Raw genomic sequence first — 113,291 nt, 5'->3', positions numbered from 1 at the left:
TTTCCTCGCGTTTTCAGACGGATCTTCCGCGCATCTATGCGGACGAAAGAGCGGTCCGGCAGATCGCGCTTAATCTTATCTCCAACGCTCTCAAGTTCGCGCCCAACGACAGTGAAATCCTCGTGCGTGTCGGCTGGACGGCAGGTGGCGGACAATATCTTTCGGTTCAGGACAAGGGCCCCGGCATTCCGGAGGATGAAATGTCGATCGTCCTCGCCGCATTCGGGCAAGGCTCGATAGCAATCAAAAACGCAGAGCAAGGAGCGGGTCTCGGTTTACCTATTGTGCAGGGCCTGGTGCGTATGCATGGTGGCGAGTTCGAATTGCGTTCAAAACTGCGCGAGGGAACGATCGCCATCGCTGCATTTCCGGCAGATCGCGTTCTTGGAGAACGTCGGGATCTGCCGGATGAACAGGAATATCGGATGAGTGCCTGATTAGAAGCGATAACCGATACGGAAACCAAAGGATTCCAGGCCGTCATTGGAATCGGCGAGGTTCGCGTTCGAAAAATGGTTCAGATAGACTTGCGTCGTCCAGTTTGGCGTAATGTCGAAGCCTACGCTGGCCTGCAAATGGAACAGAACCTTCGAACCAAGATCCTTCTGTTCTCCCAAATCATTAGTCTTGGTCTGATCGGAAACGAACGCCCCGCCTACACTGAAGCCGGTATAGAAACGCTGGGTCCAATAGGCTTCCCAGTTCACGCCGCCATAGAACGCGTGAATTTCATGGTCTGAAAACGCCAGATCCATGCCCAAATAAGGACGTGGTGATCCGATTCCGGAAAGGAAATCAGGTGACGGAGCCAGAACTTCGGCATTCAGCGTGACGCCATTGAAGCTCTGGACGGAGAAAGGACCCACATCGTATGCACCGGCACCGCCGCGCAACTCCCAGTGATCGGCATTCCTGCCGAACTGGACTCCTCCAAGAAATCCGTCCTCGGCATTGGCAGCGCTCACAGCGCCGAAAATTGCAGTCGACAGCACGAAAATGCGGGCCAAACGCATCATGAAACCCCTCTCAAGATAGCGCAATAATGAAATCGCTTCATTGATTCGCGCTACATATTTCATGATGCTGTTATGGTTAATGAACTCTTACCGAGACGGATGTTGCTAATAAGAGACTATGGTTCGCAAGGTGAGATCAGGATGCCATATGCGGCACAGATGCTGCAACCGAGCGCAGTACAGAACCAGCGAGCGCGGCCTGAGCACCTGCGGCATTCGGCACGGAAAGATTTAGGATCGGCTCCAGCTCCAGGATTTCGGCGGCTTTGACTGCACCGGCTTCCGGCGGAAGATCGGCCAGAACGCAATGACTGATTGCGGCTGGAGACATGCGATGCAAAACCGCAGCCGCAGCAATTGCAGGCAGGCCGCTGATGACGACAGGGATGCGCTCGGCGCGGGCAGCAACGATCGCGCCGACGATAGCGGCAATTTCTCGACCGCCTACACGACGGAGGGCTTCCAGCGGGTCCTTCAGGTTGCCACCATTCAGATCGAGCGCCGCATCGATCAGTTCGGCCTTGCGCGCCATGACACGCTCATCTGCGCCGGAACCCGGCCCCACCCAATCAGCGCCACGCCCGCCGAGAAGAGCGGCAAGCAAAGCACCGGATACTGTCGAGTTGCCGACGCCTATATCGCCGATGCAAAGCAGATCGATTCCGCCCGCAATCGTTTCCATCCCGAACGCAATGGTTGCGGCACAGTCGCGTTCATCAAAGGCCGCTTCCTTGGAAATATCTGCCGTTGGGTATTCGAGCGCGAGGTCCAAAACCTTCAGCCCCATATCAGCCTGCGCACAGATGGCGCTGACCGGTGCCTGCCCCGCGCCGCAAAGGCCGACATTCTGCGCCGTCATTTCCATAGTCCGCGGCGAAACTCCGCGATTGGCGATTTCATGATTTGCAGCAAAAACGGCGACGAGCGGACGGCTGATCGCAAAGCTTGTGCGCCCGAATATAGCGGCCATCTGTGCCGCAACCTGCTCGATGCGGCCGGTAGAGAAGGAAGCCGGGCCGTAGATCCGGTAGCGTGACAGAACCTGACGGCGCGCATCTTCGTCGAGGTCGCCAAAGCTCTTTACAAGGTTGCGGATATCATCAAAGGGCAGGCCGCTGGTCATGTGTTCTTTCCATCAGTTGGTCGGCAGGCAAATAGACCGCTTTGACCCCAGTTACAATTGCAAGCGTCACCTTTGTCCAGCTAACTGCTTATTGACCACCTCTGTATCAGGTCCCACATCTTTTCTGATAAGCTGTTTCGCGGAGTCGTCGTTGAAGAACCCAATTTTCATAATCATCGTCCTCGCAGCGGCTGTGCTTGGCTATTTCTTTTTCAGTCAGGACACATCGGAATGGGTGACGCCGGAAAACGACCGCATCGTACGGGGCATTTATCTGGTTGTTCTCGCTGTGCTTCTCTTGTCGAGCCTGAGCCTGCGCCAGTTCAAGCTTGGTGATTTCGGCCGCAACATCGCGATCTGGCTCCTCTTCGCCGTGCTGCTTGCGGCGGGGTACCAGTATCGCTTCGAACTCAATGAAATCGCATCGCGAGTTGGTGCAGGCTTCCTGGATGGCACGCCGGTCGCACTCGGTCCGGATGAGACGGGACGCAAACGGATGATGGTCGACCGCGACTCAACCGGTCACTTTTTCGTGCGTGCGGAGATCAATGGGACTACGATCCGGGCGCTGCTCGACACAGGCGCATCAACTACATTGCTTACCACGCGGGACGCAAAGGCCTCCGGCATCGACACGGAAAATATCGCGTATGACGTGCCCGTCTCGACAGCGAACGGAACAACATTCGTTGCAGCCGCTCGTATAGACGAGCTGAAAATTGGTGATATTACGCGCGGGAGCCAGCGCGTTTATGTCGCCAAACCGGGCAGCCTGCACGAGACATTGATAGGCATGAGCTTCATCAACACGCTTTCCTCGTTCGAATTGCGGGGCAATCGGGTCATTCTTTACGACTAGCCGCAGGCGCCTGAGATCCCTCGTCTCTTCACATATGCGTCATTGTAACTAAACACTGTGTTTACCAATGCACGGCTTGCCCAAACCCGCGGCTATGGCAATTGAAGGTCAACGCAATTTCAGGAACCCTCCCATGAGCGATACGCCCCAGCCTAGTTCCTCCAGCCTCTTCGTCCCGGCCCTCGGCGGCCTCTACGCCTCCCTCTCGCCCTTCGCGGAAACTTTGCTGCGTGTCGTGGTCGGCGTACTGCTGGTGACGCACGGCTTCGGCAAGATCACCAATCCGTTCGGCGCCGCCGGGATGGTTGAAAGCCTGGGTTTTTATCCCGGCGTGTTCTGGTCGCCTCTTCTTTCGGCCACTGAGTTTTTCGGCGGTATCCTCATCGCCATCGGTCTGCTGACCCGACCGGCGGCCTTTGCGGGCACCATCGTTCTGCTCGTCACCGTTTACTTCCATTGGATCGTGAAAGCCGAAGGGCTCGCCGGGGCAGAAAAATCAATCATCTGGGCTGCTGCCCTGTTCTTCTTCGCGATCCGCGGTGCAAATGCCCACTCGATCGATGCAAAGATCGGACGGCAGTTCTAACCGATCCGTAATCTTACCGAAGCGGTCTGGATGTTAACGATCCGGACCGCTTTTTTAGTGGCTTGCTGCGACGCGCTGGAAGTCGTTGACGAAACGTGCCACAAGGTCATGCCCCCATTATTCACATGACCGAGAATTCATATGCCTGAATACGTTATAGAAACGCCTGCCTGCCCCTCCGTTATGATCGAAGGGTCAGACAAGCGCTTCCCTGTGCGCCGGGTTTTCTGCGTCGGCCGCAATTATGCCGACCACGCGCGCGAAATGGGTTCCGATCCGGATCGCGAACCGCCCTTCTTCTTCTCTAAACCCGCCGATGCGGTCGTCGACAGCGGCTCGGTCATTCCCCATCCTCCTCTGACACGTGATCTCCAGCATGAAATCGAATTAGTGGTTGCCATCGGCACTGGCGGCTTCGACATCGACCGCGAACGCGCGCTGGATCACGTCTGGGGCTATGGTGTCGGGATCGATCTGACCCGGCGCGATTTGCAGACCAAGGCGAAAAAACAGGGGCATCCCTGGGATTGGGCGAAAGGCTTCGATCAGTCCGCTCCCTGCGGCGCAATCGCTCCAATCAAGAACGGCAGCCATCCTTCGTCCGGCCGTATCTGGCTTACAGTAAATGATGAGCTACGCCAGGACGGCGATTTGGCCGATCTGATCTGGCCGATCCCGGACATCATTTCGATTTGCAGCCAATCGGTTGAACTGCGCCCTGGCGACCTGATCTACACGGGTACACCCGCAGGTGTCACGACCCTCGTTCCAGGCGATGTCGTCAAGGGCGGTGTCGATGGCTTCAGCCAGATCGAGATCACGATCGGCAATGCCATCTGACTGGACACAGAAAAGATGGCGCGATGTTTCGCGCACTCTTTTCTGATTACGCGCGCCCGCACGGCGTATAATTCGAATTTCCAGGAAATGCACACGCCGAAAAGAGATCACGCGGCGTGTGCGCGGAACTCGATGCCATTGGTGCGCAGCGACATGATCGAGGCCTTGGCGCCAGCGATCAGCGCATCAATAAAGCCAGTAGAATCCGTGTCCGACAGATCGATGCGGCCAACCGTCTCGCCATCTTCGAAGCGAAGGCGCGCATTGAACTTGCGGGCAAGCTTTTTCATAGCCTCGTTATTGGAGTGCGTGGTGATAACGAGTTGCTCGTAGCCCAGAGAGTATGCGTGCGCGAGGACGCGCTGGAAGAGCTGGCTGCCAATGCCTTGCCCCTGTACTTCCGGCTCGACGGAGAAGGCCGCTTCGCCCGTGGCGACGCTCGCATTTGCAATTTCATGAAGCTCGGCCGCGCCTAGAACACGGCCATCATGGATCAGACCGATAACCGTAGCGCCTTCCTTGAAGCAGCGCTCGGCATAGGCAATGAGGAAAGCATCGTTCACGTAGCCGTTGAAACGGTCGTGACGGGTCGCAGGGTCAAGGCGCAGAAGATGATCGCGGTAGCGCGGCAGATCGGAAGGACGCAATTGCCTGATCCGGGCCGGCTGTCTTTTGGAGGTTACAGAGTGGTTCGCCATAGCCAAACTCGTGGTTGCCTGCGAGCCCTCCCAAACTCCCTTGTATTATTGTGCATTGCAGCAGACCCTTCAACAGACAGTTTTGCATACCGGTCAACGGCAAATGAATAGGTTTGAGACAAGTTGCACAATACAGACGGAAAGATGCAGGCGAAAACATGAGTTTCCAGGCCAACTTCTTGCATTATTGTTGGAATAATTCTAAATAGATCGGATTCTATAAACCCACCGGGGGTATTTATGCGACTGACCCGTCAAACCAATTACGCGATCCGTATCCTCATGTACTGCGCTTCGAATGAAGGGCGGCTGAGCCGCATTCCCGAGATCGCGACTGCTTATTCTGTTTCGGAGCTATTCCTTTTCAAGATCTTGCAGCCTCTTGTTGAAGCAAAACTTGTAGAGACGGTGCGTGGGCGCAATGGCGGTGTCCGGCTCGGACGCGCAGCCGCTGACATTAGTCTTTTCGACGTGGTACGCGTCACGGAGGAAAGTTTTGCCATGGCGGAGTGCTTCGAAGCAGATGGTGCAGACTGTCCGCTTATCGACAATTGCGCGCTGAATAGTGCGCTGCGTGAAGCGCTCAATGCATTTTTCTCGGTGCTGGGGAAACATAGCATTGCCGATCTGGTTGCGGACAAGGCTGCCATGCAGATCCGTCTTGGCATTGCGTTCGAGCCCGTCCCGGCGCTGGCAAACTGATCAATTGATTGAGGGAACGGCCCGTTAGGCTTCAAAACGGGCCGTCTGCGGCAAGACGAAAGTCTTGATACCGCGCGGGACGCAACCGACGCGAAGCCCGCAGCAAAAAACATCCGACAGAAGATCGTCCTTGAGAACCTCTTCCGGCGCGCCGGAAGCGGCCACCTTGCCCTGCCCGATTATCACGATTCGATCAGCGCCCATGGAAGCGAGATTGAGATCGTGCAGCACGCAGATCACCGTACCCCCGCGCCTCGCAAAGTCTCGGGCCACATCCATGACTAACAACTGGTGGCGAATATCGAGGCTCGACACCGGCTCATCGAGAAACAGAAGGCGTGAGCGGCCCTGCCATACCGGTTCCCAAACCTGACAGAGAACGCGTGCAAGCTGAACGCGCTGCTGCTCGCCTCCGGAAAGCTCATGATAGAAACGCCCGGAAAAGCCGTCGAGATCGACGGCGTGCAGAGCCTGGTCCGGCAATTGCTTCAGAGCCTCGCCCCGCAAACCGCTGACACCTCCCTCAAGCCCCAGGCGAATGACCTCGCGCACGGTGAAAGGAAAGGCCATTTCCACCGACTGTGGCAAGACGGCGCGCCATTGAGCTGCCTGGCGCGGCGAATAGGAGGAGAGCGGGGTCCCGTGCATGGTCACTTCACCCTCATAGCCCAACTCCCCAGTCAGGGCCTTCAGCAGTGTGGATTTTCCCGAACCGTTGGGACCTACGATCGCCGTTACCTCGCCCGCTTGCACGGAGAAATCCAGCCCTTGCAGAACTGCGCGATTGCCGCGTCTTACCGTAAGATTGCGCGCTTCGATCATGATCTCATCCTCATGAAAATTGCCGATTGCGCAAAAGCAACCAGAGGAAAAACGGCGCGCCGAACAGAGCCGTCACAATGCCAATGGGCAACTCGGCAGGCGATACGATGACCCGCGCCAAAGCGTCCGCGAGAAGCAACAGGCTCGCGCCCAGCAATGCGGAACATGGCAGAAGGTAGCGATTGTCCGGGCCAATCACCAGACGCAGCAAATGCGGGACGACGATACCGACGAAACCTATGCCGCCGGTCACGGCGACGCAGGCTCCCACCGCCGCAGCAACATTGGTGATTGCGCCCCATTTCAATTGCTGAACGCTAATGCCGAGATGGGCGGCTCCCGCCTCGCCTAATGCCAACGCGTTCAAGCCGCCCGAAAGCAGCGGCGCGGTTGCAAGGCATAAAGCAATGATCGGTCCAGCCGCTGCAATCTTGATCCAGCTGGTCCCGGCAAGCGATCCAAGTCCCCAGAAAGTCAGGTCGCGCAATTGCTGATCGTTTGCATAAAAGATCATAACTCCGCTCACTGCCCCGGCCAGAGCACTGAGTGCGATGCCTGCGAGCAACATGGTGGCGATCTCGGTGCGGCCCTGCCGCGTGGCGATACGGTAAAGCAGGAAAGTTACGAGAAAACCACCGAAGAAGGCGCCCAGCGGCAAGGCGTAAATGCCGAATGGCAACAGGAATGGTGCAAGCGCTCCACCTCCCAGAACGATTATAATGATGGCGAACAATCCGGCACCGGCCGAGACACCGACGAGTCCTGGATCAGCCAAAGGATTGCGGAACAGACCCTGCATGATCGCGCCGGAGGTCGCCAGCGAACCACCAACCAGCACACCGAGGATAGTGCGCGGCAATCTTATGTCGCGCATGATGAGCGTGTCGCGTGCACTCACCTCCCCGGAACCTGCAAGCCAGGACCAGATAACATTACCAGCCGAAACGCCAGAAGCGCCGGTTGCCAGCGAAACAAAGCAGGCGGCAATGAGCAACAGGATCAGGGCTGCCAGCGTGACTTGTGCTCGGGTCTGCCTGTCGCCTGCAAAAGAGCCTGTACTCAAGCTCGCGGCGGGAGAACTGGGTGACATTTTTCAACCGTATGAGGTGGCGCAGTTGTAGCGCCAGGCAAATGAAGGCGTGCGAGGCAAATCGCACGCCCATCCAAATCAGCGCATTGCGGCCGCGTGCTCGCCATAGATCGCATCGGTCAGCGCCATAATGGCCTCTGGCGTACGCGGACCGAAGCCCAGCAGAAATGCACCGTCCAGCACAACCAAACGCTTCTCCTTGCCCGCCGGCGTCTGGCTGACAGCCGGATTGGCCAGAATTGCCGTCGCACCGGAAACATCTCCCCCGCCACGATCCATCAACACGATGACATCTGGCGCCGCTGCAATAATCGCTTCGTCGGAAAGCGACTTGTAGCCTTTATAATCCGGGAAGGCATTGACGCCGCCCGCCATCTTGATCATCGCGTCGGCTGCGCTACCCGTTCCAGAGGCCATCAGGCGTCCGTTCTGCACGCTCAGCACGAACATGACCTTGCGCCGCGCCGCCGGTGCAATTGCTTCGGAGGCCTTAGCGGCCGCATCAAGCTTCTCACGCAACTCGGAAGCCAGCTTGTCCGCCTTTTCCGAGACGCCAAGCGCCCGCCCGATGATTTCCACCTTCTCGACTACACCACCCGCCGAGTGCTTTTCGGGAACGGTGACGAACGGCACGTTCGCCTGCCCGAGCAGCGTTACCGTATCCTGCGGACCGCTACCTTCTATGGCGATGATCGCATCGGGACCGACGGAGAGAACGCCCTCCGCCGAAAGTTGTCGCATGTAGCCGACATCCGGCAGACTATGCGCTTGCTCCGGAAAGACGCTCGTCGTATCGCGCGCGACGAGCCGTCCTTCTTCCTCCAGCGCGTAGACGATTTCGGTGACCGAGCCACCGATGGAGACAATTTTCTTCGCAGCGCTGATATCCTGCGCGAGCGACAGACCTGTTGAGAACAGGAGAGCGGCCGAGCAGAGCCCGGCCAGAACGGTGCGACGATGCATGGAACGCTCCTTAAGCTGCGCTTGCCTGCGGCAGGCGAGGCAGATGCTCGACGAGGAACCGCCAGTCTTCGCGCTCTACCTCGCCTTCATGACGCTTGCCGAAGAATTGCAGGATCATATTGCGCTCTTCGTCGTAAGCTTCGACCGAAGTTACGTGACCATCCTTTGTCGGACGGCGCACGACCCAGGTTTCCGCAATCTTGTCGGCCCGCAAATGCATGTGGAACGTCGGGTCCATGACATTAAGCCACGGCCCCATGAGCTTGATATTGCTGACAGGTCCGGAGTGTATCTGGATACAGCCCTTGTTCCCGATGAAACACATGATTGGAATGGTTTCTTGCGCAGCATGATTGAACATGGCCAGAATCGTGTCCTCAGCCAGCGGCCAGGCATATTCGTCGCCGATCATGCGCACAGCTTCATGACGCGACAGCTTCAAATCACGCAGCATGCCGAAGAACTGATGCACGTCCGTGATCTGGCTCCACCGCGTGCGCAACGTATCCACATCGATCACCTTCTTGCCAAGCGGCGCGGCTTCTCCCGGCAGATCAACGACAAGCGCGTCATTCTGGTCATCGGAGAGCATGCGCGTCACCAACGCCTCATACGCTGCCACGTCCGATGCCGGACGCAAATGGACCTTGTGGACGGCTTCTCCGAACCGATCGAAATATTGCAGGCTGCGGCGAACGGTTCCGTCCGTGTCTTGCTTCTCCACCGCAAAACCATGCGCCCATACCGACGGGAAGATGCGCAGATCGATGTTTTCCGAGAGGATTATGGCATTGCCGTTGCCGACATGCACCTTGTCCGTCTCGTAAACGCCTATCTTCTCATGAACCGCAAATTCGTTGCGGGTTAGCGCCATGACCTCTCCGAGAGCGCCGAGCCCCTTCAGAAGCGTTTCGATATCGACATTGATGCGGCGCGCCCGCGAAGCCACCGGGCTATCCAGCTGCTGACCGCATTGTGCCGCGACGAGTTCGGCCTCCGAAATGTCGAGGGACAACGCAAGATCGCGCTCGCGCATCTTCGGATTGTCCTGCCTGGCGCTGCGGATCTGCGCAGCATTGGGTCGGGTGTTGGCTGTCATGTCCCCTCCGTTGGGATTACTTGTTCAGGATAAGCTTGCCTTGGCGTGTAATGCGCAACCGGTAGATCGAGCCTCGATGATCAATGCCGATTTCACGATCGCCTGCGAAGAGCGATCGGCTTTCGATGACGCGATCTGGCTGCGAACTGATGAAGGAAGGTTGCAGCGCGCCATGGGCGCTCGATGCATCGTTGCTGACCATCGTCTGTGCAAATCTATTCATAGTCCTAGCCTCCTGGGAATGTGGCTCGCCGACATGGCTGGCTAAGTGGTTTAAGCATGAGTTAATGTTGACTCGAATTATCATGTTTATTACACACGCAAATACCGGACTGCAAGACTCAAGTTTTATCGGCAAGTTCGTTTTTAGGATCAGCTGGCGGCCACGTCGGCATTGGGTATTTGGGGTATAATATCATGGGGTGGGATAACCACGGTTCCGGCGCCGACGCGCGCCGGCGCATTTTGCTCGCTGGCGTATCGGCAATCGTCATGGCAACGACGAGCACCTACGCACAGGAAAACACAACAGCCGACCTCGCCGCCAACGGCGTCGACACATCGGAGGTGACGCTTCTCGACCGCATCACCATCGTCAGCCGCACGGGCGAAAGCGCCATCGAACAAATGGCATCGGTCAGTCACGTCGGACCGGAGGAAATCCAGCGTCGTCAGGCTTCAACCGCCAATGATCTTCTGTTTGGCGTTCCCGGCGTCGAGATCAAGTCGGACGCTCGCAGCGTAGCCTCCAGTGTGAATATTCGCGGCCTGCAAGATTTTGGCCGCGTGGCTGTTATCATCGATGGTGCGCGTCAGAACTTCCAGCGTTCCGACCATGGCACGCAAAGCATGTTCTTCCTCGATCCCGAACTGGTGCAGCAGGTCGATGTCATTCGCGGACCCGTTGCCAACACCTATGGCTCCGGCGCGATCGGCGGCGTTGTTGCCTTCGAAACAAAGGACGCGGATGACTTCCTTCGCCCGGAAGAAACCTGGGGCGCCTCAACCACCGCCCGTTTCGATTCCAATGGCAGCGGCTGGACGACCAGCGCCGTCGGCGCCTATCGCTTCAATGAAAACGTCGATATTCTGGGCAATATCGTCTATCGCGACTTCGGCAATTACAAGGATGGCGACGGTAACCGCGTCGACGGAACCGGCTTTGACGTCGTTTCAGGCATGCTGAAAAGCACGATCAAGCCGACCGAAAACAGCTCGCTCAAGCTGGGTTGGACGGGCGCGAACGACGATTGGAGGGAGCCGGGCAGCAGTGCCTACGATGTCGAGGTAAAGCAGAACACCTTCACCGGTCGCTACAACTACGCCGATCCGAACAATCCGCTGGTTGATCTGCATATCAATGCAGCACATTCCAACAGCGAGATGGTGCAGACATTCACGTCGCCAGCGCGCCGCTATAACCCGGCAGTTGGCGGCTTTGTCGTTGTGCCCGCGGGTTCCAGGACGACCTACGACCTACGCACCACCGGCATCGATGTCTGGAACACTTCGCGCTTCGACACCGGAGCGGTTTCGCACGAACTTACCTATGGTGGCGACTGGCTGAAGGATAAGGTCGAAACGGTAAGCCCCTTCGGCAGCAACGACGTCTATACACCGTCTGGAAATCGGACGGTATGGGGCCTGCATATCCAGGACAAGCTGACCTATGACTGGCTCGAAATCATCGGCGGCCTGCGCTACGATAAATTTGAGCTGGACAATGACGTCGCCAGCAACTCCGGCGATCGCGTATCCCCTCGTCTGACAGTTGGTATCTCGCCCTTCAAAGACGAGACGCTGGCTGGTTTGCAGTTCTACGGCACTTATGCCGAAGGCTATCGCTCGCCTTCAACGACAGAAACGTTGATGAACGGCCTGCATCCGAGCGGTGTCGTGTTTCCATTCCTTCCCAACCCGAACCTTATTCCAGAAACTGGAAAAACCTGGGAAATCGGCATCAATTACAAGCGCGACGGGCTGATTTACGCCAACGACTCATTGCGTCTGAAGGCGGCCTATTTCAATAATGATATCGATGACTATATCGGGCTGCAGCAAATCAGCGCTTTTGCATCATTCACCGACGATTGCAATTTCACCGGCACAATCCCGATCTGCTATCAATACCAGAACTTCGCCAGCGCGAAGATCCGCGGCTTCGAAATGGAAGCTTTCTATGATGCGGGACACGTCTTCGGCGGTCTGAGTGCTTCCATCATCAGCGGTTATACTGTCGACAGCGATTCTCTGCGCGAAGACCTTCTCACCATCCCCTCCTCTCAGGTCACGGCTCAGCTGGGCTTCCGCATGCTCGACAAGCAGGCACTCACCATTGGTGGAGAAGTACAGTATAATGGCAAGCCCGATGGTGCGACTTATGCGGAGGATTACACGCTGGTAAATCTTTTTGCGAGTTATCAGGCGACCGATAATTTTCGTGTCGATTTCCGTGCCGATAATCTGCTCGACGAGACCTACACAAATCCGTTGAATGGCACGACAACGTCAGGCCTCAACGAATCCGGCCTCACCTTGAAGCTGGGCGCGACCATGCGCTTCGGTGGCTGACCTGTCCTGCAAAACAAATGCAAGGCCCGCGACACGAGCGGGCCTTGCCATCTCCGCCCTGCCTGTCACCGTTCGCGAGATTACGCAATCAATGGCAAAAAGAGGAAAAACATGTTCGTAGCGATGAACCGCTTCAAGGTGCTTACTGGCTCAGAAAGCGACTTCGAAGACGTCTGGCGCAACCGCGATTCCAAACTTTCCGAGATGGAAGGCTTCAAGAGCTTCCGTCTGTTACGCGGCGCAACCAATGAGACAGAAGGCTACACGCTCTATGCATCGCACACGATCTGGGAGAGTGACGCCCATTTCACTGCCTGGACGAAATCGGAAAATTTCCGTCGTGCCCATGCCGGCGCTGGCGAACGCAAACCGCTCTACGCGGGTCCTCCGCAGTTCGAAGGTTTCACGTCCGTATTAGACAAGTAGTCCGACATCACGCCCAGCGTCTCCAGGACCGGAGTCGGACTGTATTCACGGTTTCCAGCAGTCAAACCCGCCCCATCAAGGGGCGGGTCCGGAAAATCATCAGGCGGAAGCAAGCAAGCTTGCATTGCCTCCCGCAGCCGTCGTATCGACACAGACCGCGCGTTCATGTGCATAGGCCGCCGGATAGATCGCTTCCGAAATCAGCGGCACAATGGGGCCTTCGCGCGAAGCCAAAGCCTGACGGATAGCCCGCTGCCGCTCTTCAGTGAAACTTGCCGCTACCACGTCGATACGCAATGTTTCCAGATTATCCGCAGATATTGTGCCGTCGACAATGCCGAGCGGCAGATCGCGACCGGCCAGGACCTTCAGCGCCGCACTTGCCTTTGGTGCCACGGCGAGGACTGCATTGCCTGCCGCAAGGGCCTGCACGACCTGAAGCATCAGAACATCCTCGTCCGGACCAAGGCACAAAACGGTCCCTCGCGCAGTCAGCGAAAGTGAATTTGCCTCACCGGTCGGGCCAGGCAGATCGATCGGACCGAAATCCAGACGCGCTGCCGCACCGATAGCCTCTGCTCCTTTACCCCGCAGATGCTTGCGCAGGACGGAGATGCGGTCACCGCGCATAGCCCAGTCACTTGCTGCCTTCTCGCCCGGCAAATTGTCATTGAGCTGCTGCGCGGTGACAGGAGCAGCGTCAGCATTGCTCTCTACGGTCTCGCTTTTGCGGAACCGGCGCAGATAGTTGGGGCCGCCCGCTTTCGGACCTGTCCCGGAAAGTCCCTCACCGCCAAACGGTTGGGAACCGACGACAGCGCCGATCTGGTTTCTATTCACATAAATATTACCGACATGCACGCCATCGACGATTTCCTGCACGCGCGCGTCGATACGCGTGTGCAGACCGAAAGTCAGCCCAAAACCTTTGGCGTTGATCGCTGCAATGACCTTGTCTAGTTCCTCGGCCTCGAAGGTCGCAATGTGTAGGACCGGGCCGAAAATTTCACGCCGCAGTTCCTCGATACCAGACAAACGCAGTACATGCGGCGCGACGAACAAGCCGTCGCTCGGCGCCTTCACCTTGTGGATCAGACGGCCAGCCACTTCCTGCTCGGCGCAATATTCAATGATATTGCGCTGTGCTTCCTCATCGATAACGGGGCCGACATCGCTGGAGAGCTTCCACGGATCATCGATCTCCAGCACGTCCAGCGCGCCCTTGAGCATATCAACGATCTTCTTTTCCACGTCCTTCTGCACATAAAGCATGCGAAGCGCGGAACAGCGCTGGCCCGCGCTCTGGAAAGCCGAGGCCACGATGTCGCGCACGGCCTGTTCCGGCAATGCCGTCGAATCGACGATCATTGCGTTGAGGCCGCCTGTCTCAGCTATCAGCATCGCATCCGGCGACGCGGTCTTGGCAAGCTGCTTTTCGATGAGCTTGGCTACCTCCGTCGAACCGGTAAAACAGACGCCAGAAATGCGCGGATCAGCCGTCAGTGGCTGGCCGACGGACGGGCCATCTCCCGGCAGAAGCTGCAGCACATCTGCTGGAATACCTGCTTCACGCAGGAGCTCCACGGCGCGTGCTGCGATCAGCGGCGTTTGTTCCGCCGGCTTCGCGATGACCGTATTACCGGTGACGAGCGCCGCCGCGATCTGTCCCGTGAAAATTGCCAGCGGGAAGTTCCAAGGTGAAATGCAGACGATGAGCCCACGGGCTTGCGTGCCAGCTTCAACGCGACCTGCCTCGGCAGCATAGTAACGCAGGAAATCCACCGCTTCGCGCACTTCCGCAATTCCGTCGGTGACCGATTTTCCGGCCTCCCGCGTTGCCAAGGCAAAGAATTCGACGGCATTCTTTTCATAAAGATCTGCTGCCCTGGAGAGAATGGCAGCACGCTCGGCAGCAGGCTTCGCGGTCCATGCGGGGAATGCATCGAGACCAGCCTTGATCGCCACCGGCACCATATCGGCCGTCGCTTCATGCACCGTGCCGACCACTTCCCCTGCAATCGCCGGATTCAGCACCTTGCGCGCCTTACCATAACCCGCGGCCCGGGTCAGCGGCTTCGCCGTCCATCGATCCGAACCTAAAAACGCTCCCCGCTTTTCTTCGAGCGCCGCCAGAATATTCACTTCCGTCAGATCCCAGCCCTGGGAATTTTTGCGGCCCTTGCCGAAAATGTCGCGCGGCATCGGCAGTGCCGGATTATGCGCGTCTCCCTGACGCTCGACTTCGGCAACGGGATCGCGTGCGATTTCTTCAGGAGAAACATCCTCATCGGTAATCTGATGCACGAAGGAAGAGTTCGCCCCGTTTTCCAGCAAGCGGCGTACGAGATAGGCCAGAAGGTCTTCATGTGCACCAACCGGCGCATAGATGCGGGTGCGGGTATTCTCCTGCTTGCGAACGATTTCATGCAGCGATTCGCCCATGCCGTGCAGGCGCTGGAATTCGAAGCTGTCGCGGTCTTCCGCCATCTCGAGAATGGTTGCGATCGTGTGTGCGTTATGCGTGGCGAATTGCGGATAGATGCGATCACGGTAGCCAAGCAGCTTTTGCGCATTGGCCATATAGGAGACGTCCGTATTCACCTTGCGGGTGAAGACCGGATAGCCTTCCAGCCCCATGGTCTGAGCGCGTTTCACTTCCGTATCCCAGTAAGCGCCTTTTACGAGACGTACCATGATCTTGCGATCGAGCTTGACGGCAAGCTGATACAGCCAGTCAATGGCATAGGAAGCGCGCAGACCATAGGCCTGCACAACGACGCCGAACCCGTCCCAGCCCGCGAGGCTGGGGTGCGATAGCGTTTCCTCGATAATATCGAGTGATAAATCAAGGCGATCGGCTTCTTCGGCATCGATGTTGAGGCCCATCTGGGCCTCCTTTGCTGCTTGGCAAAGGCCCAGCAGACGCTCGACCATGACCGGCATCATCGTACCCTTCTGGCCCACTTCGTAACGCGGATGGATCGCCGAAAGTTTTACCGAGATGCCGGGATTTTTGCGGATGTCGCTGCCCTTGGAATGAGGCCTCAGTGCGAGGATCGCATCTTCATAGGCTTTGAGATAGCGCAACGCATCGGCATCGGTCCGGGCGGCCTCGCCCAGCATGTCATAGGAATAGAGATAATTCTTCTTGAGCATCGGCTGACCGCGCTCAACCGCCTCCTTGATCGTGCGTCCCAGCACGAACTGCTCGCCCATTTCGCGCATGGCAGCCGCCACGGCCTTGCGGATCACCGGTTCGCCCAACCGCCGCACCATGCCGCGAAGTGTACGTTCGATGGCGCCTTCGCCGTCATCGAGAATCTTGCCTGTAAGCATCAGCCCCCAGGTGGATGCATTAACAAAGATCGAGCTGGAATCGCCTGCATGTGAGCGCCAGTCATGCGGCGTGATCTTGTCGGCGATCAGATCGTCGATGGTTGCGTTATCCGGCACGCGCAGCAGCGCCTCGGCCAGGCACATGAGCGCAACACCCTCCTTCGTCGAAAGACCATAGGTGGCAAGAAAGCTTTCCATCAGCTTGGGATCAGAATCGGCGCGCACCTTGCGGATAAGTCCGGCTGCTGCCAAAACAATCGCCTTACGGCGCTCTTCCGTCATATCCAACGACTGTCGCAGGCGCAACAAAGCTGCGTCTTCCGGACCAAGTGTGCTGCTTCTCAATTGACGGCGAATTTCGGTAAGCGTTTGTACGGTCATGAACGAGGTCCGAACTGTCGATAAACGGGAAAGCCGAGGACGAGAACCGTCCGAGCCATTTTGGCCGCGACATTACCATATGCTATGAAGTCCGCATGACCAAATTTTCTCCCTTTTCAGATCAAATCGATTATTTTATAGCCGCCAAACAACTCGAACTGGATCGAAATAATGGCACAGAAAGTCCTTTTGGACCGGATCGACCGCAACATCGTCAACGCGCTCTCGGTCAATGGGCGGATGTCGATGGCGGAACTCGCCATACATGTGGGTCTTTCCAAGACTCCGGTGCAGGCGCGTGTCAAACGGCTGGAGCAGGAAGGAGTGATAAAAGGCTATTCGGCGCTCATCGATCGTGAATTGATCGGTGAAGGGCATCTGGCGTTCGTGCAGGTCAAACTTTCAGACACGCGATCCGAAGCGCTTGCGTCGTTCAACAACGCCGTGCGCCAGATCGAGGAAGTCGAACAGTGCCACATGATGGCGGCAAGTTTCGATTATCTGCTCAAGGTCCGCACCACGAGCATCGCAGCCTATCGACGCGTATTAGGCGAACGCATCTCCGCGCTGCCCCATGTCGCGCAAACTTCCACCTTTGTGGCGATGGAGAGCATTCGCGACGGATAGGCGTCGCTTGGGGCAATCGGCGAAAAGCACGATAAGAAGGGCAGGAAAGCGCCGGTCTTTCGAACGGCGCTTTCCAAAAATCCGGCTTGGCTCAAAATCAGCCGTGCAACTTCTTGGCGATCTCCGCAGTGCGCTTGCCCTGGAATTTGGCCCCGGCCAGCTCCTGCTCGTTCGGAAGACGCGAGCCATCGCCATTAGTGGTCGTGGTCATACCGTAAGGAGCGCCGCCACGCACGACGTCGTTGCCCATCTGATCGGCATAAGCATAGGACAGCGGCACAACGAGCATACCCTGATGTTGCATGTAGACCTGAGTGGCGAGAAGCGCAGTTTCTGCGCCGCCATGCTGCGTGGCGCTGGAAACCATGGCAGAGCCAACCTTGTCGATCAGCTTGCCGGCAGCCCAAAGGCCGCCGGTCTGATCGAGGAAATTCTTCAACTGGGCAGGCATTGCGCCGAAGCGGCTCGAAACACCGAAGATGATGCCATCGTAGTCGGCCAGTTCCGCTGGCTGTGCGATCTCTGCCTTCTGGTCCAGCTTGTAATGGGCTGCCTTGGCGACCTCTTCCGGAACAAGCTCGGGAACGCGCTTGATGGTCACGTCAGCGCCGGTTTCGCGCGCACCGGCAGCCGCGGCTTCCGCCATCGCTTCCATGTGTCCCCAGGCGGAATAGTAGAGAACCAGAATCTTCGCCATTTTCTTCCCTTTCATTGAAACGCACTGTCTCGCGTATGTGGCTCGCACCTTACAGGAACCAATGTGACAGGAAACCGACATATCGCGCGACAGACCGTCTACGCGCTAAAGACAATGTCACTTCCCAATGTTGGGAAACAGATTGTTCCAGAACGTGCCCCAGCCTAGATAGGGAGGGAAAAAGTGGAGCAGCATATGAGCGAGATCGTAACAGCCGCCTTTATCGTTATCGGAGATGAAATTCTTTCTGGCCGCACCAAAGACAAGAACATTGGCCACATCGCCGATATCCTTACGTCCGTTGGCGTCGATCTGAAGGAAGTGCGTATCGTATCGGATGATGAAGATGCGATTATCGACGCGGTCAATGCGCTGCGGGCGCGCTATACTTACGTTTTCACCAGCGGCGGCATTGGTCCGACGCATGACGATATAACCGCCGATTCAATATCGAAGGCCTTCGACCTCCCCTGCGAGCACGATGTTGCGGCCATTGAGCTGCTCCGCGACTACTATAAGGGCCGCGACATCGAGTTCAACGAGGCGCGTCAGCGCATGGCACGCATGCCGAAAGGCGCCACGCATATCGCCAATCCCATCTCGATTGCGCCCGGTTTTCGCATCGGTAATGTCCACGTGATGGCCGGGGTGCCCTCCATCTTCCGGGCCATGCTCGACAATGTTCTGCCAACACTTGAGACCGGCGCGAAGCTCATCTCGACCACCACGCCCTGTCCCTTTGGCGAGGGCATTATTTCCACTCCGCTCGGCCAGATCCAGAAGGATAATCCTGAAGCGATCATCGGCTCCTATCCGAAGCTCGCCGAATCGGGGAATTTCATGACCGATATCGTGGTACGCGCTCGCTCTGAAGAAGTACTCGAACGAACGACAGGTGCTGTACGTGCCCTTGTCGCAAGGCTTCTGACCGAGCAGGATACCGGCCAATAAATCCGGGTGAAACCAAACGGGCGACGAAGCGTTTTCCGAATAGATCATGACCAGATCGATTGAAGGGGGTATCCATGGCTTATCGCACAATTGTCGCTGTCATCCAGAACGAGCTGGATCACGACCGTCTGCTGAATTTCGTCCTGCCCTTCGCGCGTCAGAACGAGGCGCACGTCATCGGCTGCCACGCCGAAGCCCTTCCTGTCTCCTACACGACACCTATGGGCTTTCCCGATGTCGCCCTTGTCCAGGAGACAACCGCAGTGAATGAGGAGCGGGCGAAGGCAATGGCTTCCGTCTTTTCCCAGCGCACGGCTGCCGAAGGCATCCCTTCGGAGTGGCGCAGCATCGAAAGCTTTTCCGGCGACAGCGCGCTCTCGGCCCTCTCGGCGGCACGCAGCGCCGATCTGATGATATCCATGCATCCAGGTAGTTCGGATGCGTCCTTTTCCCAGGCAAACCTGGAGACCCTGCTTGCAGAAGCCGGTCGCCCGATGATCTTCGTCCCGCCCGAAGGCGCACTCCCGACAAGCTTCTCACGCATTCTCATTGCCTGGAACGGCTCGCGGGAAGCGACCCGCGCTGTGTTCGACGCGCTTCCACTCTTGAAACGGTCCGACATCGTGGAAATTCTCACGATCGACGCCGAAAGGAATGGCGAACGTGATGCTGCGACAGGCAAACAGATTGCTGCCTCCCTGTCGCGACACGGCATTAACACGCGTATCACGGATACGGCATCATCAAACAGCGACGTAGCCACACGCATTCAGGAACATGTCGAGTCTACGCGGCCCGACCTGGTCGTCATGGGTGGTTACAGTCGCTCCTGGTTACGGGAGTTTTTATTCGGCGGCACGACACGAGCAATGCTGAAGGCCATGCCCGCCGCAATTTTCATGTCGCGTTGATTTGAAAAACGACAATTTCGCGGTAATACAGGGCGATCAATCTCGCTCGAAGAGAGGTCGCCCATGTCTTTGCCGGAAAAAGCGTTTCCTGTTTCGTGGGACCAGTTTCATCGAGACGCTCGTGCCCTTGCGTGGCGTCTGGCCTCCGAGCGCACGAAATGGCGCGGCATCGCCTGCATCACCCGGGGCGGCCTGGTTCCGGCTGCAATTATTGCCCGCGAGCTCGATCTACGGCTGATCGATACTGTCTGCATAGCATCGTACCACGAGTATAGCACCCAGGGGCAGCTTTCGGTCATCAAGGAGTTGGGCGCCCCGCTCACCGACAATGATGGCGAGGGCGTGCTTATCGTGGATGATCTGACGGATACTGGTCAGACGGCAGCGATCGTGCGCGCCATGATCCCAAAGGCGCATTTCGCCACAGTTTATGCAAAGCCCAAAGGCCGAGCCCTCGTCGACACTTTCATCACGGAAGTTTCGCAGGATACCTGGATTTTCTTTCCCTGGGATCTGGGATTTACCTTTCAAAAGCCAATATCCGACGAGAACGAAAAACGCTGAATTTTAGCAGCCTTGTCCATCCTTTCTCTACCCGCTCCTGTCAAACTGGACAGCAGGAGCAAAAGCATGGAAGACCTTAAATTTATCGAGCACCTTCTACGGATATATGTCTGCGTCTATGCGCTTTCGCATATTTCTCCTGCCGAGATTTATAGTGCAAATTTTGCCATCCCTTTCCCGGCAACGCGCTTTCGTCGTCTACGGCGCCTGAGCACAGCTTTTTTTCGTGTTCTTTTCCATCTGGTCGTTGCGACCTTGATTTATTCGAGCCTCGTACGCGCGGTAATCGCTTTGGGAATGATGGGGCTTCCCCGGGGATTTGCACAAATCTGAGATAACGACTGCGTTAGGTCCTTGCTACTGCCCGCCAGGCCTCACACATTAGTTACGAAACGATTCGCGACATGCAATTCGAATCCGTTCTTGGACAATGAAACTGAAAGCTATGACCACCTCCATTATGAATGGGTTGCGGACATTGATGGGCATCAAGCCGCCCCGTTTGCAGATCGCTGCGCTGCCATGGCGGCGTGTCGGCGCGCGGGTAGAAGTAATGCTCATTACCAGTCGTGGAACGGGCCGATGGGTCATCCCGAAAGGCTGGCCGGAAGGTCTCGAGCCATTGCACGTTTCGGCCGCGCGCGAAGCGTATGAGGAGGCTGGCCTCGCAGGCGAGATTGCAATCGAGGCGATCGGCAGCTTTGTTTATGACAAACGCAAGGACAGCGGCATGGCCAATCGCTGCCAGGTTCTGGTCTTCCCCCTGCTGGTACAGCGGGAAGCGTCGAGCTGGCCGGAGCAGAAGCAACGCAAACGCGTGTGGATGAGCCGTGAGCGAGCAGCCGAATCCGTGGACGAGCGCGAACTTTCTGAACTCATACGCGCCTTCTCGCCAACCTCTGAGACCATTGAAAACGCACCGGGCGTGTAAGCGGACTGTTTAGCGCTGCGATGATTCGCATGCGGATAGGGCAAAGTCTCACTAGACAAGGCGCCTCTATCCGCGTGAAATGGCTGAAATGGTCTCCAGGCCGCTCGAACCCCTTCCTGTTACAATCCGGATTTCTCCACGCATGGCCCCCAAACGGGATAAACGGCGCAAAAACGTTCTCGATAAGGACCTTGCTCGCTTCTCAACCATCGAAGAAGCAGGAAGCCTCGTGACGCGTGATTTGCTGCTGCCGGGCCTGGGCTTCATACTGACTATGCTGGTCGCCAGCATAGTTGCCTTCAAGTTCAGCGATGAACCTGGCGTGCTGGCTCTCGTAACGGGCGCGGCCATTGCAATTTACATGGCCATGAACATCGGGGCGAACGATGTCGCCAATAATGTCGGCCCCTCCTTTGGTGCGCGCGTCATCTCGCTTGGTGGGGCTCTTTCTCTTGCTGCCTTCTGCGAGATCGCTGGAGCTTTTATGGGCGGCAGCGCGGTCATCTCCACTATTGCAGGAGGCATCATAGACCCGGCACATCGGGAAGACCTGCTGCACACACGCGTCATGCTTGTCACGCTTCTGGCGGCAGCGCTCTGGGTCCACCTGGCCAATTGGATCCGCGCACCCGTTTCCACCACCCATGCCATAGTTGGAGCGCTGGTCGGCGCCGGTCTCGCCAGTTTCGGCTTCGAGGCGATCCTCTGGGGCAAGATCGGCATGATTACCCTTAGCTGGATCACCACACCGCTATTTGGTGGCGTGATCGCTGCTCTCATGCTTGCGACGCTTGACCGCTTTCTCGTACAGCGGACGGATAAACTCGCTGCTGCGCGCTTATGGATTCCGCTCATGGTTGCCGCAATGGTTGGCTCCTTCTGCGCGTTTCTCGCTTCGGGCGGCTCCGGGCGGTTCTTCAGCCTCGGCCTCACAGCCTCTTGCTTTGTCGGCCTCCTTTGTGGCGGACTGACCTGGATTGTCTATCGCCCGGCTATCGAGCGCCAGTCGGCGACACTCGAAAATCGCAAAGCCTCACTGAAAGTGCTCTTCCGCGTTCCGTTGGTCTTGTCTGCTGCCCTCCTCTCCTTCTCCCACGGCGCCAGCGACGTCGCCAATGCGATTGGCCCGCTCGCGGCGATAACGCATAATATTGAACTGATGGGAGCTGCATCGATTGGTGACAGCACCCCCTTCTGGGTAATGGCGATTGGTGCCATTGGTTTGTCTGCCGGCATTCTGCTTTTCGGTAGCAGGCTTGTACGCGTGGTGGGCGGTGAAATCACAAAGCTCAATGCAATACGCGCATTCTGCATTGCGCTTTCGACGGCCCTGGTTGTGCTCACCGCTGCAATGCTGGGTTTGCCGGTCAGTTCCACCCATATTGCCGTGGGCGCAGTTTTCGGCGTAGGCTTCTTCCGCGAATGGCGAGATATGAAACGGGCAAGACAGGCCATGCTTGGTCTTCGGGAAGAGGTGCAGGACGAATCACACACGCCAAGGCTTGGAGGAAAGTACGGATCGAAACCGGAAATCCGCAGACGTAAGCTCGTTCGGCGCGCACATCTTTTAACCATCGCGGGAGCGTGGGCTACGACCGTGCCTGGCGCAGCCGTCATCGCCGCATTTATCGTCTTTTTCCTCGGCGTCGTCGCGCCGATATAGTTTTTTTTCAAGCGGCTGCATCGGGCTTGAAAGAAACCTCCATCTCTCCCCGTTATCCACATCTCTGCCCTCAATATCTAGTTAGCTTAACAGGCCGTTAAACTAGCGCTTGACCCTCCCCGCATCGACCGTGTTTAGATGATTTCATCAACGTAACTTGAGTCTGCCGCCTCGCTTCGCGCGGGTCCGGTTAATCTGTGAAAGTCGTACGCTTTTTGCCATTTGCCGTGTGTCACGCCATGCGGCAAGGAGCTTTGCGCGCCTCTGCCGCACCTATATGATGTGGCGCAGCCACAACATCGCAACCATATATAGTGATGTTAACTATTTTTTAGCGCTACATGATGTAGACAGATACAGGAAACGATGATCTTCTGAGACTCGGCGAGGCCACTGGTCTCGCGCGTTTTCAGGGCGGCAAATAAGGGTTTTCAAGGTCAGCGAAAGCATCTGGGGCGGATGCCTCGCAGCGATTGGAACCTCGACGACATTTCGCTGGTTTCCGGAGAGGGAACCACTACATATTGGATCTGGCGGCCACAGGGCCGAAGGGGCTTTAAAATGCGCATCGAGCGTCGATTTACCAAGCAAGGTCAGTCACGATATGCGGAAATCGAATTCCGCAAGGCGACCAGCGAGATCAAGAATCCGGACGGTTCCATCGTGTTCCGTCTGGCTGACATCGACGTGCCCGCGCAGTTCTCCCAGGTTGCCGCCGATATTCTGGCGCAGAAGTACTTCCGCAAGGCTGGCGTTCCCGCTCGCCTGAAGAAGGTCGAGGAAAACAAGGTTCCGTCCTTCCTTTGGCGTTCGGTGCCAGATGAGAAGGCGCTGAAGGAGCTTCCGGAAGAGGAGCGGTTCGGCTCCGAAACCGATGCCCGTCAGGTCTTCGATCGTCTTGCAGGCACCTGGACCTATTGGGGCTGGAAGGGCGGCTATTTCGATTCGGAAGAAGATGCCCTCGCCTTCCGTGACGAACTTGCTTACATGCTGGCCACGCAGCGCGTCGCGCCCAACAGTCCGCAATGGTTCAATACCGGCCTGCACTGGGCGTATGGCATAGATGGTCCCGGCCAGGGCCACCATTATGTCGATCCCTTCACCGGCAAGCTTGTACAGTCCAAGTCGGCCTATGAACATCCGCAGCCGCACGCTTGCTTCATCCAGTCCGTCGCCGACGACCTCGTCAACGAAGGTGGCATCATGGATCTTTGGGTGCGTGAAGCGCGCCTCTTCAAATACGGCTCCGGCACGGGCTCCAATTTCTCCTACCTGCGCGGCGAAGGCGAAAAGCTTTCCGGCGGTGGCAAGTCGTCCGGCCTCATGTCTTTCCTGAAGATTGGCGACCGTGCAGCAGGCGCGATCAAATCGGGCGGCACGACACGCCGTGCGGCCAAGATGGTTGTGGTTGATGCCGATCACCCGGATATCGAGGCTTATATTGACTGGAAGGTGAAGGAAGAGCAGAAGGTTGCGGCTATCGTTACCGGCTCCAAGATCGTCAAGACGCATATGACGGCGATCATGAAGGCATGCATCAACTGCGAAGCCTCCAATGATGATTGCTTCGATCCGACCAAGAACCCTGCCCTGAAGCGGGAAATCAAGGCGGCCAAGAAGAACCAGGTTCCGGAAAACTATATTCAGCGCGTCATCCAGTTCGCCAGGCAGGGCTACACCTCGATCGAGTTCCCCGCTTACGATACAGACTGGGATTCGGAAGCCTATCTGACGGTTGCGGGCCAGAATTCCAACAACTCCGTCTCGCTCAAGGATGATTTCCTGCGCGCTGTCGAGAATGATGGCGACTGGAACCTGACCGCTCGCAAGGATGGCAAGGTCCTCAAGACACTCAAGGCTCGCGACCTGTGGGAGAAGATCGGCTATGCCGCCTGGGCCTCGGCCGATCCCGGCCTGCATTTCAACACGACGATGAATGACTGGCACACTTCGCCAGCCGCCGGCCCGATCCGTGCCTCCAATCCGTGCTCGGAATATATGTTCCTCGATGACACGGCCTGTAACCTGGCGTCGATCAACCTGCTGCAATATCGTCGTCAGGACGGCACGATCGACATCGCGGCCTACGAGCACACCGCGCGCCTGTGGACCATCGTTCTCGAAATCTCAGTTATGATGGCGCAGTTCCCGTCCAAGGAGATCGCCAAGCTCTCCTACGAATATCGTACGCTCGGCCTAGGCTATGCCAATATTGGCGGCCTGCTGATGACATCGGGCATTCCCTATGATTCCGCAGAAGGCCGCGGCATTGCCGGTGCCCTCACTGCGATCATGACTGGCATTTCATACGCAACCTCGGCTGAGATGGCCGCCGAACTTGGCGCTTTCCCGAGTTATGAGCCGAACCGCGAGCACATGCTGCGCGTCATCCGCAACCATCGTCGCGCCGCTCATGGTGAGACGGAAGGCTATGAAGGCCTCTCGGTCAACCCGGTGCCACTCGACGCCAAGGATTGCACGCAGGCTGATCTCATCGCCCATGCACGCGCTGCCTGGGACAAGGCACTGGAACTCGGTGAAAAACACGGTTACCGCAATGCGCAGGCAACCGTCATCGCGCCAACGGGCACGATCGGTCTTGTCATGGATTGCGACACGACCGGCATCGAACCGGACTTTGCGCTCGTCAAGTTCAAGAAGCTGGCTGGCGGCGGCTATTTCAAGATCATCAACCGGGCCGTTCCCGAAGCACTCCGCACGCTGGGCTATTCGGAAAGCCAGATCGCCGAGATCGAGGCCTATGCCGTCGGCCATGGCAATCTGAACCAGGCTCCGGGCGTCAATCCAGGCTCGCTCAAGACCAAGGGCTTCACCGATGAGAAGATTGCCGCTCTCAATGCGGCGCTGGGCTCGGCCTTCGATATCAAGTTTGTGTTCAACAAGTGGACGCTTGGCGAAGACTTCTGCAAGGAGGCGCTTGGCCTGACGCAGGAACAGCTCGATGACTTTTCCTTTGAAATGCTGCCCGCACTTGGCTTCGCGAAAAAGGACATCGAGGCGGCCAATATCCATGTCTGTGGTGCGATGACGCTCGAAGGTGCACCTCATCTCAAGGATGAGCACCTGCCCGTCTTCGATTGCGCCAATCCGTGCGGCAAGATCGGCAAACGTTATCTCTCGGTCGAAAGCCATATCCGCATGATGGCGGCGGCTCAGCCCTTCATTTCGGGTGCGATCTCCAAGACGATCAACATGCCGAACGAAGCGACCGTCGAGGATTGCAAGAACGCCTACATGCTTTCCTGGAAGCTGGCACTCAAGGCCAACGCGCTCTATCGCGACGGTTCGAAACTCAGCCAGCCGCTCAATGCGTCGCTGATCTCGGACGAAGATGAGGACGAGGACGATCTGGTCGAATCCCTGCTGGAAGCTCCGGCAGCAGCTCGCGCTGTGGCGGTCACCGAAAAGATTATCGAGAAGATCGTTGAACGTGAAGTCCGTTCACTGCGCGACAAGCTGCCGAACCGTCGCAAAGGCTATACGCAGAAAGCTGTGGTCGGAGGTCACAAGGTGTATCTGCGCACCGGTGAATTCGATGATGGTCGCCTTGGCGAAATCTTCATCGACATGCACAAGGAAGGCGCCGCCTTCCGTGCGATGATGAATAATTTCGCCATCGCCATCTCGCTTGGCCTGCAATATGGCGTACCGCTGGAAGAATATGTGGAGGCGTTCACCTTCACCAAGTTCGAACCGGCCGGTATGGTACAGGGCAATGACGCAATCAAGAACGCCACCTCGATCCTCGATTATGTCTTCCGCGAGCTGGCTGTGTCCTATCTTGGTCGCAACGATCTTGCCCATGTCGACACGAGCGATTTTTCGAATACAGCATTGGGCAAGGGCATCAATGAAGGCAATGCGCTTCCCTTCTCCAAGGGTCTGGTGCGGGGCGCCTCCTCGCTCAAGGTAGTGACGGGCGCCAACAATGATCCCAAGGGCTCGGCAGGCAACGCCGCTCCGGCAAAGCCCCAGGCCGTAACGGCGTCGATCGCGGGCAGCAATATCCGCGCCATCGCAACCGCCGCCACGCAGCTCAAGACGACAAGTCAGGAAACCGCCTTCAAGCGTGATCTCGATACGGCTCCGGACACGGAAGAACGCAAGGAAGGCGTCTCCGCCCTCTTCACTGCCGATGCAAGCGCAGCCGTGGATGAAGCCAAGAAGATCGCGGCCGACCGCCGCGCGAAGGCGCTGATGCAGGGCTACACTGGCAACATGTGCACCGAGTGTCAAAACTTCACCATGGTGCGCAACGGCACCTGCGAGAAGTGCGACACCTGCGGCGCAACGAGCGGCTGCAGCTGATCTAACTAACCACCTGCGGAGGGCAACTCAGCTTGCCCTCCGCAGGTGAATTATCTGCAAGTGCAGCCTGATAATGTTCAATCGCAGAGGACCACCGAGCTTCGTGGAAGGCAATCAGCCAGGCGTTGCCGCAACGCAAAGCTCTCTATAATCGGCTCGTTTCATCCTTGCCGGCGCGATTGGGGGTCAGACGTTGAATTTATTTCTCCGCTCTTTTCCGGCACGCGCCGTGGCTGAAGGCCCGCCTGGAACAAGCCATCGATAACCGACCGGCGCCTCGAAACCGGTCAATACCGGATACATCGGCCACCGGTTGTGCCTTTTGGATCAGCTCGTTTGCGTCGCCGATCAGGGCATGAAAGCGTTCGGCGAGCAGCTGTCGCAAGTATGGCTGAGGCCCACGCCCTTGGCGACGTTTCCCCAACGATGTCCCGCAAAACATGGGCGACCAACACCCACAACCCGCCCGCTCGGACTATGTTCACCCGCGTCCCGGTTGAACAATGCCGCTGGGATTTTCGAGAGCAATCCAACGCAGTTTCTACTGCCTCGCACCGGAGCGACGCTTTACGAGCTGATCGAGCCCAATCTCGGCTTGACCAGGGCGGCGTCGGTACCGTTACCCTCACCAGCGGCGGCGAACTCTGGACACATACGGGTGCTCTGCAAGTGGGAGTTGCCGGAAACGGCACTCTCTCCGTCGTGAGCGCTAGCAATGTCAGCTGCAACACCGGCGGGCAATATTGGCGTCCATGCCGGGAGCACTGGCAATGTCACCGTGACCGGAAACGGCTCTACCTGGCCCAACACTGGTTCCTTGCTGATAGGCAGTTACGGTAGCGGCTCAAGACTGAAAATGGGGGACAGCCTCTACGGCCGGCAAGGTTCATGTAGGCGATGGAGCTGGTTCGCGAGGCGAGGTTATCATCAGCGGCATCGGCTCACATTTTCATGCCGGAGATCTGACTGTGGGTTCAGCGGTGACGCGAGGCTCTCCGTTCTGAACGGCGGTTATCTTTCGACGGATGCGTTCGTGAATGTAGGCGGCGGCAACTACGTGCCGCTTGGCCACGGCCAATTTCTGGTTGATGGTGCGGGACCAAGAGCGGAGATTTTTGAGCATTGCCGCTTTTGGCGACGATTCTCGCGGAGCCGTCACCGTTTCTAACGCGGCTTGCTGATGGTGGAATGGGAATTTCGGATGAAGATTCTCAGCCCGCACGGCTCTTCCCATATCAATATCGGCGCCGCAACGGGCAATCCAGCCGACGCCGTGGCGCCATCAAACATTACGCCAGCAACACAACATTGACGGGCAACGCCTCAATCGCCCCCACATCTACGGGATCGCCAATATTTAATACGACTTTGATCGACGGTGCATCTCGCGGATACGACCTTGCATAGCGCCCCTTAGAAAAGGCAAAAATCTTGGCGTGTTCAGCGCCTTGTACCAACTGATTTACCGTAAACGGGAACAACGCCCCGGCCATGCGCTTAGCCTCTCGAAAGGAGACTGATCATGGCACATGCAAGCAGCAAAAAAATGGGGGCGGGCGCGCAGGGCAAAGAGGATGGAAGCGGCGCAATGACCGACCTGCCCCGCGAACTTGTCGGCGAAAACGAGATCCTGTCCAACCGCGACAAGGCGCAGCACAGCGACCAGCGCGGCCTGGACAGCAAACATGTCCGCAACGAACAGCGGCAGGATCACGCTGCCAATCAGGACCCGGACACGAAGAACGAGGCCCCTGAAGGCTAAGCTGACGCTCTACGAGCGTAATTCCTCAGTCTCCCGCAGCAGCCAACGGGAGAACATGCGGATTTTCGGGCTATTGGCTCGCGCTTTCGGATAAACGAGCCAATAGCCCTCGCCCCTCGTCGCCGTTTGCGCGAAGGGCTGGATTAATCGGCCCTCGGAAATTTCCTGACGGAAAAAGATTGGCGTCAGAATACCCACGCCTTGCCCAGCCAAGGTAGCAGCGGCCTCAAACGTCTGGCCTCCCAGCTTACTTCCCTTATTCTGCCGGGTTGGGCGATACGGTACGCATACCGCTTCAAACCAGGCGTGCCACCAGGGGTCATCAGGATCGACCAAAGGCATCTTGAGAAGGTCGGCAGGCGTTTCCACCGGGCCGGAGCGCTCCAGCAAAGCAGGGCTAATCATCGGCGAGAAGTCGGCGAGCAACAGCGTCTCGACGATCAGCCTTTCATCGTCAGGTCTAGCCCCGGCGCGGATGGCCAGGTCGTGTTGCCCGCCAAAAAGATCGACCATCGTAACGGAAGCGTCCATGCGCACCGCGATGTTGGGGTGCGCCAGTTGAAAACGCCCAATATTGGCGGCCAGCCAATGCGCCGCAAAGGTCGGCACGATGGAGAAGGAGAGCACGCTTTCCGTATCTTCCTGAACTGCTTCGAAAGCGCTGCGCAAAAGCTCGAAAGCCTCCTGCACCATTGGGGCCAGTTTTTCCCCGCGTGGCGTCAGTGCGATCCGTCGCGCATGCCTCGTGAAAAGTGGGTAGCCAACGCGCTCTTCCAGCACCTTGATCTGATAACTCACCGCCGCCTGCGTCATGGCAAGTTCGTCGCCGGCCTTTGTGAAGCTTAAATGCCGCGCCACTGCTTCGAACACGCGCATGGCATTCATCGGCGGCAGACGCGTCGCATCCATAGATAAAATTTCCTTATGTAATCGCACAGACGTTCGATTGGATTGCTGCGATTGAACGGTCTATTTCCTGGCGTGTCAATCAGAAAGGAGGCGGCCCGTCTGCCGGATCACGATGGCCTACTCATCAGATACCCCTAGTAGAAAATACTTTTATTTATCAGCCGTTTTACAGGCGTTCAGGAGTCAACGCATGAAGAAGAGGCAGAAGATGAGCAGGCGGGACGTAAAATCTCTTTCCCCGCATCTGCTCTCTGACATAGGTCTGATCGAGCACGCCAAGCCGACCCGCAAGCCATAATCAATATTGATGTGATGGCGGTGAGCGGAATTCTCGCCACCTCTACGACTTAGAGAATGGGCTTTCCGCCAGTAACTGCAACTGTCGCGCCGGACACGTAGCTCGACAGCGGATCAGCTAACATCACGTAAGCGGTCGCGAGTTCCGCAGGTTGCCCCGGTCGCTTCATCGGCGTCTCCTGTCCGAACTTCTGCACCCATTCGTCTGGCAAAGTGGATGGTATGAGCGGCGTCCAGATCGGACCGGGGGCGACGGCATTGGCACGAATTCCCTTCTCCGCCAGCATCTGCGCCAGCCCGGCGGTGAAATTCTGGATTGCGCCCTTGGTAGTGGCATAGGCAAGTAGCAACGGGTTTGGCATATCCGAATTAACGGAGGCGGTATTGATGATGGCGCTGCCCGGCTTCATATGCGGAACCGCAGCCTTCGTGAGATAGAACATGGCATGAATATTCACGCGGAAAGTCAGTTCCCATTCCTCGTCGGATATGTCGCCAATATCCTTGAAGCTGTACTGATGCGCGGCATTGTTGACGAGAATGTCGATACCGCCAAGTTCCTTCACCGCCGTCTCGACCAATTCACGGCAATGGTCGGCATTCTCGATGCTGCCCGGCACCAGAACGGCCTTGCGTCCCGCATCTTCCACCAACCGCTTGGTCTCCTGCGCGTCCTCCTCCTCGTTGAGATAGGAAATCAGCAGATCGGCCCCTTCACGGGCGTAAGCAATGGCGATTGCGCGACCTATGCCGCTATCACCGCCGGTTAACAACGCTTTCCTGCCTTGCAGGCGACCTGAACCCTTGTAGCTTTTCTCGCCATGATCCGGAACTGGGTTCATGGCCTTCGTCTTGCCGGGGATTGGCTGATCCTGACTTGGGAATGGCGGGGTCGGATAAGACATGCTTAGCTCCTGTTCGAGAATTTGTTGCCCCCTTCCCCTCCTTTCGGAACCGAAGTGACGCCTCATGGTTCCAAGTAAAGTCATTTAGCCGAAGGGAGAACGCCATGACGGACAAAGGCCAGCCGGATAAGCCCGCAAATACGCCGCAAAGCGACGCGGCGCCGCAGTTTCACAAGTCGAAAGAGGGCCGCAATGCAGACGGATTGGCAAGTGCCGAGCCACGGAAGGTGCCTGGCAAGAAGAGTCCGAACAGCACCTATAGCCAGGACAAGAAATCGCATCATACGTGAGGGATTGGTGAATGGAGCGTTTTGAAGGGGGATGCCTGTGCGGAAAAGTTCGCATAGTTGCGACCGGTAAACCGAACAGGGTAGGCATTTGTCACTGTCTCGATTGCCGCAAAGTGAGTGCTGGACCTTTTCACGCGTCCGCGATCTTCCCGCAGGAGGCGGTGACAATCAAAGGCGAAACGCGTGCCTATAAAGGGCGTCACTTCTGTCCCGACTGCGGCTCCTCTGTTTTCGGCCGCAGCGACGACGAAGCCGAAATAAGCCTTGGCGCGCTGGATGAGACGAACCAGTTCGAGCCGACTTATGAATTGTGGACCATACGCCGTGAGGCCTGGCTTCCTCCATTACCGGTCAAGCATCATTACGAGCGCGACAGGACCTCCAAGCGTCTGCGCGAGGATTAGAACTTCCGGCTCCAGAACCGGGAACCAGCGAGTCCGAAACGCCACGGTAGATCGAGTGCCTTGGTGATGCCGATGCGCGGTCCGGCAACGACGGGCTGTGCGACATCCGCTAAACGCAACTCGAACGGCGGCGCGTTTAGAGGCAGTCCGTCCTGGTCGATGGATATGCCCAATGCCTGACAAAGCTTTCCAGGACCGGAACAGAGGAGACGAATATCCTCTGCCCCGCGTCGCATTTCCATCATTTGCACACCCATGCTCGGTTGCAGTGCCCGGATAAGCACGGCGGATCCCTTGCGGGTCACGATGTTGAGGCACCAATGAATCCCGTAGGAGCGGTAGACATAAGCGTGCCCAGCCGGGCCGAACATGGCCTTGTTACGTGGCGTTTCGCCGCGAAAGCTGTGTGAGGACGGATCGTCGCGATCATAGGCCTCGACTTCGACAATCAGCCCGCCAACACCGTTAAAGCTCAGGCTAGCGCCGATGAGTGCAGGCCCAACCTTGGCTGGCTCGCGGTTAAAAAAGGAAAGATCAAGCAAAGCAAAATCCGGACATGAACAAGCCGGAGCGCAAAGCGCCCCGGCCCATCTTTAGCTGCTTTAACCTTAGGCCGCCATGCGGTTCACATGGCTTTCCGCTACCTTCGTCAGCTTTGCGTCGGTTGCCTTCTCTTCCTCGAGATTCTGTTCGAGCAGACGGGCGACGTCGCTACGGCCAAGCTGCTTTGCCCAGGCGATCAACGTGCCGTAGCGCGTGATCTCATAATGTTCTACGGCCTGTGCGGCAGCGATCAACGCTGCATTCAGCACTGTTTCGTCCTCAACCTCCCCGCTCACCTCCTTGGCTTCTTTCAAAATACCGTCGATTGCGGGGCAATTCACTTCCTTGGCCTTTTCGCCATACAGCTCGAACACCTGTTCGAGACGCTGGATATGTCCCTCGGTCTCACGCAGATGCAGCTCGAAACCTGCCTTCAGCTCGGCATCCTTGGCCATGTTGATCATGTCCGGCAAATGATCCCGTATCTGATGCTCGGCGTAGTATATATCGCGCAGCGTATGCACGAAGAGATCATCCATATCTTTGATGTCTTTTGAAAAGAAACCCATTTTAGCCTCCTGATTTGACTCTGTTTTCGCCTTAGCTGTGAGCGTGGGATGCGTTGCGCTTGCGCGTTGCGGCGGCCTTCTTGGCCGATGCCGATCGTGCCGCGGCAGAGCGGTTGGCGGATGCTTCTCCACCCTTTTTGCCGCCCTTATGCGATGCCGGATGCCCGGTCTCTTTTCCACGACCGGAACCGGATTTCTTCCCACCGCCATCGTCCTTGTTAACGGTGGCCCAGGCGCGGCGTTCCGCTTCCTTGGCGGAAACGCCCTTGTCCTCGTAATGCTCGGCGATATGATCTGCCTTGCGCTCCTGCTTATCGGTATAAGCGGATTTGTCACCGCGTGGCATGAGAGGTCTCCCTTTGTTTGCCGTTGCGATGCTTAGGGAAGTCTCGCGAGACGATGAGGTTCCGAGATAATATGACTTTGGAATATAATTTCGGCCATCGGCTACGTGTCGTGGTCATGGGCGTTTCCGGCTGCGGCAAATCATCGGTCGGCGCAGCCTTGGCGGACGCTCTTGGCCTCTCCTATCTGGAGGGCGACAGCCTGCATCCTGACGAGAATATCGAAAAAATGATGCAAGGAGTTCCACTGACGGATGATGATCGCTGGCCCTGGCTGGATGAGATCGGGGAAAAGCTGCGCAATGCCCCGCCTCCCGGTCTCATCGCTTCATGCTCGGCCTTGAAGAAGAGCTACCGCACCAGATTAAGGGCGTCTGCTGGCGACCCTCTTTATTTCGTCTATCTCCACGCAAGGCGTGAAACGTTGATCGAACGCATGCAAATGCGAACCGGGCATTTCATGCCGGTGTCCATGCTGGACAGCCAACTCGCCGCGCTGGAACCACCACTTGGTGAACAGGACGTGGTCGCAGTCAATGTCAATCAATCGTTGGAATCGGTCATTAAATATGCTGCGGCAGAACTGAAAGAGATCATGCGTCCGTCCTAGAGGCAGCGGTCATTTCCGTCGTTTCGAGAAAATCCTGGAAAAGCGTTTCAGAACCCATTTGCCCGCCTTTGAGCATCATAAGCATCCCGTCGCGCGCCGCGTTCTCATTTCGGCCTTTGACAATTGCCACACCATCGCTGATCGCCCCGGCATAGCCCAGCCCCCAGAAGCCAAGCGCCTTGACCACGTGGCTCGACGTATCACCACCAGCCACGATCAGGCGGCGCACTGGCTGCTCGTGGATGATACGCGCAGCCAGTTCCCCAGTCGCTCGTGCAAGTCCCTCACTCGAACGCAATCCGCCCTTATCAGCAGGCGCAGTGGAGAGGAAAACGCTTTCTCCCCACCTGAGATGACGCGACGCCTTGCAGGCGAGCTTTCCACGTTCATCGTCGGAAAAAATCTGCTCCGGCGTAACGTCCATATGGACATAGCCTTTCGCGGCGGCTTTCTGGCGCTGGGTTAATTCGGAAAGACTTCCGGCAATCGCCAGAACCGGGCCTTCTTCCACGAGCGGCGTCACTTTGATCGGTACGACGATGCGTTGAAAGAACCATGCTTCGGCGACACTGCTTGCACCCAGGACAACAAGTGGCGTTTCCTGCGCCGCGTCGCGAAGACATTTTCCAGCGAAATCAATATGGCTTTGCGCCAGCCCGTCGAACAAAACGGGGGTATCGAAGCTCGGCATCTCCTCTGCTTCAATCTGCACCCGATCGCATAGAGCGATATTATCATACCCTTGGTTTGCCAGATGCAGCCGTATATCGGCCTCGTGCATGGGTGTTGAAGGATGACTGCTCATCACGGGGTGCCGATCGATCCGAAACACTTCACCGCTCTTGCCGCCGCGCGCAAAAAGGTTACCGAAGGCACAATACCTCCCGAGCGATGGCTGCCCGCCGATAATTGCGGTCCGCGCGTCCCTGAAGCGCTTCTCGAAAATGTCGAGCGCCACGGCGAGATTCCCAATGTCCGGCGCGCTGTCGAAGGTCGAGCAGCATTTGTAATGGACAATGCGAACACCATACTCACGCAAAAAAGCGGCAATAGGATAAAGCTCCTCGCGCATGGCATCTGGCGCCATGCTTCGCGCAGCCCCGGCAATGCCTATGGCTTCGAGTTGCCCTACGGCATCAAGCTTGGTCTTGTTTGGGATACCCAGGTAGAGAAATGCTTTGACGCCCCGGCGGCATAGAGTAGCCAGCGTATCGCTTGCTCCCGTAAAGTCGTCACCGTACCAGCCGTAGCGCGCGTGCATGATCAGACAGCTCCGAAGAAATCGAGGGCTTCTCGCAAGGATGCAGCCGTTTGGGCCCGCTTTTCAAGCGTTTCTCCGGCGCGCATAGCTGCAAACGCCTCACGAATGCTTTCGATCCCTGCCGAGGGACCTCCCGGATGGCCCATGACGCCGCCCCCTGCCATAAAAAGCACATCCTCCGACTTGATCGCATCCCACGTCGCCGGCACCGTACCCGCCCACTGCCCTGAGGAAAAGGCGGGCAAGACACGATCATCTATTCCGTCGGGCGTAAGCTTTGAGAGGCAGGCTTGCGCGCCCTCTATGACCTCCGCGTCAGGCTGTGCGAACTTCCCTTTCAACCCGTGGACATGCATGTGATCAACGCCTGCAAGTCGCCACAAGGTCTGATAGGCGGAAAAGCCGATGCCAAGGGCCTCATGTCGCGAAAAGGCGCCATAGCCGTTTCTGTGACCATGCAGAACGAGATCAGTCGAGCGACGCAGCGTCTCGATTGCAGAGAAGCCGCACCAGTTGAGGCTGGCCATGACGCAACTGCCACCTTCCCTGGCTACCAGATCGGCATGCCTGCGCATTGCATCTGTTTCATCCGTTATATTGAATGCAACCATTACCTTGCGGCCAAGCTTGTCCTCGCGCTTGCGCACCTCGGCCATCACTGCCGGGATGCGTTCAGCCAACGGCGCGTGCACCGGATCCGCGGCAATCTCATCATCCTTTATGAAGTCGATGCCGGCCTCACAAAGCAGGCCGACAAGCCTGGCAATCTCATCCGACGACAGGCCGACATTGGGTTTGATAATCGAGCCAACCATCGGGCCACTCGGCACACCCAAAAGAGCGCGAGTGCCTGCCACGCCCTGCGAGGGTGTACAAAATTGTTCACGGAAACGCCGTGGCAGGGAAACTGTCTCCAACCGAAGCCCCGTCACCTCGCCCAGATCAAACAGATTGCCTGCCACTGTAGCGGCGAGCGTTGAAAGATTGGCTCCAACATTGGCAACAGGAAAGCGGATTGTCACATGTGCGCGGCGGAACGGCCCGCCTATCGCCTTGCGCTCCAACCATGCGCTGGGCATCGAAGCCTGTCCGACCGGCTCCACCTCTTCCACCGAAACGATGTCGGCGCGGGCTCGAGCACGCAAATCATCATTTTCGCCTGGAACGCGGATGAAGGTTCCACAAGACTGCTCACCCGCCATGATCTCCGCCACCTTTTCAGGATCGAGCGGTGTTTCGATCAGATAGCTGGCCTCGAAATGCTCATCATTCACTCTTGCATTCATTCCATGCACTCAAAGTTTCGAGAGGTCCGGAAACGGGCGAACCGGATCGCTGCCATTCCAGTCTTCGGACGCTTTGCGGATCAGGTCGAACATCTTGCCCTTCGGCCCCTTCACTTCAGAAAGCTCGATGACGGTGCCGGGGTGGAAATGCGTGTCGAAATAAACGAAACGGCCGTTCACTCCAACTTCCCCGGCCATGACCTCGACGAAACCTTCCCCCTTCAGGCGTGCGAGATCTTCGTCATAGGTCTCCGTCCAATATGCAACATGCTGCAGACCGGTATGGCCAGCAAGGCGGAAGTCGCGATACATGGAGGGAACGTCGTTACGCGTCTGGATCAGTTCGATCTGAAGATCGCCGGAATTGGCCAGCGCCACAGAATTATGCGGCTCGAACCGTTCGCCATTGTAGCGATAATTCCTGATCGGCACGCGCTCATTGTAAAAGAACGGCCCGACACCCAGCACATCGCTCCAATGACGCATGGCAGCCTCGATATCGTCGACGACATAGCCTGCCTGACGCACTTTCCCAAAAAAACGGCTCATACTGCTTTCCGATAATTTGCTTGAATAACCTCCGGCAGAAACGCCGGAGGTTGTGGTGACGAGTGATGCATCAAAGGACGAGCGGGCCGCCCGATCACGCATCAGCAGGCGGGAACCGGATCCGATCATCTCACGCGAGCTGACCGACAACGCCTTCAAGATGCCCCCAGGCCGCCTCGCCGAACTTTTCCTTCCAGGTGGAGTAGAATTTTGCCTCGCGCAATTTGGCACGGAAACTCTCCGTATCCACTTCGTTGAAGGTCATGCCGTTCTTTTCCAACTCCGCTCGCACACCCTCGTTCAGCGCCTTGATGTCGTTGCGCTGCTGCTTGCCGGCTTCATTCAGCGATGTCGTTACGATGCTACGCAGATCATCCGGCAAAGAATTGAGCTGACGCGAATTGGCGATAAACCAGTAACCGTCCCAGATATGGTTCGACACGGCACAGTTCTTCTGCACTTCGTAAAGCTTGGCCACGCTGATGATGGGCAGCGGATTTTCCTGCGCATCGACGGTCTTCGTCTGCAAGGCCGTATAGACCTCCGAGAACTGGATTGCAGCCGGCGCAGCATCCAGCGCCCGGAACATGTCCACCATCAACGGCGCAACCGGAACACGTATCTTGATTCCCGCCATGTCTTTCGCATCAGTAATGGGATCGCCGCTATTGGTGATTTGGCGGAAGCCATTGTCCCACATGACGTCGAGCGCTTCGATCTGCCCGGGCTTCTTGATTTCATCGCGAATGTGATCGCCCACCGGGCCATCCATCGCCGCCCAGACCTGCTCATAATCCTTGAACGCAAAGCCGACGGCATTGATTGAAGCCACCGGCACCAATGTCGAAATCACCAGCGAAGACGGCGTGAAGAAGGTGATGGCACCATTACGCACCTGCTGGAGCATGTCCGTGTCGCCGCCAAGCTGGTTCGACGGGAAAATCTGCAGCTGCACCTTGCCATCCGTCTCTTTCGCGATTCGATCGGCGGCTTCCTGCGCACGAATATGAAGCGGATGGGACAGCGGCAGATTGTGCCCGTAGCGCAGATTATGTTCTGCGGCCTGAGCCTTGCCGATATTAAAAAGCGTCACAGCAGCCGGTGCGGCTGCGAGACCTTTCAGAACCGTACGGCGGTTCAATTCCATGGTCATGATCTCCTCCCGAAATTTCTCTTCCCATTTATGAAAATCAATCATAGAAATGATGGCGTCAAATCGAATTTTTGATGGATTTTGATGGATATTTTGTCTTCTGATGCCAACAGGCGAACGACGATAGCGGATATTGCGCGTGCCGCAGGCGTATCTACCGCCACAGTCGACCGCGTCCTGAACGGTCGCAGCGGGGTGCGCGCGCCGACCCTGAAGCGCGTAATGGATGCGGCATTCTCGCTTGGTTACGTTGATGAGACGACAACCAGCGAGAGTACGTCACGCACATTGCGAATTTCGTTTCTTCTCCCTGAGGGCACCAATCGCTACCTTGGTATGCTCGGGCGCATGATTGTCGAACAGTCGGCCGCCTTGGCGAAACAGGGCATCAAGCCGGTAGTAGAATACATCAAAAGTTTCAGCCCCGAGATTCTCGCCTCCGCACTCATTCGCCATGGCAAACAATCGGACGGCATCTGCTTTATGGCGTTGGAGCATCCTGCCGTTCGCGAAGCGGTCAATACGCTCGCCGAACGTGGGATACCGACGGTTACCATCATCTCCGATCTCGGAAATGCGGCCCGCAGCTTCTACCTCGGCCTCGACAATCGCTCGGCGGGTCGTCTTGCCGGAGATCTGATCGCGCGATTTCTCGGCCTTCAACCCGCAAAGGTCGCCATGATCGCCGGCAGCCTGAGCTATCGTGCTCACGAAGAACGAGAAATGGGTTTTCTGCATATCATGCAGGAGATGCATCCGCAGATCGAAGTTGTCGGTCTTCGTGAAGGGCATGACGACGAAGCGATGAATTATCGCCAGATGCGGATGCTCCTATCCCAGCATCCCGATCTGAAAGGCATTTACAATATTGGCGGCGGCGCAAGCGGCGTAGGCCGTGCATTGAAGGATGCCATGCGTGCGGAAGATGTCGTCTTCATCGGCCACGGCCTGACACCGGATACTCGCGCCTATCTCATCGATGGTACGATGGATGCCGTCATCACGCAAAATCCGGGTGACACGATCGCCCGCGCGGCAATTATCTTCACAAGATTGCTGCTGGCACGCGAAGGGGCGCCACTCGTCGAACCGCTGCGCAGCGAAGTCATCTTCCGCGAAAATCTCCCCTAAAATCATCGCGAACTTCGGCAATTTCCGCTGTCCGTAGACAGATAGGAGATTTGCCAAGGCCAAGGCCCGATATTGTGCCAATCCAGTTAATATGTGCGTATCTCATCCACCGCGATAAGGACCTGATGGAAAAGATCGCTAACACCATCTCCCGCATCCACGAACAGGAGGAGCGGTCAGGCAGTACGTCTGGCAGTCAACTTCTGGAACGATCGCGCCTTCAATGACGTTTCATCCGCACAACTCTCGCGGAAAATGATCTCATGGCTCCACGTGCGAACTGGAAAGGTACTCTGACCGTCGCCGAGCTTTCATGCCCGGTTGCGCTCTACACGGCAGTCTCGCAGTCCGATCGCATCAGCTTCCACATGCTCAATCGCAAGACCGGCAATCGCCTTTCGCGCGAATATATCGACAGTGAAACGGAAAAGCCGGTCGAACGGGAGGATCAGGTCAAGGGGTATGAAACCGGCCAGGACGATTACATTGTCCTGGAACCGGAAGAAATCGCGGAAGCCGTGCCCAAAAGCGACAAGCGACTCGACGTGGATGCCTTTATCCCTTGTGACCAGATCGATCACCGCTTTTTCGACAAAGGCTATTATCTCGCCCCAGACGGTGCGGATGCCCTTGAGGCATATGCCCTCATTCGGGAGGGCATGTCGTCTAAAAATGTCGCCGCACTTGCTCAAACTGTTCTTTTTCGCCGGTTGCGTACGGTTCTCATCCGCCCGCACGAGAAGGGCCTGATCGCGACGACATTGAATTTCGATTATGAAGTCCGTCCGGCAGAAGAGATCTTCGACGGCATCAAGAAGCGCAAGATCGGTAGCGAAATGCTCGATCTCGCCAAACACATCATAAGTACCAAGGCGGGTAAATTTAACCCCGGTGATTTCCACGATCGCTACGACGCTGCATTGGCCGAACTTGTCAAGGCCAAGCAGGAGGGCCGAAAGATAAGGCCGCCGAAGCAGAAGAAGACAGCCGACGTCGTTGATCTGATGGAGGCCCTTCGCAAGAGCGCGGGCAAGACCGCTCCCGAAAAGAAAACAACGCCCAGACGCAAAGCGAGCTAGGGAATGGCGCAGCTCGAGACTTATCGCCAGAAGCGCGATTTCAAGAAAACCAATGAACCGCGGGGACGTAAAGCCAGAGCAAGCGGCAACACCTTTGTCATTCAGAAACATGATGCGACCCGGCTGCATTACGATTTCCGGCTTGAGATGGATGGCGTCCTGAAAAGCTGGGCAGTGACAAAGGGACCAAGCCTCGTCCCGGATGAAAAACGTCTCGCCGTCCATGTCGAGGATCATCCGCTGGACTACGGCTCCTTTGAAGGAACCATTCCCAAGGGCGAGTATGGCGGCGGAACGGTAATGCTATGGGACCGCGGCACATGGGAGCCGCTCTACGATGCCCGGAAGGGCTATCAAAAAGGCCACCTTGAATTTGAGCTGCACGGAGAAAAGCTGGCCGGTCGCTGGCATCTGGTGCGCATGAACGGTAAGCCCGGCGAGAAACGCGAGAACTGGCTTCTTATCAAAGGTGATGACGAAGTCGCACGTGGTCCAAAGGATAAGGACATTCTCGAAGAGGTGCCGGATTCGGTATCGACCGGTCGAACCCTTGACGAGATCGCGCAGGAATCGCCCGGATGGTCCTCCAGGACCGGCAAGATCGCTGAAAGGCCAGCGCAGAAGGCGGCGAGAAAACTGCCCGCCGGCAAAGCGCAGAAGCTGCCGGAATTCATCAAACCGGAACTTGCGACGCTTCGCGCCGAACCGCCTGCCGGACCGGGCTGGATTCATGAAATCAAGTTTGACGGCTACCGGCTGATGGCGAGAATAGAAGATGGTGACGTGCGTCTCCTCACCCGCAGCGGCCTCGATTGGACCGAGAAATTCGGAATGGAACTGCGCAAGGCGTTTGCGGCCCTGCCGCTGCAAACAGCGATGGTCGACGGTGAACTCGTCGTTGAAGGCAATGGTGGGGCATCCGACTTCTCCGCTCTACAGGCGGATCTAAGCGAAGGCCGCAACGATCGCTTCATCTTCTATGCGTTCGATCTGCTGCACCTTGACGGACGCGACTTGCGAAATGCGCCATTGAGCGAGCGCAAGCAAGTCTTGAAGAAATTGGTAGGAGACGCTGAAAAGATTCTCTTTTCGGATCATTTCGATGATGATGGGGATATGGTCCTGCGTCACGCATGCCGTCTGAGTCTCGAAGGCGTGGTGTCGAAACGGGTCGACGCGCCCTATCGCTCTGGCCGCACCCGCGACTGGATCAAGTCCAAATGCAGCGCGCGTCAGGAATTTGTCATCGGCGGATACGTCCTGTCCTCTACTTCCGACAAACTCATTGGATCACTGATTCTCGGCTTGCATGAAAACGGCAAGCTGCGGCATGTCGGACGTGTCGGAACCGGTTTCACCCGGTCGATCGCTGGCGGTCTCTTCAAGCAGCTCGAGGCGCTCCGCACGGATAAAAATCCATTCGATGGGAAGTTGACTGGACCTGAGCGGTCAGGCGCCATTTTCGTCAAGCCTGAGAAAGTGGCGGAAGTCGAGTTCCGCGCCTGGACCGGTGACGGACATTTGCGCCATGCAAGTTTTCGGGGACTGCGCGAGGATAAACCCGCGGAGGAAATCGTGCGCGAGAAACCGCAAACGGAAACGGGGGCTGAAAGCATCCCGAAAAGTAGCGTGAAACTCTCCAATCCAGATCGCGTCTATTGGCCCGACGAGAGTGTCACGAAAGCTGATCTGGCCGATTATTACGCGCATATCTGGCGCTTCATCGCTCCCCATATAACCGGACGTGCACTCGCCCTGCTGCGCTGCCCGACCGGCATCACTGGCCAATCCTTCTTCCAGAAACACGCCTGGAAGGGCATGAACAAGAAAATCAGGACGATTACCGATCCAAAGCACCGAGACGATGAACCCTTGGTCCATATTGCCGACCTCGACGGCCTCCTCGCTCTGGTGCAATCAGCCGCGCTCGAAATACACCCCTGGGGCTCGACCATCGACAAATGGGAAAAACCCGATCGCCTCATTATCGACCTTGATCCTGGGGAAGGCACTGGCTGGGAAGATGTCATGGCCGCAGCGCAGGACGTCCGTGAGCGCCTCGCGGGGGCTGGCTTGGTGCCCTTCCTGAAGACCTCCGGTGGAAAGGGGCTGCACGTGGTTGCGCCGCTTGAGCCGAAGGCGACGTGGCCGACGCTCAAGCGCTTCACCAAGGCATTGGCCGATATAATGGCCTCCGATGATCCGGACAGATATGTGTCGACCATCACCAAGTCGAAGCGCAAGGGCAAAATCCTTATTGACTACCTGCGGAACCAGCGCGGCATGACGGCTGTAGCGCCCTATTCGAGCCGTGCCCGGCCCGGAGCGGCGGTTTCCATGCCCTTGAACTGGGAGGATCTCACTTCCGACATCGGCCCGGCATCCTTCACCATCCAGAACGCGCCGGATCACGTTTCATCCAGAAACGACGATCCATGGGAAGGTTTTTCTGCCCAAAGCAGGCCGCTACCCGACGTGAAAAGCCTGAAGGGCTGATCAGGAGGACTTGCCCTTCTTTTCCGCCGCTATGCTCTTCTTGAGCGCGTCCATGATGCTGATGACATTGCTCGGCTTCTCCTCCTGCTTTGCAGCCGTCTTCTTTGCAGGCTTCTTGCGGCCCTTCTTCTTGGCGGCAATAATGTCCTTGAGCTTGGCCTGGACCGGATCGGAAACCATGTCGGGCGACCATTTCTTCATCCGCGCGTCGATAAGCTTGCGAACGAGTGTCATCTCTTGCTTCTTCGGCCTGTCGTCATCCTCGGCAAAGTAGTCGGTTTCATCACGCACCTCGTCGGCATAATGCAATGTCCAGACAACGATCCCTTGCTCATAAGGCTTGAGAAGAACGGCACGTTCGCGACGATACATGACAAGCCGCGCGATGCCCGCGGTCTTGGTCGCTTCCATAGCGGCGCGAATGACCGAAAAAGCCTCCTCTCCCACAGCGTCGCTGGGCGCCAGGTAATGCGGCTTGTCGTACCAGATCCACTCGATACTATCGACAGGGACGAAGGTCTCGATATCGATGGTACGCGTGCTTTCCAGTGCCACCGCCTCGATTTCCTCTTCCTCGAGCATGATATGCTCGTCCTCGCCTAGGGGATAACCCTTTACCTCATCATCCTCATCGACCGGCTTGTGGGTGACCGAATCGACGTAGCGGCTGGCAACGCGATTTCCCGTTTTTCGATTAAGGGTGTGGAAGCGTACTTTTGCGGAATCGCTGGTGGCAGGTGTCATCGTGACCGCGCAGGTGACAAGCGAAAGTTTCAGATAGCCTCTCCAGAAGGGTCGAGGAGCCATGCAAATCCCTCCAAAGCGAAGAAACGGCGTTCCTGCCTCTCTCGTTCCCGTTGATCGAAAAGACCGATTGATGCATGAAGAGCACCATTACCGGAGACAAGACCAATGTGGCGACAGATGCGACCCGAAGACATGGATGGCATAATGGCTGTCAGCGACATTGCCTTCCCGGATTATCCCGAAGCGCGCCATTATTTCGAAGAACGTCAGCGCCTGAGTCCGGATACCTGTTTCGTGAACAGCGACGATGGTGGCTTCGTCAAAGCCTATCTCGTTTCCTACCCATGGAAATGGCGGAATATTCCAGCACTCAATACCCCGCTGGGCGAACTGCCGCAAAAGCCGGAGTGCATTTATATTCACGATCTTGCACTCCATCCCGATCTGCGCGGCAGCGGAGCCACAAGACAGGTCGTCACGATGCTTAAGGAAGCTGCTTTGTCGCGCCGCTTGCCAAGGATCGCCCTCATGGCGGTCAATGGCTCAGTTCCCTTCTGGGAAAAACATGGGTTTGTCGTGCAAGATGACGAAACACTCGTATCGCAGACCGCAAAATACGGGGCGGACGCACGTTACATGAGCCTCGATATCTCATAAGACCAAGGCCGCCGCATTTCTGCGGCAGCCCTGTTGCAGTATTTCTATAAGGAGTGGGCCTGCTCAGGCCCGGTCGACAATGTTTTTGACTTTCTGCTTTGCTTCGCCCTTGGCTTGCTGAGCGTGGCCTTTTGCTTCTTGTGCTGCACCTTTGGCGCGCATTTCATTATCGTCCATCGCCTTGCCAGCAGCCTGGCGTGACTTGCCGGCGACTTCATTGGCCTTGCCGGAAACCTTATCAGACATGCTACCCATGTGCGTTTCTCCTGTTTTTCCCGCTTTATTGCCGGTGTGGGAGAATAACGAGACCGCGCCCGCATCGTTCCGATTAATTGGAAGGAAGCTTGAGTTGCTCGGTTTGCAGGCTGCATTGATTGGCGACTCTTACGATATTTTCCTGAGCAGCAAGATCATCTTGCCGCTGTAGCTGCTCGAACAAGGAAACATCCGCCTTGAAGCGATCGAGCATGCAACCGCAATAAGCTGTACAGAATGCGCCGTCCCGCTCCTGTGTGCATGTTCGCATGCACATGGAACTGAACTCCGTTTCGCTGAACCTGACCGGCGGTGGCGGCACAACCTGCGAGAAAACCCAGACGAAACCGATCAACACCGGTTGATGGACGAGATAAAACAGAAGGCTATGCCTGCCCGCGGTTTCGAGCGGCTTCAAGGCCTTGGCCACCCCGACTAACGACAAGCGCTCTGCCAGACCGAACTCCAGCGCCAGTTTCGTGGCAGCGATGCCGGCTAGGACGGCAGCAAAGAATGGAAAGAGCGGCACCAGATCATTGGAGCGCGGCGCGCGCTCGGCAAGGCCCGTCCACGCCAGGTAACGCGGATCGAAAAAGTCTGACGAGGCGTAAAACGGCAGCACCGCCACGATCACAGCCGCAACCGCCACAATGACCGGCGGCAGCCGAAGAAAGAGCAAACCAAGCAGGCTCGCCAGCGCGATATGGTGCAGTATGCCGAAGAAAATGTAGGTTGGCGGCGTCAGAAAATATGTCGCGACGGTGATGAGCAGGGCTGCGACCGCCACCATCCAGAATCGCTTCCAGAAGCCCTGCCAGCGAATGCCATTGCCATGCGCCAGAATGAGGCTCACCCCCACGAGAAAGAGGAAACTCGTGGCGATCAGCCGCGCGAATATCCGCCAGCCGCCGGTAATGGCCAGATCTGGCGCAACATAGCCGAAGAAACTCAAGTCCCAAGTGAAATGGTAGATCGCCATGGCGACAAGGGCGAGCCCCCGCGCAACGTCTATGGAGGCAATACGTGGCATGCGAAGCGGCTTGAAGGGCTGGTCGGCATTCATCGGCGGGCACTCACGGATCATAGTCTAAGCTAAGGCATGCGCCCCGCCCCGCGGGAGTGCAAGTGCGTTGATCCAGCTTTGCACCATTATACCCAAAGGTGGCAAGTTTCGTGTTCAATACATATTTTGCCATTTCCACGCGCGCCAAAAATGTTAGTAGTGCCATACCATCATGGAAAGTTCGACGAGACCTGCAATGAACGACAATCACGAGACCTACGCCGTAGCCGTCATCATCGTGTTCGGTGCGCTGCTGATCGGCGGAATGATGGCTGCGGGTATTGCCTGGAGCGATCGCCCGGTCTTTCTTTGGGCGATGGGTGCCGCATTTTTTGCGTGGATTGCCGGCCACGCGGTGCTTTTTTATCGTCCGCGCTTCTATGGCCTGATGATTCTTTGTTCCACTGCGTTCACCCTGGCATCAATCGTGGCCCTCATACGCTGAGGCTGTCGTTCCAATCGAGCTGACCCAGCCGGATTTTGTTAGCTGGTACGGGCGGCGCAGCAGAAAAATCCGCTACGGCTTTTGCCGCGCGGTTGTTCGCTTCCCCTTATGTGGAGCCATCGATCTGGCTCGAGCGGGGAAAGGATGAAATGGAGTCAGGGCATGTGGCCCGTTCATTTCATTGTATTCTCGCATGCTTCCACATGCCCTGAACGGTTCGAAAGCATTGACTGGTGAGTTTGTCAGGCTCACATGTCGCGGCCTTCCTGCATACGGGTCGCTAATCCGCATGCATCCGCTTTTTCAGCGCATCAGGTGTCCGGGTGCACACCATATACCCCAAGCGCAGGGAGAGTATCCCTCATGCCCGCAAGGTGTGAATGGATTGCGCCCCAACACCTGGAATAAAAATGACAAGCGCTTGATTTCGATGCTTTTAAAAGATTCAGCTGCGGAAATTCATCCACGCCCGCACAGGCTGTTCAAGTGCTGACGCCCAACTCCGCCAGACGCTCGATGCAGGATTCCTCCGCGCGATCCAGTTCATTCAACGTTTCTTCCAGATCGCGACGTTTCTGTCGCAACTCTTCACGCTTCTGCTCGATTGTCTTGAGCATCAGGTTGAGTTGCCCCACCTCCCCCGGAGGTTCGCGGTACATATTTATGATTTCGCGGATTTCGGCAATTGAAAAGCCGAGACGCTTGCCGCGCAGGATCTGCTTCAGAAGATGACGATCAGCCGGACGGAACAGGCGCGTGCGCCCTTTACGCATAGGCCGCAACAATCCTTCATCCTCGTAGAAACGAAGCGTGCGGGTCGAGATATCGAACTCCCGGGTTAATTCGGTGATCGAATAGTACTCGCGCACGGGCATATGAATATCACCTTTTCGTCATAGCAGGAGGCAAACATGCTGAGGTTTTTACGTAAAAGTCAATCAACCTTGCCTGGCTAAGTGACCCAGCGGACGATTACCCCCGGAATTTTCATCGTCTGATCCGTCTTACCAGAGATTGAACCACCAGGCAGCAAGGCTGAGAAAAGCGAAGAAACCGACTACGTCGGTTACCATCGTCACGAAGACGGCGGAGGCGATTGCCGGGTCGGCTCCTGCCTTGTCGAGACAAAGCGGAATGAGAATACCTGCAAGGGCCGCAGCCATCATGTTGATTATCATCGCTGCCGCGATGATGCCGCCCAGCTGGAAATCCGAAAACCAGAAGCCCGCGATTATTCCGATCAGGACGGCAAAGATAAAGCCATTGATGAAGCCGACGGACGCCTCACGGCGGATAATGCGACCTGCATTGTAAATATCCAGATCGCGTGTCGCGAGTGCACGCACGGTAACGGTCATGGTCTGCGTCGCCGCATTACCGCCCATGGAAGCAACGATCGGCATGAGAACGGCTAGAGCGACCATGTGCTCGATCGTGCCGTCGAAAAGCGATATTACACTCGCAGACAGGAACGCCGTACCGAGATTCACGAAAAGCCACGGGATGCGTAGCCGCGAGGTCGTAAGCACGCGGTCCGACAGCTCTTCATCACCGACGCCGCCCATGCGCAGCAAATCTTCTTCGGCTTCCTGCTGGATGACGTCAACAACGTCATCGATCGTCAGAACGCCGACCAGACGTTCGCTTTCGTCCACGACCGCAGCGGAGAGAAGATCGTATTGTTCGAAGACCTGCGCAGCCTCTTCCTGGTCCATGGTGGCCGGAATGGCGTGACGCGTCTCGTGCATGACCTCTTCGATCTTTACCGGCCGCTTGGTGCGCAGAATGCGATCAAGGTTGACTGCTCCAACGAGACGGAAGGTCGGGTCGATGACAAATATCTGCGAGAAGCTTTCCGGCAGTTCGTTTTCATCGCGCATGTAGTCGATTGTCTGCCCGACCGTCCAAAAGGGTGGCACTGCGACAAATTCGGTCTGCATGCGACGACCGGCTGTTTCTTCCGGATAGTCGAGCGAACGACGCAAGCGCACCCGTTCGGTGAACGGCAATTGCGCAAGAATCTCATCCTGATCCTCAATGGGAAGATCTTCCAGAATATAGACCGCGTCGTCCGAATCCAGTTCCTGAACGGCCTGAGCGATCTGATCGTTCGGCATGGATTCAACGATCTGGGCGCGGATCGTATCGTCAACTTCGGTCAGCGCCGTGAAATCGAAGTCGCTGCCCATGAGCGACACAAGCGCCTGCCGCTGTTCGGGCAAGAGAGCTTCGAGAAGATCGCCCAGCTCCGATTGATGAAGGTCGGCAACGTCGGCACGCAGCGCCAAAACATCGCGATCAGCAATAGCCGCGCCAATGTGACTGAGGAAACTGGCACGAATCGCTCCATCCTCACCATAAATGTCGCGATGCTCCTCGACAGCTTCCGGGTCGGTTTCCGGGCGCTGCTTTTCGCTCATGTTTTCGCTCAAGGGCACCTCCGGCTGGTAGAATGGATCGGTTTGCGCTCAGACCTAGCCGTTCATGCGGTCGAACGCCAGTCATGTAGAACTAAACTGTGGAAGAGAAACGACAATCGGCGCGTCATGCGGTTAAAGTGTAGCAAATGTGTCGAAATATGGTCCCGCTCTTTCTGGTCACGGCGTTTTTGGGGCTCAAGATCAGGCTTCGATTAACGGATTCTCATATTTTTTCTTCGTCTGCTGCGGAGAAGCTTGTTAGAAAAAGCCTTAGTCAGACAAGCGCTTAGGCGCATCCTCCGACCACAGAGTCACGGGATAAAACAGTTTGTAGGCCAAGTTCAGCCGATCCGGGATTGGCACATGCGCCTCAGCCCTTAGCTTGGGGAGACGGTCATCGCTGATGCCCGGACAGGAGCAGATCCAATTCAAAGCCCCCGAGAAGGAGATCAAATCCTATGAAGAACTTCGTCAAACTCGCCCTCCCCTTTATGCTTGCAACTTCCCTTGGCACCGCGCCAGCCGTGATGGCTCAAGGGATGGAGTCTGCGCCTGCGCAAACTCCGGGCACCGGCATGGCACCGGGAACCGAAATGCCAGGCATGCAAGGCATGGGAACTCCCGATTCGCCCGCTCCCGGCGCAGCGCAACAGCCGCCCGCAAGTGCTCCACCAAGCCAGGGCGGAGGAGTTTCCGGCCCCGTCGACCTTGGAGCTGCCATGAGCCAAATCCCGCAGGAAAAGGAAAAAATCGAGCAGGTGCAGCAAGTTGCGGCCGTTCAGGTGATCAATGTCACCGGCGCGCTGCAAGGCGGTAACGAAGAGGTGCTCGATCAATTGATTTCGTCCAACAAGTCACAGATCAGCGAACTGCACTCGACTATCGAGAAGAAGCCTGAGATGGCGCAGGCGTTGCAATCGCAAAATGTTCAGGTCGCGAGCGTCTTTGCTGCACAGCTGAACCCGGATAACAGCGTTACGCTATTCACACGCTGACGAAATTAGCGGCCATATCAAAGGCCGGAGCAATCCGACGCGGCTCCGGCCTTTGCTCTACTCGCTTACTGCAAATACATCGATTAGTAATTGATTTTACTTTTCTTTTTTATAACTCGCGCCAAGACGGCCCTCGAAATGCAAGACGGCCGGCGCCATGTCTCCTGTTTCCATCCCGTTCTCGCTGTAGGCATGTCCAGAGACGCCTTTCTGGCGTCCGTCGTCGCGGCGCGGGCATGAAGCAGCCTCGACTTCACGAGGCGTTGAAGACCGGCTTTGTCTTCGGTGTCATCGAAATGTTGACGCCGCTGATCGGGCTGGGCTTCGGTCGCATTGCCAAGGCAATTGGTGGCACGCACTCATCTGCCTCGGCAGCTCGATCCTTTATCAACATTTGCTCGCTTAAGCGTCAGCCACGATCCTCGCATCGCTGCGCGCCATGCCGAAAACAGACCAATCGGTCTTTTGCGCCAGAAGCTCCAACCCCAGCGTGCCGAGCCAGCTATTGCCCATCGGGTCCAGCGCCGGCGACCAGACGGCGATGGATGCGCGATGCGGCGCGATAGCAAGGATGCCGCCCCCCACGCCAGATTTTGCCGGCAGACCGACGCGATAGGCAAAATCGCCCGAGCCATCATATTGCCCGCAGAGCATCATGATGGAGAGAATACGCCGCGCCCGCTGTGCGGCACGCACACTGCGCTCTTCGTCTCCGTCATCATCATGCATGAGAAAGCGTCCTGCGCGCGCGAGCCCCCGACAGTCGAGCGAAATGGCACATTGGCGCACATAGGCATCCATAACACGCTCGATGTCGTGCTTGAGATTGCCAAAATGGCTTGCCATGAACATGAGCGAGCGATTGAGCTCACCGCCCTTGCGTCCGCTTTCCATGACACTGTCGTCGAGTTCGATCTTGTCGACCTGAAGCTGCCGGGAAATGAATTCCTCGACATGACGATCGGAGCGTTTTCCACCAAGTCCGACCAAAACGTCGCAGATGACGAGTGCTCCGGCATTGATGAACGGATTGCGCGGAATGCCTTTGGCCCGTTCGAGATCGATGATCGAATTGAAAGGATCGCCGGATGGCTCACGGCCCAGACGCCTCCAGAGCGGCTCGCCGACCGCCTCCAGCGCTACTTCCAGCGCGAAAACCTTGGAGATGGACTGAATGGGGAAATTGACACCGGCATTGCCGGAACTGACGATAATGCCCTCTTTGGTTTCAACGGCAATGCCGAACCTCTCGAAATCACCTTTTCGCGGTGGCGCTTGCTCCTTTTCCGCAGCCGCAGAAACTGCTTCATCGTAGAGCCTCGGCGCTGCCTTCCTCACTCGCTGTGCGACATCCTCGACCAGTTTGCGCAATTCGTTTTCATCCTGCAGCGGATCGGCCATGATCGCTCCTTCTTCATCGCGGAATGCCATGCAAACGACCACGTGCAGCGATTGGTTGCCCCTCTTGAAATTCGAGGCGCGCAGGCGCAATGCTTTCTGCTGATTTTCAGGAAAACGACGAAATGGATCTGACGCAGCTTCTTCCTTATTGCATCGCACTTGGTATTGCAGCCGCCATTCCAGGACCGGGGGTGATTGCCCTTATCGCGCGCGCACTGGGCTCCGGCTTTCGCCACGGCCTCGCTTTCGCAGGCGGGCTGATCCTTGGCGACCTTACTTTCCTCGGCGCTGCCTGCTTTGGCCTGGCGATGATTGCGGCTGCACTGGGAGAACTTTTCCTCATCGTGCGTATCGCAGCGTCGATCTATCTTGCCTACCTCGCGTGGAAATTGTGGCGCTCAACTGGTCTCAATGAGCGCATGGGCGCGGTCGCGGAAGAAAGCGTTCGTTCAAGTTTCTCGGCTGGATATCTGATCACACTGTCCAATCCGAAAACCATCGTCTTCTACCTCGCGCTGATGCCTACGGTGATCGATCTCGGAAGCATCACGCCGGCCATCTTCGGCCTCCTTGTCGTCGCGACCACCCTGATCCTGCTTCTCGTAATGCTGCCTTACGCGGCTCTTGCGGCCAGCGCCCGTGGCGTACTCACCAAACCTGCCATCATGCGCGGCTTGAACCGGAGTGCTGCGACCATTCTTATGGGAACGGCAGTCTGGACACTTGTACGTCGAAGCTGAGCACGCATCACCTGCAAAATCAGGCGTACAAGAACGTCGCAAAGCTGCCTACTTGGATCGAAATAATATCGGGCAAATAATAAGTCTTGGACCAAGTCTTATTAATTTGCTTTTTTATAAAAAATCAGGCAGAATATCTCCCATCGATTTTGACTATAATCACGCTTTTTCTGCGATTAAGTGGCTTCTTTTCAACTCGATAACGAATGGGGCTATGCCCTCCTAACCACGTCGATTTTGAAAGGATCATTTAATGACCATCGGCACCGTAAAGTTCTTCAATAGCACCAAAGGCTTTGGCTTCATCGCTCCCGAAGATGGCGGCAATGACGTTTTCGTCCACATCTCGGAAGTCGAGAAGGCCGGCATGCGTTCGATCGTAGAGGGCCAGAAGCTTTCCTTCGAGGTCGTCACCGACCGTCGTTCGGGCAAGGCAGCAGCCGGCAATATTGCCGCCGCCTAACTGGCGCGACACGAACTTACCGAGGCCGGATGAATGTCCGGCCTTTTTCTTTAAAGGAATGAAAAATGCAGATCGACGCCAAAGATGTTTTCAAGCGCACGACTTCATCCGCAGAAGCGAAGCATGAAACCACCACGCGAACAGCTCTCAAGCTCATCGAGACCGAGCGCATGGAAAATATTGCCAAGACGAAGCGTCTGCGCGCTGCGCGTCTAGCTGCTGAAGCCCAGGCTGAGGCAGAAAAGAAGGTGGAAGAGAAGAAGCCCGCGAAGGCGCCGAAAAAGCGAACAACCAAACGCGCCAGTTGAACTGCCACAAGCAGTATCCGACGCCGCTAATTCATCTCATCGTTTGCTTGAGAAAGCACTGGTGCGGTCGAGAAGACTCGAACTTCCACGGGTTGCCCCACAGCGACCTCAACGCTGCGCGTCTACCAATTCCGCCACGACCGCCCGTGACTTGTGAGTGCCGTTTCATCGGCACGGGCGGCATTTAGCAAATGGATTCCGGGCGCACAAGAGCGGTTTGTGAATAATCTGCATTTCCCCGCATTTTATTTTGCCGGGAAGTCTCCGGCAGCTTGATAATAACACACAACCGTTTGATTTAACTGTATTTTTCTAATTTTCATCTAATATAGCATAATTCATGAAGAGACGGATGATCGGGGCACAGTGGAGCCGATGATCTTTGTCCTGCCAGATGCGAGGTGCTGCCATGCACGTGTAAAACTGGACGAAGCTTCGCGGATTCGCCATATGAAATATTGAACCGACGCTGGCGGCCGCTTCGAGCCCGCCCCTTAGTAAACTGGCGCAGGCACGAGCATGGCAAACCGCGACGACATTTCCCCCTTCTTCCACCAGACAGACCGCATGCGTGCCGTGCGCTGGATTGTGGCTGACGGATTGACGCCCTATCCGGCCGCACTTGCCTTCATGGAAGAGCGTGTCGCGCAGATCAGAAGCGGCGAAGCGGAAGAGACGGTATGGCTGGTGGAGCATCCTCCGCTTTATACGGCGGGAACAAGTGCAAACCCGGAAGATCTCCTTGAGGCGCACCGCCTCCCGGTTTTTGATGCGGGACGCGGCGGCGAATATACCTATCATGGTCCGGGACAGCGTGTCGCCTACGTCATGCTGGACCTGAAGCGTCGCAAGGAAGATGTCCGCGCCTTCGTGGCCTCGCTTGAGGAATGGATCATTCGCACACTGGCTTCCTTCAATGTCAAGGGAGAGCGACGCGAGGATCGCGTCGGCGTCTGGGTGGTACGCCCCGACCGCCCCGCCAATGCGAATGGCTCGGTTGCGGAAGACAAGATCGCCGCGATCGGTATTCGCTTGCGCAAATGGGTGAGCTTCCACGGCATATCCATCAATGTGGAACCGGAGTTGTCACATTTTTCCGGCATTGTTCCATGCGGCATCAACGAACATGGCGTGACGAGCCTCGTTGATTTAGGCCTTCCCGTTACGATGCACGATCTAGACCTGGCCTTGAAAGCGGCATTCGAAGACGTTTTCGGCCCCGCCACCAGTGACCGGGACGAGGAACCTGCGCCGAACCTGCAAGCGGTATGATCCGCAGATTTGCGTGAACTGTAGAACGGCACCCTTAATTTCGCACAGCCGCTACGCGCAACGTCGCCAGCGGCCGCGCTTGCGCTGATAAGCCATTTCTCTAAACTCCCTGCCTGAGGAAACCGGTTCGCTTTTCAGGTTGAGCCGAGACAGGTCGTGAAATCCATATATTTCACGCGGGAGGAATGAGAGATGGACGCAACGCCCGAACTCGCTTCGCAGCAATTTTCACTGAATGAGGATCAACGAGCGATTCAGGAGATGACCGAAGGGTTTGCTGCGGACCGCGTGGCGCCCAACGCGCTCGAATGGGACGAGAGGAGCCATTTCCCGCGCGACATCGTGACGGAAGCCGGCCCCTTGGGACTTGGCGGCATCTATGTGCGTGATGATGTCGGCGGCTCGGGACTTGGGCGCATGGAAGCCGTGCTGATCTTCGAGGCGCTTGCCAAGGCCTGCCCGGCCTACTCTGCCTATATATCGATTCACAACATGGCCGCGTGGATGATCGATCGTTTCGGCAGCGAGGAACAACGCCAGGAGTTTCTTCCCCAGCTCTGTTCAATGGAGAAGCTGGCCTCCTATTGTCTCACAGAACCGGGCTCGGGCTCCGATGCTGCCGCGCTCAAGACGCGTGCAGTGCGCGACGGCGACGATTACGTGCTGAACGGCGCCAAGCAGTTCATTTCGGGCGCTGGCGAGAACGATATATACATCACCATGGTGCGAACCGGCGAAGATGGTCCGAAAGGCGTTTCCGCGCTGATCATTCCGAAGGACACGCCCGGCCTCTCCTTCGGCAAGGCGGAGAAAAAGATGGGCTGGAACATGCAGCCTACGCGCACGGTCGTGTTCGACAATGCGCGCGTGCCCGCTCGATACCTGCTTTCTGATGAAGGTGCGGGCTTCCGAATAGCCATGGCCGGACTGGATGGTGGCCGTCTGAATATCGCCGCCTGCTCGCTCGGCGGCGCACAAGGTGCTTTCGACAAGGCCCTCGCCTACGCACATGAGCGCAAGGCTTTCGGCAAGAGCATTGACCAGTTTCAGGGTATCCAGTTCAAGCTGGCCGACATGGAAACGGAGCTTTGCGCTTCACGCACGCTGCTCTACACGGCAGCGGCCAAGCTGGATGCGAAAGCCACGGATGCGACGAAGTGGTCCGCCATGGCCAAACGATTCGTGACCGACCGTTGCTTCGATGTGGCGAACGATGCGCTTCAGGTACATGGGGGCTACGGCTATCTACACGAATACGCGGTCGAAAAGATCGTGCGCGACCTGCGCGTGCACCAAATCCTTGAAGGCACAAATGAGATCATGCGCGTCATCATCGCCCGCAGCCTGATCGACAATCGCTGATCAAAGACGTTACGGGAGGAAGTAAATGAGCGTTATCGCATTCGTCGGCCTTGGCAACATGGGCAATCCGATGGCGGGCAATCTGGTCAAGGCCGGCCACAGCGTGATCGGCTATGATCTGATGGAAGCCAATTTGGCGGCGGCAGCAGGGCGCGGCGTCGAGGCTGCAAGAAGCGCCGACGATGCCGTCTCGCAAGCCGAGGTCATAATCACCATGCTGCCGGCCGGCAAGCATGTGCGCGAGGTCTATGCCGATCTGGCACCCAAGGCTGCGCGCGGAACGCTTTTCATCGATTGCTCGACCGTCGATGTCGAATCGGCACGCGCGGCGCATGCCATTGCCAAAGAGCATGGACATCTCAGCGTAGACGCGCCCGTATCAGGCGGCACGGTGGGCGCGGAGAACGGAACGCTGACCTTCATGGCAGGCGGTGAAAAGGCAGCTTTCGACAAGGCAGAGCCGCTCCTTCAGCCAATGGCGGGGAAGGTCGTGCACTGCGGCGATGGTGGTGCTGGACAGGCAGCCAAGATCTGCAACAATATGATCCTCGGCATTTCCATGATCGGCGTTTCAGAAGCCTTCGTACTGGCGGAGAAGCTCGGACTAGATCGGCAGGCGCTGTTTAACGTTGCCTCGACCTCTTCCGGCCAGTGCTGGGCTCTGACGACCTATTGCCCGGTACCCGGACCAGTGCCCACCTCGCCCGCGAACAGGGATTACAAGCCGGGCTTTGCCGCTGGCCTGATGCTGAAGGATTTGAAGCTGTCGCAGGAAGCTGCTTCAAGCGCTGGAGCAGTTACGCCGCTGGGAGCGGAAGCAACATCGCTTTACGCGCTTTTCGCCGCACAAGGTCGCAGCGACGAGGATTTCTCGAGCATCGTCAACTTCTTGCGCGGGAGTCGGGAGAGCTGATTCCATGAGTACCGGAGCATAGAAAATTTTAGCAGTTCACGCTTGTTTAAGGTCTCGCTAACCTAATAGTAACCATGGTCGGCTACAAAGGCTTCAAGCGGATCGCGAGACCGCCTGCTCCGGATCTGGTACTGCGTACCGGGGCCTTCAGAAAATCTTCAAAAGCCGTGTTCTTCCGATGGAGAACACGGCTTTTATTTTTCAAGATCGACTCATCTCCGATACGGATCAATACCTTACGGGAGTTTCCCGACTCTTTTTGGCAAGCAGTTGAATCAGCGCGCAAAGAAGCACTTGATCCCCAAACCGACACAAACCTTGTCTACATGAGCGTGTAACGGAGACGTGTTCCATGAAAAAATTTCTCGCCGCCGCCCTGCTTCTTCTCGTTCCTCCGCCTGCTCACGCAGATGGCTCTGTCACGCGCATCATGACGGACTCAGACAAAGCTCGGCTCGCGGCATATGAACAGACAAGAGAGGACGCGCTCGCCCGCGCGAATACCGGCAATGCGACCCAACTACAGATCGCAAAGGCGGTGCTAAATACGCCCAGACAGCCGCTGGAAGGCTTCGACATGGCTGGCAACTGGCAATGCCGGACAATCAAGTTTGGTGGACCTGCGGAGCTGGTTGTCTACAATTGGTTCAGGTGCAGGGTCACGGATGACGGTGCGGGCTGGATGCTTGAAAAGATCAGCGGTTCCCAGCGCACAAAGGGCATGTTCTTCGATGACGGGAATGACCGCATGATCTACCTTGGTACCGGTTTCGTGACAGGCGAACGTGCGCCAGCCTATGGCAAGGGAGCGCCAGCCGATCAGGTTGGCTATGCCTACAGCTTGGGAAAGGACCGTTTCCGCATTGAATTCCCTGCCCCGCATCTGGAATCGAAGTTCGACGTTCTGGAATTGAAGCGCTGAGTTGATTAGCTATGGACCATGACTGAACCCGCCCAGAACATCTCACCGGTCACCTTGCCCGTCCCGCTCGAAAGATCGGGGGGAAACGATGACGACCGCACCCATCTGTCCGATATTTTCTCGCAGATGGCGGAACGTGCAACCGGCCCAGTGAGCATCGAAACGATTCGTGACGGGCTGGGCGATCGCTCATTCTCAGCGCTGCTCGTGCTTTTTGCAGCGCTCAACATGCTGCCCCTGCCGCCTGGCGCCACAGCTATATTTGGCGCGCCGCTTCTCATCGTTGCGGCACAGATGGTCTGGGGCTCGAAACGCGTCTGGCTACCACGCTTCCTCGCCAAAAAGGAAATCGGCGAAACACAGTTCAAGGCACTTATCGCGCGCATGGTGCCGCGCCTGAAGCAGATGGAACGTCTCGTGCGCCCGCGCTACTGGCTGTTTGGTCGCAACGACGAGCGGTTGATCGGTGCGATTGCGCTTCTTATGGGAATTCTCATCACCCTGCCCATCCCGCTCGGCAACTGGTTTCCAGCCTGCGCGACGGCGATCCTTGGCCTCGCACTCGTTGAAAAGGACGGTGTGCTTTTCTGGATCGGCATCGCCGTCGGCATTTTTGCCATCTGCCTGATAGGTGCTTTTATCGGCTCGGCTGGTGCATTACTTGCCCACTTCTGGCCTTTTTAAGCAGCCGCAACGACCTTGAACGGCTTGCCACGCTTCAGAAGATCGAAAGTCGCACGCATGTGTTCCGCCGCTGCACGCACCGACGCACTGGCATCGGGTGCGACGATCATCGCGATGGAATAATTGCCGATCTCCGGCAGACCATGCTCCGCCCCAAGCTCCATCAGATCGTCACCTATGAAACTTTTTGGCAAGGGCGCGACCGCCAGGTCAGCCAGGATAGCCGAGCGTTGTCCGGCAGTATGCGCACTCATATAGGCGACGCGATAATTACGTCCTTCTCTCGTCAACGCATTGAGGGCGCAGGCACGCCAGGCACAGCCCTCTTCCCACAATGAAACGGGCAGCGGCTCCTGCATATAGGCAACACCGCCGCGCGCACCTGCCCAGGCAATAGGCTCGGTCAGAAGAATCTCGCCGAGCGGCTTCTTGTTTGCAGCGTAGGTGATCAGCGAAATGTCGAGTGTGCGTTCTTCCATGCGGCGACGCAGGTTGACGCTCTGATCGATGACAACATCGACAGAGATTGACGGGTGCGATTGGGCAAAGCGCTTGAGCATGGATGGCAGCACCCGCTCGCCGAAATCATCCGGGGAACCTAGCCGCACCACGCCCGCAATATCGGGCGCGACGAACTTCGCTACCGCCTCACGATTGAGTGCCAGCATGCGCCGCGCATAGCCGAGCAGGATTTCGCCATCGCCTGTGAGTGTCACAGCGCGCGCATCTCGCACGAAAAGCATGTGACCAAGCGTATCTTCCAGCTTCTTGATCTGCATCGAAACCGCAGATGGCGTACGGAAGACGGCATGTGCCGCGCTGGTAAAGCTACCCGTTTCGGCAATGGCGACGAAACTGCGTAACACGTCGAGATCGAGCATGGGAACGGGCTTCGTGAAGGGCTGTGACATGGGGTGCCTCATCAGCAATATTGAACGAGCGGACGCTCCGGTTTCGTTTCACTGAAAACGAAACCTAGTCCGCTGTCAATCCTTCATCGGCGATATACGATGAACTTTATGCATTCTCGATATTGAATCGGGGTTTCCACTGGACAGCAAGACACACGAACAGCCCCATGATGAAGATCAGGTAAAAGCGATCGTCGGGTAGAGGAAAGCTGGCAAACTTGCCCAGGGTGCCGATAAGCATGGCGAAGATGAAGGCGTGGACGCGCATCCGAGTGATGGAGCCATATTTCGCCAGTAAAGCCCAACCACCGCAGCCAATGAGAAGAAGGGCGGGCCAATCATTGAAATCCAGCGATACCTTGAGGCCGCGCGCATAACCCTTCGCCAGGTCAGACAGGTTGAAATCGGGCTGGAAGCCGGTCATCGAGTTTTGTATCTGCACGCAGGAGAAGTAGAAATGCGCCCACCAGCCCGGATGCCCGCCATATTTCGAGATCAGCATTGACGCGATCAGAGATGCAACGAAGGCAACCAGATAGGGCAGCAGGCGCCAGCGAAAGACAATAGCCGTAATCAGAAACGCAAAGACGAGGATGATATTATCCGGGCGCACCAGAACGGAGAGCACCAGAACCAGGCAGCCGAGCATTTCCTTGCGGAAATAGAGCAGATAAAGCGCCCAGAGCGCGACAACGCAAGCAAGCGCGTCCGGGGTGGCGACCGCAGCAAGGCGGGCATAGTCGGCGATCCACAGGAACGGGATGAGCAGAAAGCCCGCCTGAAGAGAATCGGTCCGCTTCAGCCATGCAAAGATCGTCAGGCCAATGAGAAATGCCGGCAATGCGCTCAACAGGATGATTGCGTCAATCAGGCCTATCGCAGGTTCGAGAAGGCGCAGGAGCCAGATATAAGCCACCTTGACGCGATACATGGAGAGCTGGGACTGGAAGTTGTCCGGATTTTCCCACTGCGCAAGATTGTAGGGATTGCTGAATTTCAGGTGAAATTGCTGCCCCTCGTCAGCGCCCGCCTCGATCCGCTTCCACGTTTCGGCATGTAGCGTTTCGGCATCCGTGTAGCGGTCCTCGAGCGCCGTGCCGACATAGGCGACCATATCCCAATTATAATCGGGGCGGACCACGCCATAGAGCGTCAGCGCCAATATGCTGAACAGGAAGAAAAAACCTGCGAAGCGATCGAGAAAGCGGCGTGCGGCGACACGGCCCACGATCGAGCCGCCCGCTCCCGTAGCAAAAAACCATTGCGCCAGATTGCGCTCCCCCTCAACCATCCCCCGGGTCCTTCTCTTAGTACGTCGAAGGCGATGCACACCGCGCCCTTGGAATAGGCGGCTGGAACACTCTTCAAGACACCTGCGATTTCACGAAGTCCTTGACGATCGAGACAATGCCGCGATCGAGAAGGCTGTCGAGCGCCTGAATGAAATCGTCGACGTGGCTTTTCTGGCAAATGAGCGGCGGTTCGAGCCGAATGACGTTACGGTTGTACTCCGTGAAGGCCACCAGCGTATCGTAGTCACGCAGGAGCAGCGCTCCGATGAAGCCCGAAAGCGAACCCTTCAACTTGTCATCGAGCACCGAGACAATCGGGCGAAGGACCATCGGCAGCGTCTGGCTGAAATCCTGAAATTCCAGCCCCACCATCAGCCCCTGCCCGCGTACATCCTTGATGATCTTCGGATATTTCGCCTGCAGGCGGCGCAGTTCGGAAAGCAGGTATTCGCCCGTTTCGGCCGCATTGTCGATCAGACCTTCATCGTAGAGCACATTGAGGCCTTCGATTGCCGTGATGCAAGCCTCGCCGATGCCCCCAAACGTAGCTTGCGCATGGATCATCGCCGTCTTCGGCGTTCCGTAGGCTTTCATGTAGATGTCGCGCCTGGCAATCATTGCCCCGACGGCTGCCTTGCCAGCGCCGAGCGACTTGGCAAGCGCGGTTATGTCCGGCACCGCACCGGCATGCTGAAACGCATAGAACCGTCCCGATCGTCCATAGCCGCACTGCACCTCGTCCGCCACCCAGACGACCTTGTACTGATCGCAGAGCGCACGCAGGCGGCGCCAGAACTCGGGCTCTGCGACGACAATGCCTCCACCACCCTGGATAGTTTCAAGCACGATGACGCCGATCGATGGATCGGCCTTGAAGGCGTTTTCGATGGCGATAATGTCGCCAAACGGCACGCGCACATTATTGTCGACGAGCTTGAACTCGCCGCGGTAAAGCGCGCCATCGGTAATAGAAAGAACGCCCTTCGTCTTGCCGTGAAAGGAATTTTCGGCATAGACGATCTTGGGACGCTGCGGACCTGCCGCGCGTTCGGCAAGCTTCACCGCCGCTTCCATCGCTTCCGAGCCGGAAGAGCCGAGAAAAACCATGTCGAGATCGCCGGGAGAGCAGGCCGCAAGATTATGCGCCAGCGCAGAAGCATATTGCGACATGAAGGCAATCGCGATCTCGTGGCGCTTCTCCTCCTGGAATTTCTGACGCGCCGCAAGAATGCGCGGATGATTATGGCCGAAAGCCAGCGAACCGAAGCCGCCGAAAAAATCCAATATCCTGCGGCCGTTCTGATCGTAGTAATACATACCCTCGGCGCGCTCGATCTTGACCTTATGAAAACCCAAGAGCTTCATGAAATGCAGCTGGCCGGGGTTGATATGCGCCTTGAACAGGTCCGTCATGCGGGCGACGTCCATCACCTTCGCTTCCTCGACGGTGATCAGATCTGGCTTAGCTGTGGAATTGCGCAGCGTTTCAGCAGAGGTTACGGCATTCATGACTGCGTCTCCCGGGCGGTCGAGGCGGCATCCAGAGCAGATGCCTTGCCTTCCTTCTTGTTTCGATATTCGCGGTAAGCCGCGATAAGCATATCCTCGTCACGATATTGCGGCACCCAACCGAGATCGCGTTTGCCCTTGGAAACGTCGAGAACGCATTCCTCGTCGGCGATCAGATATTGCTCGGGATCCATCAGCGGCATGTTCATCCAGTCAAGAAGATCGAGCGTGCGTTTCACGGCCCAACCCGGCGTCGGCACCAGAATCGACCTCGATCCAGCGTGCTTGATGAGATCGCCCAGCAATTTCCGAACCGGAGGCGGGTTGAGGGAGCCAAGATTGTATGCCTCGTTCGGCACACCGGCCTTCCAAGCGAGCCGCGCGGCTTCTGCACAGTCGAACACGGAGATGAACTGATACGGGTTTTTGCCCGAGCCGATCATAGGGACCGGAAGGCCGGCGTCGATCAGCCTGAAGAGCTTTTCCAGAATGCCGAGACGGCCCGGTCCGATGATAAGACGTGGACGGAACAACGAGATATTCATGCCCCTGTCTCGCCAGTCATGCGCCAGCTCTTCGGTCTTCCACTTGGAAAGCCCATATTCGCCAAGTGGTGCAACCGGGTGATCTTCCGTCATCGGATAGGTCACAGTATGGCCGTAGATCATGTCGGTCGTATAGTGCACGAGATTTTTCGCACCGGCCTTGTCCATTGCGAGAATGATATTTTCCGTGCCGTAGTAATTTACGGGGAAGAAGAAATCGTGGCGTTTGGCGCGCACCTGCAAGGGTGAGAGCATCTTGGCCGACAGATTATAAATCATGTCGTCACCGCGAAGACCAAGCTTCTCCACCGAGATCCTATCCGTCACATCCGCATGCACGAATTGCGCAGTGTCGTAATGGGCAAGATCGCTCCTCACAAGGTCAGCCACGACGACTTCCTGGCCATCGGCAATCAGTTTGGGAGCAAGATGGCGACCGACGAAACCGTCACCACCGAAAATCACGTGTCTCATCAGGAAAGCTCACTCTTTTGAACGATATCGGCAGAAACCGGCGCCGCGTTTTCTTCGCCGCTGCCGCCCTGCGCAATGAGGATCGTGCCTATACAGATGAAGGCGATGCCACCGATGCGCCATGCATTCAGATCCTCGCGAAAAACAAAGTAGGCGAAGACAGCAACGGCCACATAAGCCAGCGACAGAAATGGATAGGCAAAGGAAAGTTCGACCTTCGACAGAACAAAAAGATGCGAGGCCATCGAGATGACGAAGGTCACCAGACCAGCAAAAACCCATGGGTTGAAGATGATGGACAGCAGCTTGAATATCGGGTTGGCTCCCGCGAAGGAAATCGCGCCGAGGCTGATCATGCCCTGCTTGAGCATCAACTGCGCCGCGGCGTTCGTCATCACCGTAAAGAGAATAAATCCTATATATTTCATCGTTCCCCCGCCCTTTCTCTCGCTATACCCGTTGAGTTCGAATATTCGATGAAAGAACATGATTTACTTCTTATGAATATCGCAAATTTTGCACTCGCCTCTCAGATGATCTGGTGGTGCAGCGGCATTGAACACCGCAAGAATGAGCGACAACTTCTTCGTATGCGCAGTCCGCATCTCAGGTCGAACCCTGCAGACGCTGCTTAGTGTAGCGCCTAGTGCTACGCGCTACCAGAAACCCGCAGGACGGTTCTTTTCCAGAAGTCCGAAACGAAACGCGCGTCGCGCCAGACTTCGAGTTCTTGCCAACGCGGGAAGGACGCCTTGAATACAGCGGCAGACATACGCGCATCCTTGTATGGATTAACTGCGCCGCCGGCCTCCATAGTGATCGCATCGAGCCGTTCGAGCAGAGCAAGCGTTGCCGCACCGCGGTTGGGAAAATCAAGCGTCAACGTATAACCTGGCCGGGGAAATGATATGATACCCGGCGATCCGGCTGTCCCGAAACGTTTCAGGACAGTGAGAAACGAACCCTGCCCCGCTGCGTGACTGGCCGAGAGCAGCGCGGGCACAATTTCTCGCGCCACAGGCTCGGGAATGACGCTCTGATGCTGAAAAAGCCCGGCGGGACCGTAGAGCCTGTTCCAGTTGGAAACGGCATCGAGCGGAAAGAAATAGCTCTGATATGGCGTGAGGGAGATTTCCTTCCTGCGCATTTTGGCCGCTCGGTATGCTAGATTGAAGAGTGTCAGGAACGGTTTGTTCAATATGGTCAGCGGGGGCTGGAACGGCACAGTCAGTGGCCGTCTTCCGACCCCTGCGGGGGAAGCGTCCCGCGCTGAATGATTGCCAAGCAGAAGCACTCCACGCCCGGCCCTGGCACCGGTCGCCATTTGATCGAGCCAGGCGACGGCATATTCGTTTTCAATATCGCCGTCTTCCGCCATGTCGAAATAGTGGCCAAGAGAGGGAAATGGCTTCACCTGCTCCTCAATATCGACCGACGCAACCTGCATAAGCTGTATCCGCGCCGAGAGGATGATTCCCGTCAGCCCCATGCCCCCGATCGTCGCAGCGAAGAGATGGGCATTCTCCGTCGGCGAGCAATGCAGCATCTCGCCACCGGAACGCGCCAGGTCAAAAGAGAGAACATGCGCGCCGAAGCTGCCGCGTCGATGATGGTTCTTGCCGTGAACGTCATTGGCAATCGCACCACCCAGCGTCACGAACTGCGTGCCTGGCAAAACCGGTGGAAACCAGCCATGCGGACGGCCGTGCGCGATTATATCTCCGAGCATCACGCCGCTTTCCGCTTCCAGAACACCGGTTTGCGCATCAAAATCGAGAATACTCGCATGACCGCTCATGTCGACGAGGGCCCCATCCGCGTTTTGGCAGCTATCGCCATATGTGCGACCATTGCCGTAAGGCAGAAGCGATGTGCTGCCTTGCCGCAACTCGTCAAGCGCCGCCCCGAGTGTGAGGGCATGTGTACCTGCCCTAACCGTTCGCCCGAAGCTCGGATATATTTCCGCCATCAGACGAACTTCGCTATGATAACGAGAACAGCGCCAATCGCGATGACGGCCTGGCTGCGCCAGTCCCGCAAGAGGAAGACCACCGGATCGTCATACATCTCGTCGCGCCGCGCCAGAATCCAGATGCGCATTGTTATGTAGAGAATAATCGGCGCCACCGGCCAGACCATCCATGGATCATCATAGAGATTGCGCACATCGGCGCTGTCGATATAGAGCGCCAAGACCAGCGTAGCCGCGAATGCTGACGCCATGCCGGCTTGCATGATCACTTCCTGATCTTCGGGGCGATATCCGCGCCCGGCCATGCGAAGTTTCGGATCGAGCGTGACCGAACGCAGTTCGACATAACGCTTCACCAAAGCCAGAGACAGGAAAAAGAAGATCGAGAAGGCGAGCAGCCAGAAGGAAATATCCACCTGTGATGCGGCGGCCCCAGCGAGGATACGCACCGTGTAAAGCCCGGCCAGTGTCAAGACGTCGATCAACAGCATACGCTTGATGGAGAAAGAATAGGCCGTCGTCATGATCAGATAGAGCACAAGCACGAAGGCATATTCGACCGGCAAAAAGACAGTTATAGCGAAGCTGATTGCCAAAAGACAGAAGGCGCAAGCGAGGCCAAAACGCATGGAGAGCACGCCACTGGCAAACGGACGGTCGCGCTTGGTCGGATGCTGGCGGTCGAGCGCCAGATCGAAGAAATCATTGAGAATGTAAATGGCCGACGCCGCTGCGGAAAACGAGATGAAGGCGAGAATGCAGGCAAGCACCATGCTTTCATTCGCATAGGCATGCGAGAGCACTATCGGCACCGCGATCAGCACGTTCTTAGACCATTGATGCGCGCGCACCATCTTGACGATCGTCTTGAAATTTGGCCGCTGCGCGCCGATCAACTCCCCGCCATTGCGCACATACCAACGCCGCGCCGGGCGATCAGGCGCCACGATGATGTTGCGTCGGGCGCCTTTGAAAACCTGGATGTCATGGACGCTGTTGCCCGCATAGTCGAAGCCGTACTCGCCATAAAGATCAACGAGCGCCTTGAGCTTGCGATGCGAAGTCATGTTATGATTGGCCTCGGTTGCAAGCACCTCGTCGAAAATGCCGAGATATTGTGCAATCGCCTCGGCGAACTTACGCGGCGTACCTGTCGCCAGAATGATCTTGCGTCCCTTCGCCTTTTCCTGGTGCAACCGTTCCAGTACCTGCTCCCGATAGGGCAGCAATGCCGGATCAATATCAATACGCGTGGCGATCTCGCATTTCAGGCGTGCAGGGCCAGCCAAAAGCCAGAATGGCAGCATAAAAAGCAGATAGGGATATTTCCTCAAGAGCGAAAAAACGCCCTCCCAAAGGAGATCACTGGCGATCAGCGTCCCATCGAGATCGACGGCCAAAGGCACAGATTGGTCTTCGACATGCACATTCATCAATCCGGGCCCCCGCTCCGCTCCACCCCATGGCGCTTGGGTACTTTGATTAGAATATAAAGGTGAAATAGAAGATTAATAATCGAAAGCAGCTCCCCTCCACTGCCCTGCTTTCGTATTTAGCGTTAAATTTATCTTCCGTAAAAGTCTTCTATTTGCTTTTGCCTGGTTGATTTTCAGCAGGCAGATCAACGTCAAGCGGATCATCGGCTGAAGGCGCCTCATCCTGCTCGGTCGTTTGAGAGCCGGCGGCCATGGCGGCAGGATGGCTCGGATCGTCGGGAATTTGGCGATAATCCTTTTCACCCTCACCTACCGCTTCCTTGATATAGTATTCCTTCAGCACCGGATTGATCAGGACGATCCTTTCCTCGGCGAAGGTTTCGGCAATCAGGAACCGGATTTCATTCTGCACGCCGATGGTCGCGGTGATATCCGCCATGAAGAAACGCACTTCAAAGTCCATCAACATATTGGTCATGTTAGTGAAAACGACCATCGGCTCGGGGTTCTTGAGTATGTTCGGATGGGCCGTAACAATGTCCATCAGCAAGGCATACACCTTACGTGGATCAGCCGTGTAGGCGATGGTCAGCTTTATATCGCAACGGCCCATCTTGTTCTTATGCGTCCAGTTGCCAACCTCGGAATTGATGAGCTGCGAATTCGGCAAAATCACTGTCTGACGCTGGAAGGTTTCTATCTCCGTTGCACGAACGGAAATCTTTTTCACCGTTCCGGAAACCGTACCTGCCACGATCCAGTCTCCCGCCTTGAAAGGGCGTTCGGCAAGCAGAATAAGGCCGGAGACAAAATTCTGGACAATGTTCTGAAGGCCGAAACCAATACCGAGGGAAAGGCCGCCGGCGATCAGTGCAAGATTGGAAAGATCGACGCCCGCAGCCGACACGCCGATGATTCCCGCTACGGCAAGGCCCACATAGCCGATGATCGTACGGATCGAGTTGCGCAGGCCGAGATCCACCTTGCCGCGCGCCATCACCGTCTGGTCGATCCATCCCTGGAACCAGCGCACGAAGAGATAGCCGAGAATGAAAACGACAATGCCCCAGATCACGCCAGTCAGCGAGAAAGTGAAGCTGCCCACGGTGACGCCGGTGAAAAGACGTTCGCCAATAGCCAGCAAGTCCCCGACATGGAATCCCCACTGAAGCATGATGAACGGCAGGCCAACCACCGTCACAAGCACGTTGAGCAAAATGCCGAGAAACAATCCCAGCTGGTCAAGCCCGGTATCGTCCAGTTTGAACCGTTCGGAGAATGAGCGCCCGACGGAACTGTTCGTAAGCGCATTTTCCGCGGAAATGGCCCGCGCCGTCAGATAGCCTATATACATGGTGGCGATAATTGCGCCAGTGATGACAACCTGCTGCGACAAGAACCGCGCAAGACCGATATAGCCGAAAAGCGCCGCCAGAATGGTAACCAGTCCAAGGCCATAAAAGGTCAGCCTCAGAGGCAAGCGCCATTGGCGTGGTTTGCCACCTTCGTCCATGAAAGGTCGCACCAAACCCAGCAGACCAAACAAGGCCCCGACGATAATCGTTGCTAGAAGGCTGTTGCCAACGGTCACGGCAACTGGCGAGCCCATCAGTCGGAAGACCGACGAAGTGAAATAGTCGATGCCCGACATGATCGTCATTACGGTGATGATACCGACCAGCAAGGGAGCAGCCTTGTCGGAGACCGGCACCAAACGCCATTCAGGATGCCCGGGATTGAGGATCGCCCAGGCAAGACGGTTGATGAAAAAGGCCGTCAGCGCCACCATGGACAAGGTTTGCGCGATTTGACGGATCACCGGCTGGAAAATATCCATGTAGTCGAACAGGAAGAAGGTAATGCCGAGGAAGGCAGCAAGCGATGCAACCGCAACCAATGTCGAGCCAAACGCGACCGACAGGCGGCCCAAATAGCTCGGCTTGTCGGATAGCGAGGTGATGACCAATCGGCTGAAATAGCGCCGCCCCACGAAGCGGATGCCAAACGCTGCTCCGAGCGAGACGACGGTTGCCGCAATGGTCGCCGCAAGTTTGGCCGACATGACGAAGCCAAGCCAGGCGCCGATGATGTCACTGAAGGTGTCCCACTCCTCGGCAATGGAAGAACCTATCTCTTGAAACAAGGTTTCGTCGATCTTGTAGCGGCGCGTAAACTGTTCCGCGAACAGATCACGCCGCAGGTTCGCAACCTGCGAACGCTCCTCGCCAAGCTGGCTGGTCAGGTCCTGGGCCTGGCTCATCAGCGCGTTGATGGCGTTTTTCTCTGCGTTCAAACGGTTGCGTTCCGTGGTCACCACCTCCGCCTCTGCGGGCGCTTCATCCGCAGGCGGAGCACCTAATGCCTCAAGGCGGCTGTTGATTTGCTGGAGACGCGGCGCCAGTGCCTCGTTTATTTCGGCAAGCTCCGTGACGATTTCTTCGATCTGGCCGCCAAGGGTGATCAGGGACTCGTCATCGGCCGGATCCTCGGGAATGCTTTTCTTGATACCTTCGATGCGGGTGACGATGGTTTCCACCACCCGCGTCTGTTCCCTGACGACATCGGTGGCAAAGTCGCCGGGCTGCGCCTGTGCGAACTGAAGGCCCAGCAGCGCCAGCATCATCAAACTCATGAACAGGGCGATTAAACGCATCGCTGGCCAACTCCGGAAATACTTACCATCTACAGACGCCGGTTGATTCTCTCGCGCCAAACGCCACGCGCTCCTAATATCGCGATAAGGCAATGATAGGGCGTGCTTGCCCGAGCCTTGCCGCTCTTGCTAAAGATGCCGCAATTCAGCGAAAGGCAAGGCTTATGACACGAACAATCTGGTGGGAAGAGTTCACTGCCGAAGATTTCGAGGCCATCGATTCAGATCGGGCCATTGCCATGCTGCCACTGGCCGCGACGGAGCAACACGGACCCCACCTGCCTCTTTCGACCGACACGAACATTATGCGCGGCATGATCGCGGAATTGGCAGGCAAATTGCCTGAAAATATCGATCTGCGCTGTCTTCCTCTTCAATCCGTAACGAAATCTGACGAACATCTATTCGCTCCGGGCACGCTGCATCAGGAGCCGGAACTGCTCATTCGGCAATGGCGCGCGCTGGGCGATGCAGTCGCCAGGTTGGGTTTTCGCAAGATGATCTTTGTCACGTCGCATGGTGGCAATGAGGAAATCATGGGCATCGTCGCCCGCGACATGCGGGTGCGCCACGGCTTGCTGGTGGTCAAGTCAAGCTGGAACCGGTTTGGATATCCGGAAGGTCTTTTGCCTCCGAAGGAGATCGCGCAGGGCATCCACGGCGGCGATCTCGAAACATCGCTCATGCTGCATTTCAGGCCCGAGCTTGTCCGGATGGACCGGGCGCAGGATTTCGTCTCGTCCTATGATCGAGCGGAAGAGACCTTCGATTTGCTGCGTCCGACGGGTCCATTCGGCTTTTCCTGGGCCGCTAACGATATTAATCCACGCGGCGTCGTCGGCAATGCGGCCATTGCGACGGCCGAAAAGGGTAAAATGATTGCACAGCACCAGACGAACGGGATGCTGCGTCTGCTGAACGATATTGCCGAGGCAAGGCCCGAGGAATGGCTCGCTTCACGCTGAGTTGGCATCCTTCAACCGTCGCGCCAGATTGCCCGCATCTGCAATCTCCATTGCCTCCAGCCCCTGCCAGCGCGCAAGCTTCCACAAGGCGGCAAGCAGGCGCGGCGCGCATTCCTCACCTGCATTTTCCTCAGCAAAGGCAGAAAGCACGTGAAGCACCCTGCGTTTGCGATCAGCTTTCAGGTCCACACGCGCAGCGAGCCGATCATCCATCAAAAATGGCATGACATAGTAACCGTACTCGCGCTTATGGGCGGGCGTGTAGATCTCAATGCGATAGTGAAAGTCAAAGAACCGTTCCGTGCGCGGTCGATAAAAGATCAACGGATCGAAGGGAGAAAGCAGAGTATTGGCCTCGACGCGCCTCGGCACACTGGCGTCTCTATGCAGGAAAAATATGCCTTTCCAACCTTTTACGTAAATCTCCTGAATCTCTTTCGCATCCACCAGTTCGCGCAGCCGCTCAGCGAATCCCGCCACGGGAAGACGGTAATAATCCCGTAAATCCTGCGCGCTGGCCACGCCAAGACTTTTTGCCGAACGCGCGATCAGGGCGCGTTGAGCATCCTCGCGCGCGGGCGTAGGCGCAGCAATGATCGCTGCCGGCAGTACACGCTCCGGCAGATCGTAGAGTCTTTCCATGCTGCCCTTACGTCCCGCGGACGTGATGAGGCCGCTCCAGAAGAGCACTTCCATCGCTCGCTTCACATCCGACCAGCCCCACCAGCCGCCCTGACCTTTCTCTTCGAAATCGGAAGGCGAGAGCGGACCGCGCTTTGCGATCTCGGAAAAAATCCTCTCTATGAAAGCCGATTGCTCACAAGCGAATCTTGCGATTCCCTTCCAGGTCCCCACACCTCGCGCAGCATCTTCCATGCGCCAGCGAAAGAGCGGCTGAAGCTCAACCGGAAGGTAGGAGGCCTCATGGCCCCAATATTCGAAAATCGGGCGCGGCGCCTTGGCCGCCGCACGGTCAAGCATGCTCTGGTCATAGGCTCCGAGGCGCGAAAAGACCGGCATGTAATGCGCGCGCACGCTGACGCTGACCGAGTCGATCTGCAGCAGGCCAAGCCGGTCGATGACTTTCATCAGATGAGCCTTTTTCGGCTCCGTACGCGGTGCGCCAGCAGTAAAGCCCTGCGCTCCCAGCACGATGCGTCTTGCTTGCGTCTGCGTGATCGTCTCGACCATTTCCATCCCTTGCGCAAATCATCGTTTCGGGCAAACCTTCGAGCAGGAAGCCGATATTCGCAACCCGAAAAGCAGGGCCATATGACCACACGTGCCTTCAGCACCTATGACGTTTTCACCGAGAAGCCACTTTCCGGCAATCAGCTCGCCATCGTATGGAATGCCGAAGGCCTGGATGCCCCGCGTATGCAGGCAATCGCCAGGGAGTTCAACCTGTCCGAGACTGTCTTCGTGCTGCCGCCAGAGGACAAACGCCACACCGCACGTCTACGCATCTTCACGCCCTTTGCCGAGCTCGATTTCGCAGGACATCCCACCGTGGGCGCAGCCATCGCAATTGGCGAACGCAACCGGGATGCCGCCAATGATCGCACGGCCATCATGGCGCTTGAGGAGAATGTCGGCGTGGTGCGATGTGTTGTCGACCTGACTGACAAGTGCTTTGCTGAATTCGATCTGCCACGATTGCCTGCCCCGGTCGCTAGCAGCATTCAACCAGAGCTTGCCGCCGCAGCGCTGGGCCTCGATCACTCCGACATCGGCTTTGAAAATCATCAGCCGATGCTCTGGACCGCCGGCAACCCGATTGCACTAATTCCCATCCACGGCCTGGCAGCCATAGCGCGCGCCCGCATCGACCTCGCCATCTGGGCGGACGTGCTGGAAGACTATCCCGCCACAACGCCGTCCGCCTATCTCTACTGCCGTGAATGCATCGGTTCGGACTGCGCCTTTCATGCTCGCAAATTCTCGCCTTTCCCTGACGGCGGCGAGGACCCGGCAACGGGCTCGGCTGTGGCAGCCCTTGCCGGTGCAATCCAGCATTTCGACAGGATGCCGGAAGGAGCTCATCGGCTCTGGGTGGAGCAAGGCATGGAAATAAATCGGCCGTCGCGCATCCGTCTGGAGATGGACATTGTCGGCGGTGCAATCGACACAGCGCGTATAGGTGGACATGCAGTGAAGATTTCAGAAGGCAAACTGCTCGTCTGAAGGAAGAGGCAGATGCAAAGGACGGTTTTCTGGCGCAGATTGGACCTGGAGGGGCTGGAGCACCTCCAGGTGAGCGCATCTGCATCCTCGGTACAAGTACAGGGCAACCTGCTCTGTCTCGAAGCTGATGGCATTCGTGTCGAGCATTTCTGGCATCTCAGCCCGGATTGGCGCACTCTTCGACTGGCGATCCGACGATGGATGCAAGGCCGCCAGGATGCGTTAATTCTCGAACGGACCGGCACCACTTGGAGGGTCAACGGCGCGCACCGTGCTGACCTCGACGGCCTGGAGGAACCCGACCTTTCGCTCACCCCGTTCTGCAACACGCTTCCTATCCGGCGAACAGGTGTCAAACCCGGCGATACTCTTGAACTCGATGTCGCCTACGTGGACGGTGCAACGCTGGAGGTCTCCCGTTCCCGCCAGAAATACATCCGCCTGGACCGGAACAGAGTGCGCTATATCGATCTCGGCCTGTTGGCGGGTTTCGAGGCCGACCTGACCATTGATCGTGAAGGGCTGGTTGTCACTTATGACGGCTTGTTTGAGCGCCTTTTCCCAGGCGGCTGAAATTATTTTGCCGGGAATGACACTTTTATGAGGCCGAGGGGTAGACAGCGATAAACGCCTTGGGTATATCGCCGTCACCGCACACGACGCGGCTGGCGGGTGATTAGCTCAGTTGGTAGAGCAGCTGACTCTTAATCAGCGGGTCGTAGGTTCGATCCCTACATCACCCACCATTTTCCCTTTTAATGCAACGACTTACGACCAGAAGATAAAGTTTTTTATCTACCAGGTTCAGGCTGAAACGCCGTCATTCTCCCCTGACACTATAGATCATATGCTCCTTGCCTTGTAACGTCGCTTCATATTTGAAGCATCTTATGGGGGAGATGTATGACTGATCTCGCACTGGCTTTTATGATCTTCGCGTGGCTCGCGGGGGCCGCGGTCACGGCAATGCATTTCTTTCCGAAATTGCCGCAAAAGCACCGTGACGAAGAGACCACGGCGACGGTTCGACTGGTGGCCAATCTCTTCGTCGTCATGACCTCCCTGGTTTTCGGGCTGATGATCAATTCCTCAAAAAGTACATTCGAGGTCATTAATTCCAATGTGCATCAATACGCGACAAACCTGATCATTCTCGACCGCACCTTGCGCCATAGCGGTCCGACGGCGGACGAGGCGCGCACTCAGCTTCGCGGCTATGTCGAGATGGCAATCGAAAACCCGCTGCGTGCCGCACATACCGGCCTGGGCCCGGACCCTGCCGGCGAAGAACTGGACAAGCTGGGCGACGAGATCTCATCGATCATTTCTCCATCTACGTTTCCTCATCTCCTTGAGGAGGCCCGCCAGCAATACCGCCAGATCGTACAGCTGCGCTGGGCGCTCGTAGAGCAATCCGAAGGGCGAATTCCTTTGGCGCTGATTGCCATGCTCGTTGCCTGGCTGACGCTGATCTTCATCAGCTACGGCTATCGCGCACCGCACAATGCCATGGTCATTTCCGCGGTCGCCGCATCGGCTCTCGTGCTGGCAACCTCCCTTCATCTCATCCTCGATATGGACAAGCCCTTTGCAGGCTTGATCCAGGTGATGGATGACCCTCTGCGTCGCGCTCTTGCGGAAATCCGGAGCACAAGTTGAAGTCACTCTATAGATCATTTCCGTCGAAGGGTGACACCCGCTAACAGGATCCCTATAGTGTTTCAATCATTCCCACAAAGGAGCCAAGTCGTTTTGAAATTCCTGAATACCCGCAACCTTTTCGTATCTTCTGCTATTCTCGCTCTTATCTCTCCCCTCAACCAGTCCATCGCGCAGGATTCTTTGCCTGGCGAAGGCAAATCGGTGAGAGTTGTCCAACCTAATGATGACACCGGCTGGATAATGACCGCGTTCTATACCCAACTCCTGGAGGAGCTGGGCTACACGGTCGACGAAGCGATCACGCTGGACGTTCCGGTCGCCTATCAGACGGTCTCGCAAGGCAGTGCCGATCTCTATCCGGACGGCTGGTTTCCTCTGCACAATCTTTACGTCGAGCAAGAGGGCTTCGGAGGCGAGCAGGTTGGCTATGTCGCCAGGCAGGGCGCATTGCAGGGATATCTGGTCGACAAGGCTTCGGCTGAAAAATTCGATATCAAAACACTTGACGACTTCAAGCGCGACGAGGTCAAGAAGGCGTTCGATCGCAATGGTGACGGTAAAGCGGATCTCGTCGCCTGCCCTCCAGGCTGGGGCTGCGAAGAAACGATCACGTATCAGATGGATGCCTTCGAGCTCCACGACCATATCAACCCTATCAAGGCCAATTATTCGGCCTCCATGGCCGATGCCATCGCTGCGTATGAGGCAGGCGAGCCGATCCTCTTCTACACTTGGACACCCAACTGGACAGTCGACGAGCTGAAGCCGGGACGGGACGTCGTGTGGATTCAGACGCCCTCTGTCGACTTGCCGGAAGAGCAACGCGATCTGGCCGATTCCGCGACGCTGGATGAGATCGAAGGCTGCGTCGCGCAGCCATGCGTTCTGGGTTGGCCGGTCAATGATATTCGCCCCGTAGCGAACAAGGAATTTCTGGAAGAGAATCCAGCGGCTCGCACGCTGCTCGAAGAGGCCTCCATGTCGATCGAGTTCGTTCTCAAGCAGAACGCCGAAATGAAGAACGGCGCCGATAGCCCCGAGGATATCAAGAAGCAGGCCGCTGAGTACATCGAGGAAAATCGCAGCAAAGTTGATGGCTGGCTTGAGGCCGCAAAGGCAGCAGGACAGGCTCAGTAAGAATTATATCAATATAAAAGGCCGCGGAATCGCGGCCTTTTATGCCTAAGATGAAGGCGACTGGCTTAGAGTTTAGCGACCATGGATGGCACTTCCGAACAGAAGCGGGCAGCAGAATCCTTGGTAGCAGCAGATTCATCGATAATGACCGTGGCCATGTCGGACACAATCTCCACGGCAATATCTTCCGGCAGGTTTTCCTCCCGCATCAGTTTTTTGAAGGCGACATCGCTGGCTTCGATATTGGTGCCGCATATGGACGCCTGCGCCTCAAGCAGCGCGGCTTCCTTGTAGATCGGGCCATAGACATCCAGCATTTCACCATCTTGCGAGGCTGCGCTGGAAATTGCGGCAAAAAGGGAGACGGCCGCAATGATCGTCACGGCAACCGATGACTGGATAGCGTTCGTCATGTTCATTTCGTGCACCCTCCTTGGGAGCCGATGCAGCCGGCTGACCGGGCACATCTCGAAAATTCATGAAAAATTAACGACGCGATAACGGGAAATGTTCCAACATTCGAAATTCAACTTGACGAACGAGTGTTAATTTCACGCGAACAGGCTCTCCCGGCGAGGCGGACGCGCGGAGGTTTGCGACGAGCATCCGTCAGATGGAGAGCCAGCGCCCGGAATTGCGCTCAATGCAACAAAAAGCGAAGATTTCCGTTCATGTCAGGTTCAGGCTCACGTCCTAGATTATGCAGCATGAACCTCGGTTCACCTCGCGCACGGCACTCATGCCGTCAGGAAAGTTGGGAGAGACGTGATGAAACCCAGGCTTACAACCCTTCTACATGCAGGGCTGCTTGCCGTTGGTCTCGGCATGATCGGTGCCGGTTCTGCCGCAGCAGCCCCAGCAGGTCTCGCCGCCGGAGCCAATGTCGTTCAGCAGACTGCGGACACAGCATCTCAGGCCCAGACAGTACAATATGACCGGCGCTGGCGTGATGACCGACGTCATTGGCGCGGAGACCGCCATTGGCGCCGTCATCACCGGCCATATCGCCCGCACTATCGCCACTATGGCCCGCGTTCCGGGATCTATCTGGAATTTGGTCGACCCGCGCCGCGCTACTATGCGCCACGCCGGGTCTATCGTGGCGGTTCGGCACATGTGAACTGGTGCGCAAACCGCTATCGGTCTTACCGCGCATATGACAATACGTTCCAGCCGTATAACGGTCCGCGTCGTCAGTGCATATCGCCATACGTCTGAGTTTCGTGAGACATTAAAAGCAGAAAAGGCGCTCGACCGAGCGCCTTTTCGCGTCTTGGGAGGAAGACTGAACTAGTTCTTCGCCTTGTCGACCAGCTTGTTCTTGGAAATCCATGGCATCATGGCGCGCAGCTTTTCGCCGACCTCCTCGATCTGGTGGCTGTCGTTCAGGCGACGAATGCCCTTGAAGCGTGCACCGCCGGCCTTGTATTCCTGCATCCAGTCCGACGTAAACTTGCCGGTCTGAATGTCGGTGAGGACGCGTTTCATCTCGGCCTTGGTTTCGGCAGTGATGATACGCGGGCCCGTGACATACTCGCCCCACTCGGCGGTGTTCGAGATCGAGTAGTTCATGTTGGCGATGCCGCCTTCATAGATCAGGTCGACGATCAGCTTCACCTCATGCAAGCACTCGAAATAAGCCATTTCCGGCGCATAACCGCCTTCCACCAGCGTTTCGAAGCCAGCGCGAATCAGTTCGACCAGACCGCCGCACAGAACGACCTGCTCACCGAACAGATCCGTTTCGCACTCTTCCTTAAATGTGGTTTCGATGATGCCAGAACGACCGCCACCCACGCCGCACGCATAGGACAAGCCGAGTTCGAGTGCATTACCCGAAGCATTCTGGTGGATAGCAACGAGACAGGGGACACCGCCGCCGCGCTCGAATTCACCGCGAACCGTATGTCCGGGTCCCTTCGGTGCGATCATCAGAACGTCGACCGAAGCCTTGGGCTCAATCAGACCAAAGTGCACATTGAGGCCGTGCGCGAAGGCAATGGCCGCGCCGTCACGGATGTTAGGAGCAATATGTTCCTTGTAGATGTCGGCCTGCAACTCGTCCGGCGTAGCCATCATCATCAGGTCTGCCCACTTGGCAGCCTCGGCAACCGACATGACCTTGAAGCCATCAGCTTCAGCCTTCTTGGCAGTGGCTGAACCTTCGCGCAGCGCAACGGCGATTTCCTTGGCGCCGGAATCCTTCAGGTTCAGCGCGTGGGCGCGGCCCTGGCTGCCATAACCGATGATCACGACTTTCTTGGACTTGATCAGATTGAGGTCTGCATCGCGATCGTAATAAACACGCATGTTTCTCTTCCCTACTATGGTCAATTCAGCGGCGCATCTGCGCCCGCCCGTTTCTTTTCGGCCCCATAAAGAGCCATAAACTGCTGCACGGCGCGCGCTGCATCGCGTGCGATCGTCGCTTCAGTCATTTCCAGTCGATCGCCCAACAGCAATCGTATCTGAATGTCGCGCCCTACCAGCCCGAAGAAGGTCTGAAAGGCAATTTCGCTATCCTCGAAGGCAAGCAGTCCCGCTTCACGCGCTGCTTCCAGCAGAGGCTTGAGGCGTTCGCCAATGGCGAAGCGTCCATTCTCGAGCACGATCGGCCCGAGGTTGTCCTTTCCGGACAAGGTATGGGCGACCCCTACCCGGTTGAGCGCTAGCGACGTTGGGCTAGAGATGACGCTCAACCAGTTGACGGCAAATCCATCGAGACTGTCGCGCAACGCGCCAGCATCGAGCTTCTGGACATCGTAATTGCCCGCCCGCACCCGATAGGCCTGCCAACGTACCGTCGCTGCAAGCAGCCCATCCCGATCCCCGAACCACTTGTAGAGCGTTTCCTTCGAGCAGCTTGCATGCCGCGCGACGGCCGCCATGGTCAGATTGTCACCCTTGTCGACCAGCAGGCGCAAAACCGCGTTGAGAACGTCTACCTGACGCTCTGTCCACTCGCCCGCCATGTCGATTCCTTGTGACATATCACCGTACCGTACGTTACGGTTCGGCAATATGTCGAAGCAAGATTGCTTTTGCAAGATGTTTTTTGAAAACTTATTGCGCGTGTGAAAACGGCGGAAACACGGGATTTCAGCCATCCTAGTCCTTACAGCGTTACCTGCATGCCAATCTCGACGACACGCCCGGTCGGTATACGGAAATATTCCGTCGCGTCCGCAGCCGAGCGCGCAAAGGTAATGAAGATTCGATCAAAAATCTTCCTGCCATACCGCGTGTTGGTTCTGAGCGAACGACGCGACAGAAAGAAGGATGTCGTCATGATATCGAACTTCCAGCCAAGCTTGTGCAACGAGGCCAAGGCGCGCGGGACGTTGGGCTCTTCCATGTAGCCGAAACGGAGGGTTACCTGCATGAAACGTTCGCTGAACTGAGAGACAGAAGCACGTTCATCTGCCGGAACACGGGGCGTTCCCGTGGTTTCGACGGTAAGGATCACGTTTTTCTCATGCAGCACCTTGTAATGCTTGAGACTGTGCATCAGCGCAGTTGGCGCGCAGGTTGCATCGCCTGTCAGAAAGACGGCGGTGCCCGGCACGATCAACGGCGGGCGCTGGCTCATCTGTTTGACGAGCACTTCTATGGGAATTTCGCTACGACGCGTGCGCTCGAACAATTCTTGCGAACCGCGCTGCCAGATGATGATGGCAGCCATGACGCAGATCGCCATGAGGATAGACACCCAGCCACCTTCGTGAAGCTTTGAGAGGTTGGAGGTGAAGAAGAGGAAATCGAAAACCAGGAAACCGAGGATCAATGGGACCACGATCTTCTTTCCCCAGTTCCACACCCGCATCATCACGACAGCGAGAAGAATGCTGGTGACGATCATGTTGCCAGTGACAGCGATCCCATAGGCCGACGCGAGGTTACCGGATTCACCAAAACCGACTACGAGAGCAATGACGACGATGCAAAGCAGAAGATTAATGCGCGGTACGTAGATCTGGCCGAATTGCTTTGCAGAGGTGTGCCGAATGTCCAGACGTGGCAGAAGCTTCAACTGCGCTGCCTGTCTGGCAAGCGAAAAGGCCCCGGTGATGACCGCCTGGCTGGCGATTACCGTGGCAGCCGTTGCCAGGAGCACCATCGGCAGAAGCGCCCATTGCGGGAACATCTGGTAGAATGGATTTTCCAGCGCGTGCTCATGCGCCAGAACGAAAGCCCCCTGCCCAAAATAATTCAATAGCAGGCACGGAAAGACGATAGCCAGCCATGCTACGACAATGGGCCGGCGCCCGAAATGTCCGAGATCGGCATAAAGCGCTTCTGCACCTGTCACGGCGAGAAAGATCGCTCCAACGACGGCAAAGGTCGTCGCGGGACTCAGGATCGCATATTCGAAAGCGTAGTACGGATTGATCGCGTAAAGGACGGTCGGATCGTCGAATATGTGAACCAGACCGAAATAGCCTAACGCCAGAAACCAGAGTGCGGTGATCGGTCCGAACACTGCTGCGACCTTGCCAGTACCGAACCTCTGCACCGCGAAGAGCGTGATAAGAACCAGTAGCGTGACCGGAACAACGTAAGCTTCAAGATCAGGTGCAACGATCTTGAAGCCCTCAATAGCCGAAAGAACTGAAATCGAAGGCGTAATGACAGCGTCGCCGAAGAACAAGGCCGCACCGCATATTCCAAGCAGCGTGACCGTTCGCGGGTGGCTGCGCGCATGTGAGCGAGCCAGTGCCATCAAGGAGAGGATGCCGCCCTCACCCTTATTATCCGCGCGTAGCACGAACACAACGTATTTGAGTGTGACGACCAGTGTCAGCGCCCAGAAGATCATTGAGATGACACCTAGAATATCTACGCGCAAGATCCGGCCATCGCCGCCGGCTGCCGCAAGCGCCTCACGAAACGCATAGATCGGGCTTGTGCCGATATCACCATAAACAACACCCAGCGCGCCAAGCAAAAGAAGGGGAAAGCCCTCATTGGCATGGGTCTTCTGTGTTTCTGTGTCGGAGACTGCTTGTACTTCGCTAGAGATTGCCATTACGCACTGCTCTCCTGGCCGCTGCACAGGCTGCCGCCATGTAGCAGGGTTTAGCCCTGGCGCCTTGACGTGTCAGTCCCGTCACAACGAGCGCCCGGAAGAAATGCATATTCCTTTCTACAAGAAAAAGAAGTGGCATTTTAACGCGAGGCTAACTGCTTTCCCCCTTAGCCTTGCAGAGCAGCGATGAACCGCCGCACGCTTCCCGCCATGCCGAATTCCAGCGCATCCGCTGTCAATCCGTGGCCGATAGAGACTTCGAGAAGCTGCGGCACCGCCCTGACCAGAGCCGGAATATTCGCGACCGTCAGGTCATGCCCAGCATTGATGCCCAGGCCCAGGCGATCTGCTTCCTGCGCCGCTTCCGCGAGCATTTGCAATTGCTTGGCGGCAGAAGCGGAATCATTGTGATAAGCGGCATACGGTCCAGTGTAGAACTCCACACGATCCGCTCCCGTCGCCTTCGCTGCTGCCATCGCTCCGGCATCGGCATCGGCAAACAGCGACACACGCATATCCTCCGCCTTGAAAAGCGCAATCACCCTCGCAAGCCCTTCCCCATGCCGAAGGAAATCCCAGCCATGGTCGGAGGTGGCCTGCGCTGGATCGTCTGGAACCAGCGTTACCTGCTCCGGCCTGTTTCGGAGGCACAGATCGATGAATTCCTCGGTCGGGTAGCCTTCAATATTGAATTCCGCCTTGGGGAACTCTGTGTCGATGAGCTTTCGCAGCTCCGGCAGATCCGCAAAACGCGTATGACGCTGGTCCGGACGGGGATGCACGGTCAAGCCCGCCGCCCCTGCCTGAAGCGCGATACGTCCAAGATGCGTCACGTTCGGCCAGGGCAGATCACGACGATTGCGCAAAAGTGCCACCGCGTTGAGATTAACCGAAAGTGTCGCTGTCATTTCATGATTCCAAGGCTGGTTTGACATACACTATGCGAGCCGAGAGGGAACGGAAAGACGCACTCCGCAGTTTCGCATTGGTCCATGCACGAACCATGAGGAAGACATGCCGATTAATGACCGCCCGCCGGCGATCCGCAAAATTGACACGAACCGCCCCGAGCTGCTTGCTGTAGAGATATTCGGTCTCGTGACAGCCGCTGATATCGAGAATTTCTATGGCTTGATCGAGGCAGGCTACACGCTGCACGACCGCATCGATGTGCTGATGCAGGCGCGCGAAATAGACGAGATCGATCTTGATGCAGGCATGGGCGACGATCGCCTGAGCGACAATCGCGATGCTTCTCCCCATGTGCGGCGGCTGGCTCTGGTTTGCGAACGCGCTTGGCAAAACCCGCTTCTCCAGCTGGCAGCTCTCAGTACGGATGTTGAAATGCGGCATTTCAACGTGGATGAAGAGGCAGACGCCTGGGCTTGGCTTGAGGCACAACCTGCTTGAAGCGTACCTCCCTTAATATTTGCCGCGTTAGCGAACGATCGTCAGGCGCTCCGCCGCTCGCGTGATCGCGGTGTAAAGCCATTTCTGACGCGTGTCGCGAAATGCGTAGCTCTCATCGAAGAGCACGACGTTGTTCCACTGCGAACCCTGCGCCTTGTGCACGGTGAGCGCGTAGCCGTAATCGAAATCGTCATAACGCTTCTTGGTCTGCCACGGCACTTCCGTATCCGGATCATCAAACGCGCTCTTCAAGAGCTTGATCTTGGCCATCCCGCGGTCCGGATCGTCCTCTTCCGGCGTGACCAGGAGGTTAATCCCCGGCTTCACTGACTCGCGTGACGCGGTCATCACTTTCCAGAGCGACCCGTTGAGCAAGCCCTTGGACGGATCATTGCGCAGACACACGAGCTTGTCGCCCGCTTGCGGATAGCTGGCTGAAAAACCTTTCAACTCCCGCAGCCGCGCATTGTAGCGCCGACGGGTTCTGTTCGTGCCGATCAATACCTGATCCGCATCCAGAACAAGATCGCGATCGACGTCGTTCTTTCCGATAACCTGCGCGCTGCCAAAATCGCCATAGTCGAGTGCCCGACCTTCCCGCGCATCAAGAGCAAGCCGCAGAATCGGATTGTCGCGCGCCTGCCGGTGAATTTCGGTCAGCAGGAAATCCGGTTCTTGTTCAGTGAAGAACCCGCCGCCGGAAATAGGCGGCAACTGGCCCGGATCACCAAGCACGAGAATCGGCGTTCCGAAGGAGAGAAGATCACGCCCCATCGCTTCATCGACCATCGAGCATTCATCAATGACGAGAAGCGCCGCTTTGGAAATCGGACTCTGACGATTAATGGCGAAGGTGGGAGACATGGAAGTCCGCCCAGTCACCTCGTCCTCGACCGCCTCTTCGCCGCGGGGGCGGTAGATCAGGGAATGGATAGTTCGCGCGTTGGTCGCGCCTTTTGAGCGCAGAACCTGCGCAGCTTTGCCGGTGAATGCGGCGAACTGCACGGAACCATCAACATGTTCGGCAAAATAGCGTGCAAGTGTTGTCTTGCCCGTTCCGGCGTAGCCGAAAAGCCTGAAAAGCGGCGTTTTACCTTTGGAGAGCCATTGCGAAACGGCCTTCAGCGCCTGGTCCTGCTGCGGAGAAAACTGCATGCGCTTCTCATGGCAGATTCGGACACTGCTGACAAAGTTTTTGGCGACAGAAGCGTGAGATTGCAAAAGCGCTAAATCTCGCGAGAAAAAGCGCCTCAGGGTCCGATCCGCTTTTATCTCACTGCAGCATCGGCCAGATCGACAGCGCCAGAAGAATCCCCATGCAGATGTTGAACCACTTCAACCGCACAGGATCGGCGAGGAAACCACGCAGGGCGACGCCAAAACCGGCCCAGGTCGAAACGCAGGGAATATTCACCGTCGACAGAATTGCCGTGATGATCAGCACGGACCAGAACGGGAAACGCGGATCGGCGTAGAGCGAGAACGCAGTGAGTGCCAGCACCCAGGCCTTGGGGTTGACCCATTGGAAGAGCGCCGCCTGAATAAAGCTCAGCGGATAGGCGGCGTCGGCGCTCTTTCCGCTCTTCATCGTTCTGGAACTGGCAATCTTCCAGGCGAGGTAGAGCAGATATCCGCCGCCGGCAATCTTCAGAACGAGGTGCAACTCAGGAAACGCCTTGATGATAGCGCCAAGTCCCAGTCCCACGGCGAGGAACAGGCTGATGCCGCCAGCGACGATTCCCCACATGTGCGGCAGCGTGCGCCGGAAGCCGAAATTGACCCCCGACGACAGAAGCATGAAATTGTTGGGACCCGGCGTGATCGATGAGGCGACACCGAAAAGCGCGACAGGCAAAAGCATCTGCAGGGCAGATGCAGCAAAGGACGGTTCCATCATGCCATGCTTTCAGGTCCGCGGCTCATTGAAGCAACACCTGTCCGGCAGACTTCAACGAGACCAAGTGGCTGCATGATGGCGATGAACTGCTCGATTTTCGAAACGCGTCCAGTCAGCTCGAAGATGAAATGCTCGGTATTGGCATCGACCACATTCGCCTTGAAGGCATCGGCCAGGCGCAACGCCTCGACGCGATCGTCGCCTTTATTGCGCACCTTGACGAGCGCCAGCTCACGTTCGAGCGGGCGTTCGTAACCAAGTTCCCTGGCGCGCAGGGAAAGGTCCACAACCTTATGCACTGGTACCAGCCGTTCCAACTGGTGACGTATTTGAACAAGCACATGCGGCGTGCCGCTGGTAACAATGGTGATGCGGGACAGGTGCTTCTGGTGCTCGGTTTCCGAAACGGTCAAGCTGTCAATATTGTACCCCCGCCCGGAAAACAGGCCTATCACTCGGGCAAGAACGCCCGGCTCGTTATCGACGAGAACCGATAGCGTATGGCGTTCGCGGGTCTCGGTTTCCGGTGCTATGAAATATGCTGAACCGGTTGGCTGTAGATGTGCGTTCATTGTTTCAATTCCACTTCCGGTTGGTCAGACGAGCTGACGGCCTTTTTCGTCGATCGCGGTTGCAACGGCTTCGTCGCTCGCCTCATCGGGAAGCAGCATTTCATTATGCGCTTTGCCGGACGGGATCATCGGGAAGCAATTGGCAAGATTGGCAACGCGACAATCGAAGATGACAGGCTTGCGGATCGAGATCATCTCGTCGATCGCCGCGTCGAGATCGACAGGCTTTTCGCAGCGAATACCATGTCCCCCATAGGCTTCTGCGAGCTTGACGAAATCCGGCATCGCTTCGGTATATGAGTTCGACAGGCGGTTGCCATGCAGAAGCTGCTGCCACTGGCGCACCATCCCCATATATTGATTGTTGAGGATGAAGACCTTGATCGGTGCATCGTGCTGGATGGCCGACGACATCTCCTGAATATTCATCTGTACCGAGGCGTCACCCGCGATGTCGATGACCAGAGCATCTGGATGCGCGATCTGCACGCCCAGTGCCGCCGGCAAGCCGTAACCCATCGTGCCGAGACCGCCGGACGTCATCCATTGGTTCGGCTCTTCGAAGCCGAAATGCTGGGCGGCCCACATCTGATGCTGGCCAACTTCCGTGGTGATATAGGGGTTCAGATGCTTTGTCTTCTCATAGAGGCGCTGTATCGCATATTGCGGCATGATGACGTCGCGATTCTGCTCGAATGCCAGAGAGTTGCGCGCCCGCCACCGCTCGATCTGCTCCCACCACGGCTTGAGCGCGGCCTTGTCTGCTGCTCCACGCGCGCGCCACAGGCGCACCATGTCTTCCAATACGTTACCGACATCCCCGATAATCGGGACATCAACGTGAACGTTCTTGTTGATCGAGGATGGATCAATATCGATGTGGATTTTCTTTGAGTCCGGCGAAAAAGCGTTCAGTCGGCCTGTGATGCGGTCGTCGAAGCGCGCGCCGATGCAAAGCATGACATCGCAGTCATGCATCGTCATGTTTGCTTCGAAAGTGCCGTGCATACCCAGCATGCCGAGCCAGTTCTTGCCGGATGCGGGATAGGCACCGAGGCCCATCAGCGTCGAGGTGATCGGCGCGTCGGTCAATTCTACCAGTTCGCGCAGGAGACGCGATGCTTCACGACCGGAATTGATGACGCCGCCGCCGGAGTAAATGACCGGCTTTTTGGCCGAAGCCAGCAGTTCGATTGCCGCCTTGATCGCGCCGGCATCGCCCGTTGTGACCGGCTTGTAGGAGGTGCGAGGCGCTGTTTGCGGTGGCGTGTAGATGCCACGTGCGAACTGGATGTCCTTGGGTACATCGACGACGACCGGGCCGGGGCGCCCCGTTGTCGCGACATGGAACGCTTCGTGAATGATCGCCGACAATTGGTTGACGTCGCGGACAAGCCAATTATGCTTGGTACAGGGACGCGTAATGCCAACCGTGTCGCACTCCTGGAACGCATCCGAACCAATGAGCGCCGTCGGCACCTGCCCGCTGATGCAAACGAGCGGGATTGAATCCATCAGGGCGTCCTGCAGCGGCGTGACGGCGTTGGTCGCCCCCGGCCCCGAAGTCACCAGCATAACGCCGCATTTGCCGGTCGAGCGCGCATAGCCCTCAGCCGCATGTCCCGCCCCCTGCTCATGCCGAACGAGGACGTGATGAACCTCGTCTTGCTGAAACAGCTCATCGAAGATTGGAAGAACTGCGCCGCCAGGGTAGCCGAAAATATGCTCGACGCCATTGTCCTTGAGAGCCTGGATCACCATTTCGGCTCCCGTCATCTCACGTCGTTCGCTCTCGTTTGCGCTGCTGGTCATCTCTCCGGTCTCTTCCCTGTTCACTGTCTTGAAGCGTTTTTGGAAACAAAAAAGGCTCCCTTCGGGGAGCCTGGTGTCGCGCATGGGTGCTTTTCGCCTGGCGGTTACACCGCCTTGCCCATGCGCCTTCCTACTACAAGAATAAGGTTCGTCTTCATGGGTCGGGACGTTACTTTCAAATCCGCCGGGCTGTCAACGGACAAAAATACGAGCAGCCAACTTTCTTTTTGTTTCAATCCATCCGCTTTAACTGAAACAAAATTCTTCACCCGCTGGAAGATATTTCGTTTGCCAGTCAACAACGTCACGAGCGCTTAACCGGTTTGGGATAAAAATTTGGTCTAACGCAGTCTTCGACCGAGATATCGATGTCCAACGATCCGAAAAAGACAGGTACTACCAGAGACTCTGTTCTTTCCAAGGAAGCTACACCCGCAGACCAGGCCAGTCTGAACAAGGCATCGGAGCCGGCCGAGGCGGCGCCCCCTGCAGAGGAACGTCGTCGCACGCGCCGGATTCTCGGCAGGGTCACTCAGTGCAGCGGGATGCACGCGTCGATCATCGCATATACGGACGATGAAGACACCGAACTCATCGAGCAATGGGCAGTAGGTGTTATAATCTCGATCAATCTCGGCTCCACCAGAACGGTTGGACTGGTCACCAGAATCCAGCATTCGCTTGTTGGCGCAAGCGAGCGCCCAGCGATAGAATCGCAAGTGGAACTGATTGGGGAAATTCGCGAGGATTCCGAAACGAGGATTGCCACTTTTGACCGCGGCGTCAGCGTTTACCCGCACATCGGTTCCATTGCCCACCGCATACGCCGGACCGATCTTGAAGCAGTCTATGCAACCGGTGGGCGCCGCTCCATGCAGGTGGGACATCTGTCCCAGGCTCCCGACATTGAAGCTCGTATCGCGGTAGAAGCGACACTTTCGCGCCACTTTGCTGTTTTCGGCACGACGGGCGTCGGTAAATCTTCAGCGGTGGCTCTGATGGTTCGTCGCATGGTCGATGCGCTTCCAGATCAGCGCATCCTCATATTCGATCCACATAATGAATATTATAATGCTTTCAAGGACCTGGCCATACGTCTTGATGCACGAGAGCTTGAGCTTCCTTACTGGCTTTTCAAGCTCGACGAGCTGTGCGAGGTCGTCTTTCACGAACGAAATGCAGCACACGACGAAGTAGAACTGCTGCGCGATCTCATTCCGACTGCAAAGCGGCGCTTCCGCCAGCCAGCCGGCAGCGCCCTCTTGAAGCGGGGCGATGACGATCTAACCCCCGATACGCCAGTGCCCTACCGCTTCACCGAGCTTTTGAACCTGATCGATGAACGCATCGGCATGCTCGACCAGAAGCTGGAGCGCCCCGCCCTCCGCTCGTTACGCACACGTCTTGAAAGTGTGCTGACGGATCCGCGCTTCCGCTTCATGTTCTCGTCCGTTTCAAGCGATGACGACTTGCCGGGCATCATAGGCAAGCTCTTCCGCATACCGATGAACGGAAGACCCATAACGTGTTTTGAAATGGCGGGCCTTCCTCCCGAAGTCACGAATGCCGTCTGCGCCGTCATGAGCCGGGTAGCTTTCGATCTTTGCATGCAGTCGTCCGGCAAGCTCAAGCTTCTCATCGTCTGCGAGGAAGCACACCGATACGTGCCTTCCGACCAGCAGCTCGGCTTTGCTCCGACGCGGCAGGCCATCGCGCGCATAGCAAAGGAAGGGCGCAAATATGGATGCTACCTCGGTGTCGTGACACAACGCCCAGGCGAACTCGATCCGACGGTTCTGTCTCAATGTTCAACCATTTTCACCATGCGCCTCGCAAACGAAAAGGACCAGGAGATCATTCGCAAGGCGTTAGGTGAAGCGTCATCATCCACTCTCTCCTTTCTGTCTTCCATGGGCCAGCGCGAGTCCATAGCTTTCGGCGAGGGTGTCGCGACGACCATGCGTTTCAAGTTCGACATTCTGGCAGCGGAACACATGCCTGCCATGCGACAGGAGGAGACGAGCGCGCCGGATGCAGCATTCGATCTTGCCAGCGCGATCGACAACATGCGCAATCTCGGCAAGAAGGAAGGCTCAAGACGGGGCCTGACAGGCGGCAGCACTCAGCAGCCCGAGAATGATACTTTCGCGCCGCACGTCGTGCCGGTGTCGCAAGCATGGCCCGAGCCTGAATCCCGCCCTACGCTGAGGCGGCAAGTCGCGTCGGGTCACTTGGCCGTGACAAGACAGCAGGTCACGCCGACGCAAGCTGAGGTGCCGACGCAGGACCAAGTTCCAGAGGAACCTGCTTGGCCGCGGCGCGAAAGCGAAGCTTCGGAACTCCCGCCTCAATCTCAACCGACGCCCCCCATCCGCCGGTCGGTACCGGCACAGCCGATAGAGCCGGAACCTTATCCCGAACCCGACAGGCATTATGCTCCGCCAGCCTCGGCAGGTTCGTTTCCGTCCCGTACGGACCGGGAAGTCTTGTTCGGCAAGCTGGCACGAAAGGAATGGCCGAAGCGCTAGGTGGTCAGCGTCAGGCGCACACGCAGTTTCGCCCGGTGTTTTTCGCTGCATAGAGCAAACGGTCGGTGCGCCGATAAAGATCGCCAGCCCGTTCCGAGCCATTCCACAGTGCAAGGCCGAAGCTTGCCGTCACGGCGACCTGGCCTCGCGCACAGGATACGGGACTGCCGGCGAGGCTGATGCGCATCGTCTCTACCAGACTGACGAGTTGATCATAGTTGAGATTTGGCACGATCAGCGCGAATTCCTCCCCGCCGAGACGAGCGACGACGTCATGGTGGCGCGCAAGGCCCGCCAGCCGATAAGCGACTGTACGCAAGACCTCATCACCAATGTCATGGCCAAATCTGTCATTGATCGATTTGAAATGGTCCAGGTCGATCATGACCAGCCCCACGGAACGGCCGACGCTACGAAAAGCATCGATGTATTCGCGCAAGGCTTCATCGAAGAAGCGGCGGTTCTTCAGCCCGGTCAGCCCATCCGTCAGTGCGGCGAGTTCCATGCTCTCGGAACGCTCGCTCAGCGCGTCCGCCATGGCGCGCAGCCGCTCATCTTCACGAACCTGCTCGCGCACCAGTGGATAATAGAGAAAGAGACCAAACAGAAATGCCGTACCGACCAGCATCGCGGCGAGGATTGAAATGCGGGCAATATCGTCGATTCCGTCCAGCCTTGCGACCGTGGCAGTCTCTTCGAAAAGCCGTTTCGCCATATGCACGACTAGCACAAGCGCGCCCAGAATAATCGCGAGCAGCACAAAAAACGCCGACTCGAACTTGTGTCTTTGCCTCCCCCGCTGCAAATCTCTTCCCCCTGGGCGCGTATTTTAGTTTTTTTGTAGAATCCGCTTCCGCCGCTACTGGCGCGTTATTTGCTGAAGCGTCGGGAAGTGCAAGTTTTTAACGGTTACATGTCGAGAATATTCGCAAAATCTCTCAAATCTTCCTGATCTTCTACACGGATTCTGCTCCAACTCTCGTCACACTGGTTCCGAAACCAAGTCATCTGGCGTTTGGCATATTGCCGCGTCAGGATCGTCGCCCGCTCGCTCGCTTGCGAAAGCGTGATCTCACCAGCATCGGCCCGCATGAGTTCGCGGACGCCGATCGCCTTCATTGCCGGCATGGCCGGATCGAGCTTCGTGGCCGCAAGCGCCCGCACTTCCTCCATCGCCCCTGCTTCGATCATCTTCACGAAGCGATTGCCTATCCATTCACGCAGCTTTTCGCGGTCGGGCTCCAGAACTATTCTGGTGACGGTGGTGGTTTCGACAAGTGGCTCCCCGTTCTTTTTCTGCCACACGCGAAGCGAAATACCCGTCGAGTCAAGAACCTCCAGCGCCCGCACGATGCGCTGTCCGTCGCTCGGCTTGAGCGCGATTGCCATCTCCGAATCCCGCTCGGCCAACTCGGCATGCAGGGCTTGCGCCCCCCGCTCCCTCAGCGCCGCGCGCCACATCTCGCGAACATCCGCGGCGACCACCGGCATCGGCGAAATACCTTCGAGCAATGCTTTAAAATAGAGTCCCGTGCCCCCTACGAAGATCGGCCGTTTGTCCTCCAGCGCGCCAGAAGCTGCGAGGCCTCGCACATCCTCGAGCCATGCGCCTGTTGAATAGTGCGTAGCTGGATCGATATGGCCGTAGAGGTGATGCGGCGCTTTCGTGAGATCATCCTGTGGCGGTCGCGCCGTCAACGCATCGAGAATGGCGTAAACCTGCATGGAATCCGTATTGATGATGGCACCCTTGCATTTTTGCGCCAGCGATAGTGCCAGCGCCGACTTGCCGCTGGCCGTCGGTCCCGCTATCAGGATAGCGTTTTTGATCGGCGCGACCTCCGCGCCTTGCCTGGGTTCAGTCATGTCGTTTCCAAATGCATTTGTCGCCACACTCATCGCGCATCCAGCCACCATGGATCTGACCGAAGAACTGGCGCTGCGGGCTGCTGCCCTTGTCAATGCTCCAGCGGTAGACTGGCTTGGCCTCAATATAGCTTGCGACCTTCCATTGCCAGAGGGCAGTGATCCGACATCGACGCTCGAAGGGCTGCGCACGCTTTTTACCGATCTACCGATAGATGTTGTCGTGCAGGAAGCAGCCCGCCGTCGCAAAAAGCTTCTCATCGCCGATATGGATTCCACCATGATCGAGCAGGAATGCATCGATGAACTGGCGGATGAACTCGGCATCAAGGATCAGGTCGCGGGTATCACGGCGCGCGCCATGAACGGCGAAATCGCTTTCGAGCCTGCCCTTCGGGAGCGCGTCGCTCTTCTCAAGGGCCTGCCCGTCGATAGTATTGACGACATTATCGCCCGGCGCATCACATTCATGTCCGGCGGCAAGGCGCTCGTCGCAACGATGCGTGCCAATGGCGCCTATACTGCGCTCGTCTCCGGTGGCTTCACGCTCTTCACCGCCCGTATCGGCGCAGCGCTCGGTTTTGACGAGAACCGCGCCAACACGCTTATCATCGATGGCGACAGATTGACGGGCATGGTCGAGGAGCCGATCCTGGGACGCGTTGCCAAGGCTCAATCTCTCGCCGAAATTGCCGGGAAGCTCGGCATAGAGGTCGGGGATGCAATGGCGGTGGGCGATGGTGCCAACGACCTCGACATGATCGGCCTTGCCGGCTCCGGTGTTGCGCTTCACGCGAAGCCGTCCGTTGCGGCGGCTGCCCGCATGCAGATCAACCATGGTGATCTGACTGCCCTTCTCTATATACAAGGCTATCGCCAAAGCGAGTTCGCATGACCGAGATCGCCACCACCGACCGCCTCACCCTTCGCCTCTGGCAGGATGAAGACCGAGCATTCTTTCATCGGCTGAATTCCGACCCGGGCATCATGACCTATTTCCCGCGCACGCTGACGCGTGGGGAAAGCGATGCTGTGATGGACAGGATCAACGCCGAATATGCGCTGGAAAAATTCTGCCTTTCTGCGGTTGCCCTGCGCGAAACCGGTGAGTTGATCGGTTTCGTCGGCCTGCATCGTGTCACCGGCCCGGCTCCCATGCCGACCGGGGCAGTCGAGATCGGCTGGCGGCTCGCGCCGGAGTTCTGGCAGAAGGGCTATGCCAGCGAAGCGGCGTGGCGATGGTTGCAAATCGGCTTTGAAGACCTCGGCATCGAGGAAATCGTTTCCTTCGCGGTTGCGGCCAACGAGCCCTCGCTCGCCACGATGCGCCGCCTTGGCCTGCATCACGATGTCGAGCGCGATTTCGATCACCCGTTCATCGAAGAGAACCAGGCGCATCTGCGTCCCCACCGCCTGTTCGCACTCACGAGAGACGAATGGTTGATGGCCGGAGCTTGAGGGAAAGCGCTGCCAGAGACTTCTCCCTCATAGTGAGACCGGAAAGCTTGTAGCCGATAGGGTATTCAGTCCAGCGGGATCGCCACGAACCTGAGCTGCCCATCCTTTGAGGCCAGCATCAGCAAGCCGTTACGACGGCCTTCCTCGCGGAGTCTGGAGATTCGATCGACCACTTGCTGCGGCTCTTCCACTGCCTCCTGCCCTATCTCGACGATAACGTCACCTGCCTTCACGCCCTTTTCGGCAACGCCGGTATTTTCCGCCACCTCCGTAATGACGACGCCCTTAACCCCCTCGCCTATCTGGAAAGCGGCCCGCTGCTCCTCGTCAAGCATCGCAAGCTTCATGCCGAGCGTCTCGACCGGCTGATCCGGCAGCGTCTCCGGCGTTGCCTCTTCGGCAGCGCGTGTGCCTTCCTCACGGCGGCCAAGCTTGGCAGAAACCTTCTCCTCCTTGCCCTCGCGGATGATGGTGATTTCGACCTGCTTGTCGACCGCCGTCTCGGCCACCACGCGCTGCAACTCGTTCGGAGTCTTGATCGGTTGCCCGTCGAAAGCCGTGATCACGTCGCCAGCCTTGAGAATTCCGTTGTCCACCGGCCCGCCCTTGGTTACGCCCGAAACCAGTGCGCCCTCATCGCCTGGCAACTTCATGCTCTCGGCGATGTCTTCCGTGACCGGCTGAATGCGTACGCCAAGCCAACCACGTCGCGTCTCGCCAAATTCACGCAACTGTTCAACCACGCGCATTGCCAACGATGAGGGGATGGAAAAGCCGATACCGATCGAGCCGCCTGAGGGCGAGATGATGGCGGTGTTGATACCGATAACCTCGCCATTCATGTTGAACAGCGGTCCGCCCGAGTTGCCGCGATTAATGGCGGCATCGGTCTGGATAAAATCGTCATAGGGACCCGCATTGATATTGCGATTGCGCGCCGAGATGATGCCGACGGAAACCGATCCGCCAAGACCGAATGGATTGCCGATCGCCATCACCCAGTCGCCGACACGAATATTGTTGCTGTCGCCGAAGGATACGGCTTTCAACGCGTGCCCCGCCGGATCAACCTTGAGTACGGCGAGATCTGTTTCAGCGTCCTTGCCGATCAGTGTGGCGGGCAGTTTCTCACCGTCTGCGAAGTTCACCTCGATGATATCGGCGTCCGCAATCACATGATTATTCGTGACGATAATGCCTTCTTGCGCATCCAGAACAAAGCCCGAGCCGAGTGACTGCGCGTCACGCTGCGGATCGGTCTGCCCCGGCGCATTCTCGAAGAAGTCCTTGAACATATCGTTGAAAGGCGTGCCCTCCGGCATGGTCGGTGGCTGTACGCCGCCTCCGGCTGGCTTCGCGTTTTGCGACGTCGAAATGTTCACGACAGAGTCCAGAAGCCCTTCCGCGACGTTTGCTACGGATTCCGGCCCCTGCGCAAAGACCGGCTGCGTGGTGAACGGTGCGGCGGCTGCAAGCAGCGTCGCTGCCATCAATGCGGGGATTAGACGCTTTCTCGCCAAGGCCATAGGGCTGCTCTCCGTAAGATTTCAGTAGCCGTCATTCACACGCAGGAATGAGGCCGATTTGCGTAAACTCTCGCACGAGCATCTAGCCAATTCCACCGAATGACATAGCAGCGCACACAAAAATCGGGCCATGGTACAAACCATGGCCCGATTATAGAGCGATCCTATGACGCGCATATTCACCAATGGGTGAAAATCATCCGCGGGCGAACCAGACAATCAGCACGCCAACCACCATGGCGGACAAACCGCCGATACGAAGCAGGCGTTCAGGTGTGATTGCAGCCTCTTGTGCCAGCTTCTTGGCCAGCGTCGGGAAACCGCCATAGACCAGCCCTTCGAAAACAAGGACAAGCCCGATGGCAGTAACCAGATCCTTCATGTTCTCAGCCTCTTCTTACTGCGCCGGTGCCGGAGCGATCGGCGCGGCTGGTGCCCCCCCTTGCGCCGGTACGGTCTGATTGAAGAAGCGGAAGAAGTCTGAGTCAGGCGACAACACCATGTTCGTACCGTTGAGCGATTGGCGATAAGCCTGCATCGAGCGATAGAAATCGAAGAAGGCCGTGTCGCGGTTAAACGCATCAGCATAGATACTGGAGCGTTGGGCGTCGCCCTCACCGCGCAGGATTTCAGAATCCCTTTGCGCTTCTGCAACAACTTCGACTGCCTCACGCTCTGCACGGGCGCGAATGCGCTGCGCTGCTTCGCGACCGCGAGCCCGCAGGCGCTCCGCTTCCGCAAGACGTTCCGCCTTCATGCGCTCGAAGGTCTGTTCGGAAACCTCCTGCGTCAGATCGGTACGGCGGATGCGAACATCCTCGATCGACAAGCCAAGTTGCTGTGCAGCCGGACGCAGATCGTCGCGAACTTCGCGCATCATGGAGCCACGCTCTTCGGAAAGAGCAGCTTCGAAGCCCCGCAGACCATAAACCCGACGCAAAGCTGAATCGAGACGCGTACGCAAGCGCTGTTCAGCCTGTGAAACGCTGCCCGACACGCTCTGGCGGAAGACGCGTGGATTCTCGATACGATAAACGACGAAAGCGTCGACCTCGTAGAACTTGCCCCCGGAGACCTGGACGCGGATGTCGTCAAGATCGAACCGCATGGAGCGGTCCTCGATCATCTGGACACTGTCGGCATCGGCGAAGCTGAAGGGCAATTTGAAATAAAGACCCGGATCGCTCTTCACATCGACGATTTCACCGAAGCGCAGCACGATCGCCTGCTCGCGTTCGTTTACGACGAAGATGGAATTATAGCCAAGGAACAGGAGAACGGCAGCAACAATGCCGATTGCGGGAAGACGATTGTTCATCAGTTATTTCCTCCCTGTCCAGCAGGTGCATTTGCCGGTGCAGGCGCACGGCGCTGCAATTCGTTGAGCGGCAGATAAGGAACGACGCTCTGTCCGCCCTCGGTACCCAGGATGGTCTTGTTGGACTCGCGCAGCACACCTTCCATAGTCTCGAGATAAAGACGGCGACGCGTCACCTCCGGTGCCTTGGCGTATTCGTCATAGATCGAGATGAAGCGCTGCGCCTCACCTTCTGCTTCCTGTACCACACGGGCCTTGTAGCCGGCAGCTTCTTCGCGAATCTGCGCTGCCTCACCACGCGAGCGGCCAAGCACCTGGTTGGAATCGCGATTGGCTTCCTCGACGAAACGGTCTTCGTCCTGCTCGGCGCGCTGCACCTCGTCGAATGCATCCGCAACGGATGGCGGCGGAGCAGCATCTTCAATGGAGATCGCGTTGATCGCCAGGCCAGCACCGTAGCTGTCGATGGAGCTCTGGATAATATCGCGAACCTGATCGGCAATACCCTGGCGGTCATCACGGAAAATGTCCTGCGCCGGACGCCGTCCCACCACTTCGCGCATGGCGCTTTCGGCAACCTGCGTCAGCGTGTCGTCAGGATTGACCATGCGGAACAGATAAATACGCGGGTCGGAAACCTGATAGGCAACCGAGAAAGCGACACGCACCAGGTTCTGGTCGCCCGTCAGCATTAGCGTCGCGTTATTGCTCTGGCTTTGACCGATGGTCACGAGTTTTTCCGCCGTCACCGCCTTCTCGACCGTTTCGATCGGCCACAGGTGGAAATGCAGGCCCGGCTCGGAGACTTCTTGCTTCGGCTTGCCGAAGCGAAGTTCGATGGCCAATTCGTCGGGCTGCACGGTATACACAGCATTATAGAGCCAGAATGCCGCAACCACCAGAAACACAATACCGATCATCGCGGGACTTACACCGCCTGGCGGTAAGACGCTGCGAAAACGGTCCTGGCCGCGACGAAAAATGTCATCGAGATCCGGAGGGCCGCCTTGCGGTCCGCCACCACCACCGCCACGCGGTCCCTGGCCCCATGGTCCGTTGCCGCCACCATTATTGCCGCCGCCCCATGGTCCGCCGCCACCTTGATTATTCCAGGGCATGAAGTTCCTTCCATCATGATGCCGGCACATCCCCCGGCATAAAATTCTTGAGTGGACAATCTATAGGGGTTGCCCCGTCGCCTTTCAACGCCACGTGAAGCATCCGGTCGCTTTCGAGCACGCCGCTCCGCACACAACTTCGCGAGAAGATAAATGCAATAGAGCTCTCAGATCTCTCCATCGCGCGCCTTATCGGCCATGAACAGGCAAAAAACCATGCCCGCGCGCGAAGATTCGCGTAAAATAACAGCGCTTATCCGCAAACAAAATGGTGATCCCGGCACCCGGCCAGACACAACGCAGCACCATCATATTCCGCGGTAGTAGCATAAAGACCATCCCCTTTCCCTTCAAAGGAGACGATTTGCCAAAGGCGAATGCGATCTCGTCTAGCTATTTCCGTGCATATACGGTGAACCGCATCGGATAGTCGTCTTTCTCGTCAGGATCCACGCGGTGTTCCTCGATCACTTTCCAGACCGTCGGATCAATCGCTTTCAAGAAAGTATCTCCGTCTGCGATCTCAGCCTCCAGATGTGTCACATGCAGTCGGTCCGCAATGTCCATGGCTTCCGCATAAAGTGCGGCTCCGCCAATTACGCAGGCCTGTTGCGCACCAGTCGCACGCGCCTTGTCCAGCGCCGCCTCCAGCGATGTCGCGTGCTCCACGCCCTCGGCCGCGAAATCCGGCTTGCGCGAAACCACTATATTCAGGCGACCAGGCAAAGCTCTGCCTATGCTTTCATAGGTCCGGCGTCCCATGATCACGGGTTTGCCGAACGTTTCTGCCTTGAAGCGCTTGAGATCGGACGATTGATGCCAGGGCATCGTCCCATTCTTGCCTATGACGCCGTTCCTCGCCGCCGCAACGTGGATGGTAATGATCATGCCTACACCGCTACCGGAGCTGTAATCGGCGGATGCGGATCGTAACCCGTCACCTCGAAATCGTCGATCGTATAGCCATCAATGCTGTCGGGCTTGCGCTTCAGGTGCAGCTTGGGGAACGGACGCGGCGCACGCGCCAGTTGTTCGCGCGCCAGATCCTCGTGGTTGAGATAAAGATGCACGTCGCCGCCAACCCAGACCAGTTCGCCCAGATCCATGTCAACCTGCTGCGCTACCATGGCAAGCAATGCCGCCTGTTGGCATATGTTGAATGGATTGCCGAGGCCCATGTCGTTGGAGCGGACATAACATAGCATTGAAAGCTTCGGTTTTTCCGTTCGCCCTAGCCCGCCAACATGAAACTGATAGACGAGATGGCAAGGATGCAAAGCCATGCCGCTTAGCTCCGGCACGTTCCAGGCGTGGAAAAGCATGCGCCGGCTTGACGGGTTGTTATTCAACGTCTCGATGACGCCGGCAATCTGATCATGTTCCCGTCCATCGGCATCGAGCCAACGACGCCATTGCTTGCCGTAGACAGGCCCCAGATCACCCCATGCCTTAGCAAAAGCATCGTCCTCGACGATTCGCTTCTCGAATTCCTTTTGCGAGATCTCGTCGCCAGTCATCCGCCGGTACTTATCAAGCGGCCAGTCGGTCCAGATCGTCACATTGTTCTTAAGCAGCGACTGGATATTCGTCTCGCCGGTCAGGAACCAGAGCATTTCCTTGACGGCGGTCTTCCAGTAGACGCGCTTGGTCGTATAAACAGGGAATGTATTGTCGGAGAGGTCAAAGCGCATCATCGCTCCGAAGATTGACAACGTGCCAACACCGGTGCGGTCGATGCGCCGGTCCCCGCGCTCCAGAAGCGTTTCGAGAAGATCGAGATATTGATATTCGGGATGCCGCACGGCGCTCTTCCTGCAGAATCGAGTTGCGGCAGCCTGCAACGCCGCCTCTACGGTTTCTTAACAGCAATGCGACGAACAGCGCCAGCGATAGGAGGCTGGCGCTCTTTTTGTTCCACAGGCTACGGCAAAGGCCGCGAGGCTTAAAGCGTTTCCAGCTTCCCGAGCTTCTTCGCCACGAGATAATAGAATGTGACGCGTTCCTTCGTGCGATCGGCTTTCATTGCCTCACAGACGGCCGCGATTGCTCCCTCGATCTTATCGCCATCGGTCTCGCCGAGCTTTTTTTCCGCCCAGTTGGCGCGAACACGGGCCAGTTCCTTCGGATCGGAGGCCGAAACGAGCGAGGAATCGCGGTTACGCAGCGCGATGCCAAGATGCTTGATGATCTTGCCGACAACGGTTTCGTCTGCACTTGCGTCGTACTTGCGCACATCTGCCAGATAGTCTGTCATGGATCACTCCGCTTGCGATAATTTGCGTGCTGATCACAGTAGAATCCCCCGCAATCATGTCCGGAGCTTCTTGTTGATCTTCCTCCCTGTCAAGAACCCTCGACTGGAAATATCCGCCCCCTTTTCAAACGCCGCCATGTCACCTATATGACCTTTGCCGGCTCGTTCCGGCTATGGCGATAAATGGTCATTGTAATAAGCCTATCGGACCCGGGGGCAGTACCCGGCGCCTCCACCAGGAACCGACGTTTCACCAATGTCGGCTGCTGCTGGGGGCGAGTCAGGATCGACGAGGGTGTAAAGAGTGTGCTTTCGCTCGGTATGGTAGCCGCCGTTATCGGACCAAAACTGTAGTTGCAAACGACAACTATGCGGAAGCACGTCTCGCTGCTTAATGCAGTGCGATAGCTTCAAATCAAGCCCTACGGGTTCGCACCTTTAGGCGGGGTTCGGAGGTACCTGGCAACAGAAACCTCCACTTCTCCCTCTGTTTCTCTGGCTTTTCATCCATCCTTATGCAATTTGCGGGATGACGAAACGCTGCGTGCGCGATATGGCATATTGCCGTATTTTGGTTATACGTACTGCATTAACCTGAAAATCCGCGCCGGTTTTCGGAAAGTACGGCGCAGCGGACTTTAAACTGGCGGTGCGCTCTTCCTGCATCTTATAAAATGCACGGCGCGCCACGTGAATGGAAATTTCGGAGACTGCCCAAGAATGGCCGACGATCAGATCAGATACGACATCCTTGTTCAGGACGCGCTTCGCAGCGTCATGCGCAAAGTTCTGTCGGAAGTGAGCAAGACCGGCCTTCCGGGCGACCACCACTTCTTCATCACCTTCCTGACCGGTGCGCCAGGCGTGCGCATTTCCAGCCGTCTGAAGGAGCGTTATCCCGAGCAGATGACCATCGTCGTCCAGTACCAGTACTGGGACCTGAAGGTCACAGAAACAGGCTTTGAGATCGGCCTGTCCTTCTCCGATATTCCCGAGAAGCTGGAAGTTCCGTTCGCGGCCGTGCGCGGTTTCTACGATCCCTCGGTGAACTTCGAACTCGAATTCGATATTCAGCCGGTCGTGCAGGACATCGCACAGGACCTGGAGGACGAGGAACCTGAAGCAGCCCCCGTGGTAGAGGAGAATATCTTCGAGACGGTCGCCAAGAAGAGCGAAAAGACGGAAGACGGCAAAAGCGCCGACGTCGTTTCGCTGGATGCCTTCCGCAAAAAGTGACGGCGCTCCGCAAATATTCCGTATCCCTGCGCGGTCACCGGACCAGCTTTACGTTGGAGCCGGAATTTCACGCCGAGCTTAAAGCCATTGCCGAAGAGCGAAAGCTGGCATTGGCAGCGCTGATCTTCGAGATTGACACTGAGCGTGAGGAAAAAGTCAATCTTTCCTCCGCTTTGCGCCTGTTTGTTCTCAGATCGCTTAAAAAAAGCGCCTGATTTCACTCCACAGGCTGCAAATCATTCAGTAGACGTTCGATGGAGGAACCATCAATCACAGGCTGCTGTGCGGCAGGTGCAGGCGCTTCTTCCCGCTGACGGCGCAAATCGCGATAAAAGCTGGCTTCACGCCGCAACCGCTGCTTTTCCAGCAACAGCGCTTGCATTTCAGCGACGCGTGCTTCTTCCCGCTCTACTGCCCGCAAGGTCAAAAATTGCGCTACATCGCTCGTATCGAGCTTTGCCTGGGGCGAAGGGATCGCTCCCTGCAGAGAGAGACGGAGCGGCGGATTGCTCGCGCCCTCGGGCAACTCGACATTCTCGTACAGCATCCTGACATCGCTTTTCAAACGACGCTCGCGCAGGTCGATTTCGCCACTGCCCGAGATACTTGCGACGTCCCCCTCCAACGCAAGAGAAGGTGCGCGCACCAGTCCTTCGGAAATAGTGAAGCCAAGCTGCCCTCGCGTGAAGGATACACCCGCCCCACGCAGAATGAGCGGCACTGCAAAGTCAGCATCGCCAAATTGCGTCTGGTCCATATCGTCTGCGGCACGGATGGCGTCAGCCAAGCCGTTCGGACTTAAGCCCGCTATGCTGAATCTGGTCATGTTCACCGTGCCCGAACCGCTCAGCGAGGCGACAATGTCCTCGACGCTTCGCCCACGACCGTTCATTGCCACAGAGACAGTCCCCGCCCCGCCGGCACCTTCCCATGGCAAAAGCGGCGTCAGATCGATATTGTCGAGCGACAATTGCGTCTGAAGCCCCCCAACCCCGTCGACATTCGACAGGGTTGCCGCGCCGCTCACCGTACCCTCCTCACCCGCTTTCGCCTGAAATTCGGTCAGCGCTACCTGCTCTACACTGACATCGGCCTTGAATGCCGCACTATTCAGTCCCAGCGGTCCAGCCGTCATTTGCTGGGCCTGAACATCGATGCGCATATCCCACGGTGAGGTCGTGGCAGCTGCTATGATTCCGCTGGTTTCTTCCTTTGCCAGGAAGGGGGAAACCGCCTCGTCGCCCCAGGCAAGGGCACCCAGCCAGCCGAGATCGAGCGTCTCGATCTTTACGTTACCGGTCATTAGCGGGCGCGAAGGCGAAAGATCGAACGCAACCGAACCTGAAAAATCATTGTCCGCGATCGTGCCGTCGACATCGAAGAAGGAGAGCGTGTCGAAGGCGGCCTGTGTGCCGCCCGTCAGGTCGAGCGGCAAGGTCAGGCTCGCTCCCGGCACGGCAATCCCGGCCGTCACCAGATAGGGTGAGAGGTCCGCGCTCTTCAATTCGCTCCGCCCGCGTGCCTCGAAAGCCTCATCCCTGCGCGTAATGGCGCCGGCAAAGCGATAACTGAGATCGTCGAACACGACATCGAGAGCCGCATCCATTCCCTTCTGCAACTGGCCCGTCGCATTGACGGTCATTTCGCCTTCACCGATCAGATCAAGCGGCAGAACGGGAAGTCCCGCAAGCGCCAGCACCCGTTCGCCCTTTTCGTTGCGTGCCGACAGATTGAGCGAAAGCGAAGCTGCCGAAAGGTTTGCAAGATTGCCGCTTGCCGATCCGGTCAGCGTCATATCACTGCCACCCAGATTGGCGCGCCCGCTCAACGCCACCGAACTACCGTTGGAATTGGCCGCATCGGTCACGAGATTGCCCACAAGGTCGAGCCGCGCATCGGCAAAAAGCCCGGGAAAGCCGGCACTGCGCTTCTGCAATTGCTGGAGATAGCTTGCTTGCGGGAAAGTTCTGGCCAGCGTTTCAATAGCGGGCGCGAGATCAGCCGCGGTCACGGTCGCATCGATTTCGCCTTCCGGCTTCACCATCCATTCTTCGAACTTGCCGGTTGCAGCCAGAGCCGCTCCCTGAAAGTCGGCAAGTTGAAGACGATCGATCTCCAGCGTATTGCCATGCATCCGCGCAGCCACGTCCGCACCAGCGGCCGTGAGGCCAAATCCTGTTACCTGATCGGTCCGCAATTTAACATCCGCATTGCCCCAGCGCGTCGCACCGCTGTTTGCCGTCAGAAGAGTCGTGAGTGCCATGGCCTGTTCGAGATCAATTGCCTGACTCTCCAGATCAAGCGTCAACGTCTGTGTCTCCTGCCCCGGAGCCAAAACCGCAATATTGCCCCGGAGGACAGAACTGCCCGCCACGATTTCGGTATTGGAGAAATGCAGCGCATCACCTGCCAGCGAAACATCTGCTTCGAAGCCTGTTGCACGCAGCCTTCGCGCTTGGGGTTTGGTCTCCCCCGTCGCCCATTCGACGAAACCCGCCGGTTGCTGGATCGCCAGCACCATATGTCCGGCAAAACGTGCGCTGCCTTCTCCGGCCTCAAGATCGCCGGAAGCCTCCAGCCGGGCCCGCCCCGGAAGGTCGGCTTGCAATGTTTCTATCCGCCAGTCCGCCCCTTGGGGTCTTGCGCTGAAACGCACGTCGCGCACGGTTGTGTCCCCTGCCACCACGGCCGGGAGGCTAATGTCGATCCTCCCGGGAATAGTGGGGACCGGCAGCACACCAAGCGCAGAAATCAGTTCGCGCAGACGCTGGCGCACGACACCCGTCTCCGTTTCTTCGCCTTCATTGGCAGCCTGCGCCAGCTGAAACTGGGCGGCGTCGCTGCGAATTTCAAACGATGGTGCTCCATCCAGGGTGAGCCGCGCCGTTCCGGTTGCCGTATAAGGCGCGTCAAGTGTGCCTGTCTCGAAACGAAAATCTTCGGTTGCGAGTGCATTGGCATTGAGCATGAATGGCCCGCTGAAACGGTACGGCGACGGTCCCGCGCGCTGGCCTTCCCGACGGGTGACCGCCCCGCCATTGATGCGAAAGTTCCCTGTGTAGCGCGGGCGCCCTTCGCTTGCGGCAACCGTGCCATCGACACTCAGGCTCCAGGGCAAACCGTTCGGATGCAGATCGAGTTGCAGTCGCATTGTGCCATCTGGCGTCAACGTGCCCGTCGATGCGCCGATCGTCATGGCTTGCCCACCGAGGACGGCTCGACCGTCAATTCGCCACGGTCCACTCAGCGTCCGCGCCGAAACCTGCGCATTGATATCCGTAACCATATGAGCGGTTCTGCTCGGCGCATGGGCAATGATTGCCGTGCCGTCGCTGATCGTCAGCTTCTCGACTGAAATGAGGCTGGGGGCGACGGGGGTTTCGGGGCGCAGCATCCAGTCGATACTGCCATCGGACGCTACGTCCATGCGAAAGCGCGGACGCTCGAGCCGCATATCGAAAATATGCAGCGAACCATTGATCAAGGGGGCCAGTTCAGCATCCATCGAAAATGCATCCGCTGTCATCGCGGGCTCGGCAGGATCATCACCGGAGATAGTCACGTTCTTGAAACTAACCGAAGGAAAAGGCAGAAGTCGCGCCTGCGTTTCCCCCTCGACACGAACCTCGCGTCCCACGATGAGCGAGGCCTCTCGTTCGAATTCAGCCCGATAGGCGTTCCAATCCACGAAGTAGGGAACAACCAGCGCCGCGGCCAGTAGCAGAACCACCAGGCTTCCAAGCGTGACGAAAATGCGGATCAAGGTCATGTCATACGTCTTCGGGCTAGCGCCGAACGACGGGCTGCCGTCCGATCACCGTCTATATCGCGCCGCAATATGCTTCAGATGCGGCGAGCTATGCAACGGCACCTGGCGACAATACAGCAATTCCTTTCAATTTAAGGGATGCGACCCTTGCTGAAAACAGAGCCGCTTCTCTAATTGGTTGCTTCTAATATTGCCGGCTTCGCGCAGCAAAAATATTAAAGAAATGTCTAATTTTTAAGACGCGAATTTTTCCCTTTAAAATCCAACAAGATATTTGAGCGATGACAAAAAAAATACTGGAAATCTCAGAGCTGAAAAGCCTTGGCAGGCCTGTCTACGGCACTGAGGATATGCGCACGATAAAACTCGTAGGCAGGGCAGAAGATTACGCCATTTCCTACAAAAGTCTCGACGGCCTCCCCCTTAACCAGAGCTATAAGATCGAAATTTTAGCGAAAGCGGAGAAACAGGCTTTTGAGGCAGCGCACGTGAAAAACGCGCATCGCGCGCAAGTGCTTGAAGACCATGCCTCCAGAAAAAGATTGCACGAGGCCGAAGATTATCGAGCGTTTGTCGAAGCAAAAATTGCAGATACAGAGAATGAAATCCGGAGGACAGAGCTAGATCTTGTCCGCAAGGAAAGGCAACTCAGTAAATATTGGGCTATCGATCGCTTCTTTCGGTTCAACAAGAAGGCCGAAAAGGCAGCCCTGGAAAACAAGCTTGAATCGTTGAAAGCTGCCAGGGCGGATATGGAAGCACAGCTCCCGGACGCGATCGACAACGAGATCAAACTTCGCGAGGAGCCAAATGGTTCCCTGCTAAAAACTCCTTACTTCTCGCTGGAAGGCGCGCAGGAATATCAAGCCTTTCTCAGGATGCGCGAGCAGTCCCGTGGAGCGGAACTGAAAGCAACCCTGGAAAAACTCGGCCTTGCGCAGGAAATAGCTCTCCCTCCAAAGCCAGAAGGTCTGGTTCTTGTTGATATTGAGAATATCATCGTCTCCGGTCCAGGAGAGAATGAGCTACATCTGATCAACGTAAACGAGCTGCAAGCCGACTATCCGCAGGACAACAACGCTTTACTTGCCGCTTACGCCCGGCCGCTGTCTCCAGAAGACAAGCATGCGCTCTTCCGAGAGGCAGAGCTTGTCAACGCTGACCGCCCGCATTCGGTAGCCTATGGCAACCAGTATAATTTCGTTCAGGCCTCGCCCGACAAAACGGGAAAATATCATGATGGAAGTAACCAGGCCGATTTTCTGAAAGTCGAGATCGGTCAGCTCGTTTATGCCTTTGCCGGAGACGATCGCATCAAGGCCGAGAACTCTTTCCGTGATTCAACACCTACAACGGGCGGACCCGTAAAGACTTTCATTGAAGGCGGCGAAGGCTTTGATACCGTTACTTTCGATCTCCGCGATCTGCAGATCAGACGGTTAGGCAATTATGTAGAGATCAAGACGCTCAATATTTCCGAAGCTTCTAGCCATGATGGCAGGATGTCGGGTGAACGGTTCAATGACAAGGAAGATCGCGAGATAATCTGGACACTGAAGAACGTCGAGGAAATCGAACTTGTTACCAAGCCCCGTTATCAGAGCCCGTCCGCATTCATCGATGTTGCCAAGGTAAAGAATACCGAATGGCAAACATTGAGAAATCTAGAACTTCCCGATTGGATCGATGACAGCAACCTCGTCATCATCCAAACTCGTAACAAGGATCGCGATACAACTCTCTACGAAACGAATTTCCTCAGCCATCAGGAAAAGCGGGGCTTAACCGATTGGGGTTCTGCACATATGAGTCGCCGCGACTTCGCAGACCTGACTACGGCGCAATATCTTAAAAGCGTCGCAAGCGAGAAGCCCGGCATCGGGGACCATAGCCACTGGTCTCTCGCTCGTTACGATGACTCAAACCAGGTTTTTTCCGGCACCCCCGTAAACGATAACCTGCTTATCCGGCTTGGGTTTAGACTGAACGCCCAGGATGGTAATGATCATATCTGGTACAATGAGTCCTCGCGTGATGCCAGCAAAGGAAAATTGCTCGAAACGCATGTTGATGGCGGTTCGGGAAGTGATACCTTCCATTTCTGGTATGACGATACCGACAGCGTTTTTCTTACACGCGGTGAAAAGCCGAATGAAACTGTTCTTACGGTAAAACATCACTGTTATCGCCATAAGAATGCCGACAAGGAAAACGAGTGGTTTATCGGCGATGATAAGGGCACATGTCCGATAAAGGATCATGCATCCACGCATGTTTACCAATTGAAAAACGTGGAAACGCTCGCAATTCATGGTCGAGAAGACGCACCATCCCTCATCTTCCTGTCTCCAGATCACCAGTCTTACGAATATGATGAGGACAGCACCCCTATAAGCCTGAAGCACTTTATATCTGAAGCTGCCTAATATGCGCATGGTTTGCCTACCTGAATTCAGTTAGGCAAGCCTCTCACGCTTTAACGTTTGAATTTTTTATTTGGACATTACATGACGCGACCCTTACCGATACCTGTCTGGAAACCCAGCAAGTCGTTCAATCCGCTCGACACCGTGTGGGGGCGAGGCAATGCTCAGGAAGTCATAGTGGAGGCAGACCCGGCAGATCTCGAAGCGGTCTCTTACCATAGCCGAATCCTTTATGTGCATCAGAAGCAAAGCACCGGATTTCAAGCTGGCGCAGGCCACGACACGATCCTGCAACTCGTCGACGTGAAGACATTGATATTCAAGTTTCCGCAGCCGGACGGCAGTCCTCAATACCGGAAACTGGACGTCCCGTCTTTCATCAAGGATGTGCTGAAAATACCGTTCGGCGGCGATAGAGAGCCCGCTTCCATGACCGAGCATCTAAATCAAATGCCTTCTTGGGAAATCGCGACGATCGCCTCCCGTAAGAATCGGAGCGAACTCGATCCCACAAAAACAACCGCGCACAAATTCCATCCCATCGGTAATGACTGGCACCTCTCTTCCGCCCACGCGATTGAGAATCGTATCGTTCCGAGCCAGGATCGCGAAAACATGCAACTGATGCGGCATGGAGAAAAACCTTCGGGCGCTGCCCGCGAAGGTACCCGTCACGACGACAGGATTAGTGCGGAACTGGGTTCAACCCTTCATGCGCGCGACGGAGATGACCTAATCAAGCTGCACAGCTTCAAGCGGCATTGGGAATGGACCACGATCACTACGAAAATCCACGGCGGCGATGGTATGGATACGGTCGAACTGGAGGAAATTTCCGGATTACTGGAAGTGGAGCGATCATCCTCTGGCAAATGCGTGCGGATAAAGGAGCGATTTTATCTTAACAACGACACCAGCAAGCCGACAGAGGCACTTTACAAATATTATCTTCGGGATGTGGAACTCCTGAAGATTTCCGATTTGAATAAAAATTCTCAAACCTATAATCTTTCCAACATAAAGGCTGCCGAGAAGAAATTCTTCAGCAATGGAGTTTGGTACATCCCGGACGAGACCACAGGAGAAGCAACAGAGACCCTCTCGATGCTCCCGGACGACGATCCCTCCATTTGCGCACAGCCAACATTTCAGGACGTGCCTTTGGCGCACTGATGGCATGCCGGAGCGGACTTGCCCGCTCCGGCCATCTCAGAGCGAGAATATCTTGCCTGGGTTTAGAATATTGTCCGGATCGAGCGCCTTCTTGATCATGCGCATATAATCAACGGCCTCGCCAAGCTCGAGGTCGAGATATGCCATCTTGCCTTGCCCGACGCCATGTTCGCCCGTGCAGGTGCCATCCATCTCGATTGCCCGTTTGTTGAGGCGAGAGACGAAGGCTTCGGCCTTGATCACATCGTCCGGATCCTTCATGTCCATGACGACGAGCACATGGAAATTGCCGTCGCCCACATGTCCGACGATTGGGGCAACCAGGCCGTTTTCGGCAATGTCGGCTTCGGTGGCCTTGATGCATTCGGCCAGCCGTGAGATCGGCACGCACACATCGGTTGAAAGCGCACCAAATTGCTCACCTGTGCGAAGCGCACAGGCAGCCCAATAGGCATTGTGCCGTGCCTTCCAAAGTGCGTTCCGTTTTTCCGCTTCTTTCGCCCACGCGAAGGGGCCTCCGGAATATTCGGCAGCAATCTCGCCAAACAGTTCCGCCTGTTCCTGCACACCCGTCTCGGACCCGTGAAACTCGACGAAAAGACACGGCTGCTCGGGGAAATCCAGTTTGGAATAGGCATTGACCGCCTGTACCTGCAACGTATTTAGAAGTTCGATGCGAGCGACGGGAATCCCCATCTGGATAGTCGCCATCACCGTGTTGCAGGCCGCCTCCACATCCGGGAAGGAACAGACGCCGCCGGAAATCGCCTGCGGCTGGCCGTAGAGCTTGAGCGTCAGCTTCGTGATAATGCCGAGCGTCCCCTCCGAGCCGACCAGCAGGCGGGTCAGATCATAACCGGCAGATGATTTGCGCGCCCGCTGCGCTGATCTGATCAGCCGTCCATCGGCCATCACCGCCTCGAGCGCGATCACATTGTCGCGCATCGTGCCATAGCGTACGGCATTCGTGCCCGATGCCCGCGTGGAGGCCATGCCGCCCAGACTCGCATTGGCGCCCGGATCGATGGGGAAAAAAAGTCCCGTATCGCGCAAATAATCATTGAGCTGCTCACGCGTCACGCCCGGTTCAATCACGCAATCCAGATCCTCGGCATTGACCGAAATGATCCTGTTCATGCGCGAAAAGTCCAGGCTGACGCCCCCTGCCGCCGCATTCAACTGGCCTTCCAGAGAGGAGCCCGTTCCGAAGGCGATGACAGGAACCTTCTCTGCCGCACAAAGCTGCACGGCCTTCTGCACATCCCCCGACGTTTCGACAAAAAGCACGCCGTCAGGAACCTGATTCGGAATGTAGGTCGCGGTATGGCCGTGCTGCTCGCGGATCGCCTGCCCTGTCTGAAAACGTTCGCCGAATATCTCCTTCAGCGCGCCGCAAACCTTTGCAATTCCCGCTTCGTTACGCTCAAGCGTCTTGACGTCGATCAAGGCCATTCTGCGTCCTTCCCTTTCTTCTTCTGCGAGCAGCTATAAAAGCTTGAACTTGCTTTGCCAATGAAAGAGCTTACGCAAAGATCATGGAGGAAAATAATGCATATCGCCGCCGCGTCGAGCCCATTCATATCGTCACGCATGCAGATTCGCCCGGAATGGATCGACTTCAACGGCCACATGAACATGGCCTTTTACGCGATGCTTTTCGACCATGGCCTCGAGCAGTTCTACGGCCGTGTCGGCCTCGGCGCCGCTTATGCCGAACGCACGCGCCACACAACGTACACCGCCGAAATCCACATATGCTATATTCGCGAATTGCATGACGGCGCGCCAGTCACCGTCTCTTTGCAGATGCTGGACTGGGATGAAAAGCGTATCCACTTTTTCCAGGAAATCCGCCATGCTGACGAAGGATGGCTCGCGGCAACGGGCGAATCCGTTACGCTGCATATCGATCAGAGCGGCCCCAAGGTCGTGCCTTACCCGTCCGATGTGGCCCTGCGCATCGAAGAACTTGCCCGCCCGCATCTCGCTTTGCCTCGCCCGGAGCAGGCAGGACGGATCATGGGGCTTCGGAAGGCTATCCGATAAAGCGCATTTGATTCAGAAACACGAGGCGAACGTAAAGGCGCATTTACTCTGTAACCGTTTGCCCGTGAACAGACGCAATCAACATGGGAATATTCAGTTGAACTGCAAAGCCGACTGCGCTCCACTATACTTAAGAATAATTGGCGTTGGGTGTGGGAGGCAGTCGTGTCCGCAAGGATTTCGAGAGAACTCGATATTGTTTCGCGCAATCTGGCATTTGACCCCGAAATTTCGGATGCCGACCTTCACCGCGTCATGGGCGAGGTGGAGCGGCAGATGATGCAGATTCAGGCCGCCAGTGCCCCTATCCCGTTCGAATTGGTCCGCTGGCGCGCCATCCTCGCCCGCACCGCGCTTCAGCGCCATCGAAGCCTGCAAAGGCCCAGATAGCCTCAGCTGTGATTCGTGCCGCTATGGGGTTGGCCTTTGCGCATAGAAGCGGTACAAACAGGAAACGTTTCGACCGATCGCTTGCGCCGGATTCGGCTGCCGTTGGTCCGAGAGATACCGAGACAAAGGGCGCATGGCCGGCTTTTCCGACGACATACCATTCTTCGACGATGATGATGCAACGCCTGTTCCGGCCAAGTCGCAAGGGGGCGGCGGGCTTGCCGCACGCGCCATGGCAGCGCGCAAGCCCTCCGGCAATATGCCGGATTATCTTGCCGGTCTGAACCCGGAACAACGTCTTGCAGTGGAGACAACGGAAGGCCCCGTCCTGGTTCTGGCAGGTGCAGGCACCGGCAAGACACGGGTGCTGACAACGCGTATTGCCCATATCCTTTCCACCAACCGCGCTTATCCCAGTCAGATCCTTGCCGTCACCTTCACCAACAAGGCGGCACGCGAAATGAAGACGCGTATCGGTCATTTCGTCGGCGAGGCGATCGAGGGCATGCCATGGCTTGGCACCTTCCACTCGATCGGCGTCAAGATGCTGCGCCGTCATGCCGAACTCGCCGGTTTGAAGAGCGGCTTCACCATTCTCGACACGGATGACGTCATCCGCCTCCTCAAGCAGATCATTCAGGCGGAGGGGCTGGACGACAAACGGTGGCCTGCTCGTCAATTCGCCAATATGATCGACAGCTGGAAGAACAAGGCCCAGGGTCCGAAAGATATTTCGGAAGGCGATGCCCGCGCCTTCGGCAATGGCAAGGGGCGCGAACTCTACTATGCCTATCAGGCGCGTCTACAGACGCTGAACGCGTGCGATTTTGGCGACCTCCTGCTGCATCCCATCCGCATTTTCCGCGAGAATCCGGATGTGCTGCGCGAATATCATCAAAAATTTCGCTATATTCTCGTGGACGAGTATCAGGACACGAACGTCGCGCAATATATGTGGCTGCGCCTGCTTGCCCAGCGCCCCGGCGGCGAACGCCCGAACGTGTGCTGTGTCGGAGACGATGACCAGTCGATTTATGGCTGGCGCGGTGCAGAAGTGGACAACATCCTGCGTTTCGAGAAGGATTTTTCCAACGCAACAGTTATCAAACTGGAGCGCAACTATCGGTCGACCGCGCATATTCTGGGCGCTGCCGCCCACCTCATCGCGCATAATGAGGGCCGCTTGGGCAAGACGCTCTTTACCGATCATCCAAACCCGGACGACGGCCTCGTACAGGTGCATGCTGCCTGGGATTCGGAGGAGGAAGCCCGCGCCATAGGTGAGGAAATCGAGCAATATCAGCGCAAGGGCCATAATCTCAACGACATGGCGATCCTCGTGCGTGCCTCCTTCCAGATGCGCGAGTTCGAAGATCGCTTCGTGACGCTTGGCCTGAACTACCGTGTCATCGGCGGCCCGCGCTTCTACGAGCGTCAGGAGATCCGCGACGCCATGGCCTATTTCCGCGTCGTTGCACAAGGGGCTGACGACCTGGCCTTCGAGCGCATTATCAACGTACCGAAGCGTGGCCTTGGCGAGGCGACCATCCGTCAGGTGCATGACGCGGCGCGCGCCCGGAACACCCCCATGCTCCAGGCGGCAGCCGAACTGGCGGAAAGCGACGAACTGAAACCAAAGGCGCGCGCTAGCCTGCGCCAGGTCTCTGCCAATTTCCACCGTTGGCAGGAACTGCTCGAAAACACGCCGCATACCGAGCTTGCGGAAATGATTCTGGATGAGTCCGGCTACACGGATATGTGGAAGAACGACAAGTCGGCTGAAGCGCCCGGCCGCCTCGACAATTTGAAAGAACTCATCCGGTCGATGGAGGAATATGAAAGCCTGCGCTCCTTCCTTGAGCATGTCGCGCTCGTCATGGATGCCGAACAGCAGGAAGACCTCGATGCCGTCTCGATCATGACGCTGCATTCGGCCAAAGGCCTGGAGTTTGAAACCGTCTTTCTGCCGGGCTGGGAGGAAGGTCTCTTTCCGCACCAGCGCGCGCTCGATGAAGGAGGACGCTCTGGCCTGGAGGAAGAGCGGCGTCTGGCCTATGTCGGGCTCACTCGGGCCAAGAAGAACCTGCACCTCTGGTTCGTTTCCAACCGCCGCATCCATGGTCTATGGCAATCGACGATTCCCTCCCGGTTCATCGACGAATTACCCGAAGCGCATGTCGAGGTCGCAGAAGGTGGCGGCAATTCCTATGGCGGCTATGGTGTCGGCGATCGGCGCAATCCATACGGTTCCTCGCGCTTCGACAAGGTCGAATCCTTCTCCAACACCTACGCAACGCCTGGCTGGCAGCGCGCGCAGAAGAACAAAACCGAAGCCACGTCGCGCAACTGGGGTAACCGGTCCGGTCACGCCGTCGAGCGTATCGGCTATGGCGAGGTCGATTCCGGCTTCGGCGCGGGCCGCGGTTCGGTCAAGCCACGCACCATCGAGGGAGAACTGGTTGCAAAATCCGTAGCCAGCGCCCCTTCCCCGTTTTCTGTGGGTGACCGCGTCTTCCATATCAAGTTCGGCAATGGCAACATATCGAATATTGAAGGCAACAAGCTTACGGTCGACTTCGACAAGGCGGGCCAGAAACGTGTGCTGGACAGTTTTGTGCAGCCAGCGTGAATCTTGTCCAACGGCGTGCGATGGGTCTTATGCAAACTGTTAAGTCGAGAAACATTTTGTAACTTGCTGGAAAATGGTGGCTGACTTGGAATTTATTTCCAGTAAATAGAGGTCGCGCAGAACTAAAACCTCTGCGGCGCATTTCTCACGCAAGCGCATCTCTTAAAACGTAAACGAATATCTTTATTCTTGAGCCATCGGAGCGAGGGTGCGCGCAGGCAATTGCGAGCGTCCTCGCTTTATGCATTGGAAAGAGAATTAGCCATGTCACAGGCAACGCCTTCCCCCACCCCTTCGAGCCATAAACCTTTCTATCGTAACTTCGGCTTCCAGGTCTTGTCCGCAATGGTCATCGGCCTTCTGCTTGGGCTCATCGCTCGCAACATGGGCCCCGATGTCGCGGGTAATCCAAACTGGCTGTCGGTCACCTTGCAGACTATCGGCACCATCTTCGTGCAGCTTCTGCGCGCGCTGGTTCCCCCATTGATCTTCACCGCCATCGTCGCATCCATCGCTAATCTGCGGAACCTGACCAACGCCGCCAAGCTGGTCTGGCAGACCCTGCTCTGGTTTGCGATCACTGCCCTCATTGCCGTGGTCATCGGCATCGTACTCGGCCTCGTCATCCAACCCGGCCTCAATACCGCGATTACTGAAACTGCTGCCCGCGCGCCCGCATCCACCGGCTCGTGGCTGGACTTCCTGAAAGGCCTCGTCCCCGCCAACGTGCTTGGCCTTGAAGCCTCGACGCGCATTACGGATGGTTCGGCCAGCACCTCGCTGAACTTCAACGTCCTGCAACTTCTCGTGGTCTCTATCGCTTTCGGCGTCGCAGCACTCAAGGCCGGTAAAGCGGCAGAAACCTTCCTCGCCTTCAACCAGTCGCTTCTTGCCATTGTGCGCAAGATCCTCTGGTGGGTCATCCGCCTGACACCGATCGGCACCATCGGCCTGCTCGGCCGCGCCGTCGACCAATATGGCTGGACCACGCTTTCACAACTCGGCTGGTATGCGGCGGCCATCTATATTGGCCTCGCCCTCGTGCTCTTCGTCGTCTACCCGGTGCTCCTTCTTGCGCATGGGCTCAAGCCGGCGCGATTCTTTGCAGGTGCATGGCCGGCGATCCAGCTCGCCTTCGTCTCGCGTTCCTCCATCGGCACCCTGCCCGTCACGGAAACCATAACCGAAAAGAGCCTGGGCGTGCCGCGCGAATATGCCGCCTTCTCCGTGCCGCTGGGTGCGACCACGAAGATGGACGGCTGCGCCGCCATCTATCCAGCTATTTCGGCGATCTTCATCGCACAGTTCTTCGGCGTGCCACTCGGCATCCAGGAATATGTGCTGATCGTCTTCGTTTCGGTGCTTGGATCAGCCGCAACCGCAGGCCTCACAGGCGCAGTCGTCATGCTGACGCTGACCCTCTCGACCCTCGGTCTGCCGCTTGAAGGGGTGGGTCTATTGCTGGCCATCGATCCGATCCTCGACATGGGCCGAACTGCGGTCAATGTTGCGGGTCAGGCGCTGGTACCAACTATCGTTGCCAAGCGCGAGGGCATCCTGAACGAAGCCATCTATGATACCGTGAAGGACATCGACGCCCTGGATCAGGGTGACACCGCTCCTGCTTGATTGCAAAGACAGGATCGACCGAGCCGCCCGAAAAAATTGCAGGATAGGCAACCGAACGGTTTTCTCAAAGGAACCGTTCGGACAAGATCAGAGCTGCAACCCGCATTCGCATTGGCACGATAGGACGGAATACCGCTTTTCCAGAAATCCACTATTCGTGAGAGGAAAAATGTGCGGAAGGCGACACTATAGGTAAATTTCACAACCGTAGGTGATCGCTATTTACAAATCTTAAGTTGTAAATTACAACCATAAGCGCAGTACCGCACTGCACCGCGCCGCCACGCGGTTTACTGCAGCCTCTCCCCATCCCCTTGTACCCCAGTAAAGGGAGAGGCTGCTTTTTATCCGGCGCTGAAATTGCATCAAGGTGCGATTACCGTTTCCCATCGTTCCAGAAACTGCTCGATTTCGAGGTGTTGCATATCCTCAATCGCTTCAAAGAGTTTCTCCTTCGGCCAGTCCCACCAAGCCATTCCCTCGATCCGTTGTGCGATCTGGAGGGGAAAACGCTGGCGCAGCACTCTGGCGGGAACACCAGCCACCACGGCGTAAGGCGCCACATCCTTCGTCACCACCGCATTGGCACCCACCACTGCCCCATTGCCGATCGTCACGCCGGGCATGATCACTGCACCATGGCCGATCCAGACGTCGTTACCGATGGTGACACGCTTTGCCTGCCGTTGCTGCCGCACCGTCTGATCGACCGGGAGAAAGCGGAAATACTCGTTCGGACGATAACTCACTTTGTGCGTCGTCACCCGGTCCATCGGATGTTCGAGCGCATTGATCCGCACATTGGCGGCAATCGAGCAGAACTTGCCTATGTCAGCATAAATCGCCTCGCCGTGCCGCTCGAAATAGGTGAAGGTACCGACCGTCACATCCCGCAGGATCACTCGCTCACCTATCACGACATAAGGTGCAAGTTTCGATTGCTTCAACTGGGCCGTGGGATGAAACCGGGGTGCGGGATCGCGATAGCGGAGCGCTTCGTTGTGCTCGTCATCCTCATCGCTCATTGCGGCTCATCCTTGATCCATTC

The 113,291-nt window shown here is 57.0% G+C and carries 108 protein-coding genes, 2 tRNA genes, 1 other RNA gene and 2 pseudogenes (2 of these 113 only partly in view); 55 read left to right on the top strand and 58 right to left on the bottom strand.

The annotated features are described in order from the left end of the window. Positions 1 to 437: the end of a sensor histidine kinase gene (locus tag IE151_RS13020; RefSeq protein ID WP_189490860.1), read on the top strand. 1,075 nt of this gene lie to the left of the window's left edge; 437 of the gene's 1,512 nt are visible here — the last part of the coding sequence; the start codon falls outside the window, past its left edge; it ends in the stop codon at positions 435 to 437. On the opposite strand, the gene IE151_RS13015 is transcribed toward IE151_RS13020, so the two are convergent. Further along, positions 438 to 1,016, bottom strand: coding sequence for an acyloxyacyl hydrolase (locus IE151_RS13015; protein WP_189490858.1), 579 nt, complete (start codon positions 1,014 to 1,016; stop codon positions 438 to 440). It abuts the gene before it with no gap. A 136-nt stretch (positions 1,017 to 1,152) separates the two neighbouring features. Further along, positions 1,153 to 2,139, bottom strand: a complete 987-nt coding sequence (locus tag IE151_RS13010; RefSeq protein ID WP_189490856.1) for a nicotinate-nucleotide--dimethylbenzimidazole phosphoribosyltransferase — start codon at positions 2,137 to 2,139, stop codon at positions 1,153 to 1,155. A 151-nt stretch (positions 2,140 to 2,290) separates the two neighbouring features. On the opposite strand from IE151_RS13010, the gene IE151_RS13005 reads away from it, so the two are divergent. From IE151_RS13005 to IE151_RS12995, 3 genes are all read left to right on the top strand, one after another. Further along, positions 2,291 to 2,998, top strand: coding sequence for a retropepsin-like aspartic protease family protein (locus tag IE151_RS13005; protein WP_189490855.1), 708 nt, complete (start codon positions 2,291 to 2,293; stop codon positions 2,996 to 2,998). Positions 2,999 to 3,131: 133 nt separating this feature from the next. Continuing rightward, the gene (locus IE151_RS13000; protein WP_189490853.1) at positions 3,132 to 3,584 is read left to right on the top strand and encodes a DoxX family protein; all 453 of its coding nucleotides are present in this window, start codon (positions 3,132 to 3,134) and stop codon (positions 3,582 to 3,584) included. Positions 3,585 to 3,725: 141 nt separating this feature from the next. Continuing rightward, a complete protein-coding gene (locus IE151_RS12995) occupies positions 3,726 to 4,424 on the top strand; it encodes a fumarylacetoacetate hydrolase family protein (protein WP_189490850.1) in 699 nt (232 codons plus the stop codon). A 107-nt stretch (positions 4,425 to 4,531) separates the two neighbouring features. Here the strand turns inward: IE151_RS12995 and IE151_RS12990 are convergent, their stop codons facing one another. Next, positions 4,532 to 5,122, bottom strand: coding sequence for a GNAT family N-acetyltransferase (locus IE151_RS12990; protein ID WP_189490848.1), 591 nt, complete (start codon positions 5,120 to 5,122; stop codon positions 4,532 to 4,534). Positions 5,123 to 5,362: 240 nt separating this feature from the next. Here IE151_RS12990 and rirA point away from each other — a divergent pair, with 240 nt between their 5' ends. Beyond that, complete coding sequence (gene rirA, locus IE151_RS12985) at positions 5,363 to 5,824, top strand: iron-responsive transcriptional regulator RirA (RefSeq protein WP_189490847.1); 462 nt, start codon at positions 5,363 to 5,365, stop codon at positions 5,822 to 5,824. 24 nt (positions 5,825 to 5,848) lie between these two features. Here rirA and IE151_RS12980 read toward each other — a convergent pair whose 3' ends face one another. The 5 genes from IE151_RS12980 to hemP form a co-directional block, all read right to left on the bottom strand. Then, on the bottom strand, positions 5,849 to 6,646 hold the full coding sequence (locus tag IE151_RS12980; protein WP_189490845.1) for a heme ABC transporter ATP-binding protein: 798 nt from the start codon (positions 6,644 to 6,646) through the stop codon (positions 5,849 to 5,851). Between the two features lie 10 nt (positions 6,647 to 6,656). Beyond that, positions 6,657 to 7,736: a FecCD family ABC transporter permease gene (locus IE151_RS12975; RefSeq protein WP_189490843.1), complete on the bottom strand. Its 1,080-nt coding sequence runs from the start codon at positions 7,734 to 7,736 to the stop codon at positions 6,657 to 6,659. Positions 7,737 to 7,814: 78 nt separating this feature from the next. Then, complete coding sequence (locus tag IE151_RS12970) at positions 7,815 to 8,699, bottom strand: heme/hemin ABC transporter substrate-binding protein (protein WP_189490840.1); 885 nt, start codon at positions 8,697 to 8,699, stop codon at positions 7,815 to 7,817. A gap of 10 nt (positions 8,700 to 8,709) precedes the next feature. Then, positions 8,710 to 9,798 carry a hemin-degrading factor gene (locus tag IE151_RS12965; protein WP_189490839.1) on the bottom strand — a complete coding sequence of 363 codons (1,089 nt, stop codon included), beginning with the start codon at positions 9,796 to 9,798 and terminating at the stop codon, positions 8,710 to 8,712. Positions 9,799 to 9,814: 16 nt separating this feature from the next. Next, positions 9,815 to 10,000: a hemin uptake protein HemP gene (gene hemP, locus IE151_RS12960; protein WP_308430499.1), complete on the bottom strand. Its 186-nt coding sequence runs from the start codon at positions 9,998 to 10,000 to the stop codon at positions 9,815 to 9,817. 215 nt (positions 10,001 to 10,215) lie between these two features. Between hemP and IE151_RS12955 the strand changes: the two genes are divergently transcribed. Together IE151_RS12955 and hmuQ are read left to right on the top strand one after the other, a co-directional pair. Continuing rightward, entirely contained in the window at positions 10,216 to 12,369 is a 2,154-nt protein-coding gene (locus IE151_RS12955; RefSeq protein ID WP_189490834.1) for a TonB-dependent hemoglobin/transferrin/lactoferrin family receptor, read from the top strand. Between the two features lie 111 nt (positions 12,370 to 12,480). Further along, positions 12,481 to 12,795, top strand: a complete 315-nt coding sequence (hmuQ, locus tag IE151_RS12950) for a heme-degrading protein HmuQ (protein ID WP_189490832.1) — start codon at positions 12,481 to 12,483, stop codon at positions 12,793 to 12,795. A gap of 99 nt (positions 12,796 to 12,894) precedes the next feature. On the opposite strand, the gene putA is transcribed toward hmuQ, so the two are convergent. Next, positions 12,895 to 16,512, bottom strand: a complete 3,618-nt coding sequence (putA, locus tag IE151_RS12945; protein WP_189490830.1) for a bifunctional proline dehydrogenase/L-glutamate gamma-semialdehyde dehydrogenase PutA — start codon at positions 16,510 to 16,512, stop codon at positions 12,895 to 12,897. Positions 16,513 to 16,683: 171 nt separating this feature from the next. Between putA and IE151_RS12940 the strand changes: the two genes are divergently transcribed. Further along, positions 16,684 to 17,139 (top strand): Lrp/AsnC family transcriptional regulator, encoded by a 456-nt coding sequence (locus IE151_RS12940; protein ID WP_189490827.1) that lies wholly within the window; start codon positions 16,684 to 16,686, stop codon positions 17,137 to 17,139. 97 nt (positions 17,140 to 17,236) lie between these two features. On the opposite strand, the gene wrbA is transcribed toward IE151_RS12940, so the two are convergent. Then, the gene (wrbA, locus tag IE151_RS12935) at positions 17,237 to 17,836 is read right to left on the bottom strand and encodes an NAD(P)H:quinone oxidoreductase type IV (protein ID WP_189490825.1); all 600 of its coding nucleotides are present in this window, start codon (positions 17,834 to 17,836) and stop codon (positions 17,237 to 17,239) included. 195 nt (positions 17,837 to 18,031) lie between these two features. Here wrbA and IE151_RS12930 point away from each other — a divergent pair, with 195 nt between their 5' ends. From IE151_RS12930 to IE151_RS17975, 9 genes and pseudogenes are all read left to right on the top strand, one after another. Next, a complete protein-coding gene (locus tag IE151_RS12930) occupies positions 18,032 to 18,787 on the top strand; it encodes a competence/damage-inducible protein A (protein ID WP_189490823.1) in 756 nt (251 codons plus the stop codon). Between the two features lie 74 nt (positions 18,788 to 18,861). Continuing rightward, a complete protein-coding gene (locus tag IE151_RS12925) occupies positions 18,862 to 19,698 on the top strand; it encodes a universal stress protein (RefSeq protein WP_189490821.1) in 837 nt (278 codons plus the stop codon). Positions 19,699 to 19,761: 63 nt separating this feature from the next. Beyond that, positions 19,762 to 20,262, top strand: a complete 501-nt coding sequence (gpt, locus tag IE151_RS12920; RefSeq protein ID WP_189490819.1) for a xanthine phosphoribosyltransferase — start codon at positions 19,762 to 19,764, stop codon at positions 20,260 to 20,262. Between the two features lie 66 nt (positions 20,263 to 20,328). Further along, positions 20,329 to 20,595 carry a hypothetical protein gene (locus tag IE151_RS12915; protein WP_189490817.1) on the top strand — a complete coding sequence of 89 codons (267 nt, stop codon included), beginning with the start codon at positions 20,329 to 20,331 and terminating at the stop codon, positions 20,593 to 20,595. 112 nt (positions 20,596 to 20,707) lie between these two features. After that, positions 20,708 to 21,193: an NUDIX hydrolase gene (locus IE151_RS12910; protein ID WP_244636744.1), complete on the top strand. Its 486-nt coding sequence runs from the start codon at positions 20,708 to 20,710 to the stop codon at positions 21,191 to 21,193. A gap of 142 nt (positions 21,194 to 21,335) precedes the next feature. Beyond that, complete coding sequence (locus IE151_RS12905; protein WP_189490813.1) at positions 21,336 to 22,856, top strand: inorganic phosphate transporter; 1,521 nt, start codon at positions 21,336 to 21,338, stop codon at positions 22,854 to 22,856. Between the two features lie 561 nt (positions 22,857 to 23,417). Beyond that, on the top strand, positions 23,418 to 27,185 hold the full coding sequence (locus tag IE151_RS12900) for a vitamin B12-dependent ribonucleotide reductase (RefSeq protein ID WP_189490811.1): 3,768 nt from the start codon (positions 23,418 to 23,420) through the stop codon (positions 27,183 to 27,185). Positions 27,186 to 27,900: 715 nt separating this feature from the next. Continuing rightward, a pseudogene (locus IE151_RS17980) lies at positions 27,901 to 28,020 on the top strand (hypothetical protein); the annotation flags it as partial. 64 nt (positions 28,021 to 28,084) lie between these two features. After that, positions 28,085 to 28,189, top strand: a pseudogene (locus IE151_RS17975) (hypothetical protein); the annotation flags it as partial. 285 nt (positions 28,190 to 28,474) lie between these two features. On the opposite strand, the gene IE151_RS12890 reads toward IE151_RS17975, so the two are convergent. Further along, positions 28,475 to 28,678, bottom strand: a complete 204-nt coding sequence (locus IE151_RS12890) for a hypothetical protein (RefSeq protein ID WP_189490808.1) — start codon at positions 28,676 to 28,678, stop codon at positions 28,475 to 28,477. A gap of 29 nt (positions 28,679 to 28,707) precedes the next feature. On the opposite strand from IE151_RS12890, the gene IE151_RS12885 reads away from it, so the two are divergent. Further along, complete coding sequence (locus IE151_RS12885; protein WP_189490806.1) at positions 28,708 to 28,947, top strand: hypothetical protein; 240 nt, start codon at positions 28,708 to 28,710, stop codon at positions 28,945 to 28,947. A gap of 9 nt (positions 28,948 to 28,956) precedes the next feature. On the opposite strand, the gene IE151_RS12880 is transcribed toward IE151_RS12885, so the two are convergent. Together IE151_RS12880 and IE151_RS12875 are read right to left on the bottom strand one after the other, a co-directional pair. Continuing rightward, on the bottom strand, positions 28,957 to 29,856 hold the full coding sequence (locus tag IE151_RS12880) for a LysR substrate-binding domain-containing protein (RefSeq protein ID WP_189490804.1): 900 nt from the start codon (positions 29,854 to 29,856) through the stop codon (positions 28,957 to 28,959). 347 nt (positions 29,857 to 30,203) lie between these two features. Next, positions 30,204 to 31,058, bottom strand: coding sequence for an SDR family oxidoreductase (locus IE151_RS12875; protein ID WP_189490802.1), 855 nt, complete (start codon positions 31,056 to 31,058; stop codon positions 30,204 to 30,206). A gap of 104 nt (positions 31,059 to 31,162) precedes the next feature. Here IE151_RS12875 and IE151_RS12870 point away from each other — a divergent pair, with 104 nt between their 5' ends. Then, positions 31,163 to 31,348 (top strand): hypothetical protein, encoded by a 186-nt coding sequence (locus IE151_RS12870; protein WP_189490800.1) that lies wholly within the window; start codon positions 31,163 to 31,165, stop codon positions 31,346 to 31,348. Positions 31,349 to 31,359: 11 nt separating this feature from the next. Then, positions 31,360 to 31,752, top strand: a complete 393-nt coding sequence (locus IE151_RS12865) for a GFA family protein (protein WP_189490797.1) — start codon at positions 31,360 to 31,362, stop codon at positions 31,750 to 31,752. Here the strand turns inward: IE151_RS12865 and IE151_RS12860 are convergent. The 3 genes from IE151_RS12860 to IE151_RS12850 form a co-directional block, all read right to left on the bottom strand. Next, positions 31,749 to 32,294, bottom strand: coding sequence for a DNA-3-methyladenine glycosylase (locus tag IE151_RS12860; protein WP_189490795.1), 546 nt, complete (start codon positions 32,292 to 32,294; stop codon positions 31,749 to 31,751). The genes IE151_RS12865 and IE151_RS12860 overlap by 4 nt on opposite strands. 66 nt (positions 32,295 to 32,360) lie before the next feature. Then, the gene (locus IE151_RS12855) at positions 32,361 to 32,864 is read right to left on the bottom strand and encodes a YciE/YciF ferroxidase family protein (RefSeq protein ID WP_189490794.1); all 504 of its coding nucleotides are present in this window, start codon (positions 32,862 to 32,864) and stop codon (positions 32,361 to 32,363) included. 31 nt (positions 32,865 to 32,895) lie between these two features. Then, positions 32,896 to 33,210 carry a plasmid stabilization protein gene (locus IE151_RS12850; RefSeq protein ID WP_189490792.1) on the bottom strand — a complete coding sequence of 105 codons (315 nt, stop codon included), beginning with the start codon at positions 33,208 to 33,210 and terminating at the stop codon, positions 32,896 to 32,898. Between the two features lie 71 nt (positions 33,211 to 33,281). Here IE151_RS12850 and IE151_RS12845 point away from each other — a divergent pair, with 71 nt between their 5' ends. Then, positions 33,282 to 33,818 (top strand): gluconokinase, encoded by a 537-nt coding sequence (locus tag IE151_RS12845; protein WP_189490790.1) that lies wholly within the window; start codon positions 33,282 to 33,284, stop codon positions 33,816 to 33,818. Here IE151_RS12845 and IE151_RS12840 read toward each other — a convergent pair. From IE151_RS12840 to IE151_RS12825, 4 genes are all read right to left on the bottom strand, one after another. Beyond that, complete coding sequence (locus IE151_RS12840; protein WP_189490788.1) at positions 33,802 to 35,079, bottom strand: four-carbon acid sugar kinase family protein; 1,278 nt, start codon at positions 35,077 to 35,079, stop codon at positions 33,802 to 33,804. The two genes, IE151_RS12845 and IE151_RS12840, sit on opposite strands and share 17 nt — an antisense overlap. A gap of 2 nt (positions 35,080 to 35,081) precedes the next feature. Beyond that, positions 35,082 to 36,365 carry a RuBisCO large subunit C-terminal-like domain-containing protein gene (locus IE151_RS12835; protein ID WP_210310892.1) on the bottom strand — a complete coding sequence of 428 codons (1,284 nt, stop codon included), beginning with the start codon at positions 36,363 to 36,365 and terminating at the stop codon, positions 35,082 to 35,084. A gap of 9 nt (positions 36,366 to 36,374) precedes the next feature. After that, positions 36,375 to 36,914 (bottom strand): VOC family protein, encoded by a 540-nt coding sequence (locus IE151_RS12830; RefSeq protein ID WP_189490786.1) that lies wholly within the window; start codon positions 36,912 to 36,914, stop codon positions 36,375 to 36,377. A 130-nt stretch (positions 36,915 to 37,044) separates the two neighbouring features. Next, positions 37,045 to 38,061, bottom strand: coding sequence for a TRAP transporter substrate-binding protein (locus IE151_RS12825; RefSeq protein ID WP_210310893.1), 1,017 nt, complete (start codon positions 38,059 to 38,061; stop codon positions 37,045 to 37,047). Positions 38,062 to 38,151: 90 nt separating this feature from the next. On the opposite strand from IE151_RS12825, the gene IE151_RS12820 reads away from it, so the two are divergent. The 3 genes from IE151_RS12820 to ligD all read left to right on the top strand — a co-directional run bounded on the left by IE151_RS12820 (position 38,152) and on the right by ligD (position 42,773). Beyond that, on the top strand, positions 38,152 to 39,198 hold the full coding sequence (locus IE151_RS12820) for a LacI family DNA-binding transcriptional regulator (RefSeq protein WP_189490784.1): 1,047 nt from the start codon (positions 38,152 to 38,154) through the stop codon (positions 39,196 to 39,198). A 263-nt stretch (positions 39,199 to 39,461) separates the two neighbouring features. Next, positions 39,462 to 40,277 carry a non-homologous end joining protein Ku gene (ku, locus tag IE151_RS12815; protein WP_189490774.1) on the top strand — a complete coding sequence of 272 codons (816 nt, stop codon included), beginning with the start codon at positions 39,462 to 39,464 and terminating at the stop codon, positions 40,275 to 40,277. A gap of 3 nt (positions 40,278 to 40,280) precedes the next feature. Beyond that, complete coding sequence (gene ligD / locus IE151_RS12810) at positions 40,281 to 42,773, top strand: DNA ligase D (RefSeq protein ID WP_189490772.1); 2,493 nt, start codon at positions 40,281 to 40,283, stop codon at positions 42,771 to 42,773. Here the strand turns inward: ligD and ku (IE151_RS12805) are convergent, their stop codons facing one another. After that, positions 42,774 to 43,580: a non-homologous end joining protein Ku gene (gene ku, locus IE151_RS12805; RefSeq protein ID WP_189490770.1), complete on the bottom strand. Its 807-nt coding sequence runs from the start codon at positions 43,578 to 43,580 to the stop codon at positions 42,774 to 42,776. Positions 43,581 to 43,724: 144 nt separating this feature from the next. On the opposite strand from ku (IE151_RS12805), the gene IE151_RS12800 reads away from it, so the two are divergent. After that, positions 43,725 to 44,177 (top strand): GNAT family N-acetyltransferase, encoded by a 453-nt coding sequence (locus IE151_RS12800; protein WP_189490768.1) that lies wholly within the window; start codon positions 43,725 to 43,727, stop codon positions 44,175 to 44,177. Positions 44,178 to 44,240: 63 nt separating this feature from the next. Here IE151_RS12800 and IE151_RS12795 read toward each other — a convergent pair whose 3' ends face one another. Together IE151_RS12795 and IE151_RS12790 are read right to left on the bottom strand one after the other, a co-directional pair. Next, positions 44,241 to 44,432 (bottom strand): CsbD family protein, encoded by a 192-nt coding sequence (locus IE151_RS12795; RefSeq protein ID WP_189490766.1) that lies wholly within the window; start codon positions 44,430 to 44,432, stop codon positions 44,241 to 44,243. A 73-nt stretch (positions 44,433 to 44,505) separates the two neighbouring features. Continuing rightward, positions 44,506 to 45,495, bottom strand: coding sequence for an acetyltransferase domain-containing protein (locus tag IE151_RS12790; protein WP_189490764.1), 990 nt, complete (start codon positions 45,493 to 45,495; stop codon positions 44,506 to 44,508). A gap of 196 nt (positions 45,496 to 45,691) precedes the next feature. On the opposite strand from IE151_RS12790, the gene IE151_RS12785 reads away from it, so the two are divergent. Then, the gene (locus IE151_RS12785; RefSeq protein ID WP_189490762.1) at positions 45,692 to 45,940 is read left to right on the top strand and encodes a hypothetical protein; all 249 of its coding nucleotides are present in this window, start codon (positions 45,692 to 45,694) and stop codon (positions 45,938 to 45,940) included. A gap of 482 nt (positions 45,941 to 46,422) precedes the next feature. Here IE151_RS12785 and IE151_RS12780 read toward each other — a convergent pair whose 3' ends face one another. Together IE151_RS12780 and mgtE are read right to left on the bottom strand one after the other, a co-directional pair. Further along, positions 46,423 to 46,809 (bottom strand): MerR family transcriptional regulator, encoded by a 387-nt coding sequence (locus tag IE151_RS12780; RefSeq protein ID WP_189490971.1) that lies wholly within the window; start codon positions 46,807 to 46,809, stop codon positions 46,423 to 46,425. 135 nt (positions 46,810 to 46,944) lie between these two features. After that, entirely contained in the window at positions 46,945 to 48,360 is a 1,416-nt protein-coding gene (gene mgtE, locus IE151_RS12775) for a magnesium transporter (RefSeq protein WP_189490968.1), read from the bottom strand. Between the two features lie 458 nt (positions 48,361 to 48,818). Between mgtE and IE151_RS12770 the strand changes: the two genes are divergently transcribed. Beyond that, the gene (locus IE151_RS12770; RefSeq protein WP_189490760.1) at positions 48,819 to 49,355 is read left to right on the top strand and encodes a hypothetical protein; all 537 of its coding nucleotides are present in this window, start codon (positions 48,819 to 48,821) and stop codon (positions 49,353 to 49,355) included. Between the two features lie 402 nt (positions 49,356 to 49,757). On the opposite strand, the gene glsA is transcribed toward IE151_RS12770, so the two are convergent. Next, the gene (gene glsA / locus IE151_RS12765; RefSeq protein ID WP_189490758.1) at positions 49,758 to 50,756 is read right to left on the bottom strand and encodes a glutaminase A; all 999 of its coding nucleotides are present in this window, start codon (positions 50,754 to 50,756) and stop codon (positions 49,758 to 49,760) included. Positions 50,757 to 50,878: 122 nt separating this feature from the next. Between glsA and IE151_RS12760 the strand changes: the two genes are divergently transcribed. From IE151_RS12760 to IE151_RS12750, 3 genes are all read left to right on the top strand, one after another. Beyond that, a complete protein-coding gene (locus IE151_RS12760) occupies positions 50,879 to 51,496 on the top strand; it encodes a LysE family translocator (RefSeq protein WP_189490756.1) in 618 nt (205 codons plus the stop codon). 253 nt (positions 51,497 to 51,749) lie between these two features. Further along, positions 51,750 to 51,959 carry a cold-shock protein gene (locus IE151_RS12755; RefSeq protein WP_189490754.1) on the top strand — a complete coding sequence of 70 codons (210 nt, stop codon included), beginning with the start codon at positions 51,750 to 51,752 and terminating at the stop codon, positions 51,957 to 51,959. A gap of 65 nt (positions 51,960 to 52,024) precedes the next feature. After that, entirely contained in the window at positions 52,025 to 52,267 is a 243-nt protein-coding gene (locus IE151_RS12750) for a hypothetical protein (protein ID WP_189490752.1), read from the top strand. A gap of 59 nt (positions 52,268 to 52,326) precedes the next feature. Here the strand turns inward: IE151_RS12750 and IE151_RS12745 are convergent. Continuing rightward, positions 52,327 to 52,411: transfer RNA gene (locus tag IE151_RS12745), tRNA-Leu, on the bottom strand. Positions 52,412 to 52,834: 423 nt separating this feature from the next. On the opposite strand from IE151_RS12745, the gene lipB reads away from it, so the two are divergent. From lipB to IE151_RS12720, 5 genes are all read left to right on the top strand, one after another. Beyond that, positions 52,835 to 53,539 carry a lipoyl(octanoyl) transferase LipB gene (gene lipB / locus IE151_RS12740; RefSeq protein ID WP_244636749.1) on the top strand — a complete coding sequence of 235 codons (705 nt, stop codon included), beginning with the start codon at positions 52,835 to 52,837 and terminating at the stop codon, positions 53,537 to 53,539. Positions 53,540 to 53,731: 192 nt separating this feature from the next. After that, positions 53,732 to 54,901: an isobutyryl-CoA dehydrogenase gene (locus IE151_RS12735; protein WP_189490748.1), complete on the top strand. Its 1,170-nt coding sequence runs from the start codon at positions 53,732 to 53,734 to the stop codon at positions 54,899 to 54,901. Between the two features lie 25 nt (positions 54,902 to 54,926). Next, a complete protein-coding gene (gene mmsB / locus IE151_RS12730) occupies positions 54,927 to 55,814 on the top strand; it encodes a 3-hydroxyisobutyrate dehydrogenase (RefSeq protein ID WP_189490745.1) in 888 nt (295 codons plus the stop codon). A gap of 352 nt (positions 55,815 to 56,166) precedes the next feature. Beyond that, positions 56,167 to 56,736 carry a DUF4893 domain-containing protein gene (locus tag IE151_RS12725; RefSeq protein ID WP_189490744.1) on the top strand — a complete coding sequence of 190 codons (570 nt, stop codon included), beginning with the start codon at positions 56,167 to 56,169 and terminating at the stop codon, positions 56,734 to 56,736. Positions 56,737 to 56,754: 18 nt separating this feature from the next. Then, positions 56,755 to 57,420: an exopolysaccharide biosynthesis protein gene (locus IE151_RS12720; RefSeq protein WP_189490742.1), complete on the top strand. Its 666-nt coding sequence runs from the start codon at positions 56,755 to 56,757 to the stop codon at positions 57,418 to 57,420. Here IE151_RS12720 and IE151_RS12715 read toward each other — a convergent pair. The 8 genes from IE151_RS12715 to IE151_RS12680 form a co-directional block, all read right to left on the bottom strand. After that, a complete protein-coding gene (locus IE151_RS12715) occupies positions 57,417 to 58,331 on the bottom strand; it encodes a LysR family transcriptional regulator (RefSeq protein ID WP_189490740.1) in 915 nt (304 codons plus the stop codon). The genes IE151_RS12720 and IE151_RS12715 overlap by 4 nt on opposite strands. Before the next feature lie 106 nt (positions 58,332 to 58,437). Then, a complete protein-coding gene (locus IE151_RS12710) occupies positions 58,438 to 59,622 on the bottom strand; it encodes a hypothetical protein (protein ID WP_189490738.1) in 1,185 nt (394 codons plus the stop codon). A gap of 73 nt (positions 59,623 to 59,695) precedes the next feature. Further along, positions 59,696 to 61,132: an aspartate aminotransferase family protein gene (locus IE151_RS12705; RefSeq protein WP_189490736.1), complete on the bottom strand. Its 1,437-nt coding sequence runs from the start codon at positions 61,130 to 61,132 to the stop codon at positions 59,696 to 59,698. Continuing rightward, positions 61,129 to 62,151: an NAD-dependent epimerase/dehydratase family protein gene (locus IE151_RS12700; RefSeq protein ID WP_189490734.1), complete on the bottom strand. Its 1,023-nt coding sequence runs from the start codon at positions 62,149 to 62,151 to the stop codon at positions 61,129 to 61,131. The genes IE151_RS12705 and IE151_RS12700 overlap by 4 nt, the downstream gene beginning before the upstream one ends. After that, on the bottom strand, positions 62,151 to 62,579 hold the full coding sequence (locus IE151_RS12695; protein ID WP_189490965.1) for a DMT family transporter: 429 nt from the start codon (positions 62,577 to 62,579) through the stop codon (positions 62,151 to 62,153). Before IE151_RS12695 ends, IE151_RS12700 begins: the two co-directional genes overlap by 1 nt. 221 nt (positions 62,580 to 62,800) lie before the next feature. Beyond that, the gene (locus IE151_RS12690; RefSeq protein ID WP_189490731.1) at positions 62,801 to 64,120 is read right to left on the bottom strand and encodes an FAD-binding oxidoreductase; all 1,320 of its coding nucleotides are present in this window, start codon (positions 64,118 to 64,120) and stop codon (positions 62,801 to 62,803) included. Next, positions 64,120 to 65,556, bottom strand: a complete 1,437-nt coding sequence (locus IE151_RS12685) for a UbiA family prenyltransferase (protein WP_189490730.1) — start codon at positions 65,554 to 65,556, stop codon at positions 64,120 to 64,122. Before IE151_RS12685 ends, IE151_RS12690 begins: the two co-directional genes overlap by 1 nt. 151 nt (positions 65,557 to 65,707) lie before the next feature. Further along, the gene (locus IE151_RS12680) at positions 65,708 to 68,212 is read right to left on the bottom strand and encodes a mechanosensitive ion channel domain-containing protein (RefSeq protein ID WP_189490728.1); all 2,505 of its coding nucleotides are present in this window, start codon (positions 68,210 to 68,212) and stop codon (positions 65,708 to 65,710) included. 164 nt (positions 68,213 to 68,376) lie between these two features. On the opposite strand from IE151_RS12680, the gene IE151_RS12675 reads away from it, so the two are divergent. Then, on the top strand, positions 68,377 to 69,177 hold the full coding sequence (locus IE151_RS12675) for a creatininase family protein (RefSeq protein WP_189490726.1): 801 nt from the start codon (positions 68,377 to 68,379) through the stop codon (positions 69,175 to 69,177). Here the strand turns inward: IE151_RS12675 and IE151_RS12670 are convergent. Next, on the bottom strand, positions 69,169 to 70,368 hold the full coding sequence (locus IE151_RS12670) for a winged helix-turn-helix domain-containing protein (protein ID WP_189490724.1): 1,200 nt from the start codon (positions 70,366 to 70,368) through the stop codon (positions 69,169 to 69,171). The two genes, IE151_RS12675 and IE151_RS12670, sit on opposite strands and share 9 nt — an antisense overlap. A gap of 81 nt (positions 70,369 to 70,449) precedes the next feature. Between IE151_RS12670 and IE151_RS12665 the strand changes: the two genes are divergently transcribed. The 5 genes from IE151_RS12665 (at position 70,450) to proX (ending at position 74,160) form a co-directional block, all read left to right on the top strand. Further along, positions 70,450 to 71,361, top strand: a complete 912-nt coding sequence (locus tag IE151_RS12665; RefSeq protein ID WP_189490722.1) for a PhzF family phenazine biosynthesis protein — start codon at positions 70,450 to 70,452, stop codon at positions 71,359 to 71,361. 12 nt (positions 71,362 to 71,373) lie between these two features. After that, a complete protein-coding gene (locus tag IE151_RS12660) occupies positions 71,374 to 71,934 on the top strand; it encodes a putative glycolipid-binding domain-containing protein (protein ID WP_189490720.1) in 561 nt (186 codons plus the stop codon). A 97-nt stretch (positions 71,935 to 72,031) separates the two neighbouring features. Next, positions 72,032 to 72,107 (top strand) — tRNA-Lys (locus IE151_RS12655). A gap of 157 nt (positions 72,108 to 72,264) precedes the next feature. Then, entirely contained in the window at positions 72,265 to 73,020 is a 756-nt protein-coding gene (locus IE151_RS12650; RefSeq protein WP_189490718.1) for a bestrophin-like domain, read from the top strand. A 93-nt stretch (positions 73,021 to 73,113) separates the two neighbouring features. After that, positions 73,114 to 74,160: a glycine betaine/L-proline ABC transporter substrate-binding protein ProX gene (gene proX / locus IE151_RS12645; RefSeq protein WP_244636743.1), complete on the top strand. Its 1,047-nt coding sequence runs from the start codon at positions 73,114 to 73,116 to the stop codon at positions 74,158 to 74,160. A gap of 65 nt (positions 74,161 to 74,225) precedes the next feature. On the opposite strand, the gene IE151_RS12640 is transcribed toward proX, so the two are convergent. After that, complete coding sequence (locus IE151_RS12640; protein ID WP_189490715.1) at positions 74,226 to 74,579, bottom strand: hypothetical protein; 354 nt, start codon at positions 74,577 to 74,579, stop codon at positions 74,226 to 74,228. A 349-nt stretch (positions 74,580 to 74,928) separates the two neighbouring features. On the opposite strand from IE151_RS12640, the gene IE151_RS12635 reads away from it, so the two are divergent. Next, positions 74,929 to 75,378: a BA14K family protein gene (locus IE151_RS12635; protein ID WP_189490713.1), complete on the top strand. Its 450-nt coding sequence runs from the start codon at positions 74,929 to 74,931 to the stop codon at positions 75,376 to 75,378. A gap of 72 nt (positions 75,379 to 75,450) precedes the next feature. On the opposite strand, the gene ilvC is transcribed toward IE151_RS12635, so the two are convergent. From ilvC to IE151_RS12615, 4 genes are all read right to left on the bottom strand, one after another. Continuing rightward, entirely contained in the window at positions 75,451 to 76,470 is a 1,020-nt protein-coding gene (gene ilvC, locus IE151_RS12630; RefSeq protein ID WP_189490711.1) for a ketol-acid reductoisomerase, read from the bottom strand. 20 nt (positions 76,471 to 76,490) lie between these two features. Further along, positions 76,491 to 77,150 (bottom strand): TetR/AcrR family transcriptional regulator C-terminal domain-containing protein, encoded by a 660-nt coding sequence (locus IE151_RS12625; RefSeq protein WP_189490709.1) that lies wholly within the window; start codon positions 77,148 to 77,150, stop codon positions 76,491 to 76,493. A gap of 125 nt (positions 77,151 to 77,275) precedes the next feature. Further along, positions 77,276 to 79,186 (bottom strand): potassium transporter Kup, encoded by a 1,911-nt coding sequence (locus tag IE151_RS12620; protein ID WP_189490707.1) that lies wholly within the window; start codon positions 79,184 to 79,186, stop codon positions 77,276 to 77,278. A 167-nt stretch (positions 79,187 to 79,353) separates the two neighbouring features. Then, positions 79,354 to 80,094, bottom strand: a complete 741-nt coding sequence (locus IE151_RS12615; RefSeq protein WP_189490705.1) for a pyridoxine 5'-phosphate synthase — start codon at positions 80,092 to 80,094, stop codon at positions 79,354 to 79,356. Positions 80,095 to 80,200: 106 nt separating this feature from the next. Between IE151_RS12615 and IE151_RS12610 the strand changes: the two genes are divergently transcribed. Next, the gene (locus IE151_RS12610) at positions 80,201 to 80,596 is read left to right on the top strand and encodes a SpoIIAA family protein (RefSeq protein ID WP_189490703.1); all 396 of its coding nucleotides are present in this window, start codon (positions 80,201 to 80,203) and stop codon (positions 80,594 to 80,596) included. 27 nt (positions 80,597 to 80,623) lie between these two features. On the opposite strand, the gene IE151_RS12605 is transcribed toward IE151_RS12610, so the two are convergent. The 4 genes from IE151_RS12605 to IE151_RS12590 form a co-directional block, all read right to left on the bottom strand. Beyond that, the gene (locus IE151_RS12605) at positions 80,624 to 81,751 is read right to left on the bottom strand and encodes an ATP-dependent DNA helicase (RefSeq protein WP_189490701.1); all 1,128 of its coding nucleotides are present in this window, start codon (positions 81,749 to 81,751) and stop codon (positions 80,624 to 80,626) included. 118 nt (positions 81,752 to 81,869) lie between these two features. Then, on the bottom strand, positions 81,870 to 82,493 hold the full coding sequence (locus IE151_RS12600; RefSeq protein WP_382344729.1) for a LysE family translocator: 624 nt from the start codon (positions 82,491 to 82,493) through the stop codon (positions 81,870 to 81,872). Then, positions 82,490 to 83,065, bottom strand: coding sequence for an acetolactate synthase small subunit (ilvN, locus tag IE151_RS12595; RefSeq protein ID WP_189490698.1), 576 nt, complete (start codon positions 83,063 to 83,065; stop codon positions 82,490 to 82,492). The genes IE151_RS12600 and ilvN overlap by 4 nt, the downstream gene beginning before the upstream one ends. A 24-nt stretch (positions 83,066 to 83,089) precedes the next feature. Continuing rightward, complete coding sequence (locus tag IE151_RS12590) at positions 83,090 to 84,877, bottom strand: acetolactate synthase 3 large subunit (protein ID WP_189490696.1); 1,788 nt, start codon at positions 84,875 to 84,877, stop codon at positions 83,090 to 83,092. A gap of 368 nt (positions 84,878 to 85,245) precedes the next feature. On the opposite strand from IE151_RS12590, the gene IE151_RS12585 reads away from it, so the two are divergent. Beyond that, positions 85,246 to 87,405, top strand: coding sequence for an ATP-binding protein (locus tag IE151_RS12585; RefSeq protein WP_189490694.1), 2,160 nt, complete (start codon positions 85,246 to 85,248; stop codon positions 87,403 to 87,405). Positions 87,406 to 87,415: 10 nt separating this feature from the next. On the opposite strand, the gene IE151_RS12580 is transcribed toward IE151_RS12585, so the two are convergent. Both IE151_RS12580 and miaA read right to left on the bottom strand, forming a co-directional pair. After that, the gene (locus IE151_RS12580) at positions 87,416 to 88,165 is read right to left on the bottom strand and encodes a GGDEF domain-containing protein (RefSeq protein WP_244636742.1); all 750 of its coding nucleotides are present in this window, start codon (positions 88,163 to 88,165) and stop codon (positions 87,416 to 87,418) included. 149 nt (positions 88,166 to 88,314) lie between these two features. Further along, a complete protein-coding gene (miaA, locus tag IE151_RS12575; protein ID WP_244636741.1) occupies positions 88,315 to 89,271 on the bottom strand; it encodes a tRNA (adenosine(37)-N6)-dimethylallyltransferase MiaA in 957 nt (318 codons plus the stop codon). On the opposite strand from miaA, the gene serB reads away from it, so the two are divergent. Beyond that, positions 89,270 to 90,166, top strand: coding sequence for a phosphoserine phosphatase SerB (gene serB / locus IE151_RS12570; protein ID WP_244636740.1), 897 nt, complete (start codon positions 89,270 to 89,272; stop codon positions 90,164 to 90,166). The genes miaA and serB overlap by 2 nt on opposite strands. Further along, entirely contained in the window at positions 90,163 to 90,729 is a 567-nt protein-coding gene (locus IE151_RS12565) for a GNAT family N-acetyltransferase (RefSeq protein WP_189490690.1), read from the top strand. The genes serB and IE151_RS12565 overlap by 4 nt, the downstream gene beginning before the upstream one ends. A 65-nt stretch (positions 90,730 to 90,794) precedes the next feature. Here IE151_RS12565 and IE151_RS12560 read toward each other — a convergent pair whose 3' ends face one another. From IE151_RS12560 to IE151_RS12530, 7 genes are all read right to left on the bottom strand, one after another. After that, complete coding sequence (locus IE151_RS12560) at positions 90,795 to 92,255, bottom strand: Do family serine endopeptidase (RefSeq protein ID WP_189490688.1); 1,461 nt, start codon at positions 92,253 to 92,255, stop codon at positions 90,795 to 90,797. Between the two features lie 196 nt (positions 92,256 to 92,451). After that, positions 92,452 to 92,637 carry a DUF2065 domain-containing protein gene (locus IE151_RS12555; protein WP_189490686.1) on the bottom strand — a complete coding sequence of 62 codons (186 nt, stop codon included), beginning with the start codon at positions 92,635 to 92,637 and terminating at the stop codon, positions 92,452 to 92,454. Positions 92,638 to 92,652: 15 nt separating this feature from the next. Beyond that, positions 92,653 to 93,573 (bottom strand): protease modulator HflC, encoded by a 921-nt coding sequence (gene hflC / locus IE151_RS12550; RefSeq protein WP_189490684.1) that lies wholly within the window; start codon positions 93,571 to 93,573, stop codon positions 92,653 to 92,655. Further along, entirely contained in the window at positions 93,573 to 94,691 is a 1,119-nt protein-coding gene (gene hflK, locus IE151_RS12545) for an FtsH protease activity modulator HflK (protein WP_189490681.1), read from the bottom strand. Before hflK ends, hflC begins: the two co-directional genes overlap by 1 nt. A gap of 393 nt (positions 94,692 to 95,084) precedes the next feature. Beyond that, a complete protein-coding gene (locus IE151_RS12540) occupies positions 95,085 to 95,579 on the bottom strand; it encodes a dihydrofolate reductase (RefSeq protein WP_189490679.1) in 495 nt (164 codons plus the stop codon). 2 nt (positions 95,580 to 95,581) lie between these two features. After that, entirely contained in the window at positions 95,582 to 96,493 is a 912-nt protein-coding gene (gene thyA, locus IE151_RS12535; protein WP_189490677.1) for a thymidylate synthase, read from the bottom strand. Between the two features lie 140 nt (positions 96,494 to 96,633). Continuing rightward, complete coding sequence (locus IE151_RS12530; protein ID WP_189490675.1) at positions 96,634 to 96,945, bottom strand: DUF2853 family protein; 312 nt, start codon at positions 96,943 to 96,945, stop codon at positions 96,634 to 96,636. Between the two features lie 117 nt (positions 96,946 to 97,062). Here IE151_RS12530 and ssrA point away from each other — a divergent pair. The 3 genes from ssrA to IE151_RS12515 all read left to right on the top strand — a co-directional run bounded on the left by ssrA (position 97,063) and on the right by IE151_RS12515 (position 98,396). After that, positions 97,063 to 97,425, top strand: a transfer-messenger RNA (tmRNA) gene (ssrA, locus tag IE151_RS12525). 240 nt (positions 97,426 to 97,665) lie between these two features. Further along, positions 97,666 to 98,181, top strand: coding sequence for an SspB family protein (locus tag IE151_RS12520; RefSeq protein ID WP_189490673.1), 516 nt, complete (start codon positions 97,666 to 97,668; stop codon positions 98,179 to 98,181). Beyond that, positions 98,178 to 98,396, top strand: a complete 219-nt coding sequence (locus IE151_RS12515; RefSeq protein ID WP_189490671.1) for a ribbon-helix-helix domain-containing protein — start codon at positions 98,178 to 98,180, stop codon at positions 98,394 to 98,396. The genes IE151_RS12520 and IE151_RS12515 overlap by 4 nt, the downstream gene beginning before the upstream one ends. A gap of 2 nt (positions 98,397 to 98,398) precedes the next feature. On the opposite strand, the gene IE151_RS12510 is transcribed toward IE151_RS12515, so the two are convergent. Continuing rightward, positions 98,399 to 101,950 (bottom strand): AsmA family protein, encoded by a 3,552-nt coding sequence (locus IE151_RS12510; RefSeq protein ID WP_189490669.1) that lies wholly within the window; start codon positions 101,948 to 101,950, stop codon positions 98,399 to 98,401. A gap of 350 nt (positions 101,951 to 102,300) precedes the next feature. Between IE151_RS12510 and IE151_RS12505 the strand changes: the two genes are divergently transcribed. After that, positions 102,301 to 104,376: a hypothetical protein gene (locus IE151_RS12505; RefSeq protein WP_189490667.1), complete on the top strand. Its 2,076-nt coding sequence runs from the start codon at positions 102,301 to 102,303 to the stop codon at positions 104,374 to 104,376. Between the two features lie 81 nt (positions 104,377 to 104,457). After that, entirely contained in the window at positions 104,458 to 105,549 is a 1,092-nt protein-coding gene (locus tag IE151_RS12500) for a hypothetical protein (protein WP_210310891.1), read from the top strand. Between the two features lie 36 nt (positions 105,550 to 105,585). Here the strand turns inward: IE151_RS12500 and IE151_RS12495 are convergent, their stop codons facing one another. Further along, positions 105,586 to 107,001, bottom strand: a complete 1,416-nt coding sequence (locus tag IE151_RS12495; RefSeq protein ID WP_189490663.1) for an FAD-binding oxidoreductase — start codon at positions 106,999 to 107,001, stop codon at positions 105,586 to 105,588. 96 nt (positions 107,002 to 107,097) lie between these two features. On the opposite strand from IE151_RS12495, the gene IE151_RS12490 reads away from it, so the two are divergent. The 4 genes from IE151_RS12490 (at position 107,098) to IE151_RS12475 (ending at position 112,243) form a co-directional block, all read left to right on the top strand. Next, positions 107,098 to 107,595, top strand: a complete 498-nt coding sequence (locus IE151_RS12490) for a thioesterase family protein (RefSeq protein ID WP_189490661.1) — start codon at positions 107,098 to 107,100, stop codon at positions 107,593 to 107,595. 165 nt (positions 107,596 to 107,760) lie between these two features. Further along, positions 107,761 to 107,985, top strand: a complete 225-nt coding sequence (locus tag IE151_RS12485) for a hypothetical protein (RefSeq protein WP_189490658.1) — start codon at positions 107,761 to 107,763, stop codon at positions 107,983 to 107,985. Positions 107,986 to 108,118: 133 nt separating this feature from the next. Then, the gene (locus IE151_RS12480) at positions 108,119 to 110,614 is read left to right on the top strand and encodes an ATP-dependent helicase (RefSeq protein WP_189490656.1); all 2,496 of its coding nucleotides are present in this window, start codon (positions 108,119 to 108,121) and stop codon (positions 110,612 to 110,614) included. A 264-nt stretch (positions 110,615 to 110,878) separates the two neighbouring features. Then, entirely contained in the window at positions 110,879 to 112,243 is a 1,365-nt protein-coding gene (locus tag IE151_RS12475) for a dicarboxylate/amino acid:cation symporter (RefSeq protein ID WP_189490654.1), read from the top strand. A gap of 365 nt (positions 112,244 to 112,608) precedes the next feature. Here IE151_RS12475 and IE151_RS12470 read toward each other — a convergent pair whose 3' ends face one another. Both IE151_RS12470 and IE151_RS12465 read right to left on the bottom strand, forming a co-directional pair. Beyond that, the gene (locus tag IE151_RS12470) at positions 112,609 to 113,268 is read right to left on the bottom strand and encodes a DapH/DapD/GlmU-related protein (RefSeq protein WP_189490652.1); all 660 of its coding nucleotides are present in this window, start codon (positions 113,266 to 113,268) and stop codon (positions 112,609 to 112,611) included. Further along, a protein-coding gene (locus IE151_RS12465) for a CreA family protein (RefSeq protein ID WP_189490650.1) crosses the window boundary here: on the bottom strand, positions 113,265 to 113,291 show its 3' portion. 453 nt of this gene lie beyond the right edge of the window; only the last 27 of its 480 coding nucleotides appear in the window; its start codon lies beyond the right edge, outside the window; the stop codon is at positions 113,265 to 113,267. Before IE151_RS12465 ends, IE151_RS12470 begins: the two co-directional genes overlap by 4 nt.

This window comes from Limoniibacter endophyticus, from assembly GCF_014652835.1.
GTDB classification, from domain to species: Bacteria; Pseudomonadota; Alphaproteobacteria; order Rhizobiales; family Rhizobiaceae; genus Limoniibacter; species Limoniibacter endophyticus.
This window is presented reverse-complemented; position numbering and strand designations above follow the sequence as displayed.

What these genes read in the sequence shown, in the direction of transcription:
- IE151_RS13015 (WP_189490858.1), bottom strand. Translation starts at nt 1,016, where the DNA reads ATGATGCGTTTGGCCCGCATTTTCGTGCTGTCGACTGCAATTTTCGGC.
- IE151_RS13010 (WP_189490856.1), bottom strand. Translation starts at nt 2,139, where the DNA reads ATGACCAGCGGCCTGCCCTTTGATGATATCCGCAACCTTGTAAAGAGC.
- IE151_RS13000 (WP_189490853.1), top strand. Translation starts at nt 3,132, where the DNA reads ATGAGCGATACGCCCCAGCCTAGTTCCTCCAGCCTCTTCGTCCCGGCC.
- IE151_RS12995 (WP_189490850.1), top strand. Translation starts at nt 3,726, where the DNA reads ATGCCTGAATACGTTATAGAAACGCCTGCCTGCCCCTCCGTTATGATC.
- IE151_RS12990 (WP_189490848.1), bottom strand. Translation starts at nt 5,122, where the DNA reads ATGGCGAACCACTCTGTAACCTCCAAAAGACAGCCGGCCCGGATCAGG.
- rirA (WP_189490847.1), top strand. Translation starts at nt 5,363, where the DNA reads ATGCGACTGACCCGTCAAACCAATTACGCGATCCGTATCCTCATGTAC.
- IE151_RS12980 (WP_189490845.1), bottom strand. Translation starts at nt 6,646, where the DNA reads ATGATCGAAGCGCGCAATCTTACGGTAAGACGCGGCAATCGCGCAGTT.
- IE151_RS12975 (WP_189490843.1), bottom strand. Translation starts at nt 7,736, where the DNA reads ATGTCACCCAGTTCTCCCGCCGCGAGCTTGAGTACAGGCTCTTTTGCA.
- IE151_RS12970 (WP_189490840.1), bottom strand. Translation starts at nt 8,699, where the DNA reads ATGCATCGTCGCACCGTTCTGGCCGGGCTCTGCTCGGCCGCTCTCCTG.
- IE151_RS12965 (WP_189490839.1), bottom strand. Translation starts at nt 9,798, where the DNA reads ATGACAGCCAACACCCGACCCAATGCTGCGCAGATCCGCAGCGCCAGG.
- hemP (WP_308430499.1), bottom strand. Translation starts at nt 10,000, where the DNA reads ATGGTCAGCAACGATGCATCGAGCGCCCATGGCGCGCTGCAACCTTCC.
- IE151_RS12955 (WP_189490834.1), top strand. Translation starts at nt 10,216, where the DNA reads ATGGGGTGGGATAACCACGGTTCCGGCGCCGACGCGCGCCGGCGCATT.
- hmuQ (WP_189490832.1), top strand. Translation starts at nt 12,481, where the DNA reads ATGTTCGTAGCGATGAACCGCTTCAAGGTGCTTACTGGCTCAGAAAGC.
- putA (WP_189490830.1), bottom strand. Translation starts at nt 16,512, where the DNA reads ATGACCGTACAAACGCTTACCGAAATTCGCCGTCAATTGAGAAGCAGC.
- IE151_RS12940 (WP_189490827.1), top strand. Translation starts at nt 16,684, where the DNA reads ATGGCACAGAAAGTCCTTTTGGACCGGATCGACCGCAACATCGTCAAC.
- wrbA (WP_189490825.1), bottom strand. Translation starts at nt 17,836, where the DNA reads ATGGCGAAGATTCTGGTTCTCTACTATTCCGCCTGGGGACACATGGAA.
- IE151_RS12930 (WP_189490823.1), top strand. Translation starts at nt 18,032, where the DNA reads ATGAGCGAGATCGTAACAGCCGCCTTTATCGTTATCGGAGATGAAATT.
- IE151_RS12925 (WP_189490821.1), top strand. Translation starts at nt 18,862, where the DNA reads ATGGCTTATCGCACAATTGTCGCTGTCATCCAGAACGAGCTGGATCAC.
- gpt (WP_189490819.1), top strand. Translation starts at nt 19,762, where the DNA reads ATGTCTTTGCCGGAAAAAGCGTTTCCTGTTTCGTGGGACCAGTTTCAT.
- IE151_RS12915 (WP_189490817.1), top strand. Translation starts at nt 20,329, where the DNA reads ATGGAAGACCTTAAATTTATCGAGCACCTTCTACGGATATATGTCTGC.
- IE151_RS12910 (WP_244636744.1), top strand. Translation starts at nt 20,708, where the DNA reads ATGACCACCTCCATTATGAATGGGTTGCGGACATTGATGGGCATCAAG.
- IE151_RS12905 (WP_189490813.1), top strand. Translation starts at nt 21,336, where the DNA reads ATGGCCCCCAAACGGGATAAACGGCGCAAAAACGTTCTCGATAAGGAC.
- IE151_RS12900 (WP_189490811.1), top strand. Translation starts at nt 23,418, where the DNA reads ATGCGCATCGAGCGTCGATTTACCAAGCAAGGTCAGTCACGATATGCG.
- IE151_RS12890 (WP_189490808.1), bottom strand. Translation starts at nt 28,678, where the DNA reads ATGGCCGGGGCGTTGTTCCCGTTTACGGTAAATCAGTTGGTACAAGGC.
- IE151_RS12885 (WP_189490806.1), top strand. Translation starts at nt 28,708, where the DNA reads ATGGCACATGCAAGCAGCAAAAAAATGGGGGCGGGCGCGCAGGGCAAA.
- IE151_RS12880 (WP_189490804.1), bottom strand. Translation starts at nt 29,856, where the DNA reads ATGGATGCGACGCGTCTGCCGCCGATGAATGCCATGCGCGTGTTCGAA.
- IE151_RS12875 (WP_189490802.1), bottom strand. Translation starts at nt 31,058, where the DNA reads ATGTCTTATCCGACCCCGCCATTCCCAAGTCAGGATCAGCCAATCCCC.
- IE151_RS12870 (WP_189490800.1), top strand. Translation starts at nt 31,163, where the DNA reads ATGACGGACAAAGGCCAGCCGGATAAGCCCGCAAATACGCCGCAAAGC.
- IE151_RS12865 (WP_189490797.1), top strand. Translation starts at nt 31,360, where the DNA reads ATGGAGCGTTTTGAAGGGGGATGCCTGTGCGGAAAAGTTCGCATAGTT.
- IE151_RS12855 (WP_189490794.1), bottom strand. Translation starts at nt 32,864, where the DNA reads ATGGGTTTCTTTTCAAAAGACATCAAAGATATGGATGATCTCTTCGTG.
- IE151_RS12850 (WP_189490792.1), bottom strand. Translation starts at nt 33,210, where the DNA reads ATGCCACGCGGTGACAAATCCGCTTATACCGATAAGCAGGAGCGCAAG.
- IE151_RS12845 (WP_189490790.1), top strand. Translation starts at nt 33,282, where the DNA reads ATGACTTTGGAATATAATTTCGGCCATCGGCTACGTGTCGTGGTCATG.
- IE151_RS12840 (WP_189490788.1), bottom strand. Translation starts at nt 35,079, where the DNA reads ATGCACGCGCGCTACGGCTGGTACGGTGACGACTTTACGGGAGCAAGC.
- IE151_RS12835 (WP_210310892.1), bottom strand. Translation starts at nt 36,365, where the DNA reads ATGAATGCAAGAGTGAATGATGAGCATTTCGAGGCCAGCTATCTGATC.
- IE151_RS12830 (WP_189490786.1), bottom strand. Translation starts at nt 36,914, where the DNA reads ATGAGCCGTTTTTTTGGGAAAGTGCGTCAGGCAGGCTATGTCGTCGAC.
- IE151_RS12825 (WP_210310893.1), bottom strand. Translation starts at nt 38,061, where the DNA reads ATGGAATTGAACCGCCGTACGGTTCTGAAAGGTCTCGCAGCCGCACCG.
- IE151_RS12820 (WP_189490784.1), top strand. Translation starts at nt 38,152, where the DNA reads ATGGATATTTTGTCTTCTGATGCCAACAGGCGAACGACGATAGCGGAT.
- ku (WP_189490774.1), top strand. Translation starts at nt 39,462, where the DNA reads ATGGCTCCACGTGCGAACTGGAAAGGTACTCTGACCGTCGCCGAGCTT.
- ligD (WP_189490772.1), top strand. Translation starts at nt 40,281, where the DNA reads ATGGCGCAGCTCGAGACTTATCGCCAGAAGCGCGATTTCAAGAAAACC.
- ku (WP_189490770.1), bottom strand. Translation starts at nt 43,580, where the DNA reads ATGGCTCCTCGACCCTTCTGGAGAGGCTATCTGAAACTTTCGCTTGTC.
- IE151_RS12800 (WP_189490768.1), top strand. Translation starts at nt 43,725, where the DNA reads ATGGCTGTCAGCGACATTGCCTTCCCGGATTATCCCGAAGCGCGCCAT.
- IE151_RS12795 (WP_189490766.1), bottom strand. Translation starts at nt 44,432, where the DNA reads ATGGGTAGCATGTCTGATAAGGTTTCCGGCAAGGCCAATGAAGTCGCC.
- IE151_RS12790 (WP_189490764.1), bottom strand. Translation starts at nt 45,495, where the DNA reads ATGAATGCCGACCAGCCCTTCAAGCCGCTTCGCATGCCACGTATTGCC.
- IE151_RS12785 (WP_189490762.1), top strand. Translation starts at nt 45,692, where the DNA reads ATGAACGACAATCACGAGACCTACGCCGTAGCCGTCATCATCGTGTTC.
- mgtE (WP_189490968.1), bottom strand. Translation starts at nt 48,360, where the DNA reads ATGAGCGAAAAGCAGCGCCCGGAAACCGACCCGGAAGCTGTCGAGGAG.
- IE151_RS12770 (WP_189490760.1), top strand. Translation starts at nt 48,819, where the DNA reads ATGAAGAACTTCGTCAAACTCGCCCTCCCCTTTATGCTTGCAACTTCC.
- glsA (WP_189490758.1), bottom strand. Translation starts at nt 50,756, where the DNA reads ATGGCCGATCCGCTGCAGGATGAAAACGAATTGCGCAAACTGGTCGAG.
- IE151_RS12760 (WP_189490756.1), top strand. Translation starts at nt 50,879, where the DNA reads ATGGATCTGACGCAGCTTCTTCCTTATTGCATCGCACTTGGTATTGCA.
- IE151_RS12755 (WP_189490754.1), top strand. Translation starts at nt 51,750, where the DNA reads ATGACCATCGGCACCGTAAAGTTCTTCAATAGCACCAAAGGCTTTGGC.
- IE151_RS12750 (WP_189490752.1), top strand. Translation starts at nt 52,025, where the DNA reads ATGCAGATCGACGCCAAAGATGTTTTCAAGCGCACGACTTCATCCGCA.
- lipB (WP_244636749.1), top strand. Translation starts at nt 52,835, where the DNA reads ATGCGTGCCGTGCGCTGGATTGTGGCTGACGGATTGACGCCCTATCCG.
- IE151_RS12735 (WP_189490748.1), top strand. Translation starts at nt 53,732, where the DNA reads ATGGACGCAACGCCCGAACTCGCTTCGCAGCAATTTTCACTGAATGAG.
- mmsB (WP_189490745.1), top strand. Translation starts at nt 54,927, where the DNA reads ATGAGCGTTATCGCATTCGTCGGCCTTGGCAACATGGGCAATCCGATG.
- IE151_RS12725 (WP_189490744.1), top strand. Translation starts at nt 56,167, where the DNA reads ATGAAAAAATTTCTCGCCGCCGCCCTGCTTCTTCTCGTTCCTCCGCCT.
- IE151_RS12720 (WP_189490742.1), top strand. Translation starts at nt 56,755, where the DNA reads ATGACTGAACCCGCCCAGAACATCTCACCGGTCACCTTGCCCGTCCCG.
- IE151_RS12715 (WP_189490740.1), bottom strand. Translation starts at nt 58,331, where the DNA reads ATGTCACAGCCCTTCACGAAGCCCGTTCCCATGCTCGATCTCGACGTG.
- IE151_RS12710 (WP_189490738.1), bottom strand. Translation starts at nt 59,622, where the DNA reads ATGGTTGAGGGGGAGCGCAATCTGGCGCAATGGTTTTTTGCTACGGGA.
- IE151_RS12705 (WP_189490736.1), bottom strand. Translation starts at nt 61,132, where the DNA reads ATGAATGCCGTAACCTCTGCTGAAACGCTGCGCAATTCCACAGCTAAG.
- IE151_RS12700 (WP_189490734.1), bottom strand. Translation starts at nt 62,151, where the DNA reads ATGAGACACGTGATTTTCGGTGGTGACGGTTTCGTCGGTCGCCATCTT.
- IE151_RS12695 (WP_189490965.1), bottom strand. Translation starts at nt 62,579, where the DNA reads ATGAAATATATAGGATTTATTCTCTTTACGGTGATGACGAACGCCGCG.
- IE151_RS12690 (WP_189490731.1), bottom strand. Translation starts at nt 64,120, where the DNA reads ATGGCGGAAATATATCCGAGCTTCGGGCGAACGGTTAGGGCAGGTACA.
- IE151_RS12685 (WP_189490730.1), bottom strand. Translation starts at nt 65,556, where the DNA reads ATGAATGTGCATGTCGAAGACCAATCTGTGCCTTTGGCCGTCGATCTC.
- IE151_RS12680 (WP_189490728.1), bottom strand. Translation starts at nt 68,212, where the DNA reads ATGCGTTTAATCGCCCTGTTCATGAGTTTGATGATGCTGGCGCTGCTG.
- IE151_RS12675 (WP_189490726.1), top strand. Translation starts at nt 68,377, where the DNA reads ATGACACGAACAATCTGGTGGGAAGAGTTCACTGCCGAAGATTTCGAG.
- IE151_RS12670 (WP_189490724.1), bottom strand. Translation starts at nt 70,368, where the DNA reads ATGGTCGAGACGATCACGCAGACGCAAGCAAGACGCATCGTGCTGGGA.
- IE151_RS12665 (WP_189490722.1), top strand. Translation starts at nt 70,450, where the DNA reads ATGACCACACGTGCCTTCAGCACCTATGACGTTTTCACCGAGAAGCCA.
- IE151_RS12660 (WP_189490720.1), top strand. Translation starts at nt 71,374, where the DNA reads ATGCAAAGGACGGTTTTCTGGCGCAGATTGGACCTGGAGGGGCTGGAG.
- IE151_RS12650 (WP_189490718.1), top strand. Translation starts at nt 72,265, where the DNA reads ATGACTGATCTCGCACTGGCTTTTATGATCTTCGCGTGGCTCGCGGGG.
- IE151_RS12640 (WP_189490715.1), bottom strand. Translation starts at nt 74,579, where the DNA reads ATGAACATGACGAACGCTATCCAGTCATCGGTTGCCGTGACGATCATT.
- IE151_RS12635 (WP_189490713.1), top strand. Translation starts at nt 74,929, where the DNA reads ATGAAACCCAGGCTTACAACCCTTCTACATGCAGGGCTGCTTGCCGTT.
- ilvC (WP_189490711.1), bottom strand. Translation starts at nt 76,470, where the DNA reads ATGCGTGTTTATTACGATCGCGATGCAGACCTCAATCTGATCAAGTCC.
- IE151_RS12625 (WP_189490709.1), bottom strand. Translation starts at nt 77,150, where the DNA reads ATGTCACAAGGAATCGACATGGCGGGCGAGTGGACAGAGCGTCAGGTA.
- IE151_RS12620 (WP_189490707.1), bottom strand. Translation starts at nt 79,186, where the DNA reads ATGGCAATCTCTAGCGAAGTACAAGCAGTCTCCGACACAGAAACACAG.
- IE151_RS12615 (WP_189490705.1), bottom strand. Translation starts at nt 80,094, where the DNA reads ATGACAGCGACACTTTCGGTTAATCTCAACGCGGTGGCACTTTTGCGC.
- IE151_RS12610 (WP_189490703.1), top strand. Translation starts at nt 80,201, where the DNA reads ATGCCGATTAATGACCGCCCGCCGGCGATCCGCAAAATTGACACGAAC.
- IE151_RS12605 (WP_189490701.1), bottom strand. Translation starts at nt 81,751, where the DNA reads ATGCAGTTTTCTCCGCAGCAGGACCAGGCGCTGAAGGCCGTTTCGCAA.
- IE151_RS12600 (WP_382344729.1), bottom strand. Translation starts at nt 82,493, where the DNA reads ATGATGGAACCGTCCTTTGCTGCATCTGCCCTGCAGATGCTTTTGCCT.
- ilvN (WP_189490698.1), bottom strand. Translation starts at nt 83,065, where the DNA reads ATGAACGCACATCTACAGCCAACCGGTTCAGCATATTTCATAGCACCG.
- IE151_RS12590 (WP_189490696.1), bottom strand. Translation starts at nt 84,877, where the DNA reads ATGACCAGCAGCGCAAACGAGAGCGAACGACGTGAGATGACGGGAGCC.
- IE151_RS12585 (WP_189490694.1), top strand. Translation starts at nt 85,246, where the DNA reads ATGTCCAACGATCCGAAAAAGACAGGTACTACCAGAGACTCTGTTCTT.
- serB (WP_244636740.1), top strand. Translation starts at nt 89,270, where the DNA reads ATGTCGTTTCCAAATGCATTTGTCGCCACACTCATCGCGCATCCAGCC.
- miaA (WP_244636741.1), bottom strand. Translation starts at nt 89,271, where the DNA reads ATGACTGAACCCAGGCAAGGCGCGGAGGTCGCGCCGATCAAAAACGCT.
- IE151_RS12565 (WP_189490690.1), top strand. Translation starts at nt 90,163, where the DNA reads ATGACCGAGATCGCCACCACCGACCGCCTCACCCTTCGCCTCTGGCAG.
- IE151_RS12560 (WP_189490688.1), bottom strand. Translation starts at nt 92,255, where the DNA reads ATGGCCTTGGCGAGAAAGCGTCTAATCCCCGCATTGATGGCAGCGACG.
- IE151_RS12555 (WP_189490686.1), bottom strand. Translation starts at nt 92,637, where the DNA reads ATGAAGGATCTGGTTACTGCCATCGGGCTTGTCCTTGTTTTCGAAGGG.
- hflC (WP_189490684.1), bottom strand. Translation starts at nt 93,573, where the DNA reads ATGAACAATCGTCTTCCCGCAATCGGCATTGTTGCTGCCGTTCTCCTG.
- hflK (WP_189490681.1), bottom strand. Translation starts at nt 94,691, where the DNA reads ATGCCCTGGAATAATCAAGGTGGCGGCGGACCATGGGGCGGCGGCAAT.
- IE151_RS12540 (WP_189490679.1), bottom strand. Translation starts at nt 95,579, where the DNA reads ATGATCATTACCATCCACGTTGCGGCGGCGAGGAACGGCGTCATAGGC.
- IE151_RS12530 (WP_189490675.1), bottom strand. Translation starts at nt 96,945, where the DNA reads ATGACAGACTATCTGGCAGATGTGCGCAAGTACGACGCAAGTGCAGAC.
- IE151_RS12520 (WP_189490673.1), top strand. Translation starts at nt 97,666, where the DNA reads ATGGCCGACGATCAGATCAGATACGACATCCTTGTTCAGGACGCGCTT.
- IE151_RS12510 (WP_189490669.1), bottom strand. Translation starts at nt 101,950, where the DNA reads ATGACCTTGATCCGCATTTTCGTCACGCTTGGAAGCCTGGTGGTTCTG.
- IE151_RS12505 (WP_189490667.1), top strand. Translation starts at nt 102,301, where the DNA reads ATGCGCACGATAAAACTCGTAGGCAGGGCAGAAGATTACGCCATTTCC.
- IE151_RS12500 (WP_210310891.1), top strand. Translation starts at nt 104,458, where the DNA reads ATGACGCGACCCTTACCGATACCTGTCTGGAAACCCAGCAAGTCGTTC.
- IE151_RS12495 (WP_189490663.1), bottom strand. Translation starts at nt 107,001, where the DNA reads ATGGCCTTGATCGACGTCAAGACGCTTGAGCGTAACGAAGCGGGAATT.
- IE151_RS12490 (WP_189490661.1), top strand. Translation starts at nt 107,098, where the DNA reads ATGCATATCGCCGCCGCGTCGAGCCCATTCATATCGTCACGCATGCAG.
- IE151_RS12480 (WP_189490656.1), top strand. Translation starts at nt 108,119, where the DNA reads ATGGCCGGCTTTTCCGACGACATACCATTCTTCGACGATGATGATGCA.
- IE151_RS12475 (WP_189490654.1), top strand. Translation starts at nt 110,879, where the DNA reads ATGTCACAGGCAACGCCTTCCCCCACCCCTTCGAGCCATAAACCTTTC.
- IE151_RS12470 (WP_189490652.1), bottom strand. Translation starts at nt 113,268, where the DNA reads ATGAGCGATGAGGATGACGAGCACAACGAAGCGCTCCGCTATCGCGAT.